At 63.8% G+C, this 112229-nt stretch carries 121 protein-coding genes and 4 tRNA genes (1 of these 125 running past the window's edge); 56 read left to right on the plus strand and 69 right to left on the minus strand.

Annotated elements, in window-relative coordinates; genetic code table 11:
• The coding region (locus tag J3S28_RS16520) for an HNH endonuclease signature motif containing protein (RefSeq protein ID WP_207841839.1) at positions 1-431 on the plus strand (431 nt) is incomplete at its 5' end.
• A gap of 57 nt (positions 432-488) precedes the next feature.
• Here the strand turns inward: J3S28_RS16520 and J3S28_RS16525 are convergent.
• Positions 489-1595: an ABC transporter substrate-binding protein gene (locus J3S28_RS16525; RefSeq protein ID WP_207841840.1), complete on the minus strand. Its 1107-nt coding sequence runs from the start codon at positions 1593-1595 to the stop codon at positions 489-491.
• Positions 1596-1753: 158 nt separating this feature from the next.
• Here J3S28_RS16525 and J3S28_RS28775 point away from each other — a divergent pair, with 158 nt between their 5' ends.
• The gene (locus J3S28_RS28775) at positions 1754-2572 is read left to right on the plus strand and encodes a helix-turn-helix domain-containing protein (RefSeq protein WP_372436019.1); all 819 of its coding nucleotides are present in this window, start codon (positions 1754-1756) and stop codon (positions 2570-2572) included.
• Positions 2573-2593: 21 nt separating this feature from the next.
• Here J3S28_RS28775 and J3S28_RS16535 read toward each other — a convergent pair whose 3' ends face one another.
• The 7 genes from J3S28_RS16535 to J3S28_RS16565 all read right to left on the minus strand — a co-directional run bounded on the left by J3S28_RS16535 (position 2594) and on the right by J3S28_RS16565 (position 10087).
• Positions 2594-4102, minus strand: a complete 1509-nt coding sequence (locus J3S28_RS16535) for a glutamate-cysteine ligase family protein (RefSeq protein WP_084893840.1) — start codon at positions 4100-4102, stop codon at positions 2594-2596.
• 45 nt (positions 4103-4147) lie between these two features.
• Positions 4148-5785: an ABC-F family ATP-binding cassette domain-containing protein gene (locus tag J3S28_RS16540; RefSeq protein ID WP_207842144.1), complete on the minus strand. Its 1638-nt coding sequence runs from the start codon at positions 5783-5785 to the stop codon at positions 4148-4150.
• Between the two features lie 51 nt (positions 5786-5836).
• Positions 5837-6373, minus strand: coding sequence for a hypothetical protein (locus J3S28_RS16545; RefSeq protein ID WP_207841841.1), 537 nt, complete (start codon positions 6371-6373; stop codon positions 5837-5839).
• 170 nt (positions 6374-6543) lie between these two features.
• Positions 6544-7311: a hypothetical protein gene (locus J3S28_RS16550; RefSeq protein WP_207841842.1), complete on the minus strand. Its 768-nt coding sequence runs from the start codon at positions 7309-7311 to the stop codon at positions 6544-6546.
• 151 nt (positions 7312-7462) lie between these two features.
• A complete protein-coding gene (locus J3S28_RS16555; RefSeq protein ID WP_207841843.1) occupies positions 7463-8155 on the minus strand; it encodes a hypothetical protein in 693 nt (230 codons plus the stop codon).
• The gene (locus J3S28_RS16560) at positions 8149-9819 is read right to left on the minus strand and encodes a hypothetical protein (protein ID WP_207841844.1); all 1671 of its coding nucleotides are present in this window, start codon (positions 9817-9819) and stop codon (positions 8149-8151) included. The genes J3S28_RS16555 and J3S28_RS16560 overlap by 7 nt, the downstream gene beginning before the upstream one ends.
• Position 9820: 1 nt before the next feature.
• Positions 9821-10087: a hypothetical protein gene (locus J3S28_RS16565; RefSeq protein WP_207841845.1), complete on the minus strand. Its 267-nt coding sequence runs from the start codon at positions 10085-10087 to the stop codon at positions 9821-9823.
• A 126-nt stretch (positions 10088-10213) separates the two neighbouring features.
• On the opposite strand from J3S28_RS16565, the gene J3S28_RS16570 reads away from it, so the two are divergent.
• The 3 genes from J3S28_RS16570 to purM all read left to right on the plus strand — a co-directional run bounded on the left by J3S28_RS16570 (position 10214) and on the right by purM (position 13545).
• A complete protein-coding gene (locus tag J3S28_RS16570) occupies positions 10214-10600 on the plus strand; it encodes a sterol carrier family protein (protein WP_084893848.1) in 387 nt (128 codons plus the stop codon).
• Positions 10601-10722: 122 nt separating this feature from the next.
• Complete coding sequence (gene purF / locus J3S28_RS16575) at positions 10723-12276, plus strand: amidophosphoribosyltransferase (protein WP_207841846.1); 1554 nt, start codon at positions 10723-10725, stop codon at positions 12274-12276.
• A 171-nt stretch (positions 12277-12447) separates the two neighbouring features.
• A complete protein-coding gene (purM, locus tag J3S28_RS16580; protein ID WP_207841847.1) occupies positions 12448-13545 on the plus strand; it encodes a phosphoribosylformylglycinamidine cyclo-ligase in 1098 nt (365 codons plus the stop codon).
• Positions 13546-13748: 203 nt separating this feature from the next.
• On the opposite strand, the gene J3S28_RS16585 is transcribed toward purM, so the two are convergent.
• From J3S28_RS16585 to ygfZ, 3 genes are all read right to left on the minus strand, one after another.
• A complete protein-coding gene (locus tag J3S28_RS16585) occupies positions 13749-13928 on the minus strand; it encodes a DUF3073 domain-containing protein (protein ID WP_207841848.1) in 180 nt (59 codons plus the stop codon).
• A 136-nt stretch (positions 13929-14064) separates the two neighbouring features.
• Entirely contained in the window at positions 14065-14706 is a 642-nt protein-coding gene (locus J3S28_RS16590; protein WP_207841849.1) for an MOSC domain-containing protein, read from the minus strand.
• Entirely contained in the window at positions 14703-15827 is a 1125-nt protein-coding gene (gene ygfZ / locus J3S28_RS16595; protein WP_372436020.1) for a CAF17-like 4Fe-4S cluster assembly/insertion protein YgfZ, read from the minus strand. The genes J3S28_RS16590 and ygfZ overlap by 4 nt, the downstream gene beginning before the upstream one ends.
• A 39-nt stretch (positions 15828-15866) precedes the next feature.
• Between ygfZ and J3S28_RS16600 the strand changes: the two genes are divergently transcribed.
• The 6 genes from J3S28_RS16600 (at position 15867) to J3S28_RS16625 (ending at position 23726) form a co-directional block, all read left to right on the plus strand.
• Positions 15867-16778: an aminodeoxychorismate lyase gene (locus J3S28_RS16600; RefSeq protein ID WP_207841851.1), complete on the plus strand. Its 912-nt coding sequence runs from the start codon at positions 15867-15869 to the stop codon at positions 16776-16778.
• 203 nt (positions 16779-16981) lie between these two features.
• Positions 16982-18601, plus strand: coding sequence for a cytochrome ubiquinol oxidase subunit I (locus tag J3S28_RS16605; protein ID WP_207841852.1), 1620 nt, complete (start codon positions 16982-16984; stop codon positions 18599-18601).
• 18 nt (positions 18602-18619) lie between these two features.
• The gene (gene cydB / locus J3S28_RS16610) at positions 18620-19681 is read left to right on the plus strand and encodes a cytochrome d ubiquinol oxidase subunit II (protein ID WP_207841853.1); all 1062 of its coding nucleotides are present in this window, start codon (positions 18620-18622) and stop codon (positions 19679-19681) included.
• Positions 19678-21384 (plus strand): thiol reductant ABC exporter subunit CydD, encoded by a 1707-nt coding sequence (gene cydD, locus J3S28_RS16615; RefSeq protein ID WP_207841854.1) that lies wholly within the window; start codon positions 19678-19680, stop codon positions 21382-21384. The genes cydB and cydD overlap by 4 nt, the downstream gene beginning before the upstream one ends.
• Positions 21385-21415: 31 nt before the next feature.
• A complete protein-coding gene (gene cydC, locus J3S28_RS16620; protein ID WP_207842145.1) occupies positions 21416-23065 on the plus strand; it encodes a thiol reductant ABC exporter subunit CydC in 1650 nt (549 codons plus the stop codon).
• A 433-nt stretch (positions 23066-23498) separates the two neighbouring features.
• Positions 23499-23726: a hypothetical protein gene (locus J3S28_RS16625; protein ID WP_207841855.1), complete on the plus strand. Its 228-nt coding sequence runs from the start codon at positions 23499-23501 to the stop codon at positions 23724-23726.
• Here J3S28_RS16625 and J3S28_RS16630 read toward each other — a convergent pair.
• From J3S28_RS16630 to J3S28_RS16640, 3 genes are all read right to left on the minus strand, one after another.
• Positions 23714-24328, minus strand: a complete 615-nt coding sequence (locus J3S28_RS16630; RefSeq protein ID WP_207841856.1) for a heme-binding beta-barrel domain-containing protein — start codon at positions 24326-24328, stop codon at positions 23714-23716. The two genes, J3S28_RS16625 and J3S28_RS16630, sit on opposite strands and share 13 nt — an antisense overlap.
• Positions 24329-24497: 169 nt before the next feature.
• On the minus strand, positions 24498-24986 hold the full coding sequence (locus J3S28_RS16635) for an LppA family lipoprotein (RefSeq protein WP_207841857.1): 489 nt from the start codon (positions 24984-24986) through the stop codon (positions 24498-24500).
• A 110-nt stretch (positions 24987-25096) separates the two neighbouring features.
• A complete protein-coding gene (locus tag J3S28_RS16640; RefSeq protein ID WP_207841858.1) occupies positions 25097-26836 on the minus strand; it encodes an alpha/beta hydrolase in 1740 nt (579 codons plus the stop codon).
• A gap of 158 nt (positions 26837-26994) precedes the next feature.
• Between J3S28_RS16640 and J3S28_RS28605 the strand changes: the two genes are divergently transcribed.
• Entirely contained in the window at positions 26995-27126 is a 132-nt protein-coding gene (locus J3S28_RS28605; RefSeq protein WP_272874208.1) for a hypothetical protein, read from the plus strand.
• Between the two features lie 155 nt (positions 27127-27281).
• Here J3S28_RS28605 and J3S28_RS16645 read toward each other — a convergent pair whose 3' ends face one another.
• The 3 genes from J3S28_RS16645 to J3S28_RS16655 all read right to left on the minus strand — a co-directional run bounded on the left by J3S28_RS16645 (position 27282) and on the right by J3S28_RS16655 (position 29511).
• Entirely contained in the window at positions 27282-27587 is a 306-nt protein-coding gene (locus J3S28_RS16645) for a DUF1416 domain-containing protein (RefSeq protein WP_084893861.1), read from the minus strand.
• 5 nt (positions 27588-27592) lie between these two features.
• The gene (locus tag J3S28_RS16650) at positions 27593-28426 is read right to left on the minus strand and encodes a sulfurtransferase (protein WP_207841859.1); all 834 of its coding nucleotides are present in this window, start codon (positions 28424-28426) and stop codon (positions 27593-27595) included.
• Between the two features lie 272 nt (positions 28427-28698).
• Complete coding sequence (locus tag J3S28_RS16655) at positions 28699-29511, minus strand: LmeA family phospholipid-binding protein (RefSeq protein WP_207841860.1); 813 nt, start codon at positions 29509-29511, stop codon at positions 28699-28701.
• Between the two features lie 178 nt (positions 29512-29689).
• Here J3S28_RS16655 and J3S28_RS16660 point away from each other — a divergent pair, with 178 nt between their 5' ends.
• From J3S28_RS16660 to J3S28_RS16695, 8 genes are all read left to right on the plus strand, one after another.
• Positions 29690-30487 carry a winged helix-turn-helix transcriptional regulator gene (locus tag J3S28_RS16660; protein ID WP_207841861.1) on the plus strand — a complete coding sequence of 266 codons (798 nt, stop codon included), beginning with the start codon at positions 29690-29692 and terminating at the stop codon, positions 30485-30487.
• Positions 30477-31343, plus strand: coding sequence for a mycothiol synthase (gene mshD / locus J3S28_RS16665; RefSeq protein WP_207841862.1), 867 nt, complete (start codon positions 30477-30479; stop codon positions 31341-31343). Before J3S28_RS16660 ends, mshD begins: the two co-directional genes overlap by 11 nt.
• Before the next feature lie 260 nt (positions 31344-31603).
• Positions 31604-32659, plus strand: a complete 1056-nt coding sequence (gene pstS, locus J3S28_RS16670; RefSeq protein ID WP_207841863.1) for a phosphate ABC transporter substrate-binding protein PstS — start codon at positions 31604-31606, stop codon at positions 32657-32659.
• An 89-nt stretch (positions 32660-32748) separates the two neighbouring features.
• On the plus strand, positions 32749-33759 hold the full coding sequence (pstC, locus tag J3S28_RS16675) for a phosphate ABC transporter permease subunit PstC (RefSeq protein ID WP_207842146.1): 1011 nt from the start codon (positions 32749-32751) through the stop codon (positions 33757-33759).
• Between the two features lies 1 nt (position 33760).
• On the plus strand, positions 33761-34654 hold the full coding sequence (pstA, locus tag J3S28_RS16680; RefSeq protein ID WP_207841864.1) for a phosphate ABC transporter permease PstA: 894 nt from the start codon (positions 33761-33763) through the stop codon (positions 34652-34654).
• Between the two features lie 56 nt (positions 34655-34710).
• Positions 34711-35487: a phosphate ABC transporter ATP-binding protein PstB gene (gene pstB, locus J3S28_RS16685; protein WP_084837549.1), complete on the plus strand. Its 777-nt coding sequence runs from the start codon at positions 34711-34713 to the stop codon at positions 35485-35487.
• 85 nt (positions 35488-35572) lie between these two features.
• Positions 35573-36967 carry an FHA domain-containing protein gene (locus J3S28_RS28780; RefSeq protein ID WP_207841865.1) on the plus strand — a complete coding sequence of 465 codons (1395 nt, stop codon included), beginning with the start codon at positions 35573-35575 and terminating at the stop codon, positions 36965-36967.
• Positions 36957-37814, plus strand: a complete 858-nt coding sequence (locus tag J3S28_RS16695) for a protein kinase domain-containing protein (protein WP_207841866.1) — start codon at positions 36957-36959, stop codon at positions 37812-37814. The genes J3S28_RS28780 and J3S28_RS16695 overlap by 11 nt, the downstream gene beginning before the upstream one ends.
• A 98-nt stretch (positions 37815-37912) precedes the next feature.
• On the opposite strand, the gene phoU is transcribed toward J3S28_RS16695, so the two are convergent.
• From phoU to J3S28_RS16725, 6 genes are all read right to left on the minus strand, one after another.
• Positions 37913-38572: a phosphate signaling complex protein PhoU gene (gene phoU, locus J3S28_RS16700; RefSeq protein ID WP_207841867.1), complete on the minus strand. Its 660-nt coding sequence runs from the start codon at positions 38570-38572 to the stop codon at positions 37913-37915.
• A gap of 81 nt (positions 38573-38653) precedes the next feature.
• Positions 38654-40819 carry an LCP family protein gene (locus tag J3S28_RS16705; RefSeq protein ID WP_307797204.1) on the minus strand — a complete coding sequence of 722 codons (2166 nt, stop codon included), beginning with the start codon at positions 40817-40819 and terminating at the stop codon, positions 38654-38656.
• Between the two features lie 200 nt (positions 40820-41019).
• Positions 41020-42153 carry a tRNA dihydrouridine synthase DusB gene (gene dusB, locus J3S28_RS16710; RefSeq protein WP_207842148.1) on the minus strand — a complete coding sequence of 378 codons (1134 nt, stop codon included), beginning with the start codon at positions 42151-42153 and terminating at the stop codon, positions 41020-41022.
• 133 nt (positions 42154-42286) lie between these two features.
• Positions 42287-43285 (minus strand): acyl-ACP desaturase, encoded by a 999-nt coding sequence (locus tag J3S28_RS16715; protein WP_207841868.1) that lies wholly within the window; start codon positions 43283-43285, stop codon positions 42287-42289.
• Between the two features lie 221 nt (positions 43286-43506).
• Positions 43507-44007 (minus strand): nuclear transport factor 2 family protein, encoded by a 501-nt coding sequence (locus J3S28_RS16720; protein ID WP_207841869.1) that lies wholly within the window; start codon positions 44005-44007, stop codon positions 43507-43509.
• Positions 44007-44489, minus strand: coding sequence for a DUF8021 domain-containing protein (locus J3S28_RS16725; RefSeq protein WP_207841870.1), 483 nt, complete (start codon positions 44487-44489; stop codon positions 44007-44009). Before J3S28_RS16725 ends, J3S28_RS16720 begins: the two co-directional genes overlap by 1 nt.
• 170 nt (positions 44490-44659) lie before the next feature.
• Here J3S28_RS16725 and J3S28_RS16730 point away from each other — a divergent pair, with 170 nt between their 5' ends.
• The 4 genes from J3S28_RS16730 (at position 44660) to J3S28_RS16745 (ending at position 49762) form a co-directional block, all read left to right on the plus strand.
• On the plus strand, positions 44660-46666 hold the full coding sequence (locus J3S28_RS16730; protein WP_237341707.1) for a serine/threonine-protein kinase: 2007 nt from the start codon (positions 44660-44662) through the stop codon (positions 46664-46666).
• Positions 46663-47478 (plus strand): hypothetical protein, encoded by an 816-nt coding sequence (locus J3S28_RS16735; protein ID WP_207841871.1) that lies wholly within the window; start codon positions 46663-46665, stop codon positions 47476-47478. Before J3S28_RS16730 ends, J3S28_RS16735 begins: the two co-directional genes overlap by 4 nt.
• 119 nt (positions 47479-47597) lie before the next feature.
• Entirely contained in the window at positions 47598-49127 is a 1530-nt protein-coding gene (locus tag J3S28_RS16740; protein WP_372436027.1) for an LVIVD repeat-containing protein, read from the plus strand.
• Entirely contained in the window at positions 49124-49762 is a 639-nt protein-coding gene (locus tag J3S28_RS16745) for a DUF305 domain-containing protein (protein ID WP_207841872.1), read from the plus strand. The genes J3S28_RS16740 and J3S28_RS16745 overlap by 4 nt, the downstream gene beginning before the upstream one ends.
• Before the next feature lie 67 nt (positions 49763-49829).
• Here the strand turns inward: J3S28_RS16745 and J3S28_RS16750 are convergent, their stop codons facing one another.
• The 5 genes from J3S28_RS16750 to J3S28_RS16770 all read right to left on the minus strand — a co-directional run bounded on the left by J3S28_RS16750 (position 49830) and on the right by J3S28_RS16770 (position 54730).
• On the minus strand, positions 49830-49994 hold the full coding sequence (locus tag J3S28_RS16750; protein WP_168176670.1) for a hypothetical protein: 165 nt from the start codon (positions 49992-49994) through the stop codon (positions 49830-49832).
• A gap of 81 nt (positions 49995-50075) precedes the next feature.
• Positions 50076-50996 (minus strand): alpha/beta fold hydrolase, encoded by a 921-nt coding sequence (locus tag J3S28_RS16755; protein ID WP_207841873.1) that lies wholly within the window; start codon positions 50994-50996, stop codon positions 50076-50078.
• A gap of 77 nt (positions 50997-51073) precedes the next feature.
• Positions 51074-52315, minus strand: a complete 1242-nt coding sequence (locus tag J3S28_RS16760; protein ID WP_207842151.1) for an MFS transporter — start codon at positions 52313-52315, stop codon at positions 51074-51076.
• 149 nt (positions 52316-52464) lie between these two features.
• Entirely contained in the window at positions 52465-53940 is a 1476-nt protein-coding gene (locus J3S28_RS16765; RefSeq protein WP_207841874.1) for an NCS2 family permease, read from the minus strand.
• 106 nt (positions 53941-54046) lie between these two features.
• Positions 54047-54730 (minus strand): phosphodiesterase, encoded by a 684-nt coding sequence (locus J3S28_RS16770; RefSeq protein WP_207841875.1) that lies wholly within the window; start codon positions 54728-54730, stop codon positions 54047-54049.
• A 198-nt stretch (positions 54731-54928) separates the two neighbouring features.
• Between J3S28_RS16770 and J3S28_RS16775 the strand changes: the two genes are divergently transcribed.
• Both J3S28_RS16775 and J3S28_RS16780 read left to right on the plus strand, forming a co-directional pair.
• On the plus strand, positions 54929-55687 hold the full coding sequence (locus tag J3S28_RS16775; protein ID WP_207841876.1) for a HemK2/MTQ2 family protein methyltransferase: 759 nt from the start codon (positions 54929-54931) through the stop codon (positions 55685-55687).
• On the plus strand, positions 55688-55915 hold the full coding sequence (locus J3S28_RS16780; protein WP_207841877.1) for a CDGSH iron-sulfur domain-containing protein: 228 nt from the start codon (positions 55688-55690) through the stop codon (positions 55913-55915).
• A gap of 29 nt (positions 55916-55944) precedes the next feature.
• Here the strand turns inward: J3S28_RS16780 and J3S28_RS16785 are convergent, their stop codons facing one another.
• Genes J3S28_RS16785 through J3S28_RS16795 form a run of 3 tightly spaced genes read right to left on the minus strand, consistent with a single transcriptional unit; the run spans position 55945 to position 58052 of the window.
• Complete coding sequence (locus J3S28_RS16785) at positions 55945-56958, minus strand: iron-containing redox enzyme family protein (protein WP_207841878.1); 1014 nt, start codon at positions 56956-56958, stop codon at positions 55945-55947.
• Positions 56959-56995: 37 nt separating this feature from the next.
• Complete coding sequence (locus tag J3S28_RS16790) at positions 56996-57634, minus strand: NUDIX hydrolase (RefSeq protein WP_207841879.1); 639 nt, start codon at positions 57632-57634, stop codon at positions 56996-56998.
• A gap of 58 nt (positions 57635-57692) precedes the next feature.
• Entirely contained in the window at positions 57693-58052 is a 360-nt protein-coding gene (locus tag J3S28_RS16795) for a VOC family protein (protein WP_207841880.1), read from the minus strand.
• A 114-nt stretch (positions 58053-58166) separates the two neighbouring features.
• Here J3S28_RS16795 and J3S28_RS16800 point away from each other — a divergent pair, with 114 nt between their 5' ends.
• Together J3S28_RS16800 and J3S28_RS16805 are read left to right on the plus strand one after the other, a co-directional pair.
• On the plus strand, positions 58167-59051 hold the full coding sequence (locus tag J3S28_RS16800) for an SDR family NAD(P)-dependent oxidoreductase (protein ID WP_207841881.1): 885 nt from the start codon (positions 58167-58169) through the stop codon (positions 59049-59051).
• A gap of 24 nt (positions 59052-59075) precedes the next feature.
• Complete coding sequence (locus J3S28_RS16805) at positions 59076-59543, plus strand: SRPBCC family protein (RefSeq protein ID WP_207841882.1); 468 nt, start codon at positions 59076-59078, stop codon at positions 59541-59543.
• A gap of 19 nt (positions 59544-59562) precedes the next feature.
• Here the strand turns inward: J3S28_RS16805 and J3S28_RS16810 are convergent, their stop codons facing one another.
• Entirely contained in the window at positions 59563-59769 is a 207-nt protein-coding gene (locus tag J3S28_RS16810; protein ID WP_207842193.1) for a hypothetical protein, read from the minus strand.
• Positions 59770-59816: 47 nt separating this feature from the next.
• Between J3S28_RS16810 and J3S28_RS16815 the strand changes: the two genes are divergently transcribed.
• Entirely contained in the window at positions 59817-60497 is a 681-nt protein-coding gene (locus tag J3S28_RS16815) for a guanylate cyclase (protein ID WP_207842152.1), read from the plus strand.
• 31 nt (positions 60498-60528) lie between these two features.
• On the opposite strand, the gene J3S28_RS16820 is transcribed toward J3S28_RS16815, so the two are convergent.
• Positions 60529-61584, minus strand: a complete 1056-nt coding sequence (locus J3S28_RS16820; RefSeq protein ID WP_207841883.1) for a PHP domain-containing protein — start codon at positions 61582-61584, stop codon at positions 60529-60531.
• Positions 61581-63824 carry an MMPL family transporter gene (locus J3S28_RS16825; protein ID WP_207841884.1) on the minus strand — a complete coding sequence of 748 codons (2244 nt, stop codon included), beginning with the start codon at positions 63822-63824 and terminating at the stop codon, positions 61581-61583. The genes J3S28_RS16820 and J3S28_RS16825 overlap by 4 nt, the downstream gene beginning before the upstream one ends.
• A gap of 292 nt (positions 63825-64116) precedes the next feature.
• Between J3S28_RS16825 and J3S28_RS16830 the strand changes: the two genes are divergently transcribed.
• Positions 64117-64611, plus strand: coding sequence for a hypothetical protein (locus J3S28_RS16830; RefSeq protein WP_207841885.1), 495 nt, complete (start codon positions 64117-64119; stop codon positions 64609-64611).
• A gap of 329 nt (positions 64612-64940) precedes the next feature.
• Here the strand turns inward: J3S28_RS16830 and J3S28_RS16835 are convergent, their stop codons facing one another.
• Positions 64941-65807 carry a DUF222 domain-containing protein gene (locus J3S28_RS16835; RefSeq protein ID WP_207841886.1) on the minus strand — a complete coding sequence of 289 codons (867 nt, stop codon included), beginning with the start codon at positions 65805-65807 and terminating at the stop codon, positions 64941-64943.
• A gap of 243 nt (positions 65808-66050) precedes the next feature.
• Positions 66051-66653, minus strand: a complete 603-nt coding sequence (locus J3S28_RS16840; RefSeq protein WP_207841887.1) for a TetR/AcrR family transcriptional regulator — start codon at positions 66651-66653, stop codon at positions 66051-66053.
• Between the two features lie 110 nt (positions 66654-66763).
• On the opposite strand from J3S28_RS16840, the gene J3S28_RS16845 reads away from it, so the two are divergent.
• Entirely contained in the window at positions 66764-67762 is a 999-nt protein-coding gene (locus J3S28_RS16845) for an oxygenase MpaB family protein (protein ID WP_207841888.1), read from the plus strand.
• Positions 67763-67788: 26 nt separating this feature from the next.
• Here J3S28_RS16845 and J3S28_RS16850 read toward each other — a convergent pair whose 3' ends face one another.
• The 3 genes from J3S28_RS16850 to J3S28_RS16860 are packed head-to-tail and all read right to left on the minus strand — an operon-like array spanning position 67789 to position 70702.
• Positions 67789-69219, minus strand: coding sequence for a cytochrome P450 (locus J3S28_RS16850; RefSeq protein WP_207841889.1), 1431 nt, complete (start codon positions 69217-69219; stop codon positions 67789-67791).
• A complete protein-coding gene (locus tag J3S28_RS16855) occupies positions 69216-70019 on the minus strand; it encodes an SDR family oxidoreductase (RefSeq protein ID WP_207841890.1) in 804 nt (267 codons plus the stop codon). The genes J3S28_RS16850 and J3S28_RS16855 overlap by 4 nt, the downstream gene beginning before the upstream one ends.
• Positions 70016-70702, minus strand: a complete 687-nt coding sequence (locus J3S28_RS16860) for a hypothetical protein (protein ID WP_207841891.1) — start codon at positions 70700-70702, stop codon at positions 70016-70018. Before J3S28_RS16860 ends, J3S28_RS16855 begins: the two co-directional genes overlap by 4 nt.
• 116 nt (positions 70703-70818) lie before the next feature.
• Between J3S28_RS16860 and J3S28_RS16865 the strand changes: the two genes are divergently transcribed.
• Complete coding sequence (locus J3S28_RS16865; RefSeq protein WP_207841892.1) at positions 70819-71481, plus strand: TetR/AcrR family transcriptional regulator; 663 nt, start codon at positions 70819-70821, stop codon at positions 71479-71481.
• Here J3S28_RS16865 and J3S28_RS16870 read toward each other — a convergent pair.
• Complete coding sequence (locus tag J3S28_RS16870) at positions 71381-72847, minus strand: serine hydrolase domain-containing protein (protein WP_207841893.1); 1467 nt, start codon at positions 72845-72847, stop codon at positions 71381-71383. The two genes, J3S28_RS16865 and J3S28_RS16870, sit on opposite strands and share 101 nt — an antisense overlap.
• Before the next feature lie 86 nt (positions 72848-72933).
• Here J3S28_RS16870 and J3S28_RS16875 point away from each other — a divergent pair, with 86 nt between their 5' ends.
• Complete coding sequence (locus J3S28_RS16875) at positions 72934-73572, plus strand: TetR/AcrR family transcriptional regulator (protein ID WP_207841894.1); 639 nt, start codon at positions 72934-72936, stop codon at positions 73570-73572.
• A 117-nt stretch (positions 73573-73689) separates the two neighbouring features.
• On the opposite strand, the gene J3S28_RS16880 is transcribed toward J3S28_RS16875, so the two are convergent.
• Together J3S28_RS16880 and J3S28_RS16885 are read right to left on the minus strand one after the other, a co-directional pair.
• Entirely contained in the window at positions 73690-74820 is a 1131-nt protein-coding gene (locus J3S28_RS16880) for an acid phosphatase (RefSeq protein ID WP_207841895.1), read from the minus strand.
• 156 nt (positions 74821-74976) lie between these two features.
• A tRNA-Lys gene (locus J3S28_RS16885) sits at positions 74977-75052 on the minus strand.
• Between the two features lie 273 nt (positions 75053-75325).
• Between J3S28_RS16885 and J3S28_RS16890 the strand changes: the two genes are divergently transcribed.
• The 3 genes from J3S28_RS16890 to J3S28_RS16900 all read left to right on the plus strand — a co-directional run bounded on the left by J3S28_RS16890 (position 75326) and on the right by J3S28_RS16900 (position 75657).
• A tRNA-Glu gene (locus J3S28_RS16890) sits at positions 75326-75398 on the plus strand.
• 38 nt (positions 75399-75436) lie between these two features.
• Positions 75437-75510: transfer RNA gene (locus tag J3S28_RS16895), tRNA-Asp, on the plus strand.
• A gap of 70 nt (positions 75511-75580) precedes the next feature.
• Positions 75581-75657, plus strand: a tRNA-Phe gene (locus J3S28_RS16900).
• A 362-nt stretch (positions 75658-76019) separates the two neighbouring features.
• On the opposite strand, the gene J3S28_RS16905 is transcribed toward J3S28_RS16900, so the two are convergent.
• From J3S28_RS16905 to J3S28_RS16915, 3 genes are read right to left on the minus strand one after another with little or no spacing between them, the layout of a single operon-like run.
• Entirely contained in the window at positions 76020-76739 is a 720-nt protein-coding gene (locus J3S28_RS16905) for an aspartate/glutamate racemase family protein (RefSeq protein ID WP_207841896.1), read from the minus strand.
• 35 nt (positions 76740-76774) lie between these two features.
• Positions 76775-77239 (minus strand): GNAT family N-acetyltransferase, encoded by a 465-nt coding sequence (locus J3S28_RS16910; RefSeq protein WP_207841897.1) that lies wholly within the window; start codon positions 77237-77239, stop codon positions 76775-76777.
• Entirely contained in the window at positions 77232-77624 is a 393-nt protein-coding gene (locus J3S28_RS16915; protein WP_207841898.1) for a TIR domain-containing protein, read from the minus strand. The genes J3S28_RS16910 and J3S28_RS16915 overlap by 8 nt, the downstream gene beginning before the upstream one ends.
• 70 nt (positions 77625-77694) lie before the next feature.
• Between J3S28_RS16915 and J3S28_RS16920 the strand changes: the two genes are divergently transcribed.
• Positions 77695-78423: a DeoR/GlpR family DNA-binding transcription regulator gene (locus J3S28_RS16920; RefSeq protein WP_307797243.1), complete on the plus strand. Its 729-nt coding sequence runs from the start codon at positions 77695-77697 to the stop codon at positions 78421-78423.
• A gap of 368 nt (positions 78424-78791) precedes the next feature.
• The gene (locus J3S28_RS16925; RefSeq protein ID WP_207841900.1) at positions 78792-79133 is read left to right on the plus strand and encodes a DUF1801 domain-containing protein; all 342 of its coding nucleotides are present in this window, start codon (positions 78792-78794) and stop codon (positions 79131-79133) included.
• An 83-nt stretch (positions 79134-79216) separates the two neighbouring features.
• Here the strand turns inward: J3S28_RS16925 and J3S28_RS16930 are convergent, their stop codons facing one another.
• Positions 79217-79453: a hypothetical protein gene (locus J3S28_RS16930; protein ID WP_207841901.1), complete on the minus strand. Its 237-nt coding sequence runs from the start codon at positions 79451-79453 to the stop codon at positions 79217-79219.
• A 464-nt stretch (positions 79454-79917) separates the two neighbouring features.
• Between J3S28_RS16930 and J3S28_RS16935 the strand changes: the two genes are divergently transcribed.
• The 4 genes from J3S28_RS16935 (at position 79918) to J3S28_RS16950 (ending at position 83178) form a co-directional block, all read left to right on the plus strand.
• A complete protein-coding gene (locus J3S28_RS16935) occupies positions 79918-80502 on the plus strand; it encodes a VOC family protein (protein ID WP_307797208.1) in 585 nt (194 codons plus the stop codon).
• A gap of 29 nt (positions 80503-80531) precedes the next feature.
• Complete coding sequence (locus J3S28_RS16940) at positions 80532-81458, plus strand: fumarylacetoacetate hydrolase family protein (protein WP_207841903.1); 927 nt, start codon at positions 80532-80534, stop codon at positions 81456-81458.
• A 76-nt stretch (positions 81459-81534) separates the two neighbouring features.
• A complete protein-coding gene (locus tag J3S28_RS16945; RefSeq protein WP_307797209.1) occupies positions 81535-82341 on the plus strand; it encodes an SDR family oxidoreductase in 807 nt (268 codons plus the stop codon).
• Between the two features lie 141 nt (positions 82342-82482).
• Entirely contained in the window at positions 82483-83178 is a 696-nt protein-coding gene (locus J3S28_RS16950; RefSeq protein ID WP_237341708.1) for a 1-acyl-sn-glycerol-3-phosphate acyltransferase, read from the plus strand.
• A gap of 80 nt (positions 83179-83258) precedes the next feature.
• On the opposite strand, the gene J3S28_RS16955 is transcribed toward J3S28_RS16950, so the two are convergent.
• From J3S28_RS16955 to J3S28_RS17005, 11 genes are all read right to left on the minus strand, one after another.
• Positions 83259-83906, minus strand: a complete 648-nt coding sequence (locus tag J3S28_RS16955) for a TetR/AcrR family transcriptional regulator (protein WP_207841905.1) — start codon at positions 83904-83906, stop codon at positions 83259-83261.
• Positions 83907-84099: 193 nt separating this feature from the next.
• Positions 84100-85407, minus strand: coding sequence for a cytochrome P450 (locus tag J3S28_RS16960; RefSeq protein ID WP_207841906.1), 1308 nt, complete (start codon positions 85405-85407; stop codon positions 84100-84102).
• 60 nt (positions 85408-85467) lie between these two features.
• Positions 85468-85902: a type II toxin-antitoxin system Rv0910 family toxin gene (locus J3S28_RS16965; protein ID WP_207841907.1), complete on the minus strand. Its 435-nt coding sequence runs from the start codon at positions 85900-85902 to the stop codon at positions 85468-85470.
• A gap of 74 nt (positions 85903-85976) precedes the next feature.
• Complete coding sequence (locus J3S28_RS16970) at positions 85977-87173, minus strand: acyl-CoA dehydrogenase family protein (protein WP_207841908.1); 1197 nt, start codon at positions 87171-87173, stop codon at positions 85977-85979.
• Between the two features lie 300 nt (positions 87174-87473).
• Positions 87474-88454: an RNA polymerase sigma-70 factor gene (locus J3S28_RS16975; RefSeq protein ID WP_307797211.1), complete on the minus strand. Its 981-nt coding sequence runs from the start codon at positions 88452-88454 to the stop codon at positions 87474-87476.
• Between the two features lie 302 nt (positions 88455-88756).
• Positions 88757-89521, minus strand: coding sequence for an SDR family oxidoreductase (locus J3S28_RS16980; RefSeq protein ID WP_207841909.1), 765 nt, complete (start codon positions 89519-89521; stop codon positions 88757-88759).
• Between the two features lie 225 nt (positions 89522-89746).
• Positions 89747-89932: a hypothetical protein gene (locus tag J3S28_RS16985; protein ID WP_207841910.1), complete on the minus strand. Its 186-nt coding sequence runs from the start codon at positions 89930-89932 to the stop codon at positions 89747-89749.
• A 739-nt stretch (positions 89933-90671) separates the two neighbouring features.
• Complete coding sequence (locus tag J3S28_RS16990; RefSeq protein WP_207841911.1) at positions 90672-91199, minus strand: hypothetical protein; 528 nt, start codon at positions 91197-91199, stop codon at positions 90672-90674.
• Positions 91200-91409: 210 nt separating this feature from the next.
• Positions 91410-91814, minus strand: coding sequence for a hypothetical protein (locus tag J3S28_RS16995; RefSeq protein ID WP_207841912.1), 405 nt, complete (start codon positions 91812-91814; stop codon positions 91410-91412).
• A 38-nt stretch (positions 91815-91852) separates the two neighbouring features.
• Entirely contained in the window at positions 91853-92071 is a 219-nt protein-coding gene (locus tag J3S28_RS17000) for a hypothetical protein (RefSeq protein ID WP_207841913.1), read from the minus strand.
• Between the two features lie 86 nt (positions 92072-92157).
• On the minus strand, positions 92158-92604 hold the full coding sequence (locus tag J3S28_RS17005) for a hypothetical protein (RefSeq protein WP_237341709.1): 447 nt from the start codon (positions 92602-92604) through the stop codon (positions 92158-92160).
• Between the two features lie 358 nt (positions 92605-92962).
• Between J3S28_RS17005 and J3S28_RS17010 the strand changes: the two genes are divergently transcribed.
• Entirely contained in the window at positions 92963-93337 is a 375-nt protein-coding gene (locus J3S28_RS17010) for a PLDc N-terminal domain-containing protein (protein WP_207841914.1), read from the plus strand.
• Positions 93338-93509: 172 nt separating this feature from the next.
• Here J3S28_RS17010 and J3S28_RS17015 read toward each other — a convergent pair whose 3' ends face one another.
• Complete coding sequence (locus J3S28_RS17015; protein ID WP_207841915.1) at positions 93510-94190, minus strand: hypothetical protein; 681 nt, start codon at positions 94188-94190, stop codon at positions 93510-93512.
• Between the two features lie 114 nt (positions 94191-94304).
• Here J3S28_RS17015 and J3S28_RS17020 point away from each other — a divergent pair, with 114 nt between their 5' ends.
• Positions 94305-94685: an ABC transporter permease gene (locus J3S28_RS17020; protein ID WP_207841916.1), complete on the plus strand. Its 381-nt coding sequence runs from the start codon at positions 94305-94307 to the stop codon at positions 94683-94685.
• Between the two features lie 210 nt (positions 94686-94895).
• Here the strand turns inward: J3S28_RS17020 and J3S28_RS17025 are convergent, their stop codons facing one another.
• Positions 94896-95321 carry a Rid family hydrolase gene (locus tag J3S28_RS17025; protein WP_207841917.1) on the minus strand — a complete coding sequence of 142 codons (426 nt, stop codon included), beginning with the start codon at positions 95319-95321 and terminating at the stop codon, positions 94896-94898.
• Positions 95322-95440: 119 nt separating this feature from the next.
• Between J3S28_RS17025 and J3S28_RS17030 the strand changes: the two genes are divergently transcribed.
• Entirely contained in the window at positions 95441-95950 is a 510-nt protein-coding gene (locus J3S28_RS17030) for a MarR family winged helix-turn-helix transcriptional regulator (RefSeq protein WP_207841918.1), read from the plus strand.
• A 24-nt stretch (positions 95951-95974) separates the two neighbouring features.
• Here the strand turns inward: J3S28_RS17030 and J3S28_RS17035 are convergent, their stop codons facing one another.
• Positions 95975-96382, minus strand: a complete 408-nt coding sequence (locus J3S28_RS17035) for a MerR family transcriptional regulator (protein WP_207841919.1) — start codon at positions 96380-96382, stop codon at positions 95975-95977.
• Positions 96383-96518: 136 nt separating this feature from the next.
• Between J3S28_RS17035 and J3S28_RS17040 the strand changes: the two genes are divergently transcribed.
• From J3S28_RS17040 to J3S28_RS17050, 3 genes are all read left to right on the plus strand, one after another.
• Positions 96519-97244 carry an SDR family oxidoreductase gene (locus J3S28_RS17040; protein ID WP_207841920.1) on the plus strand — a complete coding sequence of 242 codons (726 nt, stop codon included), beginning with the start codon at positions 96519-96521 and terminating at the stop codon, positions 97242-97244.
• A 65-nt stretch (positions 97245-97309) separates the two neighbouring features.
• Positions 97310-98578, plus strand: coding sequence for an alpha-amylase family protein (locus tag J3S28_RS17045; protein ID WP_207841921.1), 1269 nt, complete (start codon positions 97310-97312; stop codon positions 98576-98578).
• Between the two features lie 89 nt (positions 98579-98667).
• Positions 98668-99348, plus strand: a complete 681-nt coding sequence (locus J3S28_RS17050; protein WP_207841922.1) for a YoaK family protein — start codon at positions 98668-98670, stop codon at positions 99346-99348.
• 335 nt (positions 99349-99683) lie between these two features.
• Here the strand turns inward: J3S28_RS17050 and J3S28_RS17055 are convergent, their stop codons facing one another.
• The gene (locus tag J3S28_RS17055) at positions 99684-100157 is read right to left on the minus strand and encodes a DIP1984 family protein (RefSeq protein WP_207841923.1); all 474 of its coding nucleotides are present in this window, start codon (positions 100155-100157) and stop codon (positions 99684-99686) included.
• Between the two features lie 281 nt (positions 100158-100438).
• Here J3S28_RS17055 and J3S28_RS17060 point away from each other — a divergent pair, with 281 nt between their 5' ends.
• Positions 100439-101431 carry an adenosine deaminase gene (locus J3S28_RS17060; RefSeq protein WP_207841924.1) on the plus strand — a complete coding sequence of 331 codons (993 nt, stop codon included), beginning with the start codon at positions 100439-100441 and terminating at the stop codon, positions 101429-101431.
• 143 nt (positions 101432-101574) lie between these two features.
• On the plus strand, positions 101575-102012 hold the full coding sequence (locus J3S28_RS17065) for a thiol-disulfide oxidoreductase DCC family protein (protein WP_207841925.1): 438 nt from the start codon (positions 101575-101577) through the stop codon (positions 102010-102012).
• Between the two features lie 10 nt (positions 102013-102022).
• Here J3S28_RS17065 and J3S28_RS17070 read toward each other — a convergent pair whose 3' ends face one another.
• Positions 102023-102283 (minus strand): helix-turn-helix domain-containing protein, encoded by a 261-nt coding sequence (locus J3S28_RS17070; RefSeq protein WP_207841926.1) that lies wholly within the window; start codon positions 102281-102283, stop codon positions 102023-102025.
• Entirely contained in the window at positions 102283-102789 is a 507-nt protein-coding gene (locus J3S28_RS17075) for a DUF2975 domain-containing protein (protein ID WP_207841927.1), read from the minus strand. Before J3S28_RS17075 ends, J3S28_RS17070 begins: the two co-directional genes overlap by 1 nt.
• Positions 102790-102918: 129 nt before the next feature.
• Between J3S28_RS17075 and J3S28_RS17080 the strand changes: the two genes are divergently transcribed.
• A complete protein-coding gene (locus tag J3S28_RS17080) occupies positions 102919-103350 on the plus strand; it encodes a PPOX class F420-dependent oxidoreductase (protein WP_207841928.1) in 432 nt (143 codons plus the stop codon).
• A 6-nt stretch (positions 103351-103356) separates the two neighbouring features.
• Here J3S28_RS17080 and J3S28_RS17085 read toward each other — a convergent pair whose 3' ends face one another.
• On the minus strand, positions 103357-104280 hold the full coding sequence (locus J3S28_RS17085) for an SDR family oxidoreductase (RefSeq protein ID WP_207841929.1): 924 nt from the start codon (positions 104278-104280) through the stop codon (positions 103357-103359).
• 172 nt (positions 104281-104452) lie between these two features.
• Between J3S28_RS17085 and J3S28_RS17090 the strand changes: the two genes are divergently transcribed.
• Together J3S28_RS17090 and J3S28_RS17095 are read left to right on the plus strand one after the other, a co-directional pair.
• The gene (locus tag J3S28_RS17090) at positions 104453-104800 is read left to right on the plus strand and encodes a VOC family protein (protein WP_207841930.1); all 348 of its coding nucleotides are present in this window, start codon (positions 104453-104455) and stop codon (positions 104798-104800) included.
• A gap of 55 nt (positions 104801-104855) precedes the next feature.
• Positions 104856-105239 (plus strand): hypothetical protein, encoded by a 384-nt coding sequence (locus tag J3S28_RS17095; protein ID WP_207841931.1) that lies wholly within the window; start codon positions 104856-104858, stop codon positions 105237-105239.
• 11 nt (positions 105240-105250) lie between these two features.
• Here the strand turns inward: J3S28_RS17095 and J3S28_RS17100 are convergent, their stop codons facing one another.
• Entirely contained in the window at positions 105251-105772 is a 522-nt protein-coding gene (locus J3S28_RS17100) for a MarR family winged helix-turn-helix transcriptional regulator (protein WP_207841932.1), read from the minus strand.
• A 105-nt stretch (positions 105773-105877) separates the two neighbouring features.
• On the opposite strand from J3S28_RS17100, the gene J3S28_RS17105 reads away from it, so the two are divergent.
• On the plus strand, positions 105878-106525 hold the full coding sequence (locus J3S28_RS17105) for an FMN-dependent NADH-azoreductase (RefSeq protein WP_207841933.1): 648 nt from the start codon (positions 105878-105880) through the stop codon (positions 106523-106525).
• Positions 106526-106531: 6 nt separating this feature from the next.
• Here the strand turns inward: J3S28_RS17105 and J3S28_RS17110 are convergent, their stop codons facing one another.
• The 4 genes from J3S28_RS17110 to J3S28_RS17125 form a co-directional block, all read right to left on the minus strand.
• Positions 106532-106984 (minus strand): SRPBCC family protein, encoded by a 453-nt coding sequence (locus J3S28_RS17110; RefSeq protein WP_207842156.1) that lies wholly within the window; start codon positions 106982-106984, stop codon positions 106532-106534.
• A 136-nt stretch (positions 106985-107120) separates the two neighbouring features.
• A complete protein-coding gene (locus J3S28_RS17115) occupies positions 107121-108614 on the minus strand; it encodes a protein adenylyltransferase SelO (RefSeq protein ID WP_207841934.1) in 1494 nt (497 codons plus the stop codon).
• Between the two features lie 47 nt (positions 108615-108661).
• Positions 108662-108913 carry a DUF6480 family protein gene (locus J3S28_RS17120; RefSeq protein ID WP_207841935.1) on the minus strand — a complete coding sequence of 84 codons (252 nt, stop codon included), beginning with the start codon at positions 108911-108913 and terminating at the stop codon, positions 108662-108664.
• Between the two features lie 51 nt (positions 108914-108964).
• Positions 108965-110254 (minus strand): lipase family protein, encoded by a 1290-nt coding sequence (locus J3S28_RS17125; RefSeq protein ID WP_372436021.1) that lies wholly within the window; start codon positions 110252-110254, stop codon positions 108965-108967.
• Positions 110255-110394: 140 nt separating this feature from the next.
• On the opposite strand from J3S28_RS17125, the gene J3S28_RS17130 reads away from it, so the two are divergent.
• Both J3S28_RS17130 and J3S28_RS17135 read left to right on the plus strand, forming a co-directional pair.
• On the plus strand, positions 110395-111837 hold the full coding sequence (locus J3S28_RS17130) for an alpha/beta hydrolase (protein ID WP_207841936.1): 1443 nt from the start codon (positions 110395-110397) through the stop codon (positions 111835-111837).
• Between the two features lie 114 nt (positions 111838-111951).
• Positions 111952-112229, plus strand: the 5' portion of a protein-coding gene (locus J3S28_RS17135; RefSeq protein WP_307797214.1) for a GtrA family protein. The gene runs 121 nt beyond the window's last position; only the first 278 of its 399 coding nucleotides appear in the window; the start codon lies at positions 111952-111954; the stop codon falls past the right edge of the window.

The following is a 112229-nucleotide window of genomic DNA, read 5'->3' on the forward strand; positions in this document are numbered from 1 at the left end:
AGGCCCAACGCCTGGCGATGTTCGCCGCGCACCGCGGTTGCTCATCCCCGGGATGCTCAGCTCCGGCGATGTGGGCCGAAGCCCACCACACCGTCGAATGGGCCCAGGGCGGGCTCACCGACATCACCTACCTGGCCCCGGCATGCCCGCAGCACCACAAGCTGATCGGGCCCGGCGAGCATCAGTGGCAGACCATCATGATCACCGAAGGCCCCGACGCCGGACGCTGCGCGTGGATACCACCGGCGTTCCTCGACCCGGAACGACAACCCAGGGTCAACCGCGCCCACCATCCCGACGAAGCCTTGATCGAGGCCCGCGAGGCCATGCTTGCACGCCGCAAAGCAGACCTCGAACAACGCAACCGAGAACTCAGCGGGCCACCGCCCGACACACCGACGCCTCATGCTGGCGGGGATGAAACATGTTGACAGCACGTCAATTATGGGGCGAGCAGCAATGCGCAGCACCTGCGGTCCGTCTGACAATCATTGGCCGCTGACGTTCTTTGCCTTGCCGAGGGCGTCGGCAAATGCGTTGATGGTCTTTGTGTATCGCGGGTAGCTCTTGTTCGCACCGTAGTCCCACAGGACCAGTTGGCCCTCGGAGACGGCCGGACTGCGCTGGAAGATCGGGAAGCGTTCGCTGATATCGGCGAGGTTGACGTTCGCGGCGCCTGATACGTCGTGGTAGACGAAGAGCAGGTCGGCGGCATCGGTGGGGTACGTCTCCCAGGCGAACTTGCGCCAGTATCCGTCATCAGTGGTGTCGGGTTTGTACATGTTCAGGCCCCAGCTGGTGTAGTCGCTGAAATCCGGGTCCGCGCTCGGTTCGAGAACGTAGGCAACCTCGAGGGGCCAGATGCCCATGCCGACCACGTCTCCGTGATCTGCCGCCACCTTCTTGAAATTGGCGACTGCGGCATCGAATTCGGCTTTGATACGGATCATCTCGTCGTTGTTCTGATTCACGCCGAGAGCTGCGCCGAGAGCTTGGTAGTTCTCGATCGTCTGGGTGGTCGAGGTCGTATCGAGCGTGACGCCGAGGGTGGGCGCGATCTGATCGAGCTGGTCGCCCTTAGCTGAATCCTCGGCGGATGTGAGCTTGCCGAACTGCTCGAAGCGGGGGTTGTACTCGCCTACAAACAGATCTGGCTCCAGCGAAAGAGCCTTCTCCAGGTTTACTGTGCCCCATGTCTCGCCCACTGACTCGACGCCCTCCAGGTCGAGGCATTTGAGTATCGGACTCACGCTGAGCGGAGTCGTCGACCAGATTCCTGCGGGCTTTATGCCCATCGAATACAACGCGGCGGCCGACTCTTCGTCAGCGATGATTCGCGTGGGCTGCTCGTCCAGCGTGATGGTGCGGCCACGGCCGTCGGTGAACGTGAACGGGCCGGAGGCCCGCTCGGCCGGGGCGACGTTGTCTGCGTCTGTGCAAGCCGCCGGGTCGGCGTTGAGGTCGATCGGTTCCTGTGGGGCCGTCTCGCTCGAACTGCATGCAGACGACACCAGGACCGCGGCGCTCACCACGAAGGCCGAGATCACCGACCTGCTGTGGATCGGGAACCGGGACGAGACTGGACGGCGGGACATCGAACTCCTCGAAAGACTTAGGCGGGCGCGCAGATCACCGATGTGATGCGTGCAGATCGCGGCCGTTCCGGCGGACGCGACAGAGTGAGGCTAGCCTTACTATCGAAGTCGGTCTATGCAGCCAAACGGACTTGAGTAGCGGAGGAGGGACATAGCAGATGTCCGCAGAGTCATACGTGACTGATCTCGCTGTGGCATCTCCGGTAGCCGATACGGCTGATCGGACATCGACCGCTTGCGAAGTTTTTGAGTATCGGACCGAGGGAGTGCTCGACTTCGGCGAACATCACCACCGCGAACATCAATTGGTCTGGATGCGTCGCGGTCGGATGAGGGTCGTGGTCGGAGCCAGCAGTTGGCACGTGCATGCCGATCATCTCGTGTGGCTACCCGGTGGCGCGATCCACCACATCACCCTGCTCACAGAGGGCAGCATGATCAGTCTGTACTCACCGCCGGAACGGACCCCTGACGGCGATAGGTGGACGCGTCCGCAACCACTCACCGCCGATCCCCTCGCCGTGCAGCTGCTGACCCATCTGACCGATGCGTCGCTGCCTTCTGCTCGGCGGCGTGCCTGTCAGGAGCTGCTCTATGACTTGATGAACGACAGTACGGAAGGAGCACCGGACGCCTTGGTGCTGCCGCACGATCATCGAGCACGGACGGTCGCACGTGCGATCATCGCAAACCCCGGCGACCAACGGACTCTGTCCGAGTGGGCCCTCGAACTCGGCGTCAGTGAAAAGACAATTCTCCGAGGGTTCGCCGCTGAAACTGCGATGACGTATGGCCGATGGCGAACGCGTGCTCGAATGCTCGCCGCTGTCGAACTCCTCGACCGGGCCGAACCCGTACACGCCACCGCGGCGGCGGTTGGTTACACCACGAGTAGCGGGTTCATCTCTGCTTTCACCAGTGAGTTCGGCGTCACGCCGGCGCGTTACTCGCGCGCCAGTCAGAACTCATCCACGTAAATCGCTACAGCACAGCAGTTCTCACACATCCCAGGTGTGCACTGCGGCACCGTCGTGCATCCGATCTATGTACTCGCGCAGCATCCCGGCCAATGCCACCTCGCGGCTGTCGCCTGCTTCCTCGCGGGCCACCAAAGACGCACGCTGCCACACCGAACCTGTCTGGCGCGCGAGGGCCCGGCCTTCGATGACGGAGAGGTAGCGATCACGTGCATCCGCGCCGACTCCGAAACTTTGCAGGCCTTCGTCCGCCAATGGCAGCAACCGGCGCAAGACCAATTCGTCAGGTTGCACCCAACCCATTGTGGGCCAGTACAACTGGCAGTCCATGCCGTCGCGGGCTGCGGCATGAAGATTCTCTGACGCGGCGTTGAACGACATTTGCGACCAGATCGGACGATCCGAATCGACAAGCGCACGCAGGACGCCGTAGTAAAAGGCGGCGTTGGCCATGATGTCGAGGACCGTCGGGCCCGCCGGCAGCACTCGGTTCTCGACGCGCAGGTGTGCTTGCCCACCGATCACGTCGTAGACGGGCCGATTCCAGCGGTACACGGTGCCGTTGTGCATGCGTAGTTCGGTGAGCTCCGGGGTTTCGCCGGCGTCCAACTGCGCCAGCGGATCGTCGTCGGAGACCACTGGGAGCAGCGAGGGGAAGTACCGGGTGTTCTCTTCGAAGAGGTCGAAGATCGTGGTGATCCACCGTTCTCCGAACCACACCCGGGGACGAACACCCTGATTGATCAGCTCCTGCGGACGCGTATCGGTGGCCTGCTCGAACACCGGGATTCGGCTCTCGTGCCAGAGTGCGGAGCCCGCCAGGAATGGTGAATTGCCTGCGAGTGCGACCTGGACGCCCGAGATCGCCTGCGCGGCATTCCAATGATCGGCGAAGGTCTCGGGCGCCACTCGCAGGTGAAGCTGCAGCGAGGTGCACGCAGCCTCGGGCAGGATCGAGTCGATCGAGGTCCTGAGTTTCTCGGATTGGCCTCCGAGTGTGAGTGGCACGCCGGTGATGTCGAGCTCGATGTCTTCCCCGCGGGCAGCGAAGATCTGCTGATTCAGCAGGTCGTACCGGGGATTTGCCGAAATCCACTGATGGGCGAAGTGCTCTTGCCGCAACGTCGGCAGCATGCCGATCATCACGAGGTGGTTGTCGGTTTCGGCGGCCTTCGCTTCGGCGCGATTCAATGAATCACGCAGTGCGTCCTCGAGGGAGACCGTGTCGCCGCCGGTGAATGGCTGCGGTGCGACGTTGATCTCGATGTTGAATTGCCCGAGCTCGGTTTGGTAGTCAGGATCGGCGATGGCCTCGAGCACGGTCGCGTTCGACATCGCCGGGTTCATGGCCCGGTCAACAAGATTGAGTTCGACCTCCATGCCCAGCAGCGGCTCCGGAGGGTTGCCTTGGTCGGTGAAGAGGCCGTCCGACAACATGCGGGCGACGGCTTCGGTACAGCGCCCCACCTGCTCGCGGAACCGGCGTCGGTCCTCTCGGCTGAACTCGCGGGTGCTCACATCCGTGCCCATGGCCCCATCGTGTCACGGACTCCAATAGGTCAGCAGAATTTCGACTTAGACCAGAGCGTCGGTGAGTGTCCCTCCATCGAGCACCCACCGGCGGGTGGCGCGAACCGTCGAGAGCATGCGTCGATCATGCGTGACGAGCAGAACGGTGCCGTCGAACGATTCAACGGCCTGCTCGAGCTGTTCGATGGCGGGTAGGTCGAGGTGGTTCGTCGGTTCGTCGAGGACCAGCAGGTTCACGCCCCTCGCCTGTAGTAATGCCAGTGCGGCCCGGGTTCGTTCACCGGGGGACAGCGAACTGGCCGACCGCGTCACGTGGTGCCCACGCAGACCGAACTTCGCCAGCAAGGTGCGCACCTCTGCGTCGGTCTGCTCGGGCACGTGTGCGGCGAACGCGTCGACGAGGGGTGCGTCACCGGTGAAGAGGTCGCGCGCCTGATCGACCTCGCCGACGAGGACTCCCGATCCCAGGGACGCAGACCCGGAGTCCGGTGCCTGCGTGCCGAGCAGCAGGGATAGCAGTGTCGACTTCCCTGATCCGTTCGCGCCGGTGATGACGATGCGATCTCCGGCGTCGACCTGGGTGCTGATCGGACCCAGGGTGAAGTCGCCGCGGGTGAGTGTGGCGTCGTTGAGCGTGGCAACCACGGTTCCCGACCGCGGCGCGGCGGCGATCTCCATCCGCAGCTCCCACTCCTTGCGTGGCTCGGCGACCTCCTCGAGGCGCTCGATACGGCGCTGGGTCTGCCTCGCCTTCGACGCCTGCTTCTCGGTCGACTCCAGACGAAGTCCTTTGCCGACCTTGTCGTTGTCCTTGGACTTGCGGCGCGCGTTGCGTACTCCGTGCTCCATCCAATTGCGTTGCATCTGTGCGCGTTCCGTCAGGGCATCCTTCGTGCCGGCGTACTGCTCATAGGCTTCGCGGGCGTGTCGGCGTGCGACCTCGCGTTCGACCAGGAAGGCTTCGTAGCCGCCGGAGTACACCGACACTTGCTGCTGGGCCAGATCGAGTTCGACGATGCCGGTGACGGTGCGGGCGAGGAACTCACGATCATGGCTGACCACGACCATGGGTGTGCGGGAGCCCGCCACGAACTCTTCGAGTTGCTTGAGGCCGTCGAGATCGAGGTCATTGGTCGGCTCATCCAGCAGCAAGATGTCGTAACGGGACAACAGCAGGGCCGCGAGGCCTGCGCGTGCCACCTGCCCGCCGGACAGCGCCTGCATAGGGAGGTCGAGGTCGACTGTCAGGCCCAGATTCGCGGCCGCCTGGTCGGCTCGTTCGTCGAAGTCCGCGCCACCGAGGTGGAGCCACCGTTCGAGTGCGGGGGAGTAGAGGTCCTCACCACCGTCACCCAGCGCTTCCGCCGCCGAGTCCATCGCGGCCTGGGCCTGCGCGACCCCGGTGCGTCGGGAGAGGAACTCGCGCACGGTCTCGCCGGCGATAGGAGAAGCTTCCTGCGCCAAGTAGCCGACCTCGGCGTCCGGCGGGCTGAGGGTGATCGTGCCGTCCTGATCAGCCGTTCCGACCCCTGCGAGCAGCGTCAACAACGTCGACTTGCCTGCACCGTTGGCACCGACGAGACCGAAGACATCGCCGTCTGAGACGGTGAGGTCAAGATCGGAGAAGAGTGTGCGTTCGCCGTGTCCGGCGGAGAGGCCGGAGGCGTGCAGGGTGGCGCTGATGGCGGTGACGCTCCTTTTGAAGTGCAGGTTCTCCGTGAAGCGTAGTCGGGGTCATTCCACTACTCGTTTGCCGATGCCGGTGGTGCGGATGTTTTCGAGGTTGACGGGGTTGTAGTTCCGTGGGTCGAGGTCGACGATGTAGTGGAAGACTTGGACGTCGTTCTTGGTGCTGGCGTTCATGCCGACGATGAGGCCGGTGGGTCCTATGCCCGTGCCGAGGCTCCGTCTGACTTTCTCGGAGCCCGCCCTCGATGACACGCTGGTCCACATCTCTACGTTTTCGGGGTGGATTCCCCAGCGTGGGTTGGCTTGCGCAAGTTCCTGTTGGGCTCCTTCGGGGGTGTCGAAGGAGCGCCAGAAGATGATCTCGGTGAATCTGCCTTCGTCGAGGTGGGTGAACCAGATGGTTTGGGTGCTGATGGTTACTTCGCCGGTGGGTCCGACGAGGGTGAGGTCGATGTCGGGGTCGCCGGGGTTGCCGATGATGACATCGCTCGTGGACTCGGGTGGTACGCCCGCTTCCTCGTTCGTGAGCGTGCGGTCGCTCAGATCGAAGCGTGCGCGTCGGTTGTCTTTGATCTGTTGCACACCGTCCTCTGTGAGTGAGGAGAACTCAGGTGCTGCGGTGTTGCTGGATGTTGCGGCGTAGTTGCTGGTGGTTGATGTGCAGGCGCACAGTATGAGTGCCGCGACTGAGACAGTAGTTACAAGTAGTGTTCGGCCATTTGGGTTCGTGTGTCGCGTAGTGCGTGAAATCGTCAACCGACAACTCGTTTGCCGATGCCGGTGGTGCGGATGTTTTCGAGGTTGACGGGGTTGTAGTTCCGTGGGTCGAGGTCGACGATGTAGTGGAACACTTGGATGCCGTTTTTGCTGCTTGCGTTCATGTCGACGATGAGGCCGGTGGGTCCGATTCCCGAACCGAGGTTCCACTTTTCTTTCTCATCGCCGGCGTCTTTGGCGATCCCGGTCCAGGTCTCGACCTTCGAAGGCCTTATTCCCCAGCGTGGGTTGGCTTGTGCAAGTTCCTGTTGGGCGCCTTCGGGGGTGTCGAAGGCGCGCCAGAAAACTATTTCGGTGAAGGTGTCTTCGTCGAGGTGGGTGAACCAGATGGTTTGGGTGCTGATGGTCACTTCGCCGTTGGGTCCGACGAGGGTGAGGTCGATGTCGGGGTCGCCGGGGTTGCCGATGATGACCTCGCCCGTGGACTCGGGTGGCACGCCCGCTTCCTCGTTCGTGAGCGTGTGGTCGCGCAGATCGAAACGTGCGCGCCGGTTGTCTTTGATCTGTTGCACGCCCTCATGGGTGAGGTAGGAATATTGATCCTGGCGGAGCAGGCCGGCGGTTGATGACGTTGTTGGTCTCGTTCGGTTGGTGACCGCGATTGCGGCAAGCAGCGTGACGGTGAATGTCAGTACAACCGCACACGCCAATCTCACCCGGGGACTCTCGAATGCGGTTTCCGGCGAGGTCGCGATGTGTTGGCCCGTTGCTGACGGGCCCGGAGCTGTTGATGGTCGGTTCATTCGCCGAGTTCATTGGTGCGCATGCTTCGCCCGGTAGTTCGAATGGCGTCGATGTTTGCGGTGTAGTCCCTTGGATCGAGACCCACCGCGGGGCCGTTCGTGGCCGAAGATTGCCCGTGCTGGCGGGGAGTGGCGCTTCGATCAGGTGGATTCAATTGAGCTCTCGCCTACCGATCCCGGTTGAGCGGATATTCGCGATGTTTTCTGCGTTGTAGTTTCGAGGGTCTAGGTCAACGATGTAGTGAAAGACTTGGTTTCCATTCTTGATACTTGCATTCATCCCCACGATGAGTCCGGTAGCGCCGACGCCAGTCCCCAGGCTTCGCCTCACCTTGTCGTCCTGAACTTTTCCTGAGACACTCGACCACATTTCTATGTTCTCTGGGAGAATTCCCCATCGTGTGACTGCTTCGTTGAGTTCTTGCTGCGCTGTTTCGGGTGTGTCAAAAGCGCGAAAGAAGATGATCTCCGTAAAGCTGTGCTCGTCCAAATGGGTGAACCAGATGGTTTGGGTCGATATGGTAACTTCGCCTTCGGGGCCGACGAGGGTTAGCTGAATATCAGGGTCACCGGGATTCCCGATAATGACTTCTTGTCTGGACTCGGGAGCCACCCCAGCTTCGGCATTGGTGAGGACACGGTCGCGTAGGTCGAAGCGTGCTCTACCCGTGTCTTTTATTTGTTGCACTCCATCGTCGGTGAGCACAGAGAATTCTGGCTGTGTGTTGGGACTTGGAGTAGATTCCACGAAGCTGCCTTCACTTCCACCTGTTGTTGAGACGCATGCCGCCGTGGACAGGGCGAGTACTGCCGATATCGTCAGTACCCGTATCGACTTCACCACTGATGTTCTACCTTCCAGTCGTTAAGCATGCGATCGATGACTTGTCCGGACTGGTTTGCAAGACGCTGATCTTCGATACGGGAGTCGAAGTCTGAGCCGATGATCTGCCTGGCCGCATCCGGGTTACTGGCCAGGAGTTCCTGATAAGCGGGTAGCGTGTCCTCGGTGATCAGCTTCCAGCGGTCATGCCGGTCAGCGATGTTTCCGTCCGGAAATGGCGTTTCGATTCTCGTCTCGCCGGGGATATATCTCGAATTGTCGACCGAGATCTCGGTCGGGAATACCTCGGGATAGGCCTGAGCTCCGGGTATGGACGGCGTACCCACCGTGGTCAATATCCAGGTCATGGCTTCGCCAGTCACTGGACGGCTACGCATCTCGTCGTAGTCGTCATCGATGATCTCGAGTTGCTCACGTTGCAGAAGTTGTTTGTTTCCTTCCGAAACGAGCTGAGGGTGGCCCTGTTCAGTTCCAGCACTTATTTGGTGCCAAGCTACCTGTGTCTTGTCGTCGATGAGAGCGGCTCGCCGCATGCGATCAATCTCTTCGGTCCCACCGTGCAGGTACGCCTCATGCATCGGCGCTTGATCCTCGAAAATCTCTTTCTGCATGCTGAGAAACTTCTGCTCGTAGTACGCGAGTTCCTCGTCGCTCATACCAGCGATGGCGCGGGTCATACCTTCGATCTGGTCGGGAAGCATCACACCGGAGGGGCCTTTGATCGCCTTCGCGATATCGCGCATGGATGCGAGATCGTAGAAGCCTCCGGCGAACGATGGGCCGATCATGTTCGCCATACCGGCCCACTGCATCTCGGGATTGTCCAGGAACAGTTGCCCGTAGTACTCGTACACCTTCGTGATCGTCGCGCTGTTGAACTCGGTGCCCTTGGAGGGATCCCATTGTGAAGCGTCGATACCGGCGTCTTCCAGCGACTCTCGAAGCCAGTAGCTCTGTAGGAACGTTCCGTAGAAGCCTTTCGGAATCGTTCCCGCATCAAAGGCCGCATCCAACAACGGCTTTGCCGCATCCGGATGGTTCTTCACCCACTCTTGGAACCGTGGGTCGTCGACGACGAGTTTGGCTTGTTCCGGCGTCAGGCCGACCAGTGAAGGGGGTGCGTAGTCGCGTCCCGCGGCGACGTCGACCTTCGTGGCGTCCAGTTCGTCGTTCGCGCTGTCGAGCGCGAAGGCGACTGCCTGGTCTTCGTCGGTCAGCTGTTTCACCGCGTCGTTGATGGCTTCTTGGTGAGCCTTGCGTGCTGACTCTTGCGCGGCGACTTCGTCCTTCGTGAAGGGACCGGCAATCGAGTAGTGGCCCACCTTCCAGTCGTCGCCGACCTGGAACTGACTCCAGATCGCGGAGTCGACCTTGGCGATCGCGTTGTCCCTGACCGACTGCAGTCGTGCCGAGCCGCTCCGGAGAGTCTCGATCACCGCGTCTGTGGCGTCGGCGACTCGTATTCCTAGGCGATGGTCCTTCTCTGCTTTGTCCCAGGCCGCATCCGCGGTCGTGCCCTGAGAGCCCTCGTGCAGCGATTGCGCCACAGCTCGGGCCGCGTTCAGCTTGGCCTCGAAGTCGCTGTTCGCAGTCGCGAGATCGGTCGCCGCATCGCCGAGCTCCGACGGGCGCCACCCCCTGACGCCGCCGACTGTGTAGCCCACCTCAGAGCCACAGCCCGGTGAACGCACGCGAAGCCAGATCCTCCGCGCCGTCAAAAGCCTCGCGACTCTTGTCTGTGCTGTCCGCATAGCTGCTGAGCCGGATCGCAACCGCGGATAACGCGGTATCGACTGCTTCTCCGCTGCGCGCCGCGACGACGGCGGTCTTCGAACCCGTCAGCGCACCGGCGACCTGGCTGGTCGCCGAAGTGGCGTCCAGTTCTTCGATCTCCGCCCCAAATGCGCGGTACTTCGCCGCGCTCGTTGTCATGCTCGCAGCGTCTGCGCGAAAGACTGACATCGGATGGCCCCCCTCCAACGTCAATGACAATAGCGCTCGAATCCGACAGCGGCCCCGAAGCCCGAGCGGGTTGTGGATAACTGACACCATGGGGGTGTGGCCACCTATAAGACAGTCGAGCCCGCCGCGATGCGCGCCGCCGTCGACGCCGTTGCGGAGTGGTTGCGCGACCCCGACGCCGCCGAGCCGACGCGACCCCAGATCGCCGACGCCGTCCGCACCACGGCACGCACTCTCGCGCAGCTGGCACCGGGTGGCTCGGTCGAGGTTCGGGTGCCGCCGTTCGTCGCGGTGCAGTGCATCGAAGGACTCCGCCACACCCGGGGGACACCGCCGAATGTCGTCGAGACCGATGCCCGTACGTGGTTGCTGCTGGTGACCGGTCGTCTCGACCTGGCGGGGGCCCTCGACTCCGGAAAAGCGTCGGCGTCGGGGAGCCGCGCGGGTGACATCGTTCACTGGTTACCGCTGGCAAGAGTCTGACCAGGAGGTTGACGCGGGGTGTCACGCAGACACGCCGCGATGATTCGCTTACGTCAGGACCCAGCCCGTAGACTCAGCCATACGCCCTCCACCAGCCCCAGCCCAACCTCATGGGAGTGCCAGTGACCGAGCTGTCGATCAACAGCAAGAACTTGCTCGATATTGACGAGCCAGAAAACGAACCCCGCGAAGAATGCGGGGTTTTTGGTGTCTGGGCCCCTGGTGAGGATGTTGCCAAGCTCACCTACTACGGCTTGTACGCGCTGCAGCACAGAGGGCAGGAAGCGGCAGGCATCGCCACTGCCGACGGCTCACAGGTGTTGGTGTTCAAGGACCTTGGACTGGTCTCGCAGGTATTCGACGAGCAGACCCTTGGCGCCATGCAAGGTCACGTCGCCATCGGTCACTGTCGCTACAGCACCACCGGCTCGACCACCTGGGAGAACTCCCAGCCGATCTTCCGCACCACCGCTGCCGGTACCGGCGTCGCGCTCGGCCACAACGGAAACCTCGTCAACACATCGGAGCTCGCGAGCAAGGCCCGCGATCTCGGTCTGATGGATTCGCGCCGCGCCGGGGGAGCCACTTCGGACTCCGACGTCGTCGGTGCACTACTGGCTCACGGAGCTGCCGACTCCACCATCGAACAAGCCGCCATGGATCTGCTCCCGACCCTCAAGGGTGCGTTCTGCCTGACGTTCATGGACGAGCACACCCTCTATGCCGCCCGCGATCCGCATGGCGTACGCCCGCTGTGTCTCGGCCGTCTCGACCGCGGCTGGGTGGTCGCCTCCGAAACCGCTGCTCTGGACATCGTCGGCGCATCGTTTGTCCGCGACATCGAACCTGGCGAGCTGCTGGCTATCGACGCCGACGGCGTCCGCAGCTCGCGATTCGCCAAGCCCACCCCCAAGGGCTGCGTGTTCGAGTACGTCTACCTCGCCCGCCCCGACAGCGTCATCAACGGCCGGTCGGTGCACACCACCCGCGTCGAGATCGGACGCCGCTTGGCCCGTGAGTTCCCGGCCGACGGCGACCTGGTGATCCCGGTACCTGAATCCGGCACCCCGGCCGCCGTCGGGTACGCCCAGGAATCGGGCATTCCGTACGGCCAGGGTCTGATGAAGAACGCCTATGTCGGCCGCACCTTCATCCAGCCGTCGCAGACCATTCGTCAGCTCGGCATCCGCCTCAAGCTGAACCCGCTCAAAGAGGTCATTCGCGGCAAACGACTTGTGGTCGTGGATGATTCGATCGTTCGCGGCAACACCCAGCGTGCACTGATCCGCATGCTCCGTGAGGCCGGTGCAGCCGAGGTGCACGTTCGTATCGCCTCCAGTCCGGTGCGGTGGCCCTGCTTCTACGGCATCGACTTCGCTTCCCCGGCAGAGCTGATCGCCAACGGCATGGACTCCGAAGAGCATCTCGTCGACGGTGTGCGTCACGCCATCGGCGCTGATTCGCTCGGCTACATCAGCACGGAAGAGATGATCGCAGCCACCGAGCAACCGGCCGAAAATCTTTGTGCCGCATGTTTCACCGGTGAGTACCCGATCGAACTCCCGAAAGAGACATCGATGGGTAAGGCAGTGCTGGAGACCATGCTCACCAACGCCGCGACGGGTCAGAACGCCCTTGCCGACAACGACAACGTCAGCGCGGTCCGCAGGCCCTGAGCGGTCGTTTGTGTGTGCGGCGACAGAGCCGTGGGACCAGTCGATTCCGTCTTCAGAACTGCACATTCGGTCCCATCAAAAAGTCATGGGGAACCTCTCGGGTAGCGTGAGACCGGATTATTCACCCGGCAGATTCGAACTGCCACCTTCGAGAACGGGAACCTCACGCCGATGACCGACAACGAGCCCAGCGCCTCTTATGCTGCGGCGGGAGTGGACATCGATGCCGGCGAACGGGCGGTAGAGCTGTTCGCGCCGCATGCCAAGCGCACCCTGCGACCGGAGGTCATGGGTGGACTGGGCGGATTTGCCGGCCTCTTCAAACTCAAGGGCGACTATCGCGAGCCTGTGTTGGCCTCGTCCACAGACGGCGTGGGCACGAAGATCGCCGTCGCGCAGGCGATGGGCAAGCACGACACCCTGGGCCGCGACCTGGTTGCCATGGTCGTCGACGACCTGGTCGTCTGCGGCGCCGAGCCGCTGTTCCTGCAGGACTACATCGCGGTGGGCAAGGTTGTCCCCGAAGTGGTCGCCGAGCTCGTCAAGGGCATCGCCGACGGCTGCGTCGAGGCCGGGTGCACCTTGCTCGGCGGCGAGACCGCCGAACATCCCGGGCTGATGGCAGAAGGCGACTACGACCTGTCCGCCACCGGTGTCGGCATCGTCGAGGCCGACTCGGTCCTCTCACCGGACCGAGTTCGACCGGGCGACGTCGTCATCGCGATGGGCAGTTCCGGGCTGCACTCCAACGGCTACTCGCTCGCGCGCAAGGTGCTCCTCGAATGGGGCCACATGGATCTCGGCGGGCACGTCGAAGAGTTCGAACGCACTCTTGGCGAGGAAATGCTCGAACCGACACGCATCTACGCGAAGGATTGCCTCGCACTGGCCGCCGAGACGGATGTGCGGACGTTCTCCCACGTGACCGGTGGCGGACTCGCAGACAACCTGGCGCGAGTGCTCCCCAGCGGCCTGGTGGCCGAACTGGACCGGGGCACCTGGACCCCCGCGCCCATCTTCCAGATGATCGCGCAGCGCGGCCGCGTCGAGCGTGTCGAGATGGAACGCACTTTCAACATGGGTGTCGGGATGGTCGCCGTGGTGGCGCCAGAAGACACCGACCGCGCTTTGGCTGTGCTCACGGCACGTCATCTGAACTGCTGGGTGTTGGGCTCGATCAAGAAGTCCCACGCAGCCAAGACCGGCGAGCACGCGAAGCATTCGAAGACCGGCGTCGCGGAGCTGATGGGCGAACACCCGAGGTTCTGACCTGGTCGGACCGGTCACGTGGCCGATACAGCGACAAAGCGAAAACCCCGGGATGGGAACATCCCGGGGTTTTTGCTTGTGTACTTGCCGTCAGACCTCAGTCTGCCTAGGGCATAGAAACATGACCGCCTGAGGCGAGCTGTCAGGGGGTTGTGAAAGATCGGCTGGAAGCCACCACTGGGGCGCTGCCTCCGAGCGCGTTGTCAGGCGCGCCGCCAGCTTTCTTCGTCGGACCACCGATCGTCCGCGATTTCATCGTTCGGATCCACGGAATCACCGCCTGACAACTCTCGTTGCAGACTGTCGAAGTCGGTATTCGGTGTGCTGTACTTCAGTTCACGAGCAACTTTAGTCTGCTTCGCCTTAGCCCGGCCGCGGCCCATAGGGGACCCCCTCGCGCAATGAAGGGGCGGCCAAACATGTGGCGGCCCCATTCTGTGTTTACAAATATGGTCGTGAGAAACAGTCTAGCGCGCCCGCAAGCATGATGCGGACCGGCTCGGCGCGTGAGCGGCGAATTTACTTGGACTTCTTGCGTTGCCACCGGGTCGCGTCCCTCACGACCTTCGGTGGGAGATCCTCGCCGGCGAGGAGTTTCTCGAGCGACGCGGGGTCGGGGCCCGTGATGAGATGTCGGACCAGTACCCCGTGATCGGGGCGGGAGGTCACCCTGACGTCGTCGCCGGCCTGAATCGCACCGGACTCGATGACGCGCAGATAACAGCCGACGTCCGCGCGTTCGTAGAAGCGTTTGACCCATCGGTCCTCGTCGGACCAGTCGGCGAAGGTGCGACACGGGGTTCGGGCGATCGTGACCTCGAGCAGCGTCCCGCCGATCTGCCAGCGCTCACCGATCATGGCGTCGGTGGTCGGCATGCCTGAGATCCGCAGATTCTCGCCGAACCAGCCGTAGCCGAGGTCGCGGCCGAGCTCCGTCGCCCAGCGTCGGGCCTCGTCGTCTGAGTAGGCGTAGACGGCTTGATCGATCCCGCCGTGATGTTTGACGTCACAGCTGTGGTCGATTGTCAGCCCGAACTCATCGACGGCGACCGGGCCTTCGACCGGGCGCTTGTCGATGGCGCTGCGGCCCACGGTCCCCGCAAGCGGGAGGTCCTCATGTACAGCGCAGACCGCCAAGACCTTGCCCGTGGGAAGGGTCATTTGCCACGCAATCTTTCGATCGCGGCCCGCCCGGCCTGAACGCGATCGTCCGCAGGGACCGAGGCGGGGTCGATGGCGGCGCTCGTACCACCGGTTTCCAGTGCTGTGTCGGCGGGGACGCCTCGCTTGATCAAGGCCAGCGCGATGGGTCCGTACTCGTAGTGCTCGACGACGGTGCCGATACGCCCCACGGTGCGTCCGCCGGCAATGACCGGGTCGCCGGTGACCGGGCGCGTATCTGCACTGCCGTCCAGGTGCAGTAGCAACATCTGGCGGGGTGGCTTCCCGAGGTTGTGCACCCGGGCGACCGTTTCCTGCCCGCGGTAGCAACCCTTGTTCAGGTGCACGGCACCGAACTCGGAGGGTGAGCCGATCCAGTTGACCTCGTGCGGAATCGTCCGCTCGTCAGTATCGGCACCGAGGCGGGGACGCAGCGCCGATACCCGCAGGGCTTCGTAGGTCCAGGTACCGGAGGGCCGTACGCCCACCGCGGTCAGGCTGGACCACCAGGTGGTGAGCTGATCGATCGGCACGATCAGATCGATTGTCTCGACTGCAGCGTGTTCACCAAGAGCGGGCATGACGCGCCAGAATCCACCGTCGGGAAGGACGCCGGCATCGTAAACTGTTGCTGTCCTGGGTATTTTCAGCAGTTGAGCGATGGCGCCGGTGCGGGTTTCAGGACCGATGAGCGTCAGTACCGCCATATCGGGGCGCGCTGCGACCTCGACCTGGGCCCAGAACACCATCTTGGTCAGGAAGGCGGCGAGCGCCTCAGCGCGAAAGCCCTCGGTGTCTATCCAGGTGGTCCCGTCGAGGTCGGTCAGCAAGAAGTGGTCTTCGACCCGCCCGTTGCCGTCCAAGCTGAGGTTTTCGGCGCTCCGCCCATCGGACAGATCCGTCACCAGTTGGCTCGAGATGGTGTTCAGCCAGCTGAGACGTTCAGGGCCGGTCAACGCGATCACGCCACGATGGGAGCGGTCGATCATCACCGCCGACGTCGCAGCGGCACGTTGCTCGCCGAACGGGTCACCGAAGTGCCAAGCAACGGCTTCGTCGAGTGATTCTTCCGGGCCGCCGACGGCGCCGATGGCGCGCAATGAGTCCAACAATTCAGTCACGTTGTCAATGGTACGAGCGTCCTCGCTACTCTTGCCGACATGGCTGAATCGATCTTGGTGACCATCGACGGTGCTGTCCTCGATCCAGACGTCCCGATCCTGCATGGGGACGACCTCGCAGCGGTGCGCGGTGACGGCATATTCGAGACCCTGTTGGTCCGAGACGGTCGGGCGCGGATCGTTGACCTGCACCTACAGCGACTTGCCCGCAGCGCGAAGGCGCTGGACCTGCCCGCGCCCGACGCCGGGAAATGGGCTTCGGCGATTGGTACCGGCGCTCGGGTGTGGGCGGAAAAGAATGACAACGCAGAGGGACTGATGCGGGTGGTCTACTCGCGCGGCAGGGAATCTGCGCCCGTTGACGCGGTGGTCAGCAGAGAGCGCGATGACACCGGACTCACGCGCGACATCGGCGGTGCAACCGAATATCTGACGGTCGGCCCCGTTCCCGCTCGTGCCGCCGTGGTCCGCGAGAACGGCGTCAAGGTCATCACCGCTTCGCGTGGCTACTCGATCGACCTCGCGGCGACCGCGCCGTGGCAGCTGTTGGGCGCGAAAACCCTGAGTTATGCCACCAACATGGCTGCGCTTCGGTACGCGCAGGACCAGGGGGCCGACGATGTGATCTACCTCAGTAGTGAGGGAATCGTGCTCGAGAGCCCGCGCTCGACGGTGATCGCGGTCGAGGGAAAGAATCTCATGACTCCGCCGCCCGAGAGCGGAATCCTCGGCGGCACAATGCAACAGGCGATCTTCACGCAGGCAGAGAAAGAAGGCTGGCAGACCGAGATCGGTACGCTGCGCCCCGCGGATCTGGTGTGTGCCGATGCGGTGTGGCTGGTGTCGAGCATCACCCTTGCCGCCCGGATCACGGAGTTCAATGGCTACCAGATGTCGGCTCCGGAGCGGCCGGAGGACTTCTCGGCACTGGTCGATCGCGCGATCGACTGATCCGTCGCCGTCGCCGCCACCGCGCGATCGACGAGAGCCCTGGGGACGTCGGTCCTCATTGCGGTGGGACCTTCTACCCAAGTGACCCGTATGTGGTCAGCGGCACGTCGAAATGGCCCTGATTTTGCTTGTTCGAGGCTGCTCGAGCGGCGTAACCTGCAACTACTACGGTCGGTAGTAGCAGTACGTCGAATGAGGCAAAAATGGATGCACTGGACGTCTCCAGGTGGCAGTTCGGGATCACGACGGTCTATCACTTCATCCTGGTCCCGCTGACCATCGGCCTGGCGCCGATGGTCGCGATCATGCAAACAGTGTGGGTGGTGACCGGCAACGAGGCGTGGCTGCGCGCCACCAAGTTCTTCGGCAAGCTGTTCCTCATCAACTTTGCGCTGGGCGTGGCGACCGGAATCGTCCAGGAGTTCCAGTTCGGGATGAACTGGAGTGAATACAGTCGTTTCGTCGGCGACGTCTTCGGAGGACCACTCGCGCTCGAGGGTCTCGTGGCCTTCTTCTTGGAGTCGACATTCCTGGGGTTGTGGATCTTCGGCTGGGACCGTCTGCCGAAGAAGGTGCACCTGCTGACGATCTGGATGGTGGCCATCGGTGTCAACGCGTCGGCATGGTTCATCGTCGCCGCCAACTCGTGGATGCAGCACCCGGTCGGCGCGCAGTGGAACGAGGAGAAGCAGCGTCCAGAGCTGAAAAGCCTCTGGGACGTCATGACCAACAGCACGACACTGGCCGCGTTCCCTCACACGATCGCCGGTGCGTTCTTGACCGCGAGCACCTTCGTGGCTGGTATCGGCTGCTGGTGGATGGTCCGAAACATGCGGCGCGCGAAGAAGCTCCGGCTCGCGGTGCCTGTGGGCTCCGAAATGGGTTCGGCAACCGCCGTCGCCGACGATCTCGCGCCCTCGATGCACGGCAAGACCGCAGATCAACTCGAGCGCGACGCCCGCACCCTGTACCGTCCGGTGACGCGGCTCGCACTCTGGATCATGATCATCAGCGGAATCGCGTTGGCCATCAGCGGAGATCAGCAGGCCAAGCTCATGTTCAAACAGCAACCGATGAAGATGGCCTCGGCAGAATCGTTGTGTACCACGGACACCGGGGTCGGGTTCTCGGTGCTCGCCATCGGGACACAGAACAACTGTGAAGCGGTCACGCACCTCATCGAGATCCCGAATCTCCTCTCGTTCCTGGCAGACAACAACTTCGATTCGACCCTGCAGGGTGTCGAGGAGTTGCAGGCCGAGCATGTCGCCAACTTCGGGCCCGGAAACTACAAGCCCAACCTTTTCGTCACGTACTGGGCGTTCCGCGCGATGATGGGTTGGGCGGTCGGCTCGGGCGCTCTGGCACTGCTCGCACTCTGGCTGATGCGGCGCGGGCGTATCCCGGACTCGAAGAAGTTCGGCACGTTTGCGATCTGGATGATCCCGACACCGTTCCTGGCCAACAGTTCCGGCTGGATCTTCACCGAGATGGGCAGACAGCCCTGGATGGTGGCACCGAACCCGGAATCGCTGGGTGCCGGAGGGGGTTTGGAGAACATCCACCTGACGGTGCAGGAGGGTGTGAGCAGACACTCGGGCTACCTCGTGCTCACGTCACTGATCATCTTCACGCTGCTCTACGGTGCGCTCGGACTCATCTGGTTCACCCTGATCCGCAAGTACACCCGCGAGGGTCCGGCGGCCCCGGTCGCGGGCGCCGCGGATGACGGGCCGGACGGTGATGGCGGGCCGGATGATCCGTCGAAGGCAGAGGACGGTCCGAAGTCCGATGAACCCAAACATCTCTCGTTCGCCTACTGAGATCGGCAGGAGTACTCAATGAGTTTGCCAGAGTTCTGGTTCGCGATCGTCGGGTTCCTGTTCCTCGGATACTTCATCCTGGAGGGATTCGACTTCGGCGTCGGCATGCTGATGCCCTTCCTGGGCCGCGCGAAACACGGGGTGCCCGGTGACACGCGGCGGCGGGCGATGCTCAACACCATCGGTCCGGTCTGGGACGGCAACGAGGTGTGGCTGATCACCGGTGGTGGCGCCCTGTTCGCGGCGTTCCCTGCCTGGTACGCGACGATGTTCAGTACCTTCTACATCCCCCTGTTCCTCATCCTCGTCGGTTTGATCGTGCGGGTGGTGTCCATCGAGTGGCGTGGCAAGATCGACGATCCGCGCTGGCGCTGGTGGGCGGACGTCGGGATCGGCATGGGCTCGTGGCTACCCGCGGTGCTGTGGGGTGTTGCGTTCGCGAACCTGGTGCGCGGCTTGCCCATCGACGGCGAGGAGCAGTTCACCGGCAACTTCTTCGATCTGCTCTCTCCGTATGCCCTGCTCGGTGGTGTCGCCACGGCGATGTTGTTCGCAACCCACGGTGCGGTGTTCTTGGCGCTCAAGACATCGGATGAGCTGCAACAAGATTCGATGAAGGCAGCCAGGTGGATCGCGGTGCCGACGACTGTCGTGGCGGCGGTGTGGGGTCTGTGGACCCAGATCGAATACGGCAAGGACTGGACCTGGATCGCGCTGGGAGTCGCGGCAGTGGCGATCATCTCGGCGACTGCCCTGGCGTTCGCCCGCCGGGAAGGGTGGGCATTTGTCGCCACGACGGTCGCCATCACGGGCGTTGTGGTTCTCATCCTGGGATCGATGTTCCCGAACGTGATCCCGTCAACCACCGATCCCGCCTTCGACATGACCATCGAGGGCAGTGCCTCCAGTCATTACACATTGGTGGTGATCACCTGGGCGGCGGCGATCATCACCCCGATCGTCATGTGCTACCAGGCCTGGACGTACTGGGTCTTCCGCCAACGGATTTCGACCAGTCATATCCCGCCGTCGATCGGGCTTCCCTTGCGAGAACGGAAGGTGGCCGAGAAGTCGACATGACGTCGGTCGACCAGCCCACGAAGACGGGACGACGGTCGACGTCGGGGCCGCCCATCGACCCGCGATTGCTGAAGTATTCCTCGGCATCGCGGCGGTACGTCGCGCTCACAGTACTGATGGCGGTCATCCAGGTGATCGCAGTGATCGTGACCGCCGCCATGGTCGCCTCGATCCTGTCGGAACTGATCGTCTCGCCGAGTCTGCGGAGTCTGGATGCGCAGGCCTGGCATCTGACCACCCTGGCTGCGGCGATTCTGATTCGAGTGGGCGCGGTTTACCTCCACGATCGGTACGCCCACCGCGCGAGTTCCAGGGTGATCGCCGAATTGCGCGGCGCCGCGCTGGCGGCGGTCTCGGATCCGGCTCTGATGTCGCCGCGAGAGTTGTTGCGCGGACGGGATCGGCTGGCCACGACCCTCACCCGGGGCCTGGAGGCCGTCGGCCCGTACCTGACCGGATACGTTCCGGCCCTGATCCTCTCGGTGATCATGATTCCGGTGCTCGTGGTCGTGATGGCATGGGCGGATCTCACGTCCGCGGTCATCGTGGTCATCACGCTGCCGCTCATCCCGATCTTCATGATTCTCATCGGACTGATGACGCGTGAGCGCACCGCCGATCGTCTGGACGCGATGAGCCGGTTGTCATCTCAACTCCTCGACCTCATCGCCGGCATCCCGACTCTGCGGGCACTCGGGCGTGAGCGCGATCCCGCAGCACGGGTGGAAGAGTTGGGGCAGGCCCATCGCCGGAGCACGATGCAGGCTCTGCGGGTCGCTTTCCTCTCTGGTGCGATCCTCGAGTTCCTGGCGACGCTCAGCGTGGCCCTGGTGGCGGTGAGCATCGGCCTGCGACTGGTGTTCGGTGAGATGGGTTTGTACGGAGCTGTCTTCGCGCTGATCCTGGCCCCCGAGGTCTACCTACCGTTGCGGACGGCCGGCGCGCAGTTCCACAACTCGGAGGCCGGAGTGGCCAGTGCGCGAGAGATTTTCGCGATCATCGAAGACGAGAAGACCCGTATGGCACCCGCCACCCGCTCGGTGGCGGTCGCGGGCGCGGTCATCTCCGTTGTAGGGCTCGGGGTACACGGCCGCGATGGCTGGGCACCGCACGATCTGACCGCCACCATCACCCCGGGTCGGGTGACGGTGCTGACCGGACCCAACGGCAGTGGCAAGTCGACGTTGCTCGCGGCGATGCTCGGACTCCACACCCCCGACGAGGGGTCGGTCCTCATCGGCTCGGTGCCCGTCACAGAACTCGACCGGCAGGCGTTGTGGGAGCAGGTCGCGTGGCTTCCGCAGCATCCTGTCCTCGTGCCGGGTACCGTCGCCGAGAACTTCGAACTGCTCGGACCCGTCGGCGACCCCGAGCGCGAGGCTGCGTGCCGGGTCAGCGGCTTCGACAGCGTCCTGGACGATGTGCCGGACGGGTGGCAGACCCGACTCGGCACCGGGGGAGTTGGTCTTTCGGCGGGGCAGCGGCAACGACTTGCCCTGGCACGGGTGCTGTCGTCGCCGGCTCCACTGCTACTGCTCGACGAGCCGACCACCCACCTCGACCCCGCGTCGGAGGCCGCCGTGGCGCGAGCGCTGCAAGCCCGCGCCCGGGCGGGAGACACGGTCGTGGTGGTCGCGCATCGGCCCGCGATGATCGCCATCGGAGACGACATCATAGACGTCGCGGAGGTGCGTCGTGCGTGAACGACTGCGCGGCGACCCGCTCTGGCGTGCGATGGGTTTGCTCGAACTGCGCGGCAAGCCCGTCGCCAGATCACTCGGGCTCGGGGTCCTGGGAGCAGGGAGCGCGTTGGCTCTCGCCGCGCTGTCTGCCTGGCTCATCACCCGGGCTTGGCAGATGCCGCCGGTGCTGTACCTTTCGGTGGCCGTGACGGCGGTGAGGGCACTGGGGATCTCCCGCGGCTTGTTCCGCTACCTCGAACGGTTGGCAACGCACGACCTGGCCCTGGACGCCATGTCGACTGCCCGTCGGAGGCTCTACCAGGCGTTGGCCGGAGGACCTGCGGGCTATTCGGTCAGTCTCCGGCGGGGCGAACTGCTCGCACGTACGGGGTCGGACGTCGACGAGATCGGCAACGCGGTCATTCGCGCGCTCATCCCGATCGGGGTGTCGTCTGTGGTCTCGGGCGCGGCCGTCGCGGTCATGGCGATCGTGTCGTGGTGGGCTGCTCTGGCCTTGGCGCTGTGTCTGGTTGTCAGCGCCGTGATCGCGCCTTGGCTGGCCGCACGTGGTGCAGCGCGGGCCACCCGCGAGGGTTCGGCCGCGCAGCAACGTAGCGCCGAGGCCGTGATGACCTTGCTCGACCACGCTCCCGAACTCGCCGTGGCCCGGCGGCAACAGGGTGTGCTCGCCGATGCGCGGGCCGCCGAACTCGATACCGAGCGGTCCGCTGATCGAGGCGCCGCACAGGGAGCCTGGGGAACGGCCGCAATGCCGCTGGCCGTGGGTATCTCGGTCATGGTGGCCTCACTGGTCGGGATCGGGCTGGCAGACGAGGTCTCACCCATGGCCCTCGGTGTGCTGATCCTGCTGCCGCTGAGCGCGTTCGAGTCAACCGGCGCCATGACCGAGGCCGCGCTGCAACTGCAGCGCAGCCGCGGCGCAGCCCGCCGCATCATGGCCATGATCGATCGATCGGATGACTACCGCCCGGTGAAGCCACGCCTCTCGCCCGGCCTCGACCGCGGCGAGATCAGGGTGCGCGGGCTGCGCTGGGGATGGCCGGGCGGTACCGAGTTCGGCGGTGACACCGGCCTCGATCTCGATATCGCGCCCGGGAACCGCATAGCGGTGGTCGGACCCAGCGGGTGCGGCAAGTCGACCCTGCTCCTGACGCTCGCGGGTCTGCTGAATCCGTTGGCGGGCAGTGTCGAACACGCCGAAGACAGTGAACCGATGGTGCGGTATTTCGCCGAGGACGGGCACATCTTCGTGACCAGCGTGCGGGAGAACCTTCTCGTTTCACGGGGTGATGCCGTCGAGGACGAACTGATGGCGGCCATCGAGCGAGTGGGACTCGGTGCATGGGTCCGCGGCCTGCCCGACGGCCTCGACACCGAGCTCGACGCGGGGGCCGATTCGATCAGTGGCGGCCAGCGCCGCCGCCTGCTGCTGGCCCGGGCCCTGATCAACGCTGCACCGATCCTCCTCATCGACGAACCCGCGGAGAATCTCGACCGTAGCGACGCGGCAATCGTGCAGGCACAGCTGCTCGATGGAGATGGCGGCATGCTCGAACCCGAGCGGGCGATGGTGATGGTGACCCACCAACTACCACGCGAACACCGGGCTGACCTGGTCGTCGATCTCACCGCTTGTTCGCCGGAAGAAAAAGCTGTTGCCGAGTCTCGCAACCGGGAGTAGCTTCGTCGTTACACGAGGAAGGAGGTGGTCTGAAATTGATTTCTAGGACACGTGAGGTGACCACCAGCTAACCGGCCGTTTTGTGGAATGTTCTGTGCCTCAGGCGGTATGGAGCTAATCCACGGTGGTCACCGGACCCCGCACCTCGACCTCGTCCAAGGTCGGTCAACCCGCTTCCCGCGGGTGGTGCGGGGTCTGTTCTCGTCTGTAGGCCAACGCAACGATCGTGCCCTTACCGCTGCCGACCGTGCCGTTGTGGGCGCTGAGTGTGCCGTTCTCGCAACAGTCCTCGGCAACACAGCCCGCTCGTTGACGGACAAGGGCCTGTTCGATGCGCTGTCGTACAAGCGATCTCAGGACCGGTGGTCGGCGGCCTCTCGTGCTTGCGTTGGAGGCTAATCCAGGTGGCCGACTGATCGGAGCGAGCACGTCGGTGACCGTTGCCGACCTCTACCGCGTTGCGCACGCGGGAACGAAGCAGACTGCGGAGGAGGTGGATGCGACGCGGGCCCGTTTGGGCGCTGCGTTCGCTGACGCACTTTTGCTCGATCAGGTGGTCAGTGAGAATGTGCGTTCACGGGAGGTCGGCTGGCGACCGACGCGCACATCCTTGCAGGACGAACTCGCAGCGGGCTATCGGAGCGCGGGTCAGCCTGCGTAGCGACTCAGTTTGGCGGAGGCGCGGGGCACCAGGTCGCCGTCCGAGTCAACTCTTTCTTCGACGTAGGCCAGGTCCCCGTCCTCGACGAGTCCGTACAGGCGCTTGGCTCCACCGGCCTTGACCCCGGACGCCGCCTTGATCACGACATCGGTGGCCAGTTCCCACGACGTCTGGTTCAACGGCGTGCCGTAGAAGATCTCGACCCAGCCCTCGGCGTGGGTGAGGAGGAGTTCGATGGTGTCGTCGTCGCCGATCCGCCAGAAGCCGGTTTCGCGGGCATCGGGGCCGACATAATTGGAATCGTCGTCGATCGTCCAGCTGCGGGCTTCCCAGTTCAGGTAGTTCTGCCCGTCGTGGCTGACGATGAGCTGCTGCCCGAAGCGATAGTCGCCGGTCTCGGGGTGGTTACCCTCGCCCTCACCTCGCCAGACACCCACCAACGGGAGTAGTGCGAGCAGGCCGGGATGCAGATCAGCACCCCGTCGAAGGTTGGCGGTGTCGTCAGGTAACGGCAGGTCAGGCAGCGCCGGAACGTTCCGGGCGCCGGTTTCCTGCGCCCGGATCTCCGCCTGGTTGACCGCCTCGTTGCCGGATCGGGTCACGATTCGTCAGTGATCAATCGGTACAGGACATACACGCCGAACCAGACGATCAGGACACTCGCCACTACCAAAAGAGCTTCGAAGAAGATGACCACCCAGGCATTCTAACTCGCGGCGCCTGCTCGGTGCGTGTGGGGATTACCTCACTTCAGGCAGGGTGTACCGCGAGTCAGGGTGCCTGATCGAGGACGGACTGGGGGAGTCGGCATGGGGTGTCGCCGCTCAGTCCGGTTGCCTTGATGGATCCGAAACGGATGCTGAAGCCCCCAGCGGTGATCAGGGTGTCGTGCACTGTGGATTGATCATGGAACGCCCCGGTCTCCACCGGTCCGAGCGTTGCGGCGTGATCGACGACGATCCGGAACGCTCGATCCCAATCGTCCGGTGCCACAGGTAGGTCCGCGAGGCGCGTCGCGGACTGCCCCCTATATGCGTTCTCGGAGTATCCATGGCAGGTGGTGAAGGTGCGCTCATTGCTCCAGCTGAACTGCAGATAGGGAAACGCTTTGGTGAGCGCGTCGCTGGTAACGACGAGGAATGCGTCGAGCTGAGCAATGCTGTCCTGGTATGACGGCAAACCACGGAGGTGTTGATCATTCCGGGAGAGTTCTTCAGCTGACACTTTTCCTCCGTAAGGGTCGTCGGTGCTTTCGTACATGTGTAGGAGTACAAGGAGCCCGATGATCGGGACTGCAGCGACGGCTGCGAGTATGGCGCCGGTGACAAATAGTGGTCGAAGCCACTTCCTGGGTGGTCTCGTTGTGCTGGTCACTGTGGTTCCCTGATCTCGAGCCCAGAATCAGAGAGCACTGACGCCAAGTTGTATCCAGCCATCCGGAGCCATTCGCTGTTGTCGGGGCCTTTGACGGATCGTGGATAGTCCGCGTGGCCGCTTCCTCCCTCGCGGGCAATCCCGGTGCGGTCGACGCCTTCGTCGGCTGTCAACTGCACCAGGTCGCCTGTCCTTGTCGGATCGCCGCCATATCCGATGAATCCGCCGATGTCGGCAATGGCGTCACCGTCATTTTCGATCACGAATGCACCTCCTTCGTCCAGACCCAACGTGCGTGCATTGACTGTCGACACGGTGCCTGCATCACCCAAGCCTGGCGAACCATAGAAGACTGCGTCGTCCACACCGGCGCCGTGCGATTCTTGGAGCGCGTGCGATGTGACGACCGACCCATACGAGTGGCCCATCGCTGTGATGTGGGGATCAGACGCTTCGGACGCCGCATCGACCCCCTTGTAGAAGTTGGCAAGGTCGGACGCGGCATCATCAGCCTTGGAGTCTGAGGCTACGTCGATACCGCCCCTAGCTGTGTCGAAATTGCCGGGGCCGGTCACATTCGGAGTGTCATATCCGATCCAGGCAATCGTGGCCACTTTTGGATCCCTTTCGCCGATGTACTCGAGCTGCCGTACTGCTTCCTTCTGTAGATTCGAGGCCTCGGTGACCATGCTGCCCAGGCTGCCGTCGACAGTGGTCCCGAACCCTGGGGTGGTCACCGAGACGTGATCGGCGGTATCGGGATCGCCGATTGCCACTGCTGCATGACCTCTTTCGCCACTTGTCATGTCGAGGAGCATCAGCTTCAAGTCGCGAGGCCGATCGGTATCGGGGTCGACTTCCCCCAGTGTCGTCTCGACAGCCTCTAGATCCTTTAGTTTCTCTTCCACATACCAGAGTGCTGCGTCTTCATTCGTGAACGTGCCGCCGAAAAGATTGTCGTCGATGTTGTCCTGCAACCGTTTACGTTCCGCCTCGAGTCGGGCCCTCTCGACGGGGATCATTGCTCGGTTGGCCTGGTCGCGAACTGTGGCCGGAATGCCGTCGACGTTGCCGACCCACCCCGGATGTTGCGCAAGAACGTAGTTCTGTTGCTCAGGCGACAGCGCGTCCCAGTACTCTTTGGCATCCAGTGGCGTCAGGCGTGGCGCAGGCGGAACTGTGGTGAGACTTCCTTGCTCGCGACCGGTCCTCTTGATGTCTTCGGTGGACGTGGCGTCACCGGCGGTTATCTCGCCCGACGCAGCCTTTCGAAGTGCGGCAGTGGCATCGGAATCGACGTCGGTGGCCTGCGTGATCAGGGCGCGCGCAGCAGTCTCGATCTGCAACTCCGCACGCTTCAATCGTTCGATCTCGTCGGCGTCTTTACCGTCCGTGCTGTAGGTGACCTGCCCGTCGTCGTGCAGCGTCATCTGGTTCGATGCGGCATCGCTCTCGAGCGTCTTCAGTTCGGCCTGCAGATGCTCTACTGCGACTTCGGTCTGTCGCGCGAGTTCCTGCACCGCACTGATGGTTGCAATCTCGTCGGAGAGGTCATCGGCGGTGACGGTGAACTTTTGTCTCGCCGCGTGAACCGATTCGCCCTGCCAGCCCGGCAACTGACCAATTGACTGAAGCTTTGATTGGACGTCCGTCAGCGTGTCCCCTCGACCGGCCAGCGTCGTCTGCAACGTGGACAGTCCCGCGACGTCCCACGCACGAATATCCCCCAGGTCCAATTCGCCCCTCGAACGACCAAGCCACGACACTCGGTGTGGCGGACAACAGCCTAGGGTATTGCTCGGGGAGTCAAGCGACGGGGAGCTGGGCTGCACACGGGGCGCTGGGGGAGTTCACCACCTACCTGAGCAAACGGCGACAGTCTTTGGACTTGGCGGTGGATGACATCGTGCAGGGCCTGCGGGGAGCCGCCAACGCTCTTGACACCGCCGATCAGGATGCGGGAGAACAGCTTCGGCTGGCCGCGAAACATACACCTGCGCAGGGTGGCTCGGCGCTGAATCTTTAGCGTCCGAGAGGCACCACAATCGTCCCCCTCATAGCGCGCCGAGGGACATATGCCCTCGAGTGGTCCAGGCGGGGCCGAATCTGGTGGGCATAGTGCCTGTTGCACAACAAAACCCGGCCCACCTCGAAGGCGGACCGGGTTCTGCAGTGGAGTTCTTACTTGCTGACGACCACGTCGTGCTCGTGGACCCCGGCACCCTCTGGATGCACGGTGACGTCGCCGTTGCCGGTTGACGACAGGGCGCGCAGCGTCCAGGTGCCCGGAGCGGCGAAGAAGCGGAAGTCACCCGTGCCGCTGGCGACAACCTCGGCGGTGAACTCGCCGGTCTTGTCGAGCAGCCGCACGAACGCGCCGGCCACCGGGTTGCCGTCGGTGTCGAGCACCTGACCGGTCAACACGGTCTCTTTCTCGGTATCAACACCGGCGGGCAGTTTCTGACCCTGTTTAGGCGCAGCACACATATTATTTACTCTCCCAGTTCGATCGGGGCGCCGACGAGTGAGCCGTATTCGACCCAGCTGCCGTCGTAGTTCTTGACATTGGTCTTGCCGAGGATCTGATCGAGGACGAACCACGTGTGGCTCGAACGCTCGCCGATACGGCAGTATGCGATGGTTTCTTTGCTCTCGTCAAATCCCTTGTCGGCGTAGAGCTTTGTGAGATCCTCGTCCGACTTGAAGGTGCCGTCCTCGTTGGCGGTGGTGCTCCACGGGATGTTGATGGCTCCGGGGATGTGACCCTTCTGCTGAGCCTGTTCCTGCGGGAGGTGGGCCGGCGCGAGGATCTTGCCCGAGAACTCGTCTGGGCTACGCACGTCGACGAGGTTCTTGCTGCCGATGGCGTTGATGACCTCGTCGCGGAATGCGCGGATGTCGTTGTTGGGTGCCTCTGCCTTGTAGGTGGCGGCTGGCAGGTTGACCTCGTCCTTCGACAGCGGGCGGCCGTCGAGTTCCCACTTCTTGCGGCCACCGTCGACCAGCTTGACGTCCTTGTGGCCGTACAGCTTGAAGTACCAGTACGCGTATGCGGCGAACCAGTTGTTGTTGCCGCCGTACAGGACAACGGTGTCATCGTTCGAAACGCCCTTGGCCGAGAGCAGCTCGGAGAACTGTTCCTGGTTCAGGAAGTCGCGACGGACGCCGTCCTGCAGGTCCTTGCGCCAGTCGAGGCGGATGGCGCCTTCGATGTGGCCGCCCTCGTACGCCGAGGTGTCTTCGTCGACCTCGATGAAGACGGTCTTGTCTGCTTTCAGGTTCTGCTCAGCCCAGTCGGCGCTGACCAGGACATCGGAGCGAGCCATGGTTTTCCTTTCGTTGGGGGTGCGGCAGTGAGAGACCGCGATGAAGATACAGCTGTGGGTGCTTGCTGGGGCGCACAGTGATCGCCTGGAGCCAGAAAATGCGACCAGGGGTACGCCGGGATGCGGCCGCAGAAGTACTGCGGAACCGCCTTTACCGGCTCAGACAGCAACAGTTGGCGATGCGACAGAAGTCGATCGCCCGGCGACGTGTGAGCATCAACTCACGGCCCAGTTGCATGGCAGTCAGCGTACCGCAGCTAAATCGGACTCGATCACGACCCTGGCAGGAAGTCCTGCGCGGTCACCACGAGCGGTTTCGGCTCCCCGTCGACGACCACATCGCTGCCCTGACTGGCCGCGGAGACGGCTCGCAGCGACCAGGGCAACGGCAGCACCGGCAGCGTTTGACTGAACTGCTCCAGCACGAAGGGAACCTCGGCGTCGGCAACGTCGCTCTTCACGTGATCGGCCGACCCCGAATACAGGGACGTGGCGTCGATCCGTAGCGCGCCGCCACGCACGGACAGATCAGCCGAGACGCTGACCTTTTCCTGCCGCGGGGCGGCGGTGTGACCGGAATTACCCTTATCGGGCAAAGTGACCGTACCGGTCAGAACGACGCCTTTGTCGGTCGACAGGATCCCGTCGCCCGGCCCGCCGCCACCTGCCTTGTCCTCGGGCGCCGGTGTCGTCACCGTGAGGTCCTCGATGCCGAGAAACCGGCCGAGGTTGACCGAATCGATCTTCAGGGACCCGGTCACCTTGTCCACCCGCAGCTGGGTCGACTCGGTGATCACCCAGTCACCCCCGATCCGGTGCACCCCAGACAGTCGCGAGCGAAGGTCCCCACGTCGTCCATCGCCCAGGTCAGTGCCCCTTGCGGTGATGCCTATCTGCTCGTAGTCGTCACCGGCCGCCTGTGCGATGAACGGGAACCCGGTGATCGTCACCTCGGGGTCGAAGTCGAGATCCGACGCCGCCCGCAGCGCCCTCGAATACCGGTATTCTGCGTAAGCCGCGACAGAGAAGTCGGTAACGGTCGCGACGCAGAGGACGATGAGCACCCCGGCGAGCAGTTTGCGCACCAAATCCCCTCTACACACGAATTTTGCTCGCTCGGCAACGGCGCCGGCGGAACCCAGGGCAGGCCCCCGCTGGGGACTTGTTAACGGGTACCGACTGAAATGACGCTATTCTGTCATCTATCTCGCACACGCCCGTAAGGCAGCGTACATATACGAATAATCGAGATCGGAGTGGTTTGTGGATCTCTTGTTGTTGACAGCCGATCCCACCCCTGAGGCCGTACTGCCGTCGTTGTCGCTGCTGGCTCATACCGTCCGCGTTGCACCCACCGAGGTGTCGTCGCTGATGGAAGCCGGAAATGCTGATGTTGCCATCGTCGATGCGCGGTCGGACCTTGCCGCCGCGCGTGGCCTGTGTCGGCTCTTGGGGAGTACGGGTTCGTCCGTGCCTGTCGTTGCGGTACTCACCGAAGGCGGCCTGGTTGCCGTCAATTCGGAATGGGGTCTCGACGACTTCCTCCTACCTGCCACCGGCCCGGCCGAACTGGATGCGCGACTGCGACTTCTCGTCGTCCGCACCCGTGGCGTCACCGCCGAAGAAGCCAGCGGCAAGGTCACGCTGGGCGATCTGGTCATCGACGAAGGAACGTACACGGCTCGGTTGCGAGGCCGTCCGCTCGACCTGACGTACAAGGAGTTCGAGCTCCTGAAGTACCTTGCCCAAAATGCCGGCCGGGTGTTCACCCGCGCCCAGCTGTTGCAAGAGGTGTGGGGCTACGACTTCTTCGGCGGCACCCGCACCGTGGACGTTCACGTTCGGCGACTGCGGGCCAAGCTCGGCAGTGAGTACGAATCGCTGATCGGAACGGTCCGCAACGTCGGGTACAAAGCGGTCCGACCCAACCGCGGTGGTCGCGGCGGAAGCTCCGAAGCTCCCGAAGATCCGACCGACGGTCCCGATCTCGACGACGTGACCGGCCCGGACGGCGTCGATTTCCCCGATCAGCAGTTCAGTTCCAGCACCAATGGGAGTTGAGTCGAACCAGCGGGTCCGCGACATCGTCGCCGCGGCAACTCTCGCTGACAAGGTGGCACCGCTCGGCGAGCAAGCTGTCGCGGCGATCGGACGTCCCGGGATCGCGGAGTTCACCGTGTCCAGCGGCGACGATGTTGTCGGGTACGCCAACGTGCAACCTTCTCGCGACGGCGAACCGGCGATGATCGAACTCGTCGTCGACCCCGAGCATCGGCGGCAGGGCCACGGAAAGCGCTTGCTGACAACGGTTCTCGGCCAGGTGCCGGACGATCGTCGAGTCTGGGCGCACGGCGATCTGCCCGCGGCGAGGGCGCTGGCAGAGGACATGGGTCTGACCCCGCTTCGCGAGCTGCTCCAACTGAGACGCCCGCTCACCGATCCGCTCCCCGATCTCCAGGTGCCGGGTGACCTCGTCCTGCGTACCTACGCCGGGCCGAGTGACGACGCCGAGATCCTGCGAGTGAACAACGCCGCGTTCGAGTGGCACCCCGAGCAGGGTGGCTGGAGTGCTGAGCAGATCGACGAACGTACCGGCTCTGACTGGTTCGATGCGGCGGGGGTGTTTCTGGCGTTCGACGCCGCAGACCCTGAGCGACTCCTCGGATTCCACTGGACCAAGGTGCACCCCGCGGAGGGGGACACAGCAGAATTGGGCGAGGTGTACATCGTCGGGGTGGACACCTCGGCCCAGGGGCGTGGACTGGGCCGGATCTTGACCCTCGCGGGGCTGCATCACCTAAGTGACCTCGGTCTCGGTGAGGTCGAACTGTACGTCGAAGGCGACAACACGGCCGCGCTGAACACCTACAACAAGCTCGGATTCACCCGTTACGCCATCGATGTGGCGTACGGATAGGCCTGAACGCTGCTGCTCACCGGGGTTGGTCGTACGCCCGGTGGCCCGAAGGTGAACGGCGCATGTCCACGCAGATTTTCACCTGCGCCGAACCGGTGAAATTCCGACACCCTTCAATTCATCTTCGGTTAACCATGTGTAGGTAATCCGTCCATGACCGGGCTCTAGCTTTCATCAGGTAACGCGTAAGGCGTTCGGAAACTGACGTGGCATCCCGAAATCACGAGGTGTCATGAGCAAAGCCCATGGAGGAATCTTCGGTGAGAATCAAGTCAAGTGGCGCCATCGTGTGTGCCGCCGCAGTAACTGCCCTGGTAATGGCCGGCTGCAGCAGCGAGGACTCGAGCGGTGGGACCATCAGCGGTGAAGGCTCGACCGCGCAGCAGAAGGCGATGGAGCACTTCCAGACCGTGGTTGCCGACAACGGCGGCGTCGTCCTGAACTACACGGGCTCGGGCTCGGGCGACGGTGTCGCCAAGTTCCTCAGCAGCGACGTCGACTTCGCCGGATCGGATTCGGCCCTCAAGGACGACGAGATCACCGAGGCAGCGACGCGCTGTGGCGGCAACGAAGCCTGGAACCTCCCGATGGTGGCAGGACCGGTCGCGGTGGCATACAACCTTGACGGTGTCGAGGGCCTCGTACTCAACCCGGCCGTGCTGGCCGGCATCTTCGACTCGAAGATCACCACCTGGAACGCACCCGAGATCGCCGCGCTGAACCCGGGCAAGACGCTCCCGAGCACCACCATCATCCCGGTGCACCGCAGCGACAGCTCCGGTACCACGGACAACTTCCAGCGCTTCCTGCAGAACTCGGCTCCGCAGGCCTGGCCGTACGAGCACGACAAGGCGTTCAAGGGCCAGGGTGGCTCGGCTGCGGCCAAGTCGACCGGCGTCGGCGACACCGTCAAGAAGACCCCGGGCTCGGTCACCTACGTCGAGTGGGGCTTCGCGCAGGAGAACCAGCTCGGAGTCGCCAGCATCGACTTCGGTGCCGGCGCGACCGAACTGACCGCCGACACCTCGGCGAAGGCCCTGGACGCGGTCACCTTCAAGGATCCGGCCTCCAACAACCTGGTCGTCGACACCGACGCGCTGTTCTCGATGAAAGAAGCAGGCGCGTACCCGCTCCTGCTGACCACGTACGAGATCGTCTGCTCGGCGGGCTATGAGGGCGATATCCAGACGACCATCAAGGACGCCTTCACCACCATCCTCAACGAGGGCCAGGATGGACTGTCCGAGCTGGGCTACACGCCGCTGCCGGATGCGTTCAAAGCTAAACTGCAGACGTCCATCGACGCTCTGAAGTGATCTGAGAGCGACGGGACTCCCAAGATGATTCGAAATGACGGTAGTCGAGGATGACTGAGCTCGACGATACGACGAGGGCGAAAGGGCACATGAGCTCCTCGACGACTCAACAAGACACCACCATCGGTGGCGGACCAGCCGGACCGGACGACTCGCTGATCAAGACCGACGGATCCGCAGTTCGCCTGGGCGACCGGATCTTCCGAACACTCTCGGTGGGTTCGGGTGTCTTCATCTCGGCGATCATCGGCTTGATCGCACTCTTCCTGATCATCCAGGCAGTCCCGTCGCTGCTCGACAACACAGCGAACTTCTTCACCTACACCGGTCCGTGGGTCACCGACGGTGACATGAAGTTCGGTATCCCGGGTCTGCTCTACGCAACCCTGCTGGTGTCGTTCATCGCACTGCTGCTCGCGATGCCGGTCGCATTGGGCATCGCGATCTTCCTCACCGAATACGCACCCCGGCGGCTGGTGAGCCCGATCTCCTACGTGATCGACCTGCTCGCCGCAGTTCCCTCCATCGTCTACGGCCTGTGGGGCATCCTCGTCCTGGGTCCGGCGCTGGTGCCGGTCAACGAGTGGCTGGTCGGCAACCTGGGCTTCCTCCCGTTCTTCCAGGAGCCGTCACAGGTCGCGAACATGTCGACCGGTGGCACCATGCTCACCGCAGGCATCGTGCTCGCGGTGATGATCCTCCCGATCATCACCTCGGTCACCCGCGAGGTCTTCGTCCAGACCCCGGTCGGCCATCGCGAGGCAGCACTGGCCCTCGGCGCCACCAAGTTCGAGGTCGTCCGCGTATCGGTGATCCCATTCGGGTTCTCCGGATACATCAGCGGATCGATGCTCGGCCTCGGCCGCGCGCTCGGCGAGACCATGGCTCTGCTGCTCATCATCTCGACGGTCGGACCCATCGACTTCAACCTGATGGAGAGCGGCGAGACGTTCGCCACCAAGATCGCCAACAACGCGGCCGAGTTCGACTCCCCGGCAAAGACCGGTGCCTACATCTCGGCCGGCCTGACCCTGTTCGTCCTGACGTTCATCGTCAACTCCGCGGCCCGCGCAGTCATCACCGGACGGAAGGCCAAGTGACATGACGACACTCGACGCAAGTACCGCCCCGGTCAAACGCACCCCCTCGGGTTTCACTCCCGTCAAGCGCAGCCGCAAGATCGGTGACAAGGGCGCGGCCGTCCTGGTCACCGGTGCGGTGGTCATCGCCATGGTCCCGCTGATCTGGCTGCTCTGGACCCTGGTCTCCCGCGGTTTCGAAGCCATCATCGATCCGAGTTGGTGGCAGAAGTCCGAGCTGCGAGGCGGCGCCCTCAACGCGATCATCGGCACGTTGCAGCAGACCGCGATCGCTGCGGTCATCGCCATCCCGATCGGCATCTTCGTGGCCATCTATCTGGTCGAGTACGGCAACAACTCGAAACTGCAGAAGATCACGACCTTCATGGTCGACATCCTCTCGGGTGTGCCCTCGATCGTCGCCGCGCTGTTCGTCTACGCCGTGTGGCGCACCACCCTTGATCTCCCGCGGTCGGGCTTCGTGGTCTCGCTGGCATTGGTGCTGTTGATGGCCCCGATCGTGGTCCGGTCCACCGAAGAGATGCTGAAGATCGTCCCGCAGGATCTGCGGGAGGCGTCGTACGCGCTGGGTGTTCCCAAGTGGAAGACGATCGTGAGGATCGTTCTGCCCACCGCGCTCTCGGGAATCATCACCGGTGTGATGCTGGCGATCGCCCGGGTGATGGGTGAATCCGCGCCGGTCCTGATCCTCGTCGGATCCACAAAGGTGCTGAACAGCAACCCATTCGAAGGCAACCAGCAGTCGCTGCCACTGATGATGGTGCAGCAGTACAACAACGGCCCTGGCGCCTTCGATACTGTGTGGGGCGCCGCACTGACCCTCGTGATCTTGGTGGCGATCGTGTACTTCGGCGCCAAAGTCGTCTCAAAGGTCTTCTCACCCAAGAAGTTCTAGAGACCCGACAAGACTTGTAAAGCACCCTCTGCCGAAGCAACCGAAAGACTCCTCTCATGGCAAAACGTCTCGACATCAAAGACCTGAACATCTACTACAGCGCCTTCCACGCGGTGAAGGACGTGAGCCTCGAAGTGCCGCCGCGCTGCATCACGGCCTTCATCGGCCCCTCCGGTTGCGGCAAGTCCACCGTGCTGCGCACCCTGAACCGCATGCATGAGGTCACCCCGGGTGCCCGCGTCGAAGGCAAGGTGCTGCTCGACGGCGAGGACATCTACAACAAGGGAACCGACCCGGTCTCCGTCCGCTCGACCATCGGCATGGTCTTCCAGCGCCCGAACCCGTTCCCGACGATGTCGATCAAGGACAACGTCGTCGCGGGCCTGCGTCTGCAGGGCCTGCGCGACAAGAAGCAGCTCGACGAGACCGCAGAGCGCAGCCTGCGCGGCGCGAACCTCTGGGAAGAGGTCAAGGACCGCCTGGACAAGCCCGGCGGTGGCCTCTCCGGTGGGCAGCAGCAGCGTCTGTGCATCGCCCGCGCCATCGCCGTCTCGCCCGAGGTGCTGCTGATGGACGAGCCGTGCTCCGCGCTGGACCCGATCTCGACGCTGGCCATCGAAGAGCTCATCAACGAGCTCAAGAAGGACTTCACCATCGTCATCGTCACGCACAACATGCAGCAGGCTGCGCGTGTGAGCGATCAGACCGCGTTCTTCAACCTCGCGGGCGTCGGCCAGCCGGGACAGCTGATCGAGGTCAGCGACACCGAGACCATGTTCTCCAATCCCGCCCAGAAGGCGACGGAAGACTACATCTCCGGTCGATTCGGATAGAGAGAAAACGTGCACCGACATCAGGACCGCCGAGGGCCACTGGCCCCCTCGGCGGTTCTGATGAATTTGCTGCAATGATGGTCGGGTGACGGCTAAACATCCGGTCAGCGTGCTGCCCGGCCGCGGTGTCGCACTACGGCGCGGACCATCGCTGTTGTTGGTGGACGCAGATCCGATGCGGACCAGCGCCACGCTGACCGAGCTCGCGCAGTTGGCGACGGAGTCGCTCGACGGTGTCGAAGGGTCACGGCTGCGGTCGTTGACGAAATGGTTGCTCGCGAACGAGGACAGCAGCCCCGACTTCGCGGTCATTTCTTCGGACCGGCACGGCGGGCTCGAGGTGTTCGCCTACGGCGCCGCGACGGTGCGGGTGTACGTCACCGAGTTCGCGACCCCCGAGGTGATTCGCGGGGCGGACGCCGGGTTCCTGGTCCAGCGCAGTTACCCCAGCACGATCTTCGCGCTGGCCCTCACGATCGATGCGATCGACCCGCTGGCCGGTGGACCGATCGGGGCGACCGGGATCGCCCCGTCCGAGATCTTCAGTCTGGAGAAAGGGTCTGCGCCGGGCGCCGGTATGGTCCTGTGGCCCTCGGCCTCACCGTCGACCGACAGCGCTGTCTACACGATTCCCGAGCCGCCGCCGGTCGCGTTACCGGAACCGACCGCCGGCGATGGCGTACTCGTCGGGTCCGCGACCGCCCCGGCAGACGCGACACCACTGGTGCCACCTACGTTCGCCGTCCGCCTCGACGACGTTCCGCCGCTGCCCAGATCCGCCCGCATCCCGCTGCCCATCGTCGGCGGGCCCCGCACGCCGGCGGCGTTCCGGCAGGGCATCGCCGAACCGACGCTGGTGCCTCCGCGCGACGTCGTGGGTCCGGCCGATGCGGCGCTGTCGTCGGCGCCCACCGACGTCGCGAACCGACCGGTCAGCGCGGTCAACCCCAAGGTCGCGCTGCGTGATCAGCAGCTGCAGATCAACGGATTGCTCTGTGCCAACGGGCATATCAACGATCCCCGGTTGCCGGTGTGCACCCGCTGCGGGATCCGGATCGATCGGATGACCGGCGCGCTGGTCCAGGGACCCCGTCCGCCGTTGGGGCTGTTGGTGATCGACGACGGCACCACCTTCGTGGTGGCAGGTGACCTGCTGATCGGCCGCGACCCGGAGCCCATGGTCGCGAGCCGTGGGGGTATCGCGAGTGTGGGCATCGGCCCGCTCGACCCGATCCGGATCAACGACACCTCGGGCTCGATGTCGCGGGCGCATTGTGAACTTCGCCTGATTGATTGGGAGGTGCGGGTGGTCGACACCGGCTCGGTGAACGGAACCTATGTCCGATTGCCCAGGGCGCCGGGGTGGATCACTCTGCGGCGCGGGCAGGAAGCGGTCCTGTATCCGGGCTCCGAGCTCAGGGTGGGTAGCCGGTCGCTGCTGTTCGAGGCACCCCACGGGAGGATCAGCGATGTTCGTTGACGGCCCGCCGAGCACTGATTCCCGCCGCGTCCCGCCGGCGATCGCGGACTACCGCATCGTTCGCGGGCTCGGCGCGGGAAGTCACGGCCTCTGCTACCTCGCGACACCGCCGGAGCGACTGGGGCTCGGGGTCGAACACGTTGCATTGAAAGTGTTTTCGAACCCGTGTGGTGAGGATGCCTTCCATCGCGGAGCGCGAGAACTGCGGACTTTCGCAGCGGTGAACTCGAAGTACCTCGTGCAGTTGTACGAGGCGGCGTTGCACGATCTCTTCATGTATTCGATGGTCTATTACGCGGGTGGCTCGATGGCGGCCCCCGCGATGCCGCTTCAGCGGGATCACGCGCTCGCGGTGCTGGAGTGTGCGGCGAGGGGAGCGCACGACATGCATGAGGCGGGTCTGGTCCACGGAGACATCAAGCCTGCCAACGTCATGATCGCCGGGGCGGGTACCGGTGGGCCGGCGGGAGCACTCTCCGGGCTCGGATTGGCTCGGGTGATCACCGCCGCGACGGCAGTCAGTGGCATCGGGTCGTCGGCGACCCTGGAGTTCGCGGATCCGGACACCCTGGTCGGTCAGACACCCTCTCGTGCAACGGATTTGTGGGCGCTCGGGGCCACCATCCACCGGGCGTTGACCGGTGAGGGACTGTACGGCGAACTGCCCGACATGCAGCCACTGGTTGCGATCCGCACCGTACAGTCGACCAAGCCGAAGCTCAGTGTGGCCCTGTCGCCCGCCGAGCGTGATCTGATCTCAGAATGCCTTGCACCGCACACTGATCGATTCAGGACTGCGGCCGAACTGGCTGAACGGATAGCGGCACTTCGTTCGTCGTCACGCTGAATCACTGTGCAGCGCAGCGGCAAATGCACACACTCCAGTCAAAAACACACGTTGCAACGTGTGCACATGGCTGGAGCGTGTGCATTTGTGGAGAAGCGCTAGACCTCTATGAATTGCTCCGGAGTCTGGCCGGTCGCCTGGAACACTACCCGCCGGCCGATCAGCACGGCATGGTCGGCGAAGCGCTCGTAGTAGCGGCCCAGGAGGGTCACGTCGACGGCCGCGGCCACGCCGTGGCTCCATTCGCGGTCCATCAGCACCGTGAACAGATGACGGTGCAGATCGTCCATCGCGTCGTCATCGTCCTGCAGCTTCAGGGCGTCTTCGGGGTTCTGGGTGTTGAGCACTTCGCGGGCGTTGGACGCCATGGTGATCGCCAGCCGGCCCATCTCGGCGAAGTAGCCGTTGACCTCTTCCGGCAACGCCTTGGCGGGATGCCTACGGCGTGCGACCTTGGCGACGTGAAGGGCGAGCGCACCCATCCGGTCGATGTCCGCGACGATCTGGAATCCGCTGACGATCGACCGCAGATCTCCGGCCACCGGTGCCTGCAGGGCAAGGATCGCGAACGCTCGTTCTTCGGCTTGGGTCGACAGTGTCGTCAGGTGCTCATGGCTCCCGATGACCTCCTCGGCGACCGCGAGGTCCGCCTGGAGCAACGCCTGGGTGGATCGTTCCATCGCCACCCCGGCCAGTTCGCACATCTGTCCCAGAACTCCGTTGAGTTCCGCCATCTGCTCAATGTAGGCACTACGCATGTATCAACCGTACTGCCACAATCGGTGTTATTGGTGGTCGGCTGGTGAACTGCGAATGAACGAGTATCGGGCGTCTTCCGATCAGCTGCAGCTGGTGTCGCCGGCGTTGGTCACCGTGAGGTCGTTGGGCAGTTCGCCGCCGTCGGCCTCGCGGGCCACTTCGTCCGCGCTGATCTGCGTACCCTCGTACGGCCCCTGACCGAGATCGCCGGTGAACGAACTGCCGACGATCACCTCGATACCGGCCTCGAGGTTCGGGTCCGACTGAATGGTCGCGCCCGGGAACATTTGCGCAACGGTCGCGGCGGCAGCCTGCTGACCTGCGCCGTAACGGATAACCGTGTCGGTCCGGTTCTCCGACGCATCCGCGACCCCGTTCACCTGGTAGCCCTGCGCGGCCAGGCTCTCTGAGATGCCGCTCGCCACGCCGGTGGTGCCGGTGCCGTTCAGGATCCGCAACGACACGGCGTACGGCGACACCGCATTGACGGTGACCGCGGACGGTTTCGGCGCCGCCGAGGTCGTGGGCGGCGTGGTCGTGGTCCCGCTCGAGGTGGTGGGCGTGGTTTCTTGTTTCTCTCCGGGCAGCGGTTCGTCGTTGATGATGGCGTCGAAGATGGCGCGGATGTCGTCGTCACGCGGTATCTCGTTACCTGAACCGTCTTCGGCGGTTCCCGACGTGGGGGCGGTCAGGAAGGTGACCCGGCCGGCGTCGAGACCTTGCATCGACTGCGCGAGTTGCAACAGGTCGTCGGTGTTGACCTGGTCGACGAAGCTGTACTTGATGAAGGTGTCGATGATGCCGTTGAGAGTCGCCGGGTTGGCGAGCACCTTGCTGGAGAGGGATGCCCGCAGCAGCGAGGACATGAAGAGTTGCTGACGCTTGATACGGCCGTAGTCGCCGGTGCCCTCGGTCTCGATGTTGCGGGCGCGAACGTAGTCGAGCGCCTTGCCGCCCCTGAGCGTCTGCTTTCCCGACTTGGTCAGGATCGGGCCCAGCTCGTAGTCGTTGAGCGGAACGGTGGAGCAGACCTCGACGCCGCCGATCTTGTCGACGACCTTCTCGAAACCGTAGAAGTCCATGGCGATGAAGTGGTTGATGTTCAAACCGCTGATGTCGGTGAGGGTTTCGACCATGCACTTGGGGCCGCCCTCCCCGTACACGCTGTTCAACTTCACGCCGGCGGCCGGTGGCAGCACATCGGTGGTGTACGTGCCGGCGTCGTTGTTCCAGCCCGTGCACTCGGGCCGGTCCACCTGGAGGTCCCGCGGGAAGGACACGGCGACGACACGACTACGGTCCGCGGGGATGTTGACCAGCAGCACGGTGTCCGAGCGGGCGGAGCCTTCGAACAGTTCGGCACCGCCGGCGCCCATCTTGCCGTTCTCCCCGGACCGGGTGTCGGTGCCGACGATGAGGTAGGTCTCGTCGCCGGTCTGGAGCTGCTTGTCGCGGATCTTCTCGCTGTCGGAGTTGACCGCGTCGACGGTGTTCCAGTTGCCGTCCTTGACCTTTTGATATCCCCACACGACACCGGTGCCGAGCAGGGCCATCACACAGGCGACAGCGATGACGACGCGTCCGCCGATGGTGGCGGTACGGATCAGGTGCAGTCGGTCGCGTTGGCTCCGGGGAGCGGCGTGGCGTCTGCCGCCCCCGGTGGCCGCCGGTACGACGGTGCGGGGGACTCGGGTGGTGGGGTTGTCGTCGTCCGCTAGAGGATCGGAGGGGACCTGCCCTTGCGATTCGTTGGACGCGCGGCGGGCGGTGGCAGTGCCCGACAGATCGGGACCCTTGTCTGCGTCGACCGGAGGGATGTACCGGGTCACCTCGACGTCGTCGGAGACATCATCGGGCGCAGCTGCGCCACGGGGGGTGGCAGGAATGACTTCGGTGTTGGGTTCGTCGGCAGGTGGGCGGCCGGTGGCGCCGACGATCGTCTCGGTGGGCGCATCGGCTGGGCGGAAACGACGCGGACGGCGGGCCGGCTGGTCGGTCCCTGACTGGGGGCTCGGGGCGCCGGTAGGCGACTGGGCGTCGGCATCCGGACCGCCGGCGGCGTTCATCCGGTTGAGCAGCTCGCGCACCGTCAGGCGGTTGTCGCCTGAGCGCGGATCGGTGGAGCGTGGATCGGTGGGACGAACAGCGGGTTCGCGCAGGACTTCGTCAGACGGTGCACCGAGCCGACGGCGAATCTCGTTGCGGCGTTCTTCGGGCGTGCGCCCCCGCAGTTCGTCGTCGCTCACTCATGTTCCTTCGGCCTCATGGGCGCCGGGCTGGATCTCAGGCCCGATGGACTGGAGACCAGCCGGGCACGGCGCGGTGTCGATGATACTGGGCGATCGGGCGATGAGGGTGTGGCGACGAGATAGACCGCATTCACGACACGTTCGCATTCGACAACATGAAACCCGCGTTTCCAGATGCAGGATCTGCGGAGGCGAAATCAGCCGCCTGAATGCATGACCTCGGCGCCTGCCGGAACGGCCTCGTCGTCGGGATCATCGAGCCAGCCGTCGGGCAGCGCCACCGCCGACGGCGAGCCCTGCCGACCGCGAGGGCCGTGACCGTCGGCGGGAAAGGGCACGTCAGCGGGCAATTGGCCGACAAGGTCGGCGAGCTGCTGGACCGACTCCACCAACGCCATCTCGCGCCGGAGCTCCGAACCGACCGGAAAGCCGCGCAGGTACCAGGCCACGTGTTTACGGATCTCCCGCATGCCCTTGAACTCACCGTGATGATCAGCGAGGAGTTGTCCGTGACGAATGATGATCTGCGCCACTTCGCCGAGATTTGGTGCCACCGGGGCAGGCGTGCCGTTCAATTCGGCGCTCAATTCGGCGAAGAACCATGGCCGACCGAGGCAGCCGCGGCCGATGACCACACCGTCGCACCCGGTCTGCTGCATCATCCTGGTGGCGTCGCCGGGCTCGAAGATGTCGCCATTACCCAACACCGGCACATCGGTGACGTGTTCCTTGAGACGGGCGATCTCATCCCACGCGGCGGTACCCGAGTAGCGCTGCGACGCCGTACGGGCGTGGAGTGCAACGGCTTTGGCACCCTGCTCAGCGGCGATGCGGCCCGCGTCGAGGTGGGTGTGATGATCGTCGTCGATGCCGATCCGGAACTTGACGGTCACCGGGATGTCGGTGCCCTCGGTCGCCCGGACGGCTGCGGCGACGATGTTCGCGAAGAGACGTCGCTTGTATGGAATCGCCGATCCGCCGCCCTTGCGGGTCACCTTCGGTACGGGGCAGCCGAAGTTCATGTCGATATGATCGGCGAGGTTCTCGTCGACGATCATCTTCGCGGCGGCGTAGGTGTACTCGGGGTCGACCGTGTACAGCTGCATCGATCGAGGGTTCTCGTCCGGGCCGAACGTGGTCATGTGCATCGTCACCGGATGACGCTCGGTCAGCGCACGTGCGGTGACCATCTCGCACACGTACAGCCCCGCCACCGTGCCGGTGCGAGCCAGCTCGAGCTCGCGGCACAGGGTCCTGAAGGCAACGTTGGTCACCCCGGCCATCGGAGCGAGGACCACCGGGCTGGAGAGCTCGATGGACCCGATACGCAGAGACGAAGGCGAAGCCGGAGCTCGACCCGTCTGTGGAGACGAAGGCGAAGCCGGAGCTCGACCCGTCTGTTCAGCAGCCGGGGTGTGTGTCGTGCGGGGGAGTACGGCGGTCAGAGCAGTGCTTTCTCTAGAGTCAGGACGCGGCGGAGATCTTCTCGCGCTTGGCGGCCTCACGGGCCAGCGCGCGATCGCGCATCTCTTCGAACTTGAGGGTGTCGGCGGCGAGTTTCTCGAGGAACGCGGCCAGGTCTTCGCGGATCTTCTCGCCCTCGGCGCTGAAGTCCTCGCGCTCGAAGATCCTCCACTTGCGCAAGACAGGCTCGATGACCTCTTCGAGGTGCTGACGCAGGTCGTAGATGCCGTGCTTGGCCATCAGGACACCGTTGCGGCGGAAGTTGGGCATACCCGCGCCCGGCATCTGGAAGTTGGAGACGACCTCGTAGATGGCGCGCAGGGTCTGATCGGGGGCCAGGTCGAGTCCGGCGCCGCAGATGTTGCGGTAGAAGACCATGTGCAGGTTCTCGTCGGCGGCGATGCGCTGGAGCATACGGTCGGCGACCGGATCGTTGCAGGCCTTGCCGGTGTTGCGATGGGAGACGCGGGTCGCGAGTTCCTGGAAGGTGACATAGGCGACCGAGCGCAGGATTCCGGCCGAGCCCTCGCCGTTGTCGAATTCACTCGCGCGGTCGCCGGCGGCGGCAATCGAGGAATATCCGTTGGTCATGTGGATCATGCGGGCCTCTTCGAGGGCCACGGGATCGACTCCGCGGGTCACGACGAGGTAGTCGCGCATGACGATGCCGTGACGGTTCTCTTCGGCGGTCCACCGGCCGACCCAGTGTCCCCACGCGTCGTCCATCGTGAAGTTCTCGGCGATTTCGCGGTGGTAGGAGGGCAGGTTGTCCTCGGTCAGCAGGTTCGTGATCATGGCGGCCTTGGCCACCTCGTCCAGCTGTGACTGCTCGGAGTCCCAATCCTTGCCGCCCAGGGCGGCGAAGTTCTGGCCCTCGTCCCACGGCACGTAATCGTGGGGATGCCAGTTCCTGGTGGTGCGGAGATGGCGGTTGACGTTTTCCTCGGCCGCCGGTGCAAGTTCCTTCAGAAGCTCAAGTTGGGTCAACTCGCGTGCCATTAGATATTCCTCCAAGAAGGCTAGGCTGTAAGGCTCCAGGATACGGGGTCACTGCGCCGCCACCCTAGTTGTAAACAACGCGCCGTGTCACTCATCGGCGTCACATCGATCAAGGTTCTGTCTCTGTACGGCTTCGTCGCCGGTGGGGCTGGTGTTAGCCGGGTTGGGCACCGTGTGGTGCAGCTAACGCGCAGGTGGTCGAGATCCCCACGCACATCTGATCAGAAGTACTTTCCCACCGTTTCGAGCCATGTGGTGGCGTCGTCGGTCAGATTTCCCAGCTCTCGGGCCTTATTGCACCAGGCTTTTGCCGCTTGGGCAAACTCCATCGGGTTGTAGACGTCCTCCTCCTTGGCCCAGAGGCCATCACCTCCATAGGTGAGGATGGTGATGTTGGTGGCGGTGAACACCGTGCCGTCGCCCGGGTCGCGCATGGGGTTGTCGATCTCACAGATGATGCGGCCGGATTCCTCGTCGACGACGTGCCACAGGGACAGGTAGCCCACCATGTGATTGCCGGGGAAGCGTCCCATCGTCTTCTTCACCCAGGTCCGGATCTCTTCGCGGCCCTTGAAGGTGCCCAGGGCATGCTCGACGTAATCGGCGTCGACGGTGAACTGGTCGGCCCAGGGGTCCCAGTCCTGGGTGATCGCGACCTCGTCGTTGACGGCCTTGAACTTGGCGAACTCCGCCTCGAGTTCTTCTCTGCTGAACTGGCCCATCAATTGCCTCCCGTGATCGGGTTTCCCGGCCGGACGGAGAAGGTCGCGTCGATGCGTGCGATGTCACACGCGCTGTTGAACGCGAAGGTCTCGTCGATGGTGGAGTCGGCGAGGTTGATGTCGCCGACGCCGTATTCGAGGTCGTAGATGACGCGGACGAGGTTCCCGGTTCCCGACCAGCGTTGGTTCTTGATTCCCGTGATGCCACCGTATTGCAGGTGCGCCGCCAGTTCGGCCTGCATCACGTCCCCGGAGAAGCCGGTCTGAACACCGTTCTCGAAGCGGAGGACGTCGTCGGCGACGGGGACGTCGTAGGCGAACGACGGGTCGGCCAAAGCCGCGACGTATGTCTCGGCGCCGGCGAGTTGCTGCGCCGAAGTGCAGGTGCCGACCGGCGCTGCCGCAGCGGTCGATGGGATGAGGCACAGTGCGGCCCCGGCCAGTAGAGCGCAGGCGAGGACCGCGGAAGCAGGCGATTTCATGAGCCTAAGCGTATGTGCTTAACGGAACGGGTGCGAAGGATTTGCCCAATCGACGCGAAGGAATCGCCCAATCGATCGGACGGTGTATTCGGTCGGCGATAGCTGGTGTGGCCGCCGCGGCGGTGGATAGTATCTGCCTAACCTGCCGACAGCAGGTCAGGTGAAAGGCAATGGCGATGGGCGTGGCGATCGGTTCTTATATCGGTGGCTATCAGATCTTGGAGCTGATCGGCCGTGGCGGGATGGGCGAGGTCTACAAGGCCCAGCATCCGCGGCTGCCGCGTGCCGACGCGATCAAATTGCTGAACAGCACCTACGGCACCGATCCCGACACCAGGGCGCGTTTCGAGCGGGAGGCGGACCTGGTCGCGCCGCTCAGTCATCCGAATCTGGTCAACGTTCTGGACCGCGGGACACACGACGACCAGCTCTGGATCGCGATGGAGTTCGTCCCGGGCACCGATGCGGCGCAACTCCTCTCGGGAGGCCCGCTGCATCCACGCCTCGCCGTGCGGATCATCTCGCAGATCGCCGATGGTCTCGACTATGCCCATCGCAAAGGTCTGCTCCATCGGGACGTCAAACCCGGCAACATCCTGATCACCCCCGGTGCCGACCCGATGAATCCGGATGCGGTCAAGCTCACCGACTTCGGTATCGCCCGGATGGCGCAGGAGACCGACAGCAGCCTGACCTCGGTGGGGATGACCGTCGGCACACTGCGGTACAGCGCGCCCGAGCAGATCGGCGGCGAAGAGATCGATCATCGCGCCGACGTCTACGCCCTGGGTTGCAGTCTCTACGAATTGCTCACCGCCACCGCTCCTTTCGATGCACCCACCAGTCAGGGGTTGATGGCGGCGCACATGTTCAACCCGCCGCCGAATCCTGCTGCCGCCAACCCCGCGGTCCCGGCCGCGATGGCGGCTGTCATCGCCAGGGCGATGGCGAAGAAGCCTGCGGACCGGTTCAATTCGGGCCGCGAACTCGCAGATGCGGCGCACGAGGCGCTCAAGGGTGGTGGCGCCCCGAACAGCACTCGCGCGCAGCAGGCCTTCGTCCCACCTCCGCTGATCAAACCCGTTCCGCCGCAGAACAGTTCGCCGCGCAACCCGGTCGGCGCCGTGACCTATCCGCCCAAGGCCTCACCGGTGCCGGGTCGTGGGCAATCCACTCCCTATCAATCGAATCCGTATCAGCCTTCTCGTGTGGAGCAGGGATACGGGACGTCCCGGCCTGCTGTCCCGGTCGGAGTTCGGTCGTCGCCGTCGAGTCCGCAGATGCGCAGTGGTCAATACCCGCCTTATGGCAGTCCGGGCACCCCGCCCCCTGCGGGGCCCGGGGGTGCGATGTACGCCGCGGCCGGTGCGGGTGGGTCGGCGCCGAAGGTGCCGTGGTTCAAGCGCGCCGCCGTCATGGCCGGTCCGATTGTCGTGCTGGCGCTCGTGGTCGGTGTGGTCGCGGGACTGTTGCTGTTCGGTGGTGCGGGGAGCGCACTCGCGACTCCGGCACCACCGACCGCCACGGTGGCGGATGCGTCCGTGGACATCAGTTGGCCCGAGGTCGACGGCGCCTCGGAATATGTTCTTCGGCAGGGTGAATCGATCATCTATGTCGGCAGCGAGCCGAACTTTTCTCAACCCATGCCGCTGCCCGGCACCTACGCGTACTCGGTTTCGGCCCGCTCCGGTGACCGGGACGGATCGCCGTACAGCGAGGCCAGCGGCGAGGTCAAGGTGGCACAGCGCTGGCACGGCCTCGAACAGATCGCCGCAACCTTCCCGGAGATCGTGGGCCCGAGTCCGTTGTCCAGCGACAACTACGGCCGAGAAGCCTGCTTCGGCGGAACCGGCACGGTCGACACCGAGATACCGAAGTCCGGCAGCATTCTGTGCCGTGATTCGGGCGGCGACTTCACGATTCGGATCAGGCAGTACCCGTCGCGGCAGGTGCGGGACGATTACCTCGCCTCGCTGGGTCTCAAGACGTCGTCGGAGACAACGGACCAGGGTGCGTCGGGTGTTCTGTACCAGTCACCGAGCCCCACCAGCGACTGGGCCGGTACCGCCATCCTGGCCTTCGATGACACTGACCGGGAGGTCTACGACGTGTCCGTCGCGATGGAGAACGGCAAGGACGCCGATGCGAAGGCGCAACTGGACAGGTTGCCGCTGTGAAGCGTTGGGCGTGGCCGCTGTTGATCGTCGGTGCGATCGTGGCCCTCGTGGTGTCGCTCGCGGTCACGTACTTCGTGCGGGGTGCCGGTGAATCTGTCGGTGCGCCGACCGGCCTCAGTGTCAGCGAGGACTCCGGGGCGGTGAAGGTGTCCTGGAAGGCGGTTTCCGCGGCGTCTGGGTACCTCCTGAGTCGAGGCGACGAGGTCGTGTACTCGGGCTCTGACACCGAATTCCGCGACATCTCGGCCACCGCGCCGAGTGGGAGCAACACCGTCGCGTACTCGGTGCGTGCGGTCGACTCCAAGGGTCGGGTGTCGCCACCCAGCGGCACCGAGTCGGTCGAGGTCGGGCCCGGCTGGGGGTTGTTCGCACAGGCCGCCTCCGCACTGCCTGAGTTGCTGCCAGCCTCGCCGTCCGACGAGGGCTGGAACGGAATGCGGTGTGAGACACGAATGGACGCTGTCCCGCCGGAGGAGGCAGCCGACGTGAACGGGTCGGGGGAACAGTTCTTGAAGGCCGGCTTCCGCTGCGTCGTGGAGGTCGACGGCGCCGAATACGATCTGTGGACTGACTTCTACGTCAGTCCGGAAGCCCTGAACAGTCGGATGGACGAGATCCGGACCTGGGACGGCGTGAGTTCGACGACCTGGCAGCACGGCCGCGCGATCAACGGTGGCGGTGGCGAGGACACCCGCTGGATGGGTATGTCGGTGGATTCGATTCCCGACCTCTACATCGAGTTGTCGGCTGTCGACAAGAGCACCACCGTGGAGGAATTGGCCCAGGTTGCCGACAGTCTTCCAGTGAACTGATACACGGTTCGGCGAAAACCCTCCACCGCGGACGCGCAGCCGATAACCTCGCTCCCGAGGACCGGCAATGAAGCCGTAGGGGGCGCCGCGTGGGTACATGGGTGGGGACTACACGATCGATGATCAGGACGGCGGTGACGCTGGCGGTGGTGATTGTCGCCGCGACCGCGTTGACCATGAGTCCGGCGATGGCGACCGCCCCACCGGGCTACAACGACCTGACCGATGTCTGGCCGACCGCGGCCCCGCAGGCGAGTTGCCGCGACGGTGACCGGGTCGAGACCGGCATCCAGGGTGAGGTGCCGCTCGAAGACCGTAAGTCAGGCCGCAGCACACAGGGTTACAACTGCAACATCGATCTCGTCGGCCGGTATCAGGGCCAGGGCGCCGGCATCGTCAGCGCGACCTACAAGAACTGCTCGTACACCGGCTCGACCTTCCCGACCAACTTTCTCGGACCCAACCCGGGTGTGCAGGTGCTCGACGTGTCGGATCCCAGCGCACCGAGATTGTCTGCGGTCCTGACCGAGCCGGCCATGGTCGGCGGTACGTGGGAGTCGTTGAAGGTCAACCAGAAGCGTGGATTGCTCGTCGGCACCGGCGTCGGGCTCCTCGAGGGTGCCGGGTACATCTCGGTCTACGACATCTCCCAGGACTGTGCACATCCGCGACTGTTGAACCGCGGCGCGGGTTCGCAACTGACGATGCCGATTCCCATCACCACGCACGAGGGCGACTTCTCGCCGGACGGCAACACATACTGGGTGACCGGAATCGCGCCGGGCTACGTCAGCGCGGTGGATCTCACCGATCCACGTAACCCGATGATCGTGTGGTCCGGGATCACCGGTATCGAGGCGCACGGGGTCGGTTTCTCACCCGACGGGAACACGCTGTATCTCTCGAATTTGCTGGGGCTGACGGTCATCGATGTCACCGCGGTCCAGAACCGAAAGCCGCGAACCATCGTGGCGCAGTTGATGCCGCACGTCGGCGAGAAGCTGTGGGCCGACGGGCAGATCACCCAACACACCATCTACGCCACGTACGACGGCACACCGCACGTCTTCTCTGTCGACGAGGGCGGCTCGGGTGGGGTCAAGCTGTTCGACGCGGTCGACTCCTCGAACCTGCGGCAGCGCAACGCACTCAAACTCGCGATCAATCTGCCCGAGAACGCGAATCGGTGGGCCCGCAGCACCACCGCGAACGGCGTGTTCGGCTACGACGCCCATTACTGCGCGATCGATCGGCCGGCCGACCCCACGGCCATGGCCTGCGGTTGGATTCAGTCGGGCATCCGGGTCTTCGACATCCGTGATCCGGATGACTTCAAAGAAATTGCCTACTACAACCCGCCTGCGCAGACGAGCAAGCATCTGCAACTGACCAATTCCATCCACGCACTGCTCGGGTCGATAGCGGCGCCCCCGATCATCGGGACCCTGGCGGTCGCGAGAGCGGTGCTGCAGGGTGATTCGCCGATCGACGGGATCATCAACGATCAGAGCTTGCTGGTCGGCGGCGATCTGTCCGCGGACTGGTGCCTGTCGCCACCGGAATTCCATGGCGATCAATTGTGGGTGACGTGCATGGACAACGGGTTCATGACCCTGCAACTCGATCCGGCGGCCTACCCGCTGACATGAACATCGCCCTACGCCAATGGCTCTGGCCGGTCATCGTGGCGGTCGTCGCCCTCGTCATCGGTCTGTGCGTCGGCCTTACCGTCGACGGCGGAGAGGGCGACGCGGTGCCGTCGCCGGTGGCCACCGGGGTCGACGTCGGCTTCGCCCAGGACATGTCCGCGCATCATCAGCAGGCGGTGATGATGTGCGACCTGGTGCCAGACGACGCTGCGCCGGACGTGCGTGGACTCGTCGCACAGATCCGTAGCGCGCAGTGGCGTGAGATCGGGCAGATGACGGGATGGCTGCAGATGCTCGACGCACCGTTGCAGGGCGCGGAACCGATGAGGTGGATGGGCGATGCCGGGCACGGTCACGGCGGCCAGACCGGGGGGATGCCCGGGATGGCCGATGGCGACGAACTCACAGCCCTGCATGACGCAACAGGCGTCGACGGGGAGATCTCGTTCCTGCAGTTGATGATCCGTCACCATCAGGGCGGGATCGACATGGCCGGACACGCGAGTCGCACAGTGGTGAACCCGGAGATCAGGCGCGCAGCAATCGCGATGGTGAAGAGCCAATCCGACGAGATTGCCGTGATGACGGTGATGCTGCAGCAGCGCGGCGGTGAGGCCTTGCCCTACCCGGTCTGACTTCCGACTAGGCCGATGCCGCCGCCGAGCGTGCCGAAGTTGGCTCGCTCACCCGGCGAGGTGGCGGTCACTCGGGTTTCGGTGCGCTCTCCGCCTCGTGGGCCTCGACGTCGCCGGCCCGTTTGTCCAGCGGATCCACGCCGTCGACACCTTCGAGCACCGTGAACTCCTGCTCGGCCTTCGCAACGAAGCCCTTGGCTTCTTCTTTGATCTTGTGCACCCAGTCCGACATGTTTCAACGCTCCCTGCTACTTCGCAGGCGCCTGTGCGGCACCTTCGGTCAGCTTACTGGTGAGCGTTCGCGGGATCTGAGTCAATGCGCGATGAGCGGCTGCTCCTGATCCCAGACACCCAAGAGTTCGGTGATGATGTCCACCGCCATACCGAGCCCGCCGAGGTGGCTCTCACCGGTCATGGTGAATAGCTTGGCGTCGGGGAGCAGGTGCACCATGTGTTCGCCGTGAGTGTGCGGGATGATGTGGTCGCGGTCGCCATGCCACCAACGGACCGGTCCGGTGATGTCGCCCACCGAGAAGCCCCAATCCCTGGCGAAGACAACAACATCGGCGAACGGCGCTTCCATCTGTTTGCGGCCACCGTTGAGCAGGTCATCGAGGAACATCGCCTTGAACTCTGGCCGTTGCAACAGTTCTCTGTCCGCGGCGGGGGACAGGCGGCCGTAGATGGCGATGGCCGGTTCGGCGATCGGGCGTGCCACCCGGACGAATGAACTGAGGACTCGTCCGATCGGTGCCCCGATGACCGGCAACATCGGCGCGAGGAACTTGCCCAGCACCATCGCGCCGCCGTCGACCGCGTCGGGTCCCACGGTCGGAGCCACCCCACCGAGGATGCCGGTGACCACCACCCGTTCGGGCATCGCACGAGCGACCCCCAGGGCGTACGGACCGCCGCCGGACAGCCCGATCACGGCGAAGCGGTCGATGCCGAGGGTGTCTGCGACAGTCGCGAGGTCGTCAGCGAACGACAGCACGTTGGGGTAGCTGTACGGCGTGGACGAACCCACACCCGGGCGATCGAGTCCGATGAGCCGGATGTCATGCCGTTCGGCGTAGACGCGGGCTTCGAGCGGGATCTGTCGGCGGGCACCAGGGGTGCCGTGGAGCCAGAAGACGGCGCGTCCGGTCGCGGAACCGAACTCGGCAAACCCGATGCGCCTGCCTTCGCCCACGGCAACGCTGCCTTCGAGCTTGGGACGGTCGATGTCGATCACCTTCCCAGGATGGCACTGAAAACGACCGCGGTGGTCCGATTCGCGTCCGATGTGTGTCGAGCTCCGCGCTCAGCTGATCAGTCACCGGTCGTGGTCAGGACGAGCTTTCCGTGATCGAGGCCGGGCCGCTGGTGCGTCGAGCGCAGCAACAGGATCGCGCAGAAGGCGGCCGAGATGGCGCTGACGATCCCGCCGATGATCAGCGGCGCCCGCGGATCGGTGACCTCGGCGAGCCACCCGAGCAGGGGACTCCCGATCGGGGTGCCACCCAGGAAGCACAACATGTAGATACCCATGACCCGGCCGCGCATGTCTGATTCGACCGAGAGTTGCATGATGTTCATCGCTGCCGTGCTGAACATGATGTTGGCGATACCGACCGGGATCAGCATCACGGCCACCAGCCAAAACGTGGGCATGAATCCGACGATGACCTCGGCGATACCGAACGCGAAGGCCCCCACCAGGAACTGGCGGACACGTGCCGGTTTGGTTCGCCGTGCGGCCACCACGGCTCCGCCCAGGGTGCCGATGGCGAGCATCGTCGACAACAATCCGTAACCGCCGGCCGAACCCTCGAAGGTGTTGGCCGTGAGCAGCGCGAGCGAGAGCGGGAAGTTCAGCCCGAACGTCGCGACCATGAACACTGTCGCGAGCACCACCACCAGATGGCGATGACGCCGGACGTACCGGATGCCGCTGCGGATCGATCGATCGCGAATGGCTTTGGCGCTGCGCATCAGTTCGCTGCTGCGCATCGCCAGTAGCGCGAGGATGACGGCGATCGAACTCCCGGCGTTGATGAGGAAGACAGGGCCGGTGTCGATGAGGGTGATCAGGAGTCCGGCCAGCGCAGGGCCGACGATCCGCGCGAGGTTGAACGTCAGCGAGTTCAACGCCACCGCGTTGGGTAACTGCTCGACTCCGACCATCTCGATGGTGAAGGACTGCCGGACCGGGGCGTCGACCGCCGAGATGCACCCGAGGGCGAACGACAGCGCGTAGACCAGCGGCAGGTTCGCCGCACCACTGACGTCGATGACGCCGAGGAGCAGCGCGCACAGCGCCATCGCGACCTGGGTGCCGATGAGAAGTTTGCGTTTGTCGAACCGATCGGCGAGGGCGCCCGCGGGAAGCGAGAGAATAGCGGTGGGTCCGAACTGCAGAGCCATCACGATCCCGACCGCCACACCACTGCCGCCGGACAACTCGAGGACCAGCCAATCCTGGGCGATGCGCTGCATCCAGGTGCCCGTCAGCGACACCACTTGGCCGCCGGCCCACAGCCGATAGTTCCGCACCCCGAGGGATGAGAACATCAACGGCAGCTGCACATCACCAGTTTAGTTGCGACGTGCAAACTAATTCGAATCGCTCCCCAGCACGCCGATGATGGGTTGTTGTGGCGGCGCCGACCTCGGCTGATGTTCGCCACAACGACCCATTTCCGGAGGGTGCCGGAGGAGCGTCAGCCGATGAGGGTCTCGATCGGCTCTTTCGCGAAGTACAGCACGAACAAGCCGGCCACCACCCACAGCAGCGGATGAATCGTTCGTATCCTGCCGCGCGCGGTGGCCAGGACGACCCAGGTGATGAAGCCGACGCCGATGCCGTTCGCGATCGAGTAGGTGAACGGCATGACGACGATTGTCAGGAAGCAGGGGAGCGCGTAGTCGAAGCGGGTGAGGTCGATGTCGCGCACCTGCGAGATCATCATCGCTCCGACGACCACGAGCGCCGGCGCGGCCGCTTCGAGGGGAACCACCGAGTACAGCGGGGTGAAGAACATCGCGATCAGGAACAGCACGCCGGTGACCACGTTGGCGAGCCCGGTGCGGGCACCCTCCGCGATACCCGATGCGGATTCGACGAACACCGTGTTCGATGATGCCGATCCGACGCCGCCGGCGATGGCACCGGTGCCCTCGACGACCAGCGCCTTGCCGATGTTCGGCAGGTTGCCGTCCTTGTCGGCCAACTCGGCTTCTTTGCCCAGGCCGGTCATCGTGCCCATGGCGTCGAAGAAATTGGACAACACCAGGGCGAACACGAGCACCGACGCCGACAGGACACCGATCCTGGTGAACGCCCCGAACAGGTCGACGTCCCCGACAAGGCTCAGGTCCGGCAGATCGCCGACCGAGGACGGGATATCCGGGATGTTGAGGCTCCAGCCCTTGCTGTCGTCGACGGATGGGCCGAGGTCGGCGAACGCCTGCACGATCATCGCGACAACGGTGGTGACGACGATGCCGATGAGCAGGCCACCGCGGACCTTGCGCACCACGAGGATGCCCATCAGCAGCACCCCGAACACGAAGATCAGGGTCGGCCAGGTCGCGATGGAGTTGTTGATGCCCAGGCTCACCGGGACGTTTGTGCCTGCGACATCGGGGATCCGTTTGACGAAACCTGCGTCGACGAAGCCGATGAACGCGATGAACGCGCCGATACCGGCTGCGATGGCCGCCTTGAGTTCGCCGGGTATCGCCCGGAACACCGCGGTTCGGAAACCGGTGACCGCGAGCAACACGATGATGATGCCGTCGACGACGACCAATCCCATTGCCTCAGGCCAGGTGACCTGTGGCGCGATGGACACCGCCAGCAAGCTGTTGATACCCAGGCCTGCAGCGATGGCGAACGGATAGTTGGCGACGAGCCCGAAGACGATCGACATGATGCCGGCGACCAGCGCCGTGACCGCGGCGACCTGCGCCAGCGGCAGCACATTTCCGAGGACGTCGGCGTTCTTGGCGTTACCGGGCACGCCGCCGATGATGATCGGGTTCAGGACCACGATGTAGGCCATCGTGAAGAACGTGACGAGACCGCCGCGCACCTCGCGGGCGAGCGTCGAATTGCGTTGGGTGATCTTGAAATAGCGGTCGATCGCGGACTGTGGTCCGGACTGTTCGGTGACCTTGTCGCTGCCGGTCGTCATCTGGTGCCGCGTCCCTCCCGACTCGACCGACGATGGCCGAGACCGACTCGTTCGAGATCGTACAAACCCCTACCGGTCGAGCACAATCGTCGAGCTGGTGTGCGGGTCAGCTCTCGGCGTCGCGGCCCTGTCTACTGCGCCGATAGGCGACTTCGCGAATCGACGAGAGCCAGCTCGGTCCTGGGCGGACACTGCGGGTGGTGTTCATGGTGGGGTCGAAACCGATGTCCGGAAAGTCCGATTCATCGGCGGTGGCAATGAGTTCGACGCGGGCCAGCGGGAAGAAAGGGGTATGTCCTTGCGTCTGTTCGAGCTCGAAAATCAAGCCGCGGTGACCGATGCGGCGTGCGATCTGGTCCGTCGCAATACTTATGTCCGTCTGCTCCCGCACGAGCCGAGCCCGCAACCACCAGGATGTACCGCGGTGGTCGAGCGGTTGCAGCGTGCTCAGGACCGCGGTGTCCACCGACCGCGCCGGGAACGGAATGGTCTTACGCCAGCCGGTCCCGCCTAGTGCGCTGGCCAGCAGCAGGTCCCAGGGGGTTTCATCGCCTTCGTGCGGCTCCATTCGAACCGCGAGCCCGATGACATCGGGTAAGGAGCCGGGGACGCCGACACCCTTGGATACCCGGGCGATCACGGGGCCGGTCTCGACCGGCAGGCCGACGTTGTCAGACGCGGTGCGCGTCAGGGTCCCGGTGGCCAGGACGCCATGTGGATGGAAGAGGCGGGCGCCCCGGATCGCGGCCCCGGCCCTGATCGGGAAACCGGCCAATTCGGCAGCTCTCATGGCTCTCCTCGGCCCGAAGGTGGGCTGCTCGAAGGTGATTTCTGAGGGCGCATACCCGGATCTGGGCGTCGCGAAACCAGAACGTGATCTGATGTGAGTGGTTTACGCCACCTGTCCGGGGGGCATTAGGTGTTCGGACCCGCCGCCAAGAAGTCGCGTCGGCGTCGCGCAGCAGGTCAATCGCGAGGAGCGAATAAGATGGTCGCAGCCCAGCCAGTCCCGGCAATTCTCGACACCGACACAACCGATCCGGTCGATGAAGCACTCGAGATCTATCAGTCGATTCGAGTGCCGGCTGGAGTGTATGCGCCGCAAGAGGATTCGTTGTTGCTGCTGACTGCGTTGGCCGAGTGTGAACTGGTGGCCGGCCGTCGCGTTCTGGATCTGTGTACCGGTAGTGGCGTTTTGGCGGTCGGGGCAGCCGTTCTCGGGGCTGCCCGCGTCAGTGCCTACGACATCGCGCCGAGGGCTGTGCTGGCCACCCGCGCCAACGCCGCCGCCGCCGGTGTGGTCGTCGATGCCCACAAAGGATCGCTCCATGAGGCGCTCGACGCCGGTCCCTACGATGTGGTCGTGTCGAATCCGCCGTACGTGCCCGCCGACACCCTGTCGGACGCCGGTGTCGGACTGACCCGGACCTGGCACGGCGGCCGCGACGGACGGTCGTTGCTCGACCCGCTGTGTGTCTCGGCCCCGGATCTGCTCGCCCCGGGCGGGACGATGCTCCTGGTGCAGTCGGAGTTCTCCGACGTCGACCGTTCCCTGATCGGCTTGCGGGCCGGCGGCCTTCGCGCCGAAGTGGTTGCCCGTCAGAAGATCCCGTTCGGACCCGTGTTGAATGCGAATGCCCGCTGGCTCGAGGTGCTCGGTCGGCTGGAGCCCGGTCGCCGGGAAGAGGAACTGGTCGTGATCAGGGCCGACAAGGCTCGGGCAGACGAGTACGGGCGGCGTTCGTAGATGACCGCAGCGGACCGTCCGTCCGAACGTCGCCCGACCACTCACATCCGGGTGGTGGCGGGCGGTCCGATCATGGTCGACGGTCCGGTGAGCATCGAGATGCCTGACGGCACCGTTGTCGAGTCGGATCGGTTCACGGTTGCCCTGTGTGCGTGTAAGCGCAGCAAGAACTATCCACTCTGCGACACCAGTCACCGGCGCAAGAAGGCGCTCCCGCAACGGGACTGATCGACTCGAGTTCTACGAGCCGGACCGCTTCAGTCGACCGGGATGAGCAACGAGCTGCGGCCTTCACGCCAGGCCGCCATCAGCAGGTCCGCCAGCTTGTCTTCGAGGTATCCGAACGCCCGGATCCCGAACACCACGTCCGACTCGAGTTCCGGTTCGCGTGCCAGCAGGTCACCGACGACCTCGTGGCGCATGAGTTGCTCGTGAACGGCGTCGGCTTCGACGTGCTCGCGGTAGAACCGTACGCAGGCCTCCGGCGCGCCCATGCGTTCGAGTGCGTCCATCAGCCGCCGCGAGCCGGGCGACGACGTTATCTCGGTGGCCGCGAAGTGTCCGATCGTCGCGCCGCGGAGAGAGCGGTGCAGACCGATCATCGACATCAGGTTGACCAACGCAAGAGATTCGCCGGGAACGTGGTCGATGTAGGCGAGGTAGCCGGAGTCGAGGCCAGCGGCGGTGAGGAGGTCGGCGAAGAGTTGCTGGTGCAGGTTCTCGCCTTTTCCGCCCCCGAACTCGTCGAACTCGACCGCCACGAACGAAGCCTTCGCCTGCCCGGTCAGTCGCGGGATGGCGAACGCGTGTGGGTCGGCCTCTTTCAAGTGGTAGATCGAGCGATGGACGAAGGTCTCCCGCATCTGTTCCCAGGTGCCTTCGTCGCGCAGGTAGAAAGATGGCCCGTCGCCTTCGCCCGGTTCGATCGACAACGCTTCGATCTCCGCGGTGGCGTCGTCACCGGCCTCGATGTCGGCGCGCAGGGCACCGAGAAAGACCTGCTCGAGTTGCGCTCGGAACCGGAGGATGTCCAGGTTCCACTCCCACTCGTCGTCGACGTCGGAGAAGCCGCGGTAGTGCAGTTCGTAACAGATGTAGAGCGCGAGCTGCAGATCCTTGCCGTAGGCGTGGGTGTCCCAGGCGCTCTGGCTGACGTTGGGCAGTTCCCAGGACGTCGTGGGTGTTCCGGCCAGCGCGTCGGTCACTGCCGACGACAAGGGCCCGCACGGCGCGGGCAGTGTGCGGGTGATCGGGCTCAGAGAGGAGGTCACAGTGCTCAGCTACCCGGTCGGAGGTTGCTGGAAACGTTCAGCGCCATGCGAACACCGGCTGTTCGAACTCGGCGACGCGGGTGGCGCGGCCGCCGAGGACCACTTCGGCGAACTGGTACATCACAGCGCCGGTCGGGGCGTGGATCAGCGATCCCACCAGTGGCATCTGGATGACCGGGCGCTCGGATTCGGGGATGTCGATGAAGCGCGGCGTGACCCGTAGGTCGGCCATCGGGATGAAGAAGAGTTGCGCGACCTCGCCCGGATTGGGGGTGGTCTCCCTGTCGGGTCCGGCCCAGCAGACGATCGGGGTGATGACGTACCCCGACCTGGTGACGTAGTCGTCGAGTCGCCCCAGCACGTCGGCCCGATCCACCTTCACGCCGAGTTCTTCGTGGAGTTCGCGGAGCGCTGCGGTCGCGTAGTCCTCGCCGGGTTCGATGCGACCGCCGGGCAATGCGAACTGGCCGGGGTGCTCACGCATCTTCGACGGTCGTTTGGTGAGCCAGATACCGTGTTCGCCGTTGCGGCTCGTCACGGCGATCACCACTGCGGCGCCGCGGGCCCCGTCGAGTGGTGCGGTGGTGTGGTCGAACTCGTCGAGGCGCCGGACGATCGAGGCGCGTAGCTCCTCGGGGCTGTCCTGGCCTGCGCCGGTGGTGGTGATGCCGCTCATGCACTTCACAATGCCGTACGGTCCGGTCACCTGCTCAGGTGGCGTCGGTGAGTGGTCGTCAGTCGTCCTTGTGACTGACGATGTTCACGACGTTCCCGTCGGGCGCCCGGACCAGGAATCGGCGTACACCCCATTCCTCGGTGGTCAGCGGGTGCACGATCTCGAACCCGCGGCGAAGGGCGTCTTCGTAGGCTGCGTCCACGCCGTCGCCGACGTGCACCGAAATCACCGAGTCGGCCGGGGAGGTGGCGTCCCGCGTCACCAGTTGGACCGCTGCGCGGCCGTCCGGCGATTGGAAGTGCGCGACCCAGCCGAGATCGAACGCCTCGACACCGAGCCCCAGGAAGTCTGTGTAGAACTCACGGGCCTCGGGGATGTCGGGAACGGACAGATTGGCGACAATGCCGGTGGGTTGCATGAAGGCTCCTCGAATCGGTTGCGGGACGCTCTCATTCTTGTCTCGGTGACAGGGAAAAACAGCGGCCCCGCGGATCTGGATTGCCATCAGGTATCGGTCGATACCCTCGGTCGCATGGAATCGTCGTCGTGGTCGCCCAGCCGGTTGGGCATCGTTCGGGGCAAGCGCATCGTGGTCACGGGGGCCACGAACGGCATCGGGTTCGCGACCGCGAGAGCGTTGGCGGGCGCAGGCGCCAACGTCGTGCTGGCGGTTCGCAATGCGCAGCTGGGCACCGAACGAGCAGCCGAGATGGGCGGGATCACCGAGGTGGCCCAGGTGGACCTCGCTGAGCTGTCGTCGGTGCGCAGGTTTGTCGACCAACTCGACGGTGAGGTCGACATCCTGATCAACAACGCCGGAATGGTCCCGCAACACCGCACCTCGACGGTGGACGGATTCGAGGCCGCGATCGGCACCAACTTTCTCGGTCCCTTCGCCCTGACAAACCTGCTGCTGCCGCGGGTGCGGGAGCAGGTTGTCCTGGTCGGATCGAACGCCCACCGGAACGCGACGATCGATCCCGAGGACCTTCATCTCCGGCAGGTGAAGTGGCGTATCTCGCGCTCGTACGCGCAGTCGAAGCTCGCGGTGATGCTGTGGGGTCTCGAACTCGATCGGCGGCTGCGGGTGGGCGGGTCGTCTGACACCGCCATGCTGTCCGACCCCGGGTGGGCGGCATCGAACATCTCGAACAAGCCCCGGCTGGGCGTGGTCCACAAAGTGGTGCAGGCTGCGGCCAACACGTTCGCCAACGACATCGACGCCGGTGCCGCCCCTACGCTCTATTGCCTCACCGAACCGATCCCGCCGGGGTCCTATGTCAGCGTCGACGGTCTGCGTGCACTCCGCGGAGTGCCCGTCCTCTACGGGCGGTCGGCGGTGGCGTGCGATTACGAACTCGCCGGTCGACTGTGGGCCTCAGCAGAGAAGGAAACGGGCACGTCATACCCGTTGTGACCGAATCCGCGTACGTTGGCACACATGGCAGATGCAACCGTGACAACAGTTGATTCCGGACCGAAGAAGGTTTCGCGCAAGGTCGTGGTGAACGCACCGGCCGCCGAGATCTTCGCGCTGGTGGCGAATCCACACCGACATCCCGAACTCGACGGGTCGGGCACCGTCCGTGACACCCCCGTGAAGGGACCGGACCGCCTCAGCTCGGGCGCGAAGTTCAGCGTCGGGATGAAGCAGTTCGGCGTTCCGTACAAGATCACCTCGACGGTGACCGCTTTCGAGGACAACCGGGTCGTCGAATGGCAGCACCCGCTCGGGCACAAGTGGCGTTGGGAGCTCCAGGAGACCTCGCCCACCACAACCACCGTGGTCGAGACGTTCGACTACTCGACGGCCAAGGTCCCGCAGATGATCACCGTGATGGGCTTCGACAAGAAGAACGGTGAAGGGATCAGCGGCACGTTGAAGGCGTTGGCTGCTCGCTTCGCCTGACCGGGGCGGGAAATCGGGGTCAGTTGTCGGGGGTGTCGATCTCTTCGTACCGTTTGCGAAGGCGATCGCGAATGTCGTCCGCCGAGTACGCATTTCGCTGCCGTTGATCGCGCGCGACGAGCACGCCGCTCGCCGCGACCCCGACGACCCCGGCCAGTCCGATCCACTTCCACGCATTGCCCACACCGGTGAGACTATCGCCGATGTGTGGTGCTGCGTAAGTCATGCCGATCCGTTTAGTCTTTGGGGGTGCATCCCCACAGGCCACCTCCCATCTCTCTCGAGCAGGCGTTGGATCAGGCGAGAACAGGCGACATCTGGCTGTTTCGCGGTCGCTCAGGGCCGGATCGAGCGATTCAGACGCTCACCAACAGCCCGGTCAACCACGTCGCCATGACCGTCGCGATCGATGATCTGCCGCCGTTGATGTGGCATGCCGAACTCGGGAACAAGCTCACCGATATGTGGACGGGCACCAATCACCGCGGGGTGCAGTTGAACGACGCGCGCGAGGCCGCGCTGCAATGGATGGAGAAGTACGGGCAGCGTTGCTGGCTACGGCAGCTCACGCCGTACGCACAGCGCGAGCAGGAGGATCTGCTGCTGAAAGTCATCGCAAAGATGGACGGCACTGCATTTCCCACCACTGCCCGGCTGGCCGGTCGCTGGTTCCGGGGTCGAGTTCCGACAGCAAACGATGTCACCAGAGGAATCCCCGTTCTCGACAAGAAGGTTCGTCAGACCGTCGAGAAGAGGAATCAGAAAAAGCACAACGCCGGACTGGAGACCGCTTATTGCGCCGAGGTGGTGGCAATGACCTACGAGCACATGGGCTTACTCGCGACCGAGAAACACGCGAATTGGTTCGACCCCGGAAAGTTCTGGAGCGGCGATACGCTCCCATTGGCCCCCGGGTATGCCCTCGGTACGGAGATCGCCGTCGAGCTCCGATAGGTGATCTCTGACGACGCTCGGCTCTGGGATTCTATTGCCGGCGACTGTTCGCCCACTCCAGGACCCGGTCGACGGGCCAGGTGGTCACGATGCGATCGGCGTCGATGCCGAGGCGGGTGGCGCGCTCGCAGCCCAGTTCTTTGAAATCGAGTTGGCCAGGGGCATGCGCATCGGAGTCGATGGCAAACAGGCAGCCGAGGTCGCGGGCCAGTTCGATGAGTTCATCGGGTGGGTCGACCCTTTCGGGCCGCGAGTTGATCTCGACGGCCGTGCCTGATTCGGCGCAGGCCTCGAAGACCGCACGAGCGTCGAACTTCGACTGCGCCCGCTGGCCGCGGCCGCCGGTGACGAGTCGCCCGGTGCAGTGCCCCAGGACATTCACGCGGGGATCGAGCGCTGCCGCGACCATGCGCCGGGTCATCGGCCCGGCATCCATCTTGAGTTTCGAATGTACTGATGCCGTGACGATCTCGAGCTGGTCGAGCATCTCGTCGGTCTGATCCAGCGAGCCGTCGTCGAGGATGTCGACCTCGATACCCCGCAACAACCGGAACTGGTCACCGAGGGCGCGGTTGAGCTTGTCCACAACCCCGAGCTGTTCGGTGAGCCGCTCGGCGGACAGGCCGTTGGCGACGGTCAATCTGGGGGAGTGATCGGTCAGCGCCATCCAGTCCTGGCCGAGGTCGATGGCGGTGCGGACCATCTCGATGATGGGTGAGCCGCCGTCGCTCCAGTCCGAGTGGGTGTGCAGATCGCCGATGGTGGCGGTGTACAACTCCTCGCCACCCTCGGCAAGGGCGCCGATCTCTTTGTCCTGCAGCGACTCCAGGTACTCGGGTAGCTCGCCGTGTACTGCTTGGGTGATGACCGCCGCCGTTGACTTGCCGATCCCGGTCAGCTCGGTGAGCCGGCCGCTGTCGACGCGGGCCGCCAGATCGTCGTCGGAGAGCTTGTCGACCACCTTGAGCGCCTTGCGGAAGGCTTCCACTCGGTAGGTGCCTGCGCGGGAGCGTTCGAGTAGCAGTGCGATGCGGCGCAGCGACTCTGCTGCGGTGACGGGTGCGGTCAGTGGCGATACGGACTTCACCTCACCAGCTTGCCACTGTCGGAAGTCTTGCCGGAAGGGGTGGTATCGACAGGGGTGGGGTCGGTGTCGTCGGAGTCGTTGTGCATTCCGTCCACGCGCGGAATCCATTCGAGCCAGCTCGGGAACCACCAATTCGCCTTGCCGAGGATCTCCATCGTCGAGGGGACCAGCAGCAGGCGCACGATGCTGGCGTCGATCAGCACCGCGACCGCCAGCCCGACGCCGAGGATCTTCAGGCTGCGGTCGGGTAGGAAAGCCAGCGAGAGGAAGACGCAGATCATGATGAGGGCCGCGCAGGTGATGACGCGCGCCGTGCTGGCCAGTCCCTCCGCCACCGACGTGGTTGCATCGCCGGTCTTCTCGTATCGCTCCTTGATCCGGGACACCAGGAACACCTCGTAGTCCATCGCCAACCCGATGGCCGTGACGAACAGCATCATCGGTACCCAGCTGTCGATCGGGCCCGCCCGTCCGACACCGAATATCGATGCACCCCAGCCCCACTGGAAAATCGCCACGATGACGCCGTACGCGGCACCGAGGGAGAGCACATTGACGATCACGGCCTTGACCGGGACGACGATCGACCGGAATGCCAGGACCAGGAGCAGGAACGCTGCCGCGAGCACGGCCGCGATCGACCACGGGAGCAGATCCAGGGTGACTTCCGCGTAGTCGATGGAACCGGCGGTGATGCCTGTGATCTGTACCGACACATCGGAGTTCGCGTCGACCGCCTCCGGGATGATCTCCGATCGCAGCCGATTGACGAGATCGGTCGTCGCCTCGTCCTGTGGTCCGCTCTTGGGGATCACCGTCATCACCGCGATCTCCGACCCATCGGTGACCCCGACCGGGACGACCGGGGTGACGCCGTTGTCGATGACGTCAGGATCGGCGGCTATTCGTTCGGAGAGCGTGGTGAGCGTCGCGGCGGGATCACGGCCCTCCGGGTACTTCGCCACGACGATCAGCGGACCGTTCGCCCCGATCCCAAACCCCTCGGTGACGTAGTCGTACGCGACTCGTGTGGTTGCTTCCGTCGACCGGTTGCCGGCATCGGAGAAGCCCAACCGCATCTGGAATGCCGGTATCGAGAGGATCACCAGGACCAGCACCGCGCCGACGACCCCGACCCAGGGCCGCTGCTGGATCTTCTGGCTCCACTTCTGCGCCCAGACGCCCTCCAGCGCCCGGTCCGGATCCTTGCCGCGGCGTTTGCGCAGCCAGTGCAGAGACAGTCGGTTCACACGGGTGCCGATGACCGAGAGCAGGGCCGGGAGCAGTGACATCGAGGCGACCAGCGTGCCGAGAATGCCGATGATGGCGGCGAAGGTGAGCGCGGGACCGAGTTCGCCGCCGGAGATGAGGATGCCGCACATCGCGATGATGACGGTGCACCCGGCGAACAGCACTGAACGGCCGGCACGTTGCATCGCGACCGTCACAGCCCGCTCGGGGTCGAGGCCCTCGTGCAGTCCTGACCGGAAGCGGGTGACGATCAGCAAGGCGTAGTCGATCCCCACGCCGATGCCGAGGATCAATGTCACCGAGATCGCAAAGTTCGGGATGTTCATAAAGTTCTGGACGATGAACAATATCGACGCCCCGACGCCGACCCCGAAGAGCGCCGACAGGATCGGGAGACCAGCTGCCACAACCGATCCGAAAGCGACCAGCAGAATGATGAGCGCGAGTAGCACGCCGACGCCCTCGGCGGCCCCGCTCGGCGGTTGCTCGTCGAAGCGGGGATCACTGAACTCGACTCCGACGCCGGGTATCTCGGTCTTGTCGGCGATCGTCTTGATGCTGTCGACGCGATCTTGCACCTCGGAGTCGGTGCCGGTGCCGAGGTCGAGGGTGGTCACCGATATCCGGCCGTCCTGCGAGATCTGCGCGCCGGGCGCATAGGGATCGCCGACGGTGACGTCAGGTGAGGAATCCCTGATCTCGTCGACCAGGCCGTTCACGGCCTCGGTGACCTCCGGATTGCGGACACCGCCGGGTACCCCCGGGACCGCCGCGATGACGATTTGTCCGGCCGTCGCCTCGTCGCCTTGCCCGGCGTTCTCGAGTAGCTGGCCGGCCTTGCCCGACTCGGTCCGGAGGTCGTTGGTGAAGGTTGTCGTGGTGGGGCCCGCCCACATGGTCGCCGCCGCGATGGCCGCGATGAGGACCACCACCCAGGCCCCGATGACAGACCAGCGCCTGCGAATGATGAATGCGATGTAACGGTCCATGTCGTGCTCCCCGGGCAGTGGTCGAGTGGACGTCTCTCATCATTGCCCTGTTCGGAGGGCAGCGATATCAGGATTGACCCTGATATCTCCCTGAACTCATCGGTGGATCACACGGTAGACCCGCGTGCGTCGGATGTCTCCCCTCGTCGCGGTCTTGTCCGCCCATCGGGGGACACGCACTGTCACCCAGCAGAACCCCTGATCGGCGGGTATGTGCGGGCCGATTTCGGGCGCATCGTTGTCTCATCACCGCACCACGAGGTGAACAGCCACTCGAGACAAAGGAACGACGATGAAAGCCTCACAGCTCACCCCCGCCCAGACTCGCCTTCGCACCCGGGTGGCCGCCGCCGCCATCGGCGTTGCGGCCGCCGGCGGAATTGTGGCTGCCGGTGCGGGTGCAGCTCATGCCGGCACGGTGCCGGTGACGAACCCTTCCGAGCCGTCGGTCGCCATGACGATCACCAACCACACCGACAAGACCGAGCACCTCGGAGACTCCGGGCCCAACGGTGGCCAATGGGTCCAGGCTCCCCAGCGCGAGCTCGCACCCGGCGCCTCCGAGACCGTCGTGGCCGTCGCGCCGGGGCAGACCTCGCTGACGGTGAACGTCAATTACCACGTAGGACTGTTCGGCCCGACCGCCGACTACTCGATCGAGAACATGGCCGGCAACACCAATCTGATCAACACCGGGGTCTACAACAACAACTCCGGCCACTACATGATCGACGCCAACATCGCATCGTCCTTCCCGAACGCCAACGTCACCTACGACCTGGTCTGAACAACCAGGTAGGGCGGTGCTACCGCCCAGCCCGTCTGGGCGGCAGCACCGTTCGCTTTCACACTATGGAGTTGTCAAAGAAGCATGCGCGGTCCCGACGTCGGTCGGGTGCGGCAGGACTTGAAGCAATCAGTGCTATGGGGTCGAGGGTCGAGGCGTGGGGTCAGGCTGCGAGTGTCATGGTGCGGCGGTTGTATGCGGGTAGGGGTCTTCGGAGTGGGTCTATCTCGGCGGGCGGGATCAACCACGGATGACCATCGCTACCCATCTCGATCTCCCAGTGTCAATTGTTCGCTTCGGGCTAGGCCTTGATGCGCGCTCTTCGATCGTCACGTGGTCGCTGCGCGCCCGCGTTCCTCACTGCATCCCGCGCGGCCCATCCCTGCGCTCACGGACTCCTCGCGAATGATGATGGCTTTGCGGACAAGTCCCGTGAACAGTCGTTTCGGCGGGCTCATGTCGATCGGCACCTCTTGGCCGTCCAGGGTGATCGAGCTGATGGTCGAGTCACACGCCAGCATGGCGGCGGTGGCTTCGGTGATCGGACCCATCCACTCGAGCGACGCCCGGTTCGGATGGTCGGCCGGCACCGATACATTCACTTCGGTCCGCGGCGCCGAAATGAACCCATCCCCGCCGCCCCCACCGCAATCGAGCAGCTGGTGAAAAGCGTCCGCCCGGATCTGTGTCTTGCTCCGCGGATCCTTGGAACCATCAGGCTGGGGCCGAGGTTTACTCCAGAAGCTCAGTGCCGAGTGCACCTTCTCGGCGATCTGCGCGTCCACATCGAACCGGCCGACCAGGCGACCTTCACTGACCTCGAAGTCAAAGCTGTTGAGCGAAGGGTCTTCTGCCGGCGGTGGGCCGCCGGTGTCGTGCGCGGTCTGGTTGCCGAGGCCGCGAGCTAATTTCTCGATCTCGGTCGGTGGCGCGCCGGAGATGACGTGAGACAGGAGTGTGCTCTCGTGCCCGGTTCGTTCCTCCGCCGTTACTCCCACCTCGGAGCGCCCATCGATGTGATGGAGTCCCTTGACTATCGCGTCGACGTGCTCGGTCGACAGGAATCCACACACTGACAACTGATGCTCCGTTGCATTACGCAACGTGATCAGATCCTTCACCAGCCGCAGTACGCCCGCCGAATCATCAGGCGCCTTCGGCTCAATCAGAGCGTCGACTGAATCGAGAACACTCATTGCACAACACCTCCCACGAGAAACCAACAAGGATCAGTCGGCGGCATCTTCCCGGGAAGGGGGCATGTATCCAGATTCGTCATCAGTGGGGCCGACTGCGTCCAATGTAACCCGTCGAACATATGTACGCAAGGGGTGTGTTGGATCAATTTCGCTGATGCGCAACATCTTTCGCCATTCAAAGGAACGTCGTAGATCTGGCGACCACAGCGTACCGAAGCCGTCTGACATCGAGAATGTCAATCAAAGTTGAGGCAATACCAGCCGCACCGCGTGGTCGACGACGGCGTCGAGATCGTCTCCGAGGTTGCCGTTCAGCCATTCCTGCGCGAGTTCGGCCATCGCCCCGGTGTACATCGAGGCACCAACCCGTGCGGCGACCGGATCGGAGGTCGGTTGGACGTGTCCGCTCTCGGTCAGGACGACGTCGCGCAGCAGGTCCTGGGTGAGCGCGCGACGCGCGGTCAGCACGGGGTTGGCGCGGGCATCGGTGAAGAGGATGCGTCCACGTCTCGGGTCGATGGAGCTGAACCCCAGTACGGCCTTGATGCCTGCGTGGGTGCGCGCGCGAACGGAAGGGCCGGCTGCGGTGATCGCCCGCTCGACATCGGTCGCGAGATCGAGTGCAACCCGGTCGTAGACGGCTCCCAGTAGCTCGCCGGTGTCGGTGAAACTCTCGTAGAAGTAGCGGGTGTTGAGCTCGCACTCGCGGCACACCGACCGAACGGACAACGCGGCTTCGCCACCGGATCCGAAGAGCGCGAACGCCGCATCGACGAGTAATGCGCGTCGTTCTGTGCGGCGGTCGTGCAACGGGACGCCGGCCCATCGGGTGGGGGAGGACATCACCACACCATAGATCGTTCGGGGTTTCTTCGGTCAAGGTCTGGTCACGGCCGTCTCCAGAACCTATTCTGGTCACAGACGTAGCCAAACCACCGCGGAGGATTGATCTCATGTTGCCGGTCTTGCCCCACCAATTAGCTGGTCACTGGCTCAATCAGCGCTTCGACGACAACATCCGCAAGAACTACTTCCGCGGAATGGACTTCGCGGGCCCGGAGGGTGACCCGGGCTGGTTCGGACCCGGTAGCGCAGTTTGGCACGTGCATTCGCACACGTCGGTGTTGATCTTCGGGCTGCAGTGCGCATCCTACCTCGAGCGGCTCGATCCCAGTATCTTCTGGATGGGTATGCACCACTCGCGCCTCGTGGAGAAAGACGACGACGGCGAGGCGACCGGTCGGCTTGATCCGGCCGGGATCGCGGTGCGGTTGGGTCACTCGGTTGCGTTCTTCATCGGAACCGCCTACGGGTCGACGGAGACGGCGGAGCGACTGGCACGCACCGTGCGGGCGATGCATCACACCATCAAAGGCGTTCGCCCCGATGGACTCTCCTATGATGCGGACGATCCCGAATGGTTGCGATGGAACTACGCCACTGTCGTGTGGGGCATCGCTACCGCCCACGAGATCTATCATCCGCGCCCGCTGCGAGGCGACGAGCTGGACCAATATTACGGCGAGTTCGTACGCGTCGGGCATGCGCTGGGCGGTACCGATCTGCCGACCACCAAGGCCGAGACCCTCGATTGCCTCAAGTCGTACCTTCCCAAGCTCGGCCTGACCCACGGAAACGCGGTGGCCACCGGCATCAATGTCACCGACCCATTCCAGGGTGCGGTCGACTGGGCGGTCCGCGACACCATGCCAGATTGGGCCGCGCAACTAGTGATGTACAAGCCGCCCAACATCATCGAGCGCACCGCCCGTCGCACCGCGGTGTGGACCTCACTCAACGCCTTGCAGACGGCCATGGGTACGGCACCGGAGTTCACGGCGGCGAAGGCGAGGGTGGCCGGCGGGACCACCGTGGCGAACACCCTGCCGACCTACGAGCTCGGCACAGATCCTGTACGCGATCGGGAGACCGTGGAAGCGACCATGGCATAGTCGGATTCCTCGTAGCGCGCTGCGCTTCAGTTTCGCGTCAGTCGCATGGGCAATCCGTCTGCGGGTGTCGGGCCGGTTCCCCACGTCATCAGCGGGGTGTACGACTCCGGGACGGTCCAGGCGAAGTCGAGGAGCATCCTGTGCAGGATCGCCTTCACCGTGAGTCCGGCGAAGTGCATTCCGATGCACTTGTGCGCACCGGCGCCGAAGGGTGACCAGGCGTACCTCTCGAGCTTCTTGAGGGTGGCCGGATCGTCGAATCGGCTGGGGTCGAACACATCCGGCCGGTCCCACCAAGTGTCTATTCGCATCGACGTGTGGATGCTCAGCGCGATCTCGGTGCCGCGCGGGATGAAGTGGCCGGCGATACTGGTGTCCGCGGTGGCCTGCCGGAACAGCGTGCCTGCGGGTGCGTACATCCTGATCGACTCCTTGAAGACGCCGTCGAGAAGATGCGCCGAGTTGAGTTCCTCGATGGTCGGGTCGTGGGGAAGTCGGCGCGCTTCGTCGCGTAGGTGTTGCTGCAGCTCAGGGTCTTTGCCGAGATGGTACAGCATCATCGACAAGGCGATGGTGCTCGTGTCGTGCGCTGCCATCAGCAGGAAGATCATGTGATTGGTGATGTCATCATCGCTGAACGTGTGTCCCTCCTCCGTCTCGGAGTGGCACAGCACGGTGAAGAGATCATCGCCGGCTCCTGCGCGCCGCTCGGGGATCGCACCACGGAAGTAGCGTTGCAGTTCGCGTCGTCCTCGGAGGCCGCGGGACCAGCGTCCAGCCGGAAAGGGCTGCCGCACAATGGCTTGTGCGCCGCCCACCGCGTCGTCGAAAGCACGCGTGAGGAATCGGGCGGTGGCCCCGTCCGCGGGTTCTCCGACGAACACCTGACTCGCCATTGCGAGCAGCAGGCTCTTGACCTGGCCGTAGACCGGGATTCGATCTCCCGGCGCCCACGTTGCCAGGGTGCTGTTCACAAGGGGTCGCGTCATGTCGAGATAGCCGACGAGTCGTGCACGGGTGAACGCCTGCTGCATGATTCGACGATGAAGGAGGTGTTCGTCGAAGTCGAGCAGCATGAGTCCGCGGTGGAAGAAGGGACCGATGACAGGCTTCCAGCCGGCCTCGCTCGAGAAGACCTTCTCCCTGTCGAGCCACACTTCGTGCAGCGCGTCGGGGCTGACCACCGTGACGACCCGAAACCCCACTGCACCTGTCCAGAACACCGGCCCGAATCGTCGATACCGATTGCGTCCGAACTCGAGTGGTTCGGCGATGCTTTCGAGCGCGTGTCCCAGACCGGGCATGCCGTAGCTGCCCATCACCGGCTTGAGGCCGCTGCCGGCGGGAGGCGTCGCCAGCGGTTGTGCCGCGGCCGGATACATCGACGTCACCCGCGCACCGGTGCGCTGAACGGCGTGAGCGACCGAGGCTCGCGAGAGCAGATCTGCAGTCTTCATGTCGTCCTGTCGAGGTAGGCCTTGCGTTGGCCGGGGTCGAAGGCGCCGGGTTCTCTTCCCCCGACCAGGCGCTTGGCGCCGAGCAGGATGTTCTCGGGAACTCCCTGCTCGACGAGACCCATCGGGGCCAGCCAGCGTGGCACCGTTACCTCTGGACGACCGTGGCGGGTGCTGGTGACGATGGCCTGTGCGACGTCTTCGGGTTCCAGGGTCGGCTGGAGCCTCAATGTGACACCGGACGTCAGGTCGGTGCGGGTGGCGGCAGGCATCACCGTGGTCAGGGTGACCCCGGTCCCGATCAGCTCGGCGCGGATCGCTCGCGACAACGCGACAACCCCGAACTTGGAGGCGCAGTAGGTGGCCATCCCAGGAGTCGACACCTTGCCGGCCATGGACGACACGTTGACGATATGCCCCCGGCCACGAGCAATCATGTCGGGCAACACAAGCCGCGTTCCGGTGACCACGGCACCAAGATTGATGGCCAGTTCACGGTGCAGCGCGTCGAGGCCGTGCTCGACGAACCGCCCCATGAGCTGGATCCCTGCATTGTTCACGAACACGTCGATGTCGCCGCCGTCGGCGGTGGCCACCAAGAAGTCTCGGAAGCTCGACGTATCGGTCACATCCAGATGGTGGGACCGTGCGCCGATCTCACCGGCGGTCGTCGTGGCGGCGTCGAGGTCGATGTCTCCGATGGTGACGATCGCGCCGCGTGCTGCCATCGCCGCAGCAGTTGCCTTACCGATCCCGCGTGCTCCGCCTGTCACACCAACTCGAGCACCATCGAGTTCGATCACAGCGGGCTGCCGATCGGCTCGCGCAACGCAAAGTGCGCGATGAGACGAACCTCTCCCGACCGCATGGTGAGTAGCGCACGGCCGAGGTAGACCCCGGGCACGATCTCGACGATCTCGTCGCGGGTTCGCCTGATGGGGAAGGTTCGAACGCTGGGATTGTTGTACGCGGGAACCCCGTAGTCGAGGGCGCGGACCATCACCCGGGGCTCGATGCGACCCTCCTCGATCGAATGGTCGAAGTCAAAACCTTCCACCTCCCCGTCGACACGACGCAATCCCCGGTACCCGACAGCGACGATCGGCATGGCCAGGCGAGCGATTGAGGCGAGACGGTTGAAGCCTGTACCGGCCCGGAGGTCGAACGTCTTTCCTTGCCAAGTCGGATTGATGCGCATCAGCGGATTGGCCAGGTGTGCCTCCGGGATCCCGAAGAGTTTCCCGACGATGAGGCCCTCGAGTTTGCCGTCGGGACCCTCTGGTGCCGTGCCTTCGCCGAAGAGGATTCTCAACGCAGGCAGATCGTTTCGATCGCCGAGTTCCCTGATGTACTGCCAGGTCGCGGCCCGGGCGACGGTGGGGCGGGTCTGAGCCAACCCGCGCAGGTCGACGAGCATCGCAGAGACCGCCGAAGCCTCTCGCGCAGCCGTCACGGGTGAGTCGACCTGCTGTGCTGGTGCAGACATTGGGACCTCCGAATCTGGTACGGATCAGTGCCAATTAGCACTGTGGGACGAAACGGTACCAGATTGGATGGGCCCGTCAAGACGCGTTTCGGTCGGTGAATGCGAAACTTGCGAGCGTGACTGGTGGCGGTGAGCGCAACTATGCGGGCACAAGTGCAGCGGCTCGCGTCGAGAAGAGGCGCGCGAGTTTGCTGGACGCTGCCCTCACCGAGATGGCGCAGAGTCGCTGGCGTTCGGCGACTGTCGCGAGCGTGTGCACCGAGGCGCGGTTGAACAAGCGCTACTTCTACGAGAGTTTCGACGATCTCGATCAGCTCGCCGACGCGGTCATCGACATGGTCGCCGGCGAAGTGGTTGTTGCCGCCGTCGGTGGCTTCATCGCGACCGCGGAGTCTCCGCTGGACGAGCAGGCGCGCACGGTGGTCGCCGCAGTGGTCGACGTACTCGGCGAGGACCGACGCAAAGCGTTGGTGCTGCTGGGCGGCGTATCCACTGCGACGAGTCAGGACGACAAGCGGAGAGCGGCGATCTCAGGGCTGACAACGGTGCTGGTCGATCATGCGCGGAAGATTCATGACGTTGCGCTCGAGCGGGATTCGCTCGCCGCAACCGGTCCGGCGTTCGTCATCGGTGGAACAGCCCAAACGATCTTGTCGTGGGTCAACGGAGACCTGTCGATCAGTCGTGAGCAGTTGATTGAAGACATTGCTGCCCTGTGGCTGACGCTGGGGGAGGCTGCGTCCGGGATCGCCCGATCGCGAATCGAGCTGGAAGAATAAGTAGCGCCGCGGCGAGTGACCATGTGATGAGGGACGCGATCAGCATGATCGCGGCGTCGGGCATCCAGATCCGCATCACCCGAAGGTTGATGCCAAAGAGGCTGGGCAGCAACCAGAGTGCGCCGATGATCACGATGGCGGCGGCAGCCATCGTCCAGCGCAGTCCACGTCGGGCCGGACGCCACCAGGACGCGATGGCTATCACGAGACCGAGTGCCGCGAGTGTTGAGACCAGCGAGGGGAGAGCCGTGAGCAGCGGGTCAGCGCCTGCCGCCGTCGGCGATCGTCCATCGAGTATCAGCAGCAGGTTCTCGGCGATCGAGGCGAGTGCAGGGGCCTTCGCTTCGCTGTAGGCGTTGGCCAGGATGACCACGGCCTGGCCTTCTGGTCCGAGCATCACGTGGGCGAAATAGCCTGGCGTTGCCCCGGTGTGGTGCACCAGCGGTCCGAGATCTGACGGTGTGATTCGCCAGCCGTAGCCGTACTCGTCGTCACCGGCGTCGACGCGGGGGTCATGGAGCTGTCGTAGCGCGTCCGGGCTCAGGACATCCGGGGCGCCACCGTTCTGAGCCCGTGCGTAGCGGACCATGTCGTCGAGTGTCGACGCGACGTAACCGTATGGCGTCCCCGAGTCATCGAACCCGGATGAGTGGCTGCGCGGCGTTCCCCACCAATACCTGTGTCCTGCAGAGAGATTCGCTGCGGCTTCGGACGTCGTCGCGGTGTGGTGCATTCCCAACGGTTCCACCAGGTCTGATCTGAGGGCCTCGCCGAAGGGCCGGCCGTCGAGTTCTTCGATCAATGCGCCGAGGATCAGGTAGTTGGCGTCGCTGTACTCGTAGCGCCCACGGGTGCCGGAGTGTTCGAGGTCCTCTGCTGCGTGTCGGACCGCGCCATCGGTGTTGTCGAAGCGTTCCGCGACTGCGAGTCCGTCAGCGGTTGAGTAACCGCTGGTGTGGGTGAGCAACTGCTCAACCGTCGGCGAGGCGTCCGCGAGCCAGGGCAGATGGTTGCTGATCGGCTCGGACAGGGCCAGCTCGCCCCTGTTGACGCGCTGCACGATCAACGCCGCAGTCATGGACTTCGCCACCGATCCGATCAGAAATGGGGTGTCGGGGCGGATGGGCGCGCCGTTGCCGTCGTCGCCGTTCAGCCACTCGAATCGCGTGGCGTCCGGCGTGACGACGGCCGCCGCCATCCCCGGAATGTTCTGGTCGACTGCGACTGCGGAGAGGTACGCAGCAAGATCGGCATTCGTGTCTGGGGCCACCGGGCTGGGTGCGGCGGCCGAAGGGCAGGCTGCCGTCAGCGCGACGACACCAAGGGTCACCAGGCAACCGAGGATCAGGTGTCGGATCTTTCTCACGGGTTTTCTCCATTCCAATACGACCATATTGTTTTCTCAATATAGCCATATTGTTTTGGATCGCAAGGGGGCCTAGAGTCGGGGGCATGGCACGCACGGCGAACCACGACGAACGGCGGACGCAGATTCTGGGGGGCGTGCGCGCCGTAGCCACCAGTTCGGGGATCGGGCGGGTGACGGTAGCTCGTGCAGCCGAAGCGGCCGGTGTGTCCGTGGGTTTGGTCCAGCACTACTACGGATCGAAAGAAGACTTGCTCATCGACACATTCGCGTCGGTGCGCGCTGACGTGCTCACCAGGATCGACGCCGAGATCGCGCGGGCTGAAAAGCGTGGGGCCCGCGTCGAGGAAATGCTTTTCGACGGCTTGGGAGAGTTGCTACCGATCGGTGCGCGTAAACGGGATGAGGTGTATGTCGCGCACGCGTTCGCCGGACTGGCTCTGGAAGACGCCAAGCTCCGCGGGCATTTGCGAACGGCGAATGAACAACTGCAGGAGCGGGTCGCCACGGGTCTGACCAACGGCAAGGAATGCGGTGAGGTCGATCCGGGTCTTGACGTCGATGAAGCCGCCTACGCGTTGGTGGCGTTGACCGACGGTCTTGCCGCGCAGTTGCTGATCCACGCAGGCGCGGCTCAGAGAAAGTGGGCGCTCGACTCGATTCGGGCACGCGCCGGCGAGCTGTGTCCCGGGGAGTGTGGGCACCGCCGGGTCAACGGCGGATGAGGCCCGGCACCCGAAGATGTTCGATCCCTCAGGCGTCTAAGCGCTGAAAAATGTGATCTGAACCACATTAACCCCACCTGTCACAGCGGGAACGCGAACAACGGTTCAGAGCGAGTGTTACGGCGTCGCCGCGTACGCCGCAGCGAGGTCGATCCGCAACCAGCCGCCGTCGGGGCCGGACTTGTCGAGCGGGTAGCCGGCCGGGATGGCTGTCTGCTCGAGGATTCCCAGGCGTTGCTGATCGGTCAGGTGCGGGAACTTGGTCCGCAGGAGCGCGGCGGCCTCGGCCGGGATCCGGTTTTGCTGCCCGGGGTTGACCTGCGGAAGCCCGTATGTCATCAGCGTCTGGTGCTCGGACACGGCCTGCTCGGTGGTCAGGTACGGCGTATCGGTGGCGATGAATTGGGCCAGCGGCACCCCCGTGGCCTTCTCGAGTTGTTCACGAAGTTCGGTGCCTGCCTCGTCGATCAGGTGGTCGAAGCCGGGGTCGGAAAGGCGGGCCGCGGTGAGGTCCATGGCCATGAGCCTTCCGCCCATCACGTCGAGCGGGTAGTGGACGCCGAGAACGACGCGTCCTAGTCCGATCTCGCCTGCGCGGGCGATGATCTGGGGGCCGAGTTCTGGCAGCCACGACGCCAGGAGCGCACCCTTCCAGTACCCCATGTTCGCGTGACCCGACGGGTACGAGCCGTTGCCTTCGAGTTCGGAGTAGAGGTGGCCGCCGGGCTCGTCATACCGCTTGATACTGGCCGGTGCCGCCACGAACGGTCGCGGATTGTTGAAGAACTGCTTTTCGGGCAAGGTCGTTCCCGACGGCAGACCGGCGCGAGCCAGGTCACCCTCGGCCAGCGCGGCAACCTTCGGCAGTTTGCCGTCGTCCAACAGCTCCAGGAAGACGGGGCCCAGCTTTTCGCCGAGCGCCGTGGCAAGCGAGACCAGGCGGTCGTCGTAGTTGATCTCGATCGCGTCCTGCTGCGCCTCCGGCGTCGCCTCATTGTTGATACGCACGACGGTCTGTAGGTTCTGCGCCATCAGGGCTGGGTTCTTGGCGCGAAGCTCGGTGAAGCCGTCCAGGACCGGCAGATACGTGCCGCCCGCCGGGAGGTCCGACGGGTACGGACCGATCAGCTGGGCAGGGGTGAAGCTCTGCGGCGCCGTATCCGCGGTGGCAACCCCGCTGACCGGAAGAACGAGGGCGACGGCCGCCAGCATCGTCAAGACGATGGAGCGTGAACGCGAGAACGACATGACCAGGATATTTCCCGAACCCGACCGCGGGCACAAGTTTACGAATCGCTGATCGGGATGCGTACTGGGCGAACGCCGAACCGGTCGCCGCGATGTGGAGCGGTATTCATCTGGCGGCAACCCCAGGGCCGCTGGCAAGAGCGACGGCGCGGCACGTGGTGCCCCCTCTCGGGCTCGAACCGAGGACCTGCGGATTAAAAGTCCGTAGCTCTACCAACTGAGCTAAAGGGGCGTGCCCCGTAACCGTCGGTTTCAGGGCGTCACGAAGTTTACAGATGAGGTGCGCGTAGATGAAAACGGGGCAGTGCCATTGTCTCAAGGTCTCACGCTGGCGCACACCTTGGTTCCTGTCGCGCCGGATCAAACCGGTTCGCGGAGCACCAAAGGGTGCGGCCGCCGCGTGCGACCGAGGCGTCGAAATGGCAGAAAACCAAGGTTGACGTGCTGATTTGGGATTTGCCGCATCGGTGTCATATTCTGATTCAGCTCCCAACGGAGATTACCGGCCCCCTTCGTCTAGCGGCCTAGGACGCCGCCCTTTCAAGGCGGTAGCGCGGGTTCGAATCCCGTAGGGGGTACGCATGGCCATAGTGACGTATGGCTGAGCACAAAGCATGGCCCTGTGGCGCAGTTGGTTAGCGCGCCGCCCTGTCACGGCGGAGGTCGCGGGTTCGAGTCCCGTCAGGGTCGCTTTACCGTCTCCGGTTCGCCGGAGGCCGCAAGACAGCAGTAGGTGTGGCATTCGGTTCGAGTGCCGTCCGGCCAGGTAGCTCAGTTGGTACGAGCGTCCGCCTGAAAAGCGGAAGGTCGTCGGTTCGATCCCGACTCTGGCCACCATCAGTTTCAGGTCACAGGCTCAAAGCCTTCAATCCGGTCCTCCACGAGGGCCGGATTTTCGCGCCATGGGGCCACGTTGTTTGCCAGAGCAGGCCAGGCGGACCCTCTTCGGAGCGATCTCCTCAAGTGGTACGGACGTAGTTCGCGAACGGCCGATTACACGATTTGCTGAGGGGCTCCCCGCGATGCCATCGACGGCCACTGTGTGGGCTGAAGAACTCCACGTAGGACGAAATGTGGTGCGTCAACTGCCGATGACGGCGTAGCCGTCGGGTCCGGGTTGTGGGTTCCGGCTCGTGCCTGCGTGATGGCGGATGTTCTCGCGGTGCCTGTTCTGTGGGGTGGTTTGGGTGGTGGCCAGATCATGGGTGTGGTCTCTTCATTGTGTGGTCGGAGGTGAGGGCGAAGTCGACGGCTGCCGTGGCGTGCAGTTGTGCCGAGGGGAAGGTGGGGATGTCGAAATCGGCGGGGTCGAGGAGTAGCTCTATTTCGGTGCAGCCGAGGACGATGCCGTGGCTGCCGGCGGCGAGCAGTCGGTCAACGATGGCGCGCATTGTCTGTCGTGAGTGCGGGACTATGAGGCCGCGGCACAGTTCGGTGTAAATGATGCGGTCGATCTCGGCGCGGTCATCCGCGTCGGGGACGACCAGCTTCACTCCGTGCGCGGCGATCCGGTCACGTAGGAACGGTTGTTCCATCGTGAACGAGGTCGCCAGCAGTCCGACGTGAGTGATTCCCTCGGCGAGGATTGCTCGTGCTGTGGTGTCCCCGATGTGTAGGAACGGCACCGCGATGGCATTTTCGATAGCGGGTGCGACGTGATGCATCGTGTTTGTGCACAGCACGATCGCGTCGGCGCCCGCGGTCTGCAGCCGTTGTGCTGCGGCGCTGAGTTTGGCGCCGACGGTTGCCCAGTCGCCACGCAGCTTGTGTCGTTCGATGTCGTCGAAGTCGACTGACTCGAGGAGGATCCTGGCTGAATGCAGTCCGCCCAGGCGTCGGGCGATGTCCTCATTGAGGTAGCGGTAGTACTCCGCGGTGCTGACCCAGCTCATTCCGCCGATAAGGCCGAGAGTGCGCACTGTACGGTCCTTTCGTTGGCCGGGCGTGCCGGTGCTCAGTGTCGGGGTGGTCTGGGGCGGGCGGTGCGCCGAAGGTGCAGGATGGGGAACGGTCTGCCGTCGGAGTCGAGCGGGGAACGTCCGACCGGGTCGAAACCGCGGCGTCGGTAAAAGGCGACCGCGCCCGGATTCTGTTCGTTGACGTCGACGTCCACCGCGCCAACCTCGTTTGCGAGGTGGTTGAGGAGGGCCGATCCGACTCCCTGGGCGTGCACGCGTGGGTCTACGAACAACATCTCGAGGCGGTGGCCCGACGTTCCGCTGAATCCGACGATGTCGCCGTCGTGTTGTGCGACGACGACGTGGACCGCTGGCAAGAAGTGGGATGCCAAGCGCCGTTCGTAATCGTCGATGTCGGTGGGGGTCAGAAAGTGGTGTGTCGCTTCGACAGCCGTACGCCACACCGCGACTACTCGATCGGTGTCGCGTGGCGCACCGTCTCGAAGAACGGTGTCAGGCATCGGTATCCGCCTCGCCATCAGGTAGTGCAGCCGGAACTTCGTCGAGTGTCCGATAGACGGGAATACCGCGTTCGCGCGCGAGAGCGACGTCGGCGTCCGCGCCCCGTGATTCGCCTGGCAGTCGCAGGACGGCGTCGCAGTGCGCCAGAAGTCGGTGCGCTGTCGGGTACAGCACCTGTTCGGCGATGGGGTCGCTGAGGCTACCGGCGCCGGCGCCGGCGAGCACGGGTAGCGCCACCCACTCGCCGATCATCGGCACGTGGCCCTTTGCGAACAGGGGCCACGCGGCCTGTTCGAGGCGGTGCAGATTACGCCGGAGGAGGTCGGGGTCGTCGTTGGTGCCGGACCTATAGGGTCCGGCGATCAGGATCAATTGGGATGGCATGAACGCACTGTAGTATGGAAGAACAAGGATAAACAAGGAGGAATGTGTGCTGAGTGCGCAACGGCGTGAAGTGCTTTTGGAAAAGTTGCGAGACGAGGGTCGGATCGTGGCTCGCGAGAGCGCGGCGCAATTGGGCGTTACCGAGGACATGATCAGACGCGACCTGCGTGAGTTGGCCGCTGCCGGACTGTTGCAGCGCGTCTACGGTGGTGCGCTGCCGGCATCACCGGCCGTCGTCGACGTGGCCGCCCGGACAGCGGTCGCGCCGGATGGCAAACGCCGTGTCGCGGCGGCCGCTGCGACACGCATTACCGAGGGATCGGTGGCCGTCATCGATGGGGGGACGACGGCCCTGGCGGTGGTGGCCGCGTTACCCCGCGATCTTCGCGCGACGGTGGTCACGCACAGCCCGGCGGTGGCTGTGGCGTTGATCGAGCACCGGGCGGTCACGGTGGAACTCATAGGCGGGCGGCTCTATCGACACTCGATGGTCGCCTGCGGGTCTGTTGCTCTCGACAGTATTCGGGAGGTTCGCGCAGACATGTTCTTCATGGGCGTCACAGGAGTGCACGCCGAGGCGGGATTGACCACTGGCGACCGGGAGGAAGCTGCGATGAAGCGAGCATTCGCCGCACACGCAGGCGACACTTACGTCCTGGCCAGCTCCGAGAAAATCGGCGCCGCGTCGCCGTTCGAGGTGATTCCCCTCGGCGAGGTCAGCGCGGTTATCACCGACGCCGAGACCGGGCCCGCCCTCGATGCACTCGCCGACATCGACGTTCCGATTGTCCGAGCGTGACGAGGCCCACCCGGTCTGTCCGTAATTGCAGGCCTACCTATTGTTTCGTCGCTGGAGACGAAATGCATTGCTTTACAGTGGCTTACGCCGGTAGATATCGGCATTGGCTAAAGGCTCTGGCCTTGATAGGTCATCGTCACTGACGAACCCGGGACGCGTTCACGGCAAACCTCGCTGACGATGACGCCGTTCTTTCGATGTCGGCGGCTGCTTTTGTCGAGTCGTCGGGTGGCGGTGAATGAAGTTGCCGACGCGGGTGCCGCGGACGCAGTTCTCGGCTTCGAGTTGCAAGGTGGGTTCCGCTGCAACGTGTATAAGACGGCAGAAAGCATCCAGTCCTGGGGACCGCAATCCGCTATTATGACCTGATGGGTAGCGACTGGCGGGAATCCCGGGTGGGTGAAGTGCGGTCACTGATCATGCGGGCCGAGCCCGACGCCGTCGAAGAAGTCAAGTGGCGTAAGCCCTCCAATCCCGAAGGCGTGCCGACATTCTCGCTCGACGGTCTCATCTGCACACTCGAGACCTACAAGGACAAGGTGAAAGTCACCTTTGCCAAAGGCGCGACCCTCCCGGATCCAGCGAAGCTGTTCAACGCGAGTCTCGGTGCCGGTGTCCGGCGCGCGATCGACATCAACGAGGAAGATACGCTCGACGCTGATGCTTTCGTGGCGTTGGTGCGTGCCGCGGTGGCACTGAATCGGGGCTAGTCGATCGTGACCTCGCCGAACTGATGTATCGCGTCTGGCCGGCGCCGGCGTCGAACGCCGTGGTCGACCACTACCCGGAATGCTCAGTCATCAGGCAGGGCAGCAAATGCCTTCTTTGTGTTTCGGTACCAGCCCAACCCGGCGATTGGGCGCTTCCACCGGGCCTTCATGTCGTTCAACGCGCTTTCATGGGTGGTGTCGCCGTTCTCCACCATTTCCTTCAGGTGGCGATCCTGCGCGTGGATCACGTCGTCGGCCTTGTCGCCGCGCAGTTCGGCATCGCATGGCCCACCCAGTTGTCTGCATGTCATCATTTTCATCAGATCCCGACCTCCAAGTCTGTCTGGGACATCTCGTGTTCGACGTCCCTGCCGGTAACGCTATTCGCGACTCTGATGTCGGCGCTTCTCGATTCCTGATCGATGCGAGCGGCAGAGCAGCCGAGGTGCAGTGCATGCACGGCAGAGCTTACGAAAAACTGCGTTGCACATTAAAGTTCGTGCATTCAATGATCGGTGTCGAGGCGATCTTCGCCGGCCCTTGCGAGTTGCGACCGTTGTCACACGGTGACGTATCGCGGAGAGGCGGCTTACCACTGATTGATCCGACAACGAACATTTCATTGACCGATAGTCAACGAATGTGTACTCTGAGAGGGCATCGAAATCGTGCGCGCGGGGGCGGCGCAAAGTTGTCGACCCAATTCGCGTCTACCTGGTAGGAGTTGACCTTGGCTACTCTTCCTGCCCACCGTGGTGTGAAAGCCGGTCGCGTCGCCCCGGCCGTGATCGCGCATTGGGTGGTGAAATCCACAAGGCGTAGTGAGCTAATTGACTGGTATGGACGGGTTTTCGGTGCGCGCGTGGTTCACGACGACGGGCAGGTGACCTTCTTGACCTGGGATGGCGAGTCGCACAGACTCGCTGTTGTCTCGGTTCCGACCGTGTTCAGGTACCTGTTCCCGCTAGCCAAACTGCGACGCAAGATGCTCGGCCTGGACCATATTGCATTCACCGTCCCTACTCTGGAGGGTCTGCTGGAGGACTACGTCCGGCTCAGAAAGCAAGGGATTCGCCCTGTTTGGGCGATCAATCACGGGCCCACGATCTCGTTGTACTACGAAGATCCCGACGGCACGCGTCTGGAGTTCCAGGTCGAGAACTTTCCGACGCCGGAGGAGACGGCCGAGTTCTTCGCCGGCGATGAGTTCGCCGAGAACCCGATCGGCGTCAACATCGATCCTGATTATTTGCTCAGTCAGCTCCGGAATGGTGCCACACAAGAGCTTCTGCGGCGCCGCGAGGCGGGGGTGCGTCCTGGGCGCAAGATCGTTGCGAACAAGAAGACGCTGAATTTCAAGACACTGTGAGGACTGTAGTAGATGGAGGCCGAAGTCCGTTGAGCATAAGCGTGATACGCACTACAGAAGCTTGGTGGCGGGTTGAGGGCGGCGTCGCGACCCAGGTGAACACAGCTGCAATCACGACTGCCGACTTACTTGCCGATCGCCCGGCATTAGACGCAGCGGTGGGCGGTGATACTCCGGTCGGCACGTTGGCGGCGTTGTCTCCGGTCACCACGCCGTGTCGTGTCGTCGCTCAGTTGCTGAACTATCGGTCGCATGCGGTCGACGCCCGCGCCGACGTGGACAGCCTGCAGCCGACATTCTTTCGAAAGTCGTCTGCGTCGATCAGCGGTCCCACCGATCCTATCCGGACCCCGCCCGAAGTCGGATTGCTCGACTACGAGATCGAATTGGGGCTGGTCATCGGTGCGCACATTCCGATCAACCAGGTGGTGACCCCTGAGTTGTTGAGCGACTTCGTGGCCGGAATTGTCGTGACCAATGATGTATCCGCTCGAGAGATTCAGTTGACGAAGGTGCAGGTGTACGAGAGCAAGTCGTACCCGACATTCACCCCTGTCGGTCCACGACTGGTGCTGCTCGAACCGGGTGAGTTCGCACGGATCCCCGAACTGCGAATGACACTATCGGTCAACGGCGAGGTGCGACAGGACCAGGTCATCGGCGACGACCTTCTCACCCCGCCGGCGGCGGCGCTGACCCGGTTAGCGCGTTTTCAGACGTTGGCGCCCGGCGACCTACTGCTCACGGGAACGCCGGTAGGGACGGCCATCTCGGCACCTCCGGCACTGGTACAGAAGCTGGGTGAACTGCTGCCCGCGGCGTTGAAATGGAAACTGTTCTTCTCCCGCCAGGCACGCAATCCGAAGTACCTGTCGACAGATGATGTGGTCACCGCTCGCATCGCGACCGCGGACAGCGCTCTAGACCTCGGAACGCAGAACAATGTCATCTGGTGACTTTCGGTTCCGGCACACGGGCGAGACTGAGACCTATTCCGGGCGTTGTACTCCCTCAACGAATTAGGAGATAGTTGTGAATGTCCGTACTGCCTTGGTGACGGGGGCGTCCTCAGGTATCGGTCAGGCCACCGCTGAACGGTTGGTTGCCGAAGGTTTTCGGGTGTACGGCACCAGCCGGAACCCCGCTGCCATCCCTGCCGGCGCACGTGTCGACGGCGTGCGTTACGTTCCTCTCGAGTTGGGGAGCGCCGAAAGTGCGGAGCAGTGCATCGCAGAGGTGGGTGCGGTGGACGTACTGATCAACAACGCAGGTGAAAGCCAGAACGGTCCGCTCGAAGACCTACCGATGGACGCGATCGAGCGCGTATTCACCACCAATGTGGTTGCGCCAGTGCTTCTGACACAACTCGTACTGCCCGGGATGCGACAACGCGGATACGGGCGAGTGGTGATGGTCGGGTCGATGCTGGCCAGCTTTCCGCTGGCGTACCGGTCGTCGTATGTGGCTTCCAAGGCAGCGCTGAAAGCTTTCTCGACGGCAGCGAGGGGTGAGGTCGCCCCGTTCGGCATCAGACTCGTGACAGTGGAGCCTGGCTCGATCAACACGGGTATCAGCGAGCGGCGCACCAAGTACATCGCCGACAACTCGGTGTACGGACCAGATTTCCAGCAGGTGCTGGATGCTCTGGATCAGAACGAGAAGCGGGGGATCTCGGCCGAACGAGTGGCGCATACGATTGTTTCGGTAGTCCTACATCGACGCCCGCGATCGTTCTACGCAGTCGGAAGCCACGCGCCGTTGGTATTTGCGGCCCGTAGAACATTGACCGAGGGTGGCATCAACAGGCTCAGTAATCTGTCGCACGGTCTTCGCCGCTGATCCGACACTTCTCAGCCGAATCGGTGCGCCGTGCTGAAACGACCGGCCATGAGTAACAGCCGGCCCTACGCTGTGGGGATGGACGTTGTGCCAAGGCTCCTGGTGGGAGCGACTGTTGCTGTTGCACGGCGATACCATCGGATGCGGATTCGTCTGCCCCGCGAGATGCCGACCGGGCCGGTGCTGTTCGTGGCCAACCACGGGTTCGGCGGAGTATTTGATCTGAACGTGTTGGCGTTCGCCGCGGCGTATGACCGGCTCGGTGATCGTCGTCGAGTTACGATCCTGACCCATGCCATTGCCTGGAAGCTGGGTGTCGGCAGGCTGGTCAACATGTTCGACGGGATACCGGCCGACCACGACGCGGCATTGCGCGCGCTGGACTCGGGCGACCACGTCCTCGTATTCCCTGGGGGCGACATCGACGGGTTCAAATCATGGAGGGACCGCAACAAGATCATGTTTGGGGGCCGGGCCGGCTTCGCGCGGCTGGCGATCGACGCCGGCGTACCCGTTGTCCCGGTGGTCACCGCCGGCGCGGGGGAGTCATTGTTCGTCCTCAGTAGCGGACGAAGCGTTGCACAGCGATTTGGTCTCGACAAGGCGTTGCGGCTGAAGACTTTCCCTGTCTCGGTCTCGTTGCCCTGGGGCCTCAATGTCGGGTTGGTTGGATTGCTGCCGTATCTGCCGTTGCCGACGAAGATCACGACAGCCGTGCTCCCTGCGATGCGTGCTGAGGATGGGGAGACTGCCGAAGTCTTCAGCCACCGTGTTCATGCCGTGATGGATCGTGAGCTCACCGCGATGACGGCCGACCGGATCCCGTTGATCGGATAGCGAATGGCCGCCATTCGTCGACGTTCCCGTTCCCCACACTGATCAACAAGCGTGTCGGCCGCCTACGTCCGAAGGGGGTTCTACTTCAACGACGCCAGTGCAGCCGCGGTATCCGCGTCGGGATCGAGCACGCTCGCCGACGACAGACACCCGACTATGAGCGATTCCATCCAATCCACCACCTGCGTGAGATCGAAATCGTCGGGATTGTTGAGCCACTGGATGCTCGCTTCATCAATTGCTCCGACCGTCACACGCCCAACGAATCGCAGCGCACGGTTGTTCTGATCGAGGCCGAGCAGCATCGCAAGACCGCCGAGCACATCCCAACGAGCGGCCTCATAGATCTCCCACGCCTGAGGGTCTGCGCCGCGACCGCCCAGCACCAACCGGAGAGCCAGGCCACGGTGGTCCCGTAAATAGGTGAGGTGCTGTTCGAGGGCCGACCGCAGCAGTGCTCCCGCCGAGGCCCCGGTCACACCGGCAAAAGCGGCGTTCATCTGCTCGGCAGAGGCCCGTACAGCCTCGAGGTACATGCCGCGCTTGCTCTTGAAGTAGTGGAAGAGCAGTCCATGCGCAACCCCTGCCCGCTCGGCAATGTCTGCGACCGTCACCTGGTCGTAGTCCTTTTCAGCGAACACCTCGACGGCGATCGAGATCAGGCGCCGCTTGGTCTCCGCTTTCTGGGCCGCGCGCTTACCGGGTTTGACAGCTGAAGGCCGGGACACCACATACCTCCGTCAGTTTTCCGTAAGAGCCAGCGTCGTCGCCTGAGTGTGGCTGTCACGGCCGCGTCTTGGCTCACCATCGTCGCGCACGTCCTCCGACACAAACGATCCTAACGGGACAGCGGGCGGCTACCGCGGCGTCCTCGGATGGGCGCACCAAAGGCACCCGGTCGATCGACGATGCACGACTCGATCAAACTGGTGTTGGACGTGTCTCCGGCCCCAGATTCACCGGAAGTGTCGACCAGCCGTGCAGAACTCGGGTGTCACGTCGCACTGCGTCACCCGCTGAGGTGAGGTGGGGGAATCGGTCGAACAGGGTCTTCAGACCTACTTCTGTCTCCGCTTTGGCCAGCGAGGCACCAAGACAGTAGTGGCGGCCACCTGAGAACGACAGGTGTTTGGTTGCGTTTTCGCGGGTGACGTCAAAGCGATACGGATCGTCAAACACCTCGGGGTCGCGGTTGGCGCCGGCGAGAATGAGCACGACATGATCGCCCTGACGCAAAGATCGGCCTTCAAGCGCCACATCATGCTTGGCCCTGCGGGCGGTCAGCTGTACCGGCGATTCCAGACGAAGCATCTCCTCGACCGCGTTCGGCCAGCGTGCAGGGTCTCGCCGGAGGATGTCGAGCTGGTCGGGGTTGTCGAGTAGGAGGCGAATGCCGTTTCCGAGAAGGTTGACAGTGGTCTCGAATCCGGCCGCCAGAACCAGCCCCGCGGTGGCGCGAAGTTCGTCGTCGGTCAGCCCGACGCCGTCGTCGGTGGCCATGATCAGCTCGCTCATCAGATCGTCGCCCGGGTGGCGACGCAGATCGTCCAGGTGGGCGGCCAACCATGCGTCAAAACGCTCCAGGCCGTCCTCGACACGCAGGAATTGATTCCACGACAATCCGATGTCGAGGCTGGGAGCTGCCTGTTCCCCGAACTCCAGCACGCGCTGGCGTTCAGCGTCGGGGACGCCCAGAATGGTGCTGATCACCGCGACCGGTAGCTGCGCGCAGTACCTGCTGATGATGTCGATGTCGTCGGCGTGGGAACCGATGTCGTCCAAGAGGCGCTCTGCCTTGACTTGCACCATATCGCGCATCTTGACAACGGCACGGGGGGTGAACACCGAAGAGACCAATTTACGGTACCGGGTGTGCTCAGGTGGTTCGACTGCCAGCAGCGACGGGGGCTTGAGCGGGTGAAGCGCCGTCGAGCGGGTCCTTCTCTCGGCCCATCGCAGAGGCCCCGGCAGGTTGGCACCGAGTTCGGTCACCCGAAAGTCATCTGATCGCAGCAGATCGTGCGCCACGCGATGAGATACCGAGATGTGATTGATCCGCGTCTTGACCAACGGCCCTGACGCTCTGATTCTTTCGAAAACCGGCCGTGGATTCGCTCGGGCGGCTGGATCGGCGAGCAGCATCGCCTGCAGATCGCCGGCGTGAGCCGCCCTGGTCAACATATAGCGCACAACGCCGTGCGCGGCGATCCACCTGAGATGAGTCTTCATGGCTGGGCCCCTCTCGCCGGCCCGGCGGGCATTCGGGCCCGCGAGACCGTTAGTAGTGTGTTATTCGACCAGTACGCTGAGCGTGTCCAGCGACTTGTCGAGCTGTTTGCCGAACGCCTTCTGAATGATCTTTCCCAGAGGACCGAACAGGATCGAGCTATCGAAAATGACGTGTAGCGTTGCGACGCAGTCATTGTCACCGTCGGGATCGACAGTGAAATCGAGTTGCACGGTCGATCCCGTGCTCCCGGACCCTTCCAGTTGCACATAACGCGGTGCGTCGTAGGCGGAGGTGGTGAAGTCGATGGTGTCCACGACGCCTTTGATGGTGACCACTTCGATGATTCGGGTACCGACGGTCAGTTCTGTGGGCGGCTCGGCGCCCCACCGGGTGTGCAGAGCGTTCCATTCTTCGAAACGGGAGGGGTCAGAGATCACCGCCCAAGCCTTTTCCTGGCTGGTGTGAAGTTTTCTGGTGGTGGTGATCTCGGGCATCGCTGTTCCTGAATGTCTGTGGCTGACGGATGATGACGTGTTCGTTGGCGGGGAGATCCGCGCACGACGGCCTGTCAGATGATGGCGGTGATGTGGTCGCGTTGGCCGAGCAGTGCCTTGCCGTAGGTTTCCATCGAGACCTGCGGCAGCATGACCGCATGTCGTGCACCGACGTTCGAATCGCGCCAAACGCGCTGCATGGCGTTGACTTCGGCGAAACTCCCGGCTCCATACGCATCGAGGAGTGTGTTGATGGCGCTGGTGATGTTGCGCAACGCGACTGCGGAATCCGCACGCATCCTGGCCCTGGCGGCAAAATCGGGATAGACGTTCTGTTCTGCGTAGCGCTGTACGTCAGCGGTCGCCCGATAGGCATGAAGGTGGGCAGTGTCGATCTTCGTGGCGGCATCAGCGATGAGCAGTTGAAAGGCCACCGACTCTGCTTGACGCTCGATGTTGGTGTAGGCCAATGTCTTGGTGGCCGCCTTGGTCACCGCGAGATCGAGCGCAGCACGACCCAGGCCCAGCTGAGGCCCGACCAACACGAGTACCAGCATGGGGCCAAAGGCAGACCGGTAGAACGCGGAGTCGGGATGGTCTGCCATGTACGTACCCGACATCACCGGGAGCATGGAGATCAATCGATGCTCGGGCACGAACACGTCTTCGGCGACAATGGTGTTACTACCCGAGGCGCGCATGCCGGCCACATGCCAGGTGTCTTCGACCTGAACATCGGTGCGGGGGAGGAGGATCATTGCCTGGTCTTCTTCGTCGCCGTCGTCATCGAGCACCCACACTCCACCGCCCATCCACTCGGCGTGCAAGCTCGCTGACGCGTACGGCCACTGGCCGGTGACGCGGTAGCCGCCGTCGACCTTTCGAGCCTCACCGCCCGGTGAGACCACACCGCACAGGATCTTGTCTGGTCCGTCAGCATAGATCTCGTCCACCGTCTGGCGGGGATACATACAGGTCGACCACGACTGGATGTTCGATAAGGTTGTGACCCATGATGTTCCGCCATCGGCTTCCGCGATCAGCGCTGACAGTTCGAGCATGGATGTGAGTCCGGCTTCGAGTCCGCCGTGACGTCGCGGAGCGGCCAGCCGGAACGCGCCGGCATCTCGGAGCGCTTCGATGACCACCGGATCTACTCGTCGTTCCCGCTCATTGGCCGCCGAATGTTGCTTGATCAGCGGCAGTAGTTCTCTGACGTTGGCCAGCACGTTGTCGGCAGAATCGATCTGAGGTGATTGTGTTGTGATCATGAGATGGTCCTCCCGTAGTTCGCGCATTCGGTTGTAAGAGCGGCGTTCTGCTGACCCGGCCAGCGTGTGTCAACGCGATTGGCGCAGCACCAGCGACGCGCATTCCCGTTCGGGACAGGTGGCCGATTCTGCGGGTGAGACGGAGTTGGCGGTGAGGTCCATGGCACGACGGTACAATTTCGTTGACTATAAGTCAACGAAAATCTCACGCTCGATGCGATCGTTGCCGCGAGCGGTGACCGAGATGCCGTTTCGAGGCGCCAGGGCGAGGGCACCTTGTTTCAGCTCGTAGCAGGTTCCCTATCCGCGCGTCGAATCTTCTGCAGTAGCGGCTGCGCTGCGTCTGGAAAACCCCTCCAACTTCGTTGGATTCATCACCCAATGCAGGTGCGTGATACCGGAAGGCGTGGCCGTGGCGGCGAGCAGGGTGTAGCGCACGCCGTCTCGGGACAGCAGAATGGCAGGCGCTCCGTTCGCCTGCACCCAGGTGATCTGCGCGCCCGTCCAGAAATGTGAGGAGAAAGCTGCGACGAACTTCGCCACTCGCTCGTCGCCCATGATCGGAATACGCGCGGCGAGAACGTCTTTTACTCCGCCGCCATCGGAGTTGCTGACGACGTCGGCGGTGAGCAATGCGGTGAGGGCCTCGAGGTCGCCCGTCTGCGCGGCATCGACGAACGCAGTGAGTAGTCGCCGATGGTCTGAGGTGCTCACCGGCGCGCTGCTCTCGGCCGCGATGTGTTTGCGTGCTCGGGTGACGAGCTGACGTGCGTTCGCTTCCGTCACTTCGATGATCTCGCCGATCTGGCGGTACGGATAGTCGAAGGATTCCCGCAGGACATACGCGGCCCGCTCGGTCGGTGAGAGCTTCTCGAGCAGCAGCAGAACCGCGAACCCGAGGGCTTCGCCTCGTACGGCTCCCAGAGCTGGGTCTGCGCTGGTGTCGACGGGTTCGGGCAGCCACGGCCCGATGTAGGTTTCATGCCTGGCCCGGGCCGACTGTCCTGCGTTGATCGCCAACCGGGTCGTGGTGGTGGAGAGGAACGCTGCGGTGTTCTCGACTGTGGATCTGTCGTACGCCTGCCACCGCAGCCATACGTCCTGCACAATGTCTTCGGCTTCAGAGGCGCTGCCCAACATCCGATACGCGATCCCGAACAACCTGGGTCGTACGAGGTTGAACTCGTCGGCGGCGTGGTCGAGTTCGGAACGGGGATTAGGAGGAATCGCGATCAGCCCGCCTGTACGCCAGCGCCGACTGGCCGTTGACCCACTCCACACACACCGAACTCTGCTGACCGGTGGCGGGTTCGACCAGAAGACTGCTGACACTCCCTGGCCCGGTTAGTTCGCCTTCTCCGTCGACGACAGCGACGACGTGCGCCGCCAGCAGTGTGCGCACCGTCGCCGCATCACTGATTCTGCATGCTGCGGCGACGGCGACTATCGCGGCGTCGTGGGCGTTCGATGTCTGCACTATTCGGCGAGCTCTTCCGCGGTGTCGACAGCTCGCACCGGGGATGCGATGTCGATCTGTGGCGCGGTCCTGCCGTCCGAGAAACACAACAGTCGACGGCGATTGATCACGGCTTGGGGCCGCTGACGACATCAACCGCGAGCCACGCCTCGAACGTGGTTTCCGCGTGCTGGGCGTCGGCACTCGGAAGGAGTTCGCGATCGGCCAAGCGGGCTCCGAAGTAGAGGGCGTCGTCGTCGACGACGACCGTGCGGGGGTCATGGTGCGCTTCGAGGCCGCGGGCAACGAAGTCCGCGAGCGTGAACACTTCCGGACCACCGATCTCGACAGTGCCGTTCAGCGGCGCTCCGACGCTGACGCGTGCGACTGCGCTCGCGACCTCGTCTGCCGCGATCGGTTGGATCGACGCCGACGACAAGCGCACCTGATCACCAGAAGTCGCCCCGTGAGCGATGGACTTGAAGAACTCGAAGAACTGCGTCGCGTGGACAACGGAGTAGGGGATCTTCGATTCCTTGATCAATTCCTCCTGCTTCACCTTGGCTCGCATGTAGCCGCTGTCGGTGAGTCGCTCGGTTCCGACAACCGACAGTGCGACGTGGTGACGCACACCGGCTGTGGACTCTGCGGCGAGAATGTTCGTCGTTGCGCGCGTGAAGAAGTCGAGAACAGCCGCGTCTTCGAATGACGGAGAGTTGGAGACGTCGACGACGACATCGGCTCCGACGAGGACGTCATCCAGGCCCTCACCTGTGCGGGTATCGACGCCGGAGTTGGGTGACGCAGCGATAGCATCGTGCCCGAGCTCTCGGAGCTTGGTGACGAGCTTCGATCCGATCAGGCCTGTACCGCCGATGACAACAATTCTCATGAGATCTCTTCCGCTGTGCGCCGGACGCCGTGGCTGGCTGCCCGGTCACTGCATTCGACCGAACAGCTGCCCCATTTGTGACAGCTCGCGGCTGGCACTTCGTGTCGTCCCTCCGCGGACCTTCTCATGGCCGGTTCGCCGGTTCGCGACGAGCGAGCAATCGCGATCTCCCGTGACAATTCGGGCTGCCGCAATCCGTCTACTACCGGCGAGCCATCGTGGTGTCTAAGTGTCTGCGCGTGAAGTGGTGCGCGTGGACTGGATCGCCGCGGTGATCGCGGCAGCGATGAGCCAGATGAAGATGCGGTTACCGGTTTCGCGGGTGGACAGATCGCCGCTACCGAGCAGCGCGACCAGGCCGGCCAAAATGAGTAGAAGCCATGGCAGCGCGGTTGAGCGATACACAGTCATACCGGTGATCATCTACGTTCGGGCTCCGGTGGTGGTACATCGGGTCAGTGTCTGATGCCGCGTAGTAGGCACCGTAACCCGTTCTGCTATCGGAATACCCCAGTGCTGGTGACACCGGTGGCGGGGTCCTCGGAAATGGGGTCTGGCCACCCCAAGGCGCGGCAGATACGTTGGGACGCATGACGTCATGGCCGCAGATCAGAGGACTGACCTACAGCACGATTGGCCGCACCAAAGAATTGAAGCAGGAGAGAGTCATTCGAGTAGTGCCGAGGGGTACGGTGTGCGGCTCGGCCACGTGACAACCAAGATTTTCGCGAGCGACCCGGCTCGTGCTCTGGCGGGAATCGCGACCAGCACCTCATTGCCCAAAGAGTCCTACACCGTGACGAGCGGATTCTGGTTCGCCACACGGATGGCTCAGGATGCTGCGCGCGACCCGCAGGCTTGTGTGGAGTTGCACCTGTCGGATGGTCAGGAACAGGCGTATTGGACAGGTGTAGGCACGATCTCGAGCCCGTGCCCGTGGGTTGTGCCGTCGGTGTGGAGGGAAAATGGCAGCGGCGCCGGCTGGGTACGAGGTCAAGCAGGCGAGTAGATGCACCGGCTGCTAGTCGGCGTCCGCAAGCACGGACGTTGTCCACCGAACAATGCCTATCCATTCATCGCGAGGTTGACGGCGACGTGACGGTATCGGAGTCGAACGCGAGGAAGTCATCCGGTGAGTGGTGATGCCGGGTCAGGGCCAAGTCTGTTCCTGACTCAGCCGCGCGGTGATACGCGAAGTTGCCCACAAAGCAAGCGGAATGGACAACATGGCGAACTTCGTCAGGGCAGCCTTGCGGGCGCGTGCTGCGTACACCTGCCGGTCTCCGCCCCGCAAGATGTTCAGCAACGCGACGCCTTCGCATGCGTCAGCGGCAACAGCGGTCGCGCAGGAAACTTGGGCCACCGGTCCGAATCGAATGCCGGACCACTGCTCGATTCGACGGTTGGCATCTTCGGAGAGCAACGCTGTGAACGCGCCGTAGCTACACATGTAGCCGAAGTCGAGCCACAATGACTTGCGGGCAGCTGCCGTCCCTGTCGGGCCCCACATGTCGAGAATCGCTGTCGCGCGCTGCTCGCTACCCGCCAACTCGAACGCGATGATGCCCGGGCCGCCTGTTGCATGCATCGCCCGCTCGAGTCGAAGCATCAGCACTGTCGCAGCCAGCCACGTTCCGAACGCCCAACGGGTCGCCACCGTAATCTCTGAGTCGGTCATCGAACGCATCGACCTTGCAACCGCCATGCGCAAGAGGCTAACCCGCGCGGGTGCGTCTCACTCAGATGTCAGCAAACGTTGCGCCGACGTCCATGGTCTGTTAAAAACCCAATCGTCGAGTGGTGCCTCGCCGGCGGAAGACAGGCAGTGGCCGAAATTGTCAACCGGCGCAAAAGAAGCCTTTCTCGGGCCGTGCCGATGGACCCGGAGTCACGTCGGCACACGTCTCGATCTGCCCCGGTGGCGTCGTGACATCGGCGAGCCGGGAGGCACCGCGGCGTTCACGACCTGCGACCATTCGGCGCGCTTCTGCCTGTCCAAGTCCTGGTTTGAGGGAAAAGACTGCTCAGGGTAGTGGCTGCGTTGGTCGTCGAAGATCATCTGCCAATAGGCAACTGAGTCATCAACCGTCACGTTAGCCAGATGCGCGTCGAGGCAGGTCGCGGAGGGGTCCTTCAGCGCACCGACAGGCGGTTCAGTGAAGTATCGCTGCTGCGAGACCTCCTGAGTCGCCGTCACATCGCGCAGACTGACCTCAGAACTGCAGGCACTCAACAGGATTACGGCGGCGCCTAGGGCGATGACGGCGAGTGCGGGAACGAACCGGAATGCCATCGTTGGGTCCCTTCGGCTGGGCGTCGCCGGTTGGCGCGTCACTGCTGAAGGTATCCGGGGTTGGGACCGGTGGTCCAGGTGTAGTCGTGTCCACCGTCGCGTTCGGTGATGGTGAGTGTTTCACCGTCGACGGCGAGAGTGATGGGAAGTTGCGGGACGGTGTCGTCGGGGGCTGCAGCGTCTATTGCGAGTACAGCGACGAATCCGAGAAGGACTGTCAGAATGGGCACTCTCATGTTCGCGGCAGTGGTCGTCACGGCACCCCGCATTCCTGCGCGCGCATCTCGTAAAGGCATTGTGTTGATGACAGATTCGAAACGCGTGGTCACGAGGTCCAGATGCTTCAGGGTGCGACGAGGCAGGCGGGGCCCAGCGGGGTGGCAGGCTTGACGGTGACGGTCTGGATGGGTCCGCCTGCGGACGTTTGATAGGCCATCAATGAATGTTCCCCGGGTGCGGTGGGCGTCCACAGGGTGACTTTGTGGCCCGCGATCACCGGCGTGCTGTAGTAGGGGTCGATGGTCCAGACCAGTTCCCCAGGAAACATCACAGATTTGTTGGTGTAGTCGACGATATCGGTGCGTGGCTCGACAGGTCTTTCGGTGCGGGCCACGACCACATAGGTGCAGCCCACGCCAAAGGGTGTGGTCGGTCCGGTGCTCAGACCGGGGATCACAGTGAGATCAACGACCTCTGCGCCAGCGGTAGGCGCCAGCCACGCGCTCGCGCCAACACACACCGCCGCGGCCAGAGGGGCAACACCGATCCATCGGGACAGTTTCATGTCCATGGAGTCGTCGTTCGGGTGCTACCCGTTACTGCCCGCCCACGAAAAGTTCGGACCTGCACATGATGGCGGAAGCCGCTGCCTATGAACGGAATCCATCGCCGCGCCGCTGGCAATGGACGGGCGGGCCTTGTCCATCGAACGGATTCTGTTGGTTTGGTTTCGAGTGTGAAACTATGCGCGGAGACCGATTTTTCGGGGCGCGGGGCGATGTTGTCGTAACTCGCGATGATGGGTGATCTGGCGCCGCCGGTTCGGATTCCAGCAGCAAACGCTCGCAAGGTGACTGATGCTCTGCCGCTGTTGTTGATATCGGTGTCGTGATCGTCATGCATGTTTCAGGTCAGGGAGGGGTTCGCAGGTGCCGTATTTGGGTTTGATTGTGTTGGTGGTGATGGTGGCGGCGTTGATCGACATCATCGGCAGCGAAGTGGGGGTGCGGGGGTTGCCGCGTTGGGGGTGGTTGTTGTTGGTGATTGTGTTGCCGTTGGTGGGTTCGATCGTGTGGTTTGTCGCTGGTCGACCCCTCAAGAGCGGTGGCTACGGCCGACCGGTGGGGTCGGGGCGTGCGACGGCACTGGGATTTCCGGAGTACGACGAACCGGGCCGTTTCGAACCTCAGGACCCGGCCGCCGATGAAGAGTTCTTGCGGCAGGTCCGGGCGCGGGCGCAAGAGCAACGCCGCCAGGGCGAACTCGAACGTCGCCGTCGGCAACAAGGCGACACCACCGAGTGATGCGTCCAGATCACCACCTATTGATTGAAGGTAATGTTGTCCACCGACCCCGCAATGCTACCGCGACTACCGCCAGCACCAGGGGGGTTGTCGGGCTTGGCTCGAGGTCAACGATGACAACCCCACCGCCGAAAGTTGTTGTAATCCCTGATATTGGTGGCGCCGCCGGGTGCTAATGGGGTAGACCGGGGGCCTGGGTGTTGTTGTAGGTGGCCTGGGGTCGGGGTCTCCACGCGCCGAGAGGTTTGCTTATGCCGGCACCGGGACGCCACCAGCGCGGGGAGAGTTGCTGGTAGCGGTGACGCAGGTGATGTGCAGGGTGCCAATGGAACTCGTCGATGGGGTACAGCCGAATGGGGATCACGGGCGCGCCGTCGGGCCTCACATCGGCTGCGGTGGTGAGCGGTTGGTAGTCGATGATGGGGTTCAGCGGAGCCCGCAGGGCGAGCGGACGCGGCCCGGTGCGGGTGGGCCGCTTCCACGTGATGACCACGTACAGCGCAGCGATCTGTGCGTCGTCGACACGGTGCGTGACGGTGATGGGTTGGTCGGTCGCGGTGAGCGTCTGACCCGGCCATAGGTCAGCGACGATGGTGCCGTCGTAGTGCGTCAGAGAACCTTCCAGATCGATCCAGAGGCCGGGGCCCAGTGCGGTGACTGCGACGGTGATGTCGCGGGCCGCCTCCGTTCCGCCTGGCGGGCGTATGGGATGCGGGGCAGGGTCGATGATCAGCTCCAGATTACGACCCGAACCCAATGAGTCATCGGCGTCGATCCGGAGCCAGATCCCGCACACGACCATCGCAAGGATTGCCACCGATACTGCCATCACGATCAAAAGAATCCACCCCATTCAGACACTATAGAGCGCTGAAAACATCTGGCTGCGAACACGAGGAGAGTTGCGGGCTAGGCTCCAGTTGTGTTGTCCCTGAGAGTGGTCTGGTGGAGTTTGGCCTTCGCGGCAGTGGTGTTCACGGTCTGGACTGCGATGTCGCCTGCGGGCGGAGTGTCGTTGTCGTGTTCGAAGTCGGGCCAGTTGGATCTCGAAGGAAGCCGAGCGGCGCTGCAGTGTGATGATTCGATCGTGCGGGTGGAGGGCGTGTGGCCACTGGTTCAGCTTGGACAATTGCTCGCTATCCCACCCGCTGTCGCGGCCTTGGTGATGAGACGTTGGGTTTCGTGGTTGGTTGTCTTCACCTTTCTGGTGCTGACGTTTATCGCGGTAGCGAACTGGTCGTCGTTTTGGGTCTCATTGGGTTTTGCCGTTCCTATGTTCGCAGTCGGACTATTGGCCGCCTCGGTGCAGCAGATCCTTCAACCCGCGCAGTCAGAAAGGTTCGCTTGATGGGTTCGAATTGCTGATCGGTCCAATGCTTTCGGATGCCGAGACCGGAAGATGACGAACATTTTCCAGTCGTCTTCGAAGAGACGAACGTGATGCAACTTCTTGCGCGGCGATCCGGCCTGGATCTACTCGGCAGACGGGCGCGGTCGTGCAGCCCTCAGGCGTTGGTCTGCAACCGGATTCGTGTGCCCACGGCCTCAACGAGGTGTTTCAGCTCGAAGACCCGACGATCGCGGTCACGCGGATTTCCACACGCATGTCGGCGAGACCGAGGACCGTGACCCCGGTTTCGGTCCAGATCGGCGCGCGGCCGTCGAGGCGGCGGCGGAACTGTTCAGACATCACGCGGTTGTGGTCCTCACCGATGGCGTCATCTCCTGGCGCGACCTTGTGGTACGAGTTGACATGGATGACGTCCTTCCATGTCGCGCCCACGGTTGCGAGCGTGCGCTCTACGTTGTCGAACGCCTGAATGATCTCGTCTTCGATTGAGGAAGGAATGGCGAGGTCGTCGTCGACCCCTGCCTGGCCGGAGATTTCGACGCGGTCGTCGACGCGGACGGCTCCGCTGTAGCCGCGGGCTTCGTGCAGCTTTTCGCCGAAGCCTGGGGTGATGCCGAAGGTGACGGTGCTCATGGGTGTGTCCTTTGATCAATGTCGGCGCGTCTCGGATTGAGTTCACGCTTGAAGTCATACTAGCTCTATTGACTTCACGCGTAAAGTAAGAGCACTGAGTCGGGGGGTTGGGAACGATCATGAGCAGCAATAAAGCGGCCGCAAGCGATGACGGGGAACACGAGAGTGGTGCAGACGTACGCTGGCTCGATGACCAGGAAAAAGCCGCCTGGACGGGGTTGATCTCGCTGGTGTTACTGCTACCCGGAAAGCTCGAGCCGCCGCTCCGGAAGGAGCACGGCCTCACCCTGTTCGAGTACCTCGTGCTCAGTCATCTCTCGGAGGCACCGCAGCGCACGCTGCGGATGGGGGAACTGGCCTTCCTCGCCAGCGGATCGCTGTCACGGCTGTCGAATGTGATCAAACGCTGTGAGCAACGCGGCTGGGTGGTGCGGGCCCCTGATCCTGTCGATGGCAGATACACCCTCGCCGAGCTCACTGACGACGGTTTCGAGATCGTGGAGCTGGCAGCACCTACACATATGCGCGCCGTGCGCGGCATGATTCTCGATCAGCTCGACGCGACGGACCAGAAGGCTCTCGCCCGCATCGCGCAGAAACTGCACATCGTCCCCGATGACTTCGCCTGACACCGCTGGAAGGTCGTTCGAGGCCTAGGTTGTGGCGTGCGCTTCGTATGGCGCCCAGGGCGTTTCGCGGAGTGCGGGACAGTGTTCCGGGGTGGGGTGGTGCGCGATGTGGATCATCTGGTCGAGGGCGTCGCGTGCGGCGGCCAGATCCGCCATGGCGGTGGTGATCCGGTCGCGTTCTGCTGTCAGGATGCCGAAAGCCTCGGGGGAGGCCTGCCCGGTGTCGACGCAGGGAAGCAGCTGCAGGACGGTTCGGCTCGACAGCCCCGCGGTGAAGAACTGCTGAATCAGTTTCACGCGCTCGATGGCCGATTCGGGGTAGGTCCGCTGGCCGCTGAGGGTGCGTTCGGAATGAAGCAGCCCCTGCTCTTCGTAGTAGCGCAGGGCGCGGGTGCTGACCCCCGCGCGGAGTGCGACGTCGCCTATTCGCAACCGATTCACCTCCTGTGACCAGGCAATCCACGGTCGGACTTGCCCTTGACGTCAACGTGAAGTTCTAGATTAGCCGATGTCGGGCCGCATACGGCCGGATCAGCACAGGAACTCTCTCAGAAAGCAAGGTCCCCCAATGGACGTCAACAACCAGATCGCGCTCGTCACCGGAGCAAACCGCGGCATCGGCCGCCAGTTCGTCCTCGAGTTGCTCGACCGCGGTGTGAGCAAGGTGTACGCGACGGCTCGCCGTCCGGAGACACTGGACTTCGCCGACAACCGGGTGGTGCCGGTGCGGCTCGACCTTCTCGACCACGAGTCCGTCGTCGCAGCGGCAGCCACGGCGTCGGATGTCACCCTGCTCGTCAACAATGCCGGTATCTCAACCGGTGCGTCGCTCATCACCGGTGACCTGGCGGAGATCCGTCGCGAGATGGACACGCACTTCTGGGGCACGTTGGACGTCATCCGCGAGTTCACTCCCGCCTTGGCAGTGAACGGTGGCGGCGCGATCGTGAACGTCCTGTCCGCGCTGTCGTGGTTCGCAACGCCCAGTACCGGTTCGTACTCCGCCGCCAAGGCTGCCGAGTGGAACATGACGAACGGTGTGCGTTTGGAACTTTCATCTCAGGGCACGTTCGTGCAGGGTGTACTGCTCGGCGCCGCTGACACCGATATCGCGGCAGGGTATGACGGGCCGAAGATCGATCCCCGTGAGGTTCCGCGCTGCTCACTCGACGGCCTCGGCGAGGGCTCGATCGAAGTCATCGTCGACGACTGGACCTCAATGGTGAAGGCCTCACTCGCCGGAGACCCTGCCACGTTCTACGCGCAGATGAGCGAACTCCTCGGCGCCGGCTGACCAGTTGACCCGGCGTGGCACGCGAGGTCCGGTGCATTGACTGCCAGTGTCTCTAGGCTGTGGACATGGAGCATGTCATCTGGTGGCAGGTGTACCCGCTGGGGTTCGTGGGAGCCGAGGCGACGTCGATCGAGGGAACGGAGCACCGGCTGGAACGGATTGTCGATTGGTTCGACTATCTGCTCGAGCTCGGATGCAACGGCTTGTCGCTGGGCCCGGTCTTCGCGTCGTCGACGCACGGCTACGACACGATCGACCACTTCCGGATCGATTCTCGGCTGGGCGAGACCGAAGATCTCGAACGGCTGATCGCGGCGGCGCACGACCGCGGCATCAAGGTGATGCTCGACGGGGTCTTCAACCACGTCGGCCGGGACCACCCGAAGTTCCGTGAGGCGCTGCGGGACGGGCCGACTTCGGAAGCAGGACAGTGGTTTCGGTGGAATGGTGACAAGCCTGTTGCTTTCGAGGGCCACGACATCCTGGTCACGCTCAACCATGACAACCCGGCCGTGCGGCAGTACATCACCGACGTGATGACGCACTGGCTCGACCGCGGGATCGACGCTTGGCGCCTCGACGCCGCCTATGCCATCGCTCCCGCGTTGTTCCGGGCGGTGCTGCCTTCGGCGCGCGAACGGGCGCCGAAGGCCTGGTTCGTCGGGGAGATGATCCATGGTGACTACGAGGGTTACGTCGCTGCCTCGGGTCTCGACTCGGTGACTCAGTACGAGCTCTGGAAAGCGATGTGGAGTTCGCTGAACGACGAGAACCTCTTCGAACTGGGCCATGCCATCGAGCGCAACAACGGCATGCTGGAGACCTTCGTGCCGGCGACGTTCGTCGGCAACCATGACGTGACGCGCATCGCGAGCACCCTCTCGGACGAGCGGGTCATTCCGGTCGCGGTGGCTCTGCTGTTTTTTCTTGCCGGCGTCCCGAGCGTCTACTACGGCGACGAGCAGGGTTTCCGCGGCGTCAAGGAGGAGCGGGTCGGTGGTGACGACGCCATACGTCCCGTCTTTCCCTCTGGCCCAGATGATCTCGCGCCGTACGGGCGTGGTCTGTTCGAGCTACACCAGGCGCTGATCGGCGTGCGGCGCCGCCATTCGTGGCTGCACAGTGCACATACAGAGGTGCATGACTTGAGTAATCAGTCAGCGACTCTGATCTCCAGAGGCAGCGGTGAGGAACTCGTCTTGACGATCGATCTCACCCGATTGGATTCAGATCCTGAACCCCACGGGTTGGTGGACGGCAGCCGTCATGTCGTGGCCAGCGGTTCAGGTTGGTCGATCGCCGAGTCTGTCTCACCGGCGGCGGAAGGTCGGTAGTTTCGGCTTGTGATGCCGCCCGCTCACTCGGATCGACGTGAGTGATCACACCGCGACCGGTGCCGAAACCATGCCTACCGTTGGGGCATATGCGCGAATTGTTCACTCCACATGCCCGACTGTCCTGGATACTGGGCGGACTTGCCGGTCTGGTGGGCGCTGCCGCCTTCACGAATACCGCCGGCTACTTCGTGACCTTCATGACCGGCAACACCGAACGCGCCGCCGTGGGATTCTTTTCGGGCCAGAATGCGCTGGCAGGTGCAGCTGTCCTGCTGGTCTTGGTTTTTGTTGCAGGAGTGGTGATTGCGTCGTTGTGCCGCCGCCATCTGTGGCGAGATCACCCGCACGGAGCGACTGTCCTCACCACTGTGGCTCTGTCGATTGCGTCGTTGGTCGATGTCCTGATGACGGGTTGGAGTGCCCCGCAAGTTCAGTTCGTGCCCATCTTGTTCATTTCGTTCGCGATGGGCGCGCTCAATACGTCTTTCGTCAAGAACGGTGAAGTCTCCATTCCGTTGAGCTATGTGACCGGCACTCTCGTCAAGATGGGCCAAGGTATCGAACGGCATATCAGCGGTGGCTCCGCGAAGGAATGGCTCGAGTACTTCCTTCTGTACGCAGCATTCACCCTGGGCGCGGTGACCGGAGGCGTCATGAGCCTGGTCATCACCGGACCTCAGGTGCTGATTGCAGCGACGACTGTCTGCGCAGTGACCACGCTGTACACGTACCGGCGCACCGAGGAGAACTCCACGGTCCTCGGATGACGTAGCGGGTGCCGCGCTTGGTCCACCACATTCGTCCCCGAGTCGGGATGCCGAGGGGAATATGCCCTTGATCGGCCGCTAGGAGGCCGAATCTGGTGGTCTAGCGAAACAATTCACGTGCCGAGTGGCCCCTTGCCCACCCTCGCCCTCGTTCGATCAGCACTCGGTGATGTGATGTGCGCATTGCGCTGATCTGCCTGAGATGTGCTGAGCTGCAATGTCCTTCCGAGTGTGTGCTCGGAGCGTTGCTCACCACGCAGGAGATGGGCCGAAATCCGTCGACCCGCGGCACGTGCTCACCTCGAACAAGGGCTACCACTACCCGGCAGCGATGATCATTCCTCGATCAGGTCGTATTCCCAGTTGGCCTGTTGGATCTCCAGGTCGATGTTCCGAATGCGCTGGGCAAGATCGTCCGCTGTGGCCCTCAACTCTGAAACGGGCAGCGCCGCTACGTAAACGAGCTCTGAACGCAGCTGCCGTTGTCCGAATCGATCGGATTCTCGCCCCGACGCGGCGTCGGCGGCCGACGAGGTCACCTTGTGCCGCATCCGCAGCACATCCCGGTGCGCGAGCGCGGCCGTGACGGTCTGATCGCGCACCGACGCCGTGCTGTTGGTCCGATTGATCCTGCGGATGAGAACTTCCAATCGGTCGAAGACCGCACTGAGCTCCGACAGCAGCGCCGACGCGTCCTCTGCTGGTGATTCACCGTCTTGATAACGCGCGTTGGCCAGGATCCGAGACTTCAGATGCTCGGACCGGCGTATCAGTTCCCCTCGTTCAGCGAGGGCTTCCGCGAGCTTCATGATCTACGCTCCGGGGTCGAAGTGCCGGAAGCGGAAAACGTGGGGGCGCTCATGCGCCTTTCGACGTATCGAATGTGTTCATTCACAACAAGTACCACATTGCGGCCATCATCGGAACCCTCGGGGCGGCGTCCGACTCGTGCAGCAGACCTCGGAGCCTCGCCGGGGTCTCGCGGTAGGTTGTCGTGATGATGCTTGTCGGAGCGAGTCTCGGCGTTTGCCTTATCGAAGGGATCCGCCGGCAGCTGATTCGACACCAGGACAGACAGATTGGACCACGAATGACGATTCTCCCCGTTGCCGAACTGCACCTCCACCTCGAGGGAACGCTCGAACCCGAGACGATTTTCAGTCTTGCCGAGCGGAACAAGATCGCACTCCCGTACGCGGACGTCGATGAACTGAGAGCACGGTTCGACTTCGCCGACCTGCAGTCGTTTCTCGATCTCTACTACGCCAACATGTCCACCTTGCAGACCGCCGCCGATTTCGCCGAGATGACCAATGCGTATCTGACGCGTGCGGCGCTTGCAGGCGTCCGGCATGCCGAGGTCTTCGTCGACCCGCAGGCTCACCTCCTGCGCGGTATCGCATTGGAAGAAGTGATGGAAGGAATCACCTCAGCGCTCGATGCATCCGTCGCAAACCACGGTGTCAGCACCGGCCTGATCGTCTCGATGCTGCGTGACCAGAGCGCAGAGTCGGCCATGGACGTCCTCGATGACGTGATCGCGCTGGGAACCCCGATCCTCGGAATCGGACTCGATTCGGCTGAAGTCGGGCATCCGCCGTCCAAGTTCGTCGACGTGTACGCGAAAGCGCGCGCCGAGGGTCTTCATCTCGTCGCACACGCAGGGGAAGAGGGTCCGCCGGGATACATCTGGGAGGCACTCGACCTGCTCGGTGTCGAACGGATCGACCACGGGATCAGATGTCTCGAGGATGCGCGGCTCGTCGACCGCCTGGTGACTGAGCGGGTCCCTCTGACCGTGTGTCCACTCTCCAACGTCAGCCTGAAAGCCGTTGATCACCTGTCCAACCATCCTCTTGCCGCCATGCTCCACAGAGGACTGAACGTGTCGGTAAACTCCGACGATCCGTCCTACTTCGGTGGCTACGTCGACGACAACCTCGCTGGGGTGCGCGACGCGCTTGCTCTCGATGCCGACGATCTTGTGACGTTGGCACGGAACTCGGTCTCCGCATCCTTCGCAGGGGATGGCCGAAAAGCTGAGATCCTGGCAGAAATCACGGTAGCGGCACGGACCCTGTGAGTGTCGTGATCGAGCGCGGTTACGTCTCCCGTTCGTAGTCTGAAACTCTGCACTGCAACAATTCTCAGTCGGATTCGCGCGAGCGTAGACTGGTGACAACACCCGAAAGCGGGTGTCTCGGTGTGTGAGTTAAGGGGGAGCTGATGTCCGATCGTCCGGTCGTTCTGTACGACGGGGTGTGTGGCTTCTGCAACCACGCTGTGCAATTCCTGCTGCGGATCGACCGTCGCGGGGAACTGCGCTTCGCCGCGCTGCAGAGTGACTTCGCCGGCGGCGTCATTGCTCGCCATCCCGACCTGGCATCAATGGATTCCCTTGTGTACGTCGGTAATCCCGAGACTGCAGCAGAATACGTGGCCGTGCGGTCTGACGGTGCGTTACGTGTGATCGCTCACGCCGGTCGGCCCTGGCGGTGGTTGCAGATTGCTGCGATCATCCCTCGTCCCGTGCGAGACCGGCTTTATGACGGGTTCGCAGCCATCCGCTATCGCGTGTTCGGCAAGCTCGACACCTGCCCGATTCCGTCACCGGAAGTTCGCGCGCGATTCCTGGACCAGGGCGACCCGGCACAGAGTATCTGACCTGGCCCGATCAGTCATCGCGCGCCGATCGTGTCACGACAGTGGATGCAGTCGATTCGTGCCCTTCATCGGGCTCCCAACGTAGGAGATCGCCTGGCTGGCAGTCGAGAACGTCGCAGATCGCGGCCAATGTCGTGAATCGCACCGCCTTGGCGCGTCCGTTCTTGAGGACGGCGAGATTGGCTGGGGTGATGCCGATCAGTTCGGCGAGAACGCCGACCGCCATCTTGCGTCGGGCGAGCATGACGTCGATGTCGACGACGATCGGCATCAGATGACCTCGTCGAGCTCGGATTGCAGATGCTTGGCCTCACGGTCGAGAGCGACCGCTTGGGCCAGTAGCGCGCGCAGAACGTAGACGACGAGGGCGACTCCGCCCACGACGAGAGCCGCACCGCAGATGAGGCCGACCAGGCCTGGGGCCACCTCGTCACCTGGAGAGCTGTGGTTGGCGAACCGTGCCACCACTGCAATGGCGAAGATCATTACCGCTCCTGCGGTGATCGCGCCGATGACGCCGTCGACGTAACGGAAGGAGGCGTGCGAGAAGACGGTTCCGCGGCGAATCATGGTCAGCAGCCGCCAGATACAGATCGCGATCACCTGCAGGGAGGCAACACCCAGCACACCGATGACCGCCAGCGATACCCGGATACCTGCGGGGGCGTCGTCCATGTCGAACCACAGCACCGGCGCAATGGCTATCTGCACCACCAAAGAACCCGCGAGTGCGATCGCGATGACGGCACGTAACGCCAATACAGCCAACTTACCCATGTGTAACCCCTCAGTCTGTCCCGCCCGTTTCGGTCGAGGAACAACCTGAATCTATCGTAAAACGATAGATTTGGCCACCAAAGTAAAGCCCTTGGTGATGCAGGACGTCGTAATCGTCATAATCGAGGCATGACTGCCGATCCATTCGATCCGCGCGAACTGCTGGCGAACAGCAAGCTGGGGGTGCTGGCGACGATCAAGTCCGATGGCCGTCCACAGCTGTCTCCCGTCACGCCGTTCTACGACCGGGCCGACGAGTCCATCTACATCTCCGCCACAGACGGTCGCGCCAAGACCCGCAACCTGCGCCGAGATCCGCGTGGTGTACTCGAGGTCACCAGTGCCGACGGTCGGTCCTGGGCGACCGCTGAAGGGAGCGTGACCATTATCGGGCCGGGCACCGATCCGCACGGTCCTGAGGTGGAAGCGCTGGTCGGTTACTACCGCGCTGCGGCTGGAGAACATCCTGACTGGGACGAGTATCGGTCGGTGATGGTGTCCGACCGACGGGTTCTGGTGACGATCCACGTCGATCACGTCTACGGAGAACACATCGGCTGATCGCCGTCAGGCATTCCAGCTGTCGGGGGACGTGCCGTCGACGTCGGTGAAACCGTATTCGCGAGCCAATTCCGCTGAACTGACCGACTTCTGATTCCACCGCGCCCGATTCGGGTCCGCGGCGATTGCGGCGACCGCGCGGCCGACGTAGCGCGGTGATTCGGAGGACGCGAAGGCCGGTGGCGCGGTCGGCAGGCCATCACCCCGGTTGTCCTGCAGGGCGTCGCGCCAGGTGGCTTCGGTGACCTGCCAATTGTCGAGCATCATCTCCGAGCGGAGCCAACCAGGCGTGATTGCCACGGCAGTGGCGCCACGCTCGGCCAATTCGTGACCTTGCGAGTAGGCGAGCCGGTTGACCGCCACCTTCGCCAAGTCGTAGAACACCGATATCCGGTAGCGGCCGGCGTTGTATTCCGCTGTGCCATCAGTGATTTCCACCAACAGGCCGCCCGGCTCTTCGACAAGTAGGGGTAGCAGGTGATGCGAGGTGATCAGATGGGTATCGATGCCGAGCCGCAGAATGCGGAGACCACGATCCAGGTTGTGTTCCCAAATCGGGGTATTCCACTCCGGGGGAGCGCCTTTCAGTATCTCTGCGCCCCAGATGTCGTTGACGAGGACATCGATACGACCGTAGTCGCGCCGTAATTTCTCAGCGAGCTTGTGCACCTGCGGCGGATCGAGATGGTCGACCTGCATTGCCACGCCGGCGCCGCCGAGTCGGGTGACGAGTTCCGCGGTCTCTTCGATGGTCTCGGGACGGTCGTAGTCAGAGTCGATTCCACCGCTACGGCTGCTGCGACCGGTGCAGATGACCGTCGCACCGGCCTCTCCGAGACCCGCCGCTATGCCGCGGCCGGCGCCCCGGGTGGCGCCGGCCACGACGGCAACCTTGCCGCTCAATGCCTTGGAAGAAACTCGTGGGCCCATGCATGTGAGACTGGCAACAGAACCGACGCGGGTCAATGCTCGTGCAGGATTCGGTCACCCACCCGAACGCCCGATTGGATCCACGCGCGGGTGGCCGGCTACGTCGGCTCCGATGATTTTGCGCTGTCGCTCGAGTCGGCATTGGTGTATCGCATTCGATGAAGGAGGAACCATGCAGATCACGCACACGCTGTCGGTCATGAAAGTCCGCGATCACGATGCTGCCGTCGATTGGTACACGGCCCTTTTCGGGCGGGGACCGGATCGACGCCCGATGCCGCCGTCCGCCGAATGGGATCTCGGGTCCGGTCGCGGTGTCCAGGTGTATCTCGATCCCGATCACGCCGGTGCCCACGACATGATCATCGGTGTCGCCGATCTGGACGAGGCGCTCGTGGAATTGAGTGGCCGCGGGATCGATGGGGAGGCGTACACCGTGCCGTCTGGGCAGTTCAGGCTCGCCACGCTGGCCGACCCGTCCGGGAACTCGGTTGTGCTGGCTCACGAAGAAGCTGCCTGAGCACGAGCCGGTACGACGACTCCGGCCGGCGAGTTGCCCCTCGTCGGTCTCCGCAATGACCGACATGACCACCGACCTGACGTTCGACCGGATGGACCGAACGGCATCAGCTGCCACTCTCGGCGGCATTGGCTACGATCCCGCCATGGACAAAGGGGTGGCCGGACGACTGGCCGAAGATCGACTCGTGGAGTGGAGTCGAGCAGTGAGCTATGACGAGCTCGTATGGGCGGACAACAATGAGTCGACCACCAGGCGGCAGGTGTCGCAGGATGGTGTGGACTACACCATTGAGTCGACGGTGTATCGCGAGCAGGGGGCGAACGTGTACACGATGGCGGTGCGCGTCAGCGAGGTCAAGAAGAGTTCGTTCTTTCGTAAGTCGGTTTCTCGATACGGCCGTATGTTTCCCGACGGGCGGTTCGTCGAAGGCGCGTGAGGCCCTCGGCATCAACCCGCTTGTCGGCGGTCGATGGCGGCGGAAAGGGTGTCGGCCAGAGCAGGGTCTGCGGCGGAGACGACACGGCGAGCGGCCGCGCCGAGGTGTTCGAGTTGGTCGGCCTCCAGGGCGTCGATGACAAGTCGCCGGACCTCGCGGACGTGTGAGGGCGCAATACGTTGTAGCTCATGCCATCCCGCTTCGGTCAGTATCGCCTCTGTGCGACGGCCTGCGCCGCCGCAGGAGCGCCGCTCGACCCACCCCGCACTTTCCAGTCGCGACACCGCGTGCGACAACCGCGACAGTGATCCTCGTGCCAGCCCGGCAAGGTCGCTCATCCCCTGTACGTGATCGGGGGCGTCAGACAGCGATACCAGGATGCTGTACTCAAAGAAATTGATTCCGGCCTCGTGTTTGAGCTGTGCGTCGAGTTTGCCGGGCAGGGTCATGATCAGCGCGACCAGTGATGCCCAATCGCGTTGCTGATCGTGGGAAAGCCACGCTTCGCCCGTCTCGTCCTGGTGGTCGGTCACCCGTCCATCCTATCGAAGTTGAACATTCAACAAGGATGGGTATAGTCGAACTTGCACGTTCAAGTTCGGAAGATCTGCCCCATTCCCTTTCACCGAGGAGTCCCCATGACCCTGTTTCGTCTCGACGCCAGCATTCGTGTCGAGGGTTCACACAGCCGCGCGATTGCCGACATCGTCGAACAGGAGTGGCGGGCGGGTCATCCCGACGACAGCGTCGTCCGGCGACACGTCGGAACCGAGCCCATCCCTGCCACCACCTGGGGGACTGCTGCCTTCGCCGGATACACGCCAGAAGATCAGCGCACGCCCGAGCAGCGAGAAGCGCTGGGGCTGGCCGCGACCCTTGGCGACGAGTTGATCGCCGCCGACGCGTACCTGTTCGCAGTGCCGTTGTACAATTTCGGGGTCTCGCAGCACTTCAAAACCTGGGTTGACCTAGTCGTCACCGATCCGCGATTCGGGCCGACCAGCACGTCGCCGATCGCCGGTCGACCTGCAGTGCTCGTGACCGTCCAGGGCGGCAACTATATGGCGGGCACACCGCGCGAGGGCTGGGACCATGCCACGGGGTGGATCAAGCGCGTCCTCGCCGACGTGTGGAACCTGGATCTCGACGTTGTCGAAGCCCCGTTCACCCTGGTCGGTGTGAACCCTGTCCTCGACGAGTTCAAGGATCTCGCCGCGAGTCTGCGTTCCGATGCCGACGCGCTCGCCACGAAACACGGCCAGGCGCTTGCCGCGCCCCGCAGCTGACGACCGCTACCGTTCGGCGAGCGCGGCCAGCCGGTCGATCGACGCCTTCAGGTTGTCGGCCGTGGTCGCTCGGGCTCTGACCAAGCGCTTGCTGTCAGTCAGATTCGACCAATCGTAGGTGTGCGTCACACGGGTACGGCTGTCCTCGAGCGGTTCGAGCTCCCAGCGCCACAGGTGACCCGGCGGCTCGTGACCTGCTTCCGAGGGGAGCCACGCGATGAGGCGTCCTTCGTCGAACTCCACGATGTGGTTCTCCCGGTCGGCTCCCGTGGTAAGAGTCATCGTGAACACATCACCCACTGCGCGGACACGTTGATCGGCTGAAGCCGACGTCAGGTTGTCATTGCCGTCCCAGCTTGGCTGCAGTGACGGGTCAGCGATCAGCTCGAAGATCTGCTCGGCGTTGGTTGCGATGTCGCGGGACGCGCTCACCACCCGGTTTTCGACGTTCTCGGCCATCTTCAGATCCAAGCATTTGTTCGCCATCGGGCCAACCTCGCAACGTCCGCGTGCTGAGTATCATCAGCGCGTGGGGGTCCACAGTGGTATGTGGGCGTCCCGAAAGTCGTGACAGCAGAGCCTTTCTTCGTCCAGCTCAGGTGCCGCAGAAGGTTTGGAACGATTCGCTGAACACCGGGGGAGCAGGTGTTGCGTAGTCAGCCCAGTCGTCGCGGCGGTCGAACGGATGGGTGACGATCTCCAGCAACTTTTCGAAAGGAGCGAGATCACCGTTGGTGGCGGCCTTCAGCGCTGCATCGAGCTGATGGTTTCGGGGGATGTACAGCGGGTTGACCGCGTCCATCGCGTCCGCGGCGTCGTCGCGGTCATACCTGGCAAGTTCCGAGCGCCAGCGCGTGAGCCAGGAACCGAGCTGCTCGCGCGGGATGAGGACGTCCAGCGCGGTTGATTCCCCACGGAGTTCGCCTGCGAGTGCTCTGAACGTGCCGGTCCAGTCAGCGCTGTGGGTCGTCATCAATGCCAGCAGGTCATCGATCAGGGCCGGGTCGATTTTTTCACCACCCACGCCGAGCTTCGCCGACATGCCGGCCGCATAGTGCCTCTGGAATCGCTCGTCGAAGGAGTCGAGCACTGTCGTGACCGCGGCGATCGCGTCGTCGGGCGTGGAATCGATCAGTGTCAGAAGCGTTTCCGCCAGTCGTGCCAGGTTCCACTTCAGGACAGCAGGCTGGTTTCCGAACGCGTAACGGGCACCCTGGTCGATGGAGCTGAACACCGCGGCCGGGTCGAAAGAGTCGAGGAACGCGCACGGTCCGTAGTCGATGGTCTGCCCGGAGATGGTGGTGTTGTCGGTGTTCATGACGCCGTGCACGAATCCGGTGAGCATCCACTGCGCCACCAGAGCGGCCTGCGCCTCGACCACGGCGTCGAAGAACGCCAGGTACCGCTTCTCGGTAGGCAGTTCGGTCAACGCCGGATAGTGGCGTGCAATCGCATAGTCGGCGAGGGTTTGCAGGACCTCGCCCTGCCGGACCGCGAACTCGAATGTGCCCACCCGCAGGTGGCTGGCCGCGACTCTGGCGAGCACGGCCCCAGGCTCCGCGCCGGTTCGACGAATGTCCCGGCCCGTCGCGACCACCGACAACGCTCGCGTGGTGGGGATACCGAGTGCGTGCATGGCCTCGCTGACCAGGTATTCGCGCAGCATCGGGCCGACGGCGGCGAACCCATCGCCACCTCGGGAAAAGGGTGTCGGCCCAGACCCTTTCAGGTGCAGGTCCACGCGTTCGCCGTTGTCGCCGACGAGCTCGCCGACCAGTAGCGCGCGGCCATCTCCGAGTAGCGGTGTGTAACCACCGAATTGGTGGCCGGCGTAGGCCATCGCGACGGGAGTGGCGCCGACAGGCGCTGATGCTCCCGACAAGACCTCGACGCCGTCGACGCTTCGAAGGACGTCTACATCGAGTCCCAGGGAGATGGCCAGCGGCTCGTTGACGACCAGTAACCGTGGGTCAGGCGCGTCCGCACCCTGCCAGGGCACAGCCAGAGCGCTCAGTTGCTCGGCGAACGTGCTTTCCAAGCCGGTGATCGCTGGGTTGGTGCCCACTGCGGAGCTCGGTGTTGTAGCCATCATTCGAGGTTAGCCACTCCAGTGCTGTATGCGGTGCCGCCCAGATGTCAGAGCAGGTCGAAGACGCGGCTGAACAGCCCGACGGCAATGATCAGGACGATAAATACCGCGACAGAGATGACGGCGATGGGCAGTGCTCGGCCGCGCTGCGGCGGTTCGTGGTTCGGACCACCGACGCCGGTCTCGGCCGGAGGGGTGTCACCGGGTGTGACGCTGCCGCCCGCTTCCAGTCCCGCGGTGTCGTTCGGTTCGGGGTTCTGCGGTTCGAACGCAAAGTCTTCTGACTCTCGATTGGGCATGGTGGCTGAGTACCCGATCCCTCAGATGCCAACCAGTGGCGGCAGCCGAGGTCAGGGGATAGGTGTCGGTGCCAGGCTGTTGCCGCGCGGGATGGTCGCGCAATTGCTGTGGGTGGGCAGGCCGGCGAACCGCTCGGTCAGGAATTGCAGCCCCTGGGCCTCGAACGGAGCAAAGGCTTCGGCGTGGGTGAGTCCGTTGAACTGGGAGTAGGTCACGTCGACGCCCCGGCCGCAGTACTCGTGTGCCAGACCGACGACGTCGTCGGTGATCATGATGGTGTCGCCGAGCGCGTTCGCCTTGCCGACCCCCAGGAGCAGCGGAGTACGCGGGGTGCCCTGGCTACCCATGATGTTGTCATCGATCGCCGCGACGACTTCGGGAACGTCGAGCAAGGAGTCATACGGCGCCTTGACCATCGACGCGTCGGTCAGGGTCGGGTACTTCGAGGCGAAGTTGGCGATGCATTCGGAGCTGACCTGCTGGGTCACCTGTTGGCCGTACGGGGACAGGAACGTGCTCGTATCGAGGTTGTACGTCCGTTGATAGGCGACGACGAGTGCGGGGATGACGCCTGCCCACTGCTTGCTGCCACTGACATAGGGCAAGTTGTGCGCGAGGTCGACAGGCAGGCCGCCCGCCGCGGCGCCGACGATGTTCAGTTCGGGTGAGTACTTCGGTGCTATCTCAGCACCCCACTGAGTGGGAACCGAGCCCCCGGAATAGCCGACCAGGCCGACCGGTGTCGAGGAGGGAGCTCCGAGAAATGCCTGAGCCGCGCGGACCCCGTCGAGCATTGCGTAACCCGACTGTCGGCCGATGGTCCATTCGAGTTCCTCGCCCTCGTAGTCGGGCGCGACGACGGTGTATCCGGCGGCGAGGTACCCGGCGATGAGATTCTGCTCGCCGAAGGCGATGAGGTTCGTCGACCCGCCGCTCAGGGTGTAGGAGGGGTCGCACTGGGAACCGAGTGCGTCATACGCCATCTGGTACGACACAATTTTTGTCGGGCCGGGTACCAGCGGCCGCAGGACTGTTGCGACGGTGACAGCGCCGCGCCCTTGCTGATCAGTTGTCCGGTACAGCACCTGATTGCCGGTGATTGGGGTGTCGAGACTGGGCGTTCGAAAGTTCATCGGTCGCGAGCGCAGCACGGTGCCGGGCGCGATGCCGTCCAGGGGTCCGTCATAGCTGTAGAAGGGATCTGCCGAGGGCAACGGCGAGCCCGGGCCTGGATCGGCCTGTGCTGCTGGAACGCTCGCCACTGCCAGCGTCCCGGTGATGAGGGCGGCAACAGCCAACAGACGCAGGGCGAAGGCGCGAACAATGAGCATGGCGATCATTTAAACACCGACACGGCACATCGGAACCAAATCGAGACAATCGAACGCAGTGAATCGGGCGGTAACGATTTGTCGATGTGTGGCGACAACTCCTGAAGCACTTGTTTCGGTCGGGACCGAGATCAGGAGAGCTCCCTCGCATGCCAAGTTCGTTCAACCAGTTCGGTCACTCCGTCCCCGCCTGGAAGGTCGTCGGTGAGGCCCGGCACGCGTCCCCCGAGGCGCCGCGGCGTCGCCGCGGACCCCGCGTGCTGGTTCTCGGTGCGATCGTGGCCGTGTTGAGCATCGCGCTCACCGCCCTCAGTTCGCTGCTGTTCTCCTTCGGCACCGCAGGTGCAGTTGCCGGCCAGCCGGACAAACTCCGTCCCGGGTGTACCTGGGACTCCTCGGCCTACTACGTGCAGAACTGCCAGGTCTGGTCGACATCCCAGAACAAGTACGTCATGGTGCAGATCCGCGCCTCCGAGGGCAGCAACCGGGGCGTCTACCTACTCGACGGGATGCGGGCTCGCGAGGACCGCTCCGCGTGGACGACAGACGTCAAGGCCGCGCAGGTCTACGACCGCAGCACCGACACCACACTTGTCATGCCGGTCGGCGGAGCGTCGTCGTTCTACACGGACTGGGACGCCGGCGCCGGTGACAAGAACGCCACCATCAAGCAAGAAACGTTCCTGACCGACGAACTGCCCGCGTATCTCGCCGAGAACTTCGGGGTCAGCCCGTCCAACAACGCGATCATCGGTCTGTCGATGTCCGCCGGGCCGGCCGTCACCCTGGCCGAACGCCACCCCGAGCAGTTCAAGGTGGTGCAGGCGATGTCGGGCTACTACCAGACAGACAATCCCGTTGGTGCGCTGGGTGTTTTCGCGTCTCAGACGCTCGTGTCGAACTACACGAACGGCATCGTCAACATGTGGGGTGCCCCGGGTAGCAGCCGGTGGACAGAGAACGATCCGTCTAAGAACGTCAGCAAGCTCAAGGACAACGGGCAGGTGCTGATCATCTCGTCCGGCAACGGCTTCCTCACCCCGGGCGAACTGGCCAAGTTGGCGCCCCAGGACCAGATCAGCGCGATCGCCCTCGAGATGCTGTCGGCCGTGTCGACCATCCTGATGCAGATCCAGGCTGCGCAAAGCGGGGCGAACGTCGTCGTGTTGCCGAACTACGGCGGCCACACCTGGGAGAACTGGGGACGCGCTCTGCGAGACGGACGGGACGAGGTGACTCAGACACTGCGGAATACGCCGCCCGTCACCGCGAAGACCCAGGTCGTCGACGCGGCAGGCGGCGAGGTTGCCGGCGGCACGGCGAAGGCCACCAATGCTGCGCTGCGTGCCGCAGACGAGCCCTCTGTGCTCCCGGCAGACGTACCCGCGACCACGGAGTCCAGCGTGGCACCATCGGGCGCCGAATCCGCGACCCCGACGGAGTCCCCGGTATCGGCCACCTCCACCCCGTCGGAAACAACTGGCGCCGATGCGGAATCGACCGAGTCCACGCCGACGTCCACCGACACCTCGGCAACGACCACTCCCACCACTCCGACCACCACCACGACGTCGACGTCCCCGGCGCGCTGACTCGACCGCACGTCGCTCACAGAACTTCGTCCCGCTCGTGAAATAGTGCGAGCGAGACGAAGTTTTGCGAGCGTGACCTAGAGATCGCGACTGAACGAGCAAGGGTGTGGCGCTGTGTCCGGCAGGTGGTACCGCAGCGTGCTGGTCCGTTTCTACCTCGTGGGCGGCGCCAGCGCGCTCGCGTATGTGGTGTTGTTCGTCCTGCTGCGATTCGTCATGCCGTCGCAGCTCGCGAATGTGTTGGCGCTGCTGATTTCTGCGGTCGCCAATACCGCGGTCAACCGGCGATTCACTTTCGGGGTCCGCGGCACTGACGACCTCATGCGGCATTATCTGCAGGGCCTCGCCGTGTTCGCTGTGGGACTCGCAGTCACCGGTGGAGCGTTGTGGCT

The sequence above is a fragment of the Williamsia soli genome, from assembly GCF_017377795.1.
Classification (GTDB): Bacteria; Actinomycetota; Actinomycetes; order Mycobacteriales; family Mycobacteriaceae; genus Williamsia; species Williamsia soli.

Coding starts and splice junctions, on each gene's coding strand:
- J3S28_RS16525 (WP_207841840.1), bottom strand. CDS start 1,595: ATGTCCCGCCGTCCAGTCTCGTCCCGGTTCCCGATCCACAGCAGGTCG.
- J3S28_RS28775 (WP_372436019.1), top strand. CDS start 1,754: ATGTCCGCAGAGTCATACGTGACTGATCTCGCTGTGGCATCTCCGGTA.
- J3S28_RS16535 (WP_084893840.1), bottom strand. CDS start 4,102: ATGGGCACGGATGTGAGCACCCGCGAGTTCAGCCGAGAGGACCGACGC.
- J3S28_RS16550 (WP_207841842.1), bottom strand. CDS start 7,311: ATGAACCGACCATCAACAGCTCCGGGCCCGTCAGCAACGGGCCAACAC.
- J3S28_RS16565 (WP_207841845.1), bottom strand. CDS start 10,087: ATGACAACGAGCGCGGCGAAGTACCGCGCATTTGGGGCGGAGATCGAA.
- purM (WP_207841847.1), top strand. CDS start 12,448: ATGACCGACAACGAGCCCAGCGCCTCTTATGCTGCGGCGGGAGTGGAC.
- J3S28_RS16585 (WP_207841848.1), bottom strand. CDS start 13,928: ATGGGCCGCGGCCGGGCTAAGGCGAAGCAGACTAAAGTTGCTCGTGAA.
- J3S28_RS16590 (WP_207841849.1), bottom strand. CDS start 14,706: ATGACCCTTCCCACGGGCAAGGTCTTGGCGGTCTGCGCTGTACATGAG.
- J3S28_RS16600 (WP_207841851.1), top strand. CDS start 15,867: ATGGCTGAATCGATCTTGGTGACCATCGACGGTGCTGTCCTCGATCCA.
- J3S28_RS16605 (WP_207841852.1), top strand. CDS start 16,982: ATGGATGCACTGGACGTCTCCAGGTGGCAGTTCGGGATCACGACGGTC.
- cydB (WP_207841853.1), top strand. CDS start 18,620: ATGAGTTTGCCAGAGTTCTGGTTCGCGATCGTCGGGTTCCTGTTCCTC.
- cydD (WP_207841854.1), top strand. CDS start 19,678: ATGACGTCGGTCGACCAGCCCACGAAGACGGGACGACGGTCGACGTCG.
- cydC (WP_207842145.1), top strand. CDS start 21,416: ATGGGTTTGCTCGAACTGCGCGGCAAGCCCGTCGCCAGATCACTCGGG.
- J3S28_RS16635 (WP_207841857.1), bottom strand. CDS start 24,986: ATGTACGAAAGCACCGACGACCCTTACGGAGGAAAAGTGTCAGCTGAA.
- J3S28_RS16645 (WP_084893861.1), bottom strand. CDS start 27,587: ATGTGTGCTGCGCCTAAACAGGGTCAGAAACTGCCCGCCGGTGTTGAT.
- J3S28_RS16650 (WP_207841859.1), bottom strand. CDS start 28,426: ATGGCTCGCTCCGATGTCCTGGTCAGCGCCGACTGGGCTGAGCAGAAC.
- mshD (WP_207841862.1), top strand. CDS start 30,477: ATGGGAGTTGAGTCGAACCAGCGGGTCCGCGACATCGTCGCCGCGGCA.
- pstC (WP_207842146.1), top strand. CDS start 32,749: ATGAGCTCCTCGACGACTCAACAAGACACCACCATCGGTGGCGGACCA.
- pstA (WP_207841864.1), top strand. CDS start 33,761: ATGACGACACTCGACGCAAGTACCGCCCCGGTCAAACGCACCCCCTCG.
- pstB (WP_084837549.1), top strand. CDS start 34,711: ATGGCAAAACGTCTCGACATCAAAGACCTGAACATCTACTACAGCGCC.
- J3S28_RS16695 (WP_207841866.1), top strand. CDS start 36,957: ATGTTCGTTGACGGCCCGCCGAGCACTGATTCCCGCCGCGTCCCGCCG.
- phoU (WP_207841867.1), bottom strand. CDS start 38,572: ATGCGTAGTGCCTACATTGAGCAGATGGCGGAACTCAACGGAGTTCTG.
- J3S28_RS16715 (WP_207841868.1), bottom strand. CDS start 43,285: ATGGCACGCGAGTTGACCCAACTTGAGCTTCTGAAGGAACTTGCACCG.
- J3S28_RS16720 (WP_207841869.1), bottom strand. CDS start 44,007: ATGGGCCAGTTCAGCAGAGAAGAACTCGAGGCGGAGTTCGCCAAGTTC.
- J3S28_RS16725 (WP_207841870.1), bottom strand. CDS start 44,489: ATGAAATCGCCTGCTTCCGCGGTCCTCGCCTGCGCTCTACTGGCCGGG.
- J3S28_RS16730 (WP_237341707.1), top strand. CDS start 44,660: ATGGCGATGGGCGTGGCGATCGGTTCTTATATCGGTGGCTATCAGATC.
- J3S28_RS16740 (WP_372436027.1), top strand. CDS start 47,598: ATGATCAGGACGGCGGTGACGCTGGCGGTGGTGATTGTCGCCGCGACC.
- J3S28_RS16745 (WP_207841872.1), top strand. CDS start 49,124: ATGAACATCGCCCTACGCCAATGGCTCTGGCCGGTCATCGTGGCGGTC.
- J3S28_RS16750 (WP_168176670.1), bottom strand. CDS start 49,994: ATGTCGGACTGGGTGCACAAGATCAAAGAAGAAGCCAAGGGCTTCGTT.
- J3S28_RS16760 (WP_207842151.1), bottom strand. CDS start 52,315: ATGTTCTCATCCCTCGGGGTGCGGAACTATCGGCTGTGGGCCGGCGGC.
- J3S28_RS16765 (WP_207841874.1), bottom strand. CDS start 53,940: ATGACGACCGGCAGCGACAAGGTCACCGAACAGTCCGGACCACAGTCC.
- J3S28_RS16770 (WP_207841875.1), bottom strand. CDS start 54,730: ATGAGAGCTGCCGAATTGGCCGGTTTCCCGATCAGGGCCGGGGCCGCG.
- J3S28_RS16775 (WP_207841876.1), top strand. CDS start 54,929: ATGGTCGCAGCCCAGCCAGTCCCGGCAATTCTCGACACCGACACAACC.
- J3S28_RS16780 (WP_207841877.1), top strand. CDS start 55,688: ATGACCGCAGCGGACCGTCCGTCCGAACGTCGCCCGACCACTCACATC.
- J3S28_RS16790 (WP_207841879.1), bottom strand. CDS start 57,634: ATGAGCGGCATCACCACCACCGGCGCAGGCCAGGACAGCCCCGAGGAG.
- J3S28_RS16795 (WP_207841880.1), bottom strand. CDS start 58,052: ATGCAACCCACCGGCATTGTCGCCAATCTGTCCGTTCCCGACATCCCC.
- J3S28_RS16800 (WP_207841881.1), top strand. CDS start 58,167: ATGGAATCGTCGTCGTGGTCGCCCAGCCGGTTGGGCATCGTTCGGGGC.
- J3S28_RS16805 (WP_207841882.1), top strand. CDS start 59,076: ATGGCAGATGCAACCGTGACAACAGTTGATTCCGGACCGAAGAAGGTT.
- J3S28_RS16810 (WP_207842193.1), bottom strand. CDS start 59,769: ATGACTTACGCAGCACCACACATCGGCGATAGTCTCACCGGTGTGGGC.
- J3S28_RS16825 (WP_207841884.1), bottom strand. CDS start 63,824: ATGGACCGTTACATCGCATTCATCATTCGCAGGCGCTGGTCTGTCATC.
- J3S28_RS16830 (WP_207841885.1), top strand. CDS start 64,117: ATGAAAGCCTCACAGCTCACCCCCGCCCAGACTCGCCTTCGCACCCGG.
- J3S28_RS16835 (WP_207841886.1), bottom strand. CDS start 65,807: ATGAGTGTTCTCGATTCAGTCGACGCTCTGATTGAGCCGAAGGCGCCT.
- J3S28_RS16840 (WP_207841887.1), bottom strand. CDS start 66,653: ATGTCCTCCCCCACCCGATGGGCCGGCGTCCCGTTGCACGACCGCCGC.
- J3S28_RS16845 (WP_207841888.1), top strand. CDS start 66,764: ATGTTGCCGGTCTTGCCCCACCAATTAGCTGGTCACTGGCTCAATCAG.
- J3S28_RS16850 (WP_207841889.1), bottom strand. CDS start 69,219: ATGAAGACTGCAGATCTGCTCTCGCGAGCCTCGGTCGCTCACGCCGTT.
- J3S28_RS16860 (WP_207841891.1), bottom strand. CDS start 70,702: ATGTCTGCACCAGCACAGCAGGTCGACTCACCCGTGACGGCTGCGCGA.
- J3S28_RS16875 (WP_207841894.1), top strand. CDS start 72,934: ATGGCACGCACGGCGAACCACGACGAACGGCGGACGCAGATTCTGGGG.
- J3S28_RS16880 (WP_207841895.1), bottom strand. CDS start 74,820: ATGTCGTTCTCGCGTTCACGCTCCATCGTCTTGACGATGCTGGCGGCC.
- J3S28_RS16910 (WP_207841897.1), bottom strand. CDS start 77,239: ATGCCTGACACCGTTCTTCGAGACGGTGCGCCACGCGACACCGATCGA.
- J3S28_RS16915 (WP_207841898.1), bottom strand. CDS start 77,624: ATGCCATCCCAATTGATCCTGATCGCCGGACCCTATAGGTCCGGCACC.
- J3S28_RS16925 (WP_207841900.1), top strand. CDS start 78,792: ATGGGTAGCGACTGGCGGGAATCCCGGGTGGGTGAAGTGCGGTCACTG.
- J3S28_RS16930 (WP_207841901.1), bottom strand. CDS start 79,453: ATGAAAATGATGACATGCAGACAACTGGGTGGGCCATGCGATGCCGAA.
- J3S28_RS16950 (WP_237341708.1), top strand. CDS start 82,483: ATGCGGATTCGTCTGCCCCGCGAGATGCCGACCGGGCCGGTGCTGTTC.
- J3S28_RS16960 (WP_207841906.1), bottom strand. CDS start 85,407: ATGAAGACTCATCTCAGGTGGATCGCCGCGCACGGCGTTGTGCGCTAT.
- J3S28_RS16965 (WP_207841907.1), bottom strand. CDS start 85,902: ATGCCCGAGATCACCACCACCAGAAAACTTCACACCAGCCAGGAAAAG.
- J3S28_RS16970 (WP_207841908.1), bottom strand. CDS start 87,173: ATGATCACAACACAATCACCTCAGATCGATTCTGCCGACAACGTGCTG.
- J3S28_RS16980 (WP_207841909.1), bottom strand. CDS start 89,521: ATGAGAATTGTTGTCATCGGCGGTACAGGCCTGATCGGATCGAAGCTC.
- J3S28_RS16985 (WP_207841910.1), bottom strand. CDS start 89,932: ATGACTGTGTATCGCTCAACCGCGCTGCCATGGCTTCTACTCATTTTG.
- J3S28_RS16990 (WP_207841911.1), bottom strand. CDS start 91,199: ATGACCGACTCAGAGATTACGGTGGCGACCCGTTGGGCGTTCGGAACG.
- J3S28_RS16995 (WP_207841912.1), bottom strand. CDS start 91,814: ATGGCATTCCGGTTCGTTCCCGCACTCGCCGTCATCGCCCTAGGCGCC.
- J3S28_RS17005 (WP_237341709.1), bottom strand. CDS start 92,604: ATGGACATGAAACTGTCCCGATGGATCGGTGTTGCCCCTCTGGCCGCG.
- J3S28_RS17015 (WP_207841915.1), bottom strand. CDS start 94,190: ATGGGGTGGATTCTTTTGATCGTGATGGCAGTATCGGTGGCAATCCTT.
- J3S28_RS17025 (WP_207841917.1), bottom strand. CDS start 95,321: ATGAGCACCGTCACCTTCGGCATCACCCCAGGCTTCGGCGAAAAGCTG.
- J3S28_RS17030 (WP_207841918.1), top strand. CDS start 95,441: ATGAGCAGCAATAAAGCGGCCGCAAGCGATGACGGGGAACACGAGAGT.
- J3S28_RS17040 (WP_207841920.1), top strand. CDS start 96,519: ATGGACGTCAACAACCAGATCGCGCTCGTCACCGGAGCAAACCGCGGC.
- J3S28_RS17045 (WP_207841921.1), top strand. CDS start 97,310: ATGGAGCATGTCATCTGGTGGCAGGTGTACCCGCTGGGGTTCGTGGGA.
- J3S28_RS17050 (WP_207841922.1), top strand. CDS start 98,668: ATGCGCGAATTGTTCACTCCACATGCCCGACTGTCCTGGATACTGGGC.
- J3S28_RS17055 (WP_207841923.1), bottom strand. CDS start 100,157: ATGAAGCTCGCGGAAGCCCTCGCTGAACGAGGGGAACTGATACGCCGG.
- J3S28_RS17060 (WP_207841924.1), top strand. CDS start 100,439: ATGACGATTCTCCCCGTTGCCGAACTGCACCTCCACCTCGAGGGAACG.
- J3S28_RS17065 (WP_207841925.1), top strand. CDS start 101,575: ATGTCCGATCGTCCGGTCGTTCTGTACGACGGGGTGTGTGGCTTCTGC.
- J3S28_RS17070 (WP_207841926.1), bottom strand. CDS start 102,283: ATGCCGATCGTCGTCGACATCGACGTCATGCTCGCCCGACGCAAGATG.
- J3S28_RS17075 (WP_207841927.1), bottom strand. CDS start 102,789: ATGGGTAAGTTGGCTGTATTGGCGTTACGTGCCGTCATCGCGATCGCA.
- J3S28_RS17080 (WP_207841928.1), top strand. CDS start 102,919: ATGACTGCCGATCCATTCGATCCGCGCGAACTGCTGGCGAACAGCAAG.
- J3S28_RS17085 (WP_207841929.1), bottom strand. CDS start 104,280: ATGGGCCCACGAGTTTCTTCCAAGGCATTGAGCGGCAAGGTTGCCGTC.
- J3S28_RS17090 (WP_207841930.1), top strand. CDS start 104,453: ATGCAGATCACGCACACGCTGTCGGTCATGAAAGTCCGCGATCACGAT.
- J3S28_RS17095 (WP_207841931.1), top strand. CDS start 104,856: ATGACCGACATGACCACCGACCTGACGTTCGACCGGATGGACCGAACG.
- J3S28_RS17105 (WP_207841933.1), top strand. CDS start 105,878: ATGACCCTGTTTCGTCTCGACGCCAGCATTCGTGTCGAGGGTTCACAC.
- J3S28_RS17110 (WP_207842156.1), bottom strand. CDS start 106,984: ATGGCCGAGAACGTCGAAAACCGGGTGGTGAGCGCGTCCCGCGACATC.
- J3S28_RS17115 (WP_207841934.1), bottom strand. CDS start 108,614: ATGGCTACAACACCGAGCTCCGCAGTGGGCACCAACCCAGCGATCACC.
- J3S28_RS17120 (WP_207841935.1), bottom strand. CDS start 108,913: ATGCCCAATCGAGAGTCAGAAGACTTTGCGTTCGAACCGCAGAACCCC.
- J3S28_RS17125 (WP_372436021.1), bottom strand. CDS start 110,254: ATGATCGCCATGCTCATTGTTCGCGCCTTCGCCCTGCGTCTGTTGGCT.
- J3S28_RS17130 (WP_207841936.1), top strand. CDS start 110,395: ATGCCAAGTTCGTTCAACCAGTTCGGTCACTCCGTCCCCGCCTGGAAG.